Consider the following 115,343-nt stretch of genomic DNA (forward strand, 5'->3'; position numbering starts at 1 on the left):
GTCTGCACCGCGTCCGAGCCGTGCATCTGGTCGTCCTTGATGTGGATGGCCTTGTCGGCCCCCATCGACAGCGCCTTGCGGATGGCCTCGGTGGCCCGCTCGGGACCGGCGGTCATCACGGTGACCTCACCACCGTCGGCCTCTTTGATCTTCAGGGCCTCCTCGACCGCGCGCTCGTTGATCTCGTCGAGAACGGCGTCAGCGGCTTCGCGGTCCAGGGTGTAATCGCCCTCGGTCAGCTTGCGCTCGGACCACGTATCGGGAACCTGCTTGATCAGAACGACAATGTTTGTCATGGGTCTACGTCGACCTCCTGCTCGGTTTCTCCCATCTTACTGCCGAGTAAGTTGGGTTCGGTCTCTCCTACTTTAGCGTTAGCTCGGTCGGCGCAAAACATCGACTACCTCACACAACACGCCTGCGCCGATCACCGGGGACCACCGCCGCGACGTGTGAGGGCCGGAAAGGGCCGGACCCCCAGGCACTAGTGTCGTGGGGATGAGCGAGTCATTCGAGACCCTCGCGCTGACCGGCGAGCGAACCGTCCCCGGGATTCCCGAGGAAAACTACTGGTTCCGGCGGCACGAGATCGCCTACACGCACATCCTCGACCGGTGTGGTGGCCTCGACGTCCTCGAGGCCGGCTCCGGCGAGGGGTACGGTGCGGCGATGCTGGCATCGGTCGCACGCTCGGTGACCTGCGTCGACTACGACGAGCTCGCTGTCGAGCATACGCGCAGGCGCTATCCCGGGCTGATCGTCCACCGCGGCAATCTCGTCGACCTCCCACTCGACGACGAATGCGTCGACGTGGTCGTCAACTTCCAGGTCATCGAGCACCTGTGGGATCAGTCCGCGTTCATCGCCGAATGCCTCCGGGTCCTGCGGCCCGGTGGGGTGCTGTTCATCTCGACACCGAACCGCATCACGTTCTCACCGGGCCGCGACACCCCGCTCAATCCGTTCCACACCCGCGAACTCAACGCCGCCGAACTCACCGAACTCGTGGTCGACGGCGGGTTCGCCCTGTCGGCGATGCTCGGGGTTCACCACGGCGAGAGGCTGCAGACACTGGACCGCAAGTGGGGTGGATCGCTGATCGACGCCCAGATCGAGCGCGCCCTCGCCGGCGAGCCGTGGCCCGACGAGCTCGCCGCCGACGTCGCGGCGATCGTCACCGACGACTTCGTGATCCGTGACACCGCGGTGTCGGGCGACGTGGACGCCAGTCTGGACCTCCTCGCCGTCGCGGTCCGGCGTTCGTGACGTCGGCATCGACCTCTTCCCGCTCTGCGAGGGACGTGGCGTCGGCGGGGTCTCGCGACCGTCGATCTCGCAGCGAGGCAGAGCGCGTCCCGGGCCAGTTCACCCTCGTCCTGCATTCCCATCTCCCCTGGCTTGCCAACCACGGACGATGGCCGGTCGGCGAGGAGTGGCTCTATCAATCGTGGGCCGGCTCCTACCTGCCGGTGTTCGCGATGCTGCGTCGGCTGGCGGCCGAGGGCGCGCGCGATCAACTCTCGCTGGGCATCACACCGGTGCTCGCCGCCCAGCTCGACGACCCGCACTGCGCCGCCTCCATGCACGAGTGGTTGGCCGACTGGCAGCTACGCGCGCTCGAGGCCGCGACCGCGCCGGAGGCGTCGCGTCGCGAACTCGGCGCACGCGAGTACCGGTCGGCCGCCGCGGCGATGACAGATTTCGAGGCGAACTGGCGCCACGGTGGCTCCGACCAGGTCCGGACGCTGTCGACGTCCGGCGTCGTGGAGGTTCTGGGGGGTCCCTTGGCTCATCCGTTCGCGCCACTCCTCGATCCCCGCTTACGGCAGTTCTCGCTCCGGGAGGGATTGGCCGATGCCCGCGCCCGATGGTCCTTCGACCCCACCGGCATCTGGGCGCCGGAGTGTGCGTTCGACCCCGGGATGGAGATCGAGTATGCGGCAGCGGGTGTCGGACATTTCATGGTCGACGGACCGACGTTCAAGGGTGACACCGCGCTCGGCCGTCCCGTCGGCGGGACGGACGTGGTCGCCTTCGCCCGGGACCTGACGATCAGCTATCGGGTGTGGTCGCCGAAATCGGGGTATCCCGGCCATGGCTCCTATCGGGACTTCCACACCTACGACCATGCGAGCGGATTGAAACCTGCCCGGGTGACCGGTCGCGGCGTCGCCTCGGCGAACAAGAAGCCCTACGACCCGGCCCGGGCGGACCGGGTCATCGACCGACACGTCGACGACTTCGTGGATCAGGTCCGCAGACGCCTCATCGACGAATCCGAACGTCAGGGTCGACCCGCTCTCGTGGTCGCGGCCTTCGACACCGAGTTGTTCGGTCACTGGTGGCACGAGGGGCCGGTCTGGCTCGAACGGGTACTGCGCCGGCTCCCCGAGGCCGGCGTACGCGTCGGCACGCTCGCCTCGGCGCGCCGCGACGGATTCGTCGGCGCGCCGGTCGACCTACCCGCGTCGTCATGGGGGTCGGGCAAGGACTGGCGGGTCTGGAACGGACCGCAGGTCAGCCATCTCGTCCGACTCAACGCCGAGGTCACCGAAACCGCCCTCGATGCCGTCGACAAGCTCATCGAGCCGACCGGCGGCCACGGATCATCCGGGTTCGGCAGTGGACGGAGTCGCGTCGCCGACCAGATCGTGCGTGAAACCCTGCTGACCGTGGCCTCCGACTGGCCGTTCATGGTCTCCAAGGACACCGCCGCCGACTACGCTGTCGATCGGGCGCACAAACACGCGCACGCGACCCGGGAGATCTGCGACGCAGCGTTGCGTGGCCGTACGCAGCGGGCCGAGGCGCTCGCACAGAACTGGTCGCGGGCCGACAATCTGTTCGCCGGTCTCGACGCCCGGCGACTGCACTTGCCCGCCGCGCCGGGCAAGCGGGGACATCGAGCGTGATGGGGGATGGCTGATGAGGGTGTTGATCGTCTCGTGGGAGTATCCGCCGGTCGTGGTGGGGGGACTCGGTCGGCATGTGCACCACCTCGCCACCGAACTCGCCGCGCAGGGCCACGAGATCGTCGTCCTCACCCGCCGCCCGACCGGCACGGACGCCATCAGCCATCCGACCACCGACACCCTGGTCGACGGTGTGCGGATCATCGCCGCCGCGGAGGACCCTCCCGAGTTCGACTTCGGCCGCGACATGATGGCGTGGACGCTCGCCATGGGTCATTCGCTGATCCGCGCGGGTTTGAAGGCCTTTGCCTCAGAGCGTGATTCGCCGGGGTTGTGCGCGTGGGAACCCGACGTGGTGCACGCGCACGACTGGCTCGTCGCACACGCTGCGATCGGCCTCGCCGAGTTCTTCGACGTCCCGTTGGTGTCCACCGTCCATGCCACCGAGGCCGGCCGGCACAGCGGCTGGGTCAGCGGCCCCACCAACCGACAGGTGCACTCGGTCGAGTGGTGGATGTGCCGCGAATCCGATTCGCTGATCACGTGCTCGACGTCGATGCGCGACGAGGTCACCCGACTGTTCGGACCCGAGATCCCCGACGTGTCGGTGATCCACAACGGCATCGACATCCGGTCCTGGCCGTTCGCGCCGCGGCCCACTCCTTCGGGTCCCGCGGAGCTGTTGTTCGCCGGCCGCCTCGAATACGAGAAGGGCGTCCAGGATCTCCTCGCCGCGCTCCCCCGGATCCGCCGAACCCACCCGGGCACGACGCTGACCATCGCTGGCACCGGAACCCAGCAGGGTTGGCTGATCGACGAGGCGCGCCGACATCGCGTGACCCGATCGGTCCGATTCCTGGGAGCAGTCGACCACGAGGGTCTGATCGGGCTGATGCACCGCTGCGCGGCCATCGTGCTCCCGAGCCGGTACGAGCCGTTCGGCATCGTGGCCCTGGAAGCCGCCGCCACCGGGGTGCCGCTGGTGGTGTCAACCGCGGGCGGTCTGGGTGAGGCGGTGGATGATCCGACCACCGGCCTCACCTTCGAACCGGGCGACGTGGCCGGGATCGCGGCCTCGGTGCGGGCGAGTCTCGGTGACCCGTCGGCGGCGGCCGCCCGAGCACTACGTGCGCGTGATCGGCTCACCGCGGAATTCTCGTGGGCCGAGGTCGCCGAACGTACCGCCGGGGTCTACAACGCCGCGAAACGCCGGGTCCGCCACCCCGTCGGCCGCCCGCACATCCCGGAACGTCCACTGCCGGAACGTGATCCGGGCAAGCCCGAGTAGCGCGGCCCTTCGTGACGCATCCTCGCAAGCTCGGAGGCTCCTCAGGGAGCGGGGTGATAGCGCCGGCGATCGGACGTCACCACCCGATCCCTGAGGAGGCCCGGAGCGCCAGCGGAGGGCCGTCACCACCCGATCCCTGAGGAGGCCCGGAGCGCCAGCGGAGGGCCGTCACGAAGGGCGGCCCCACGGACCGAGTGGCAACGCTCGAATCAGGACTTGCGCGCCGCGGCAGCCGCTTTCTTGCGCTCGATGTCGGCGAGGGCCCGTTCGAGTTCGGCACGCTCCTCGGCGGTGCTCGCCCAGTCGTCCTTGCGGTTCTTGACGACTCGTGCGGGTGCGCCGACCGCGATCGAGAAATCCGGGACCACACCCTTGACCACGGCGTGCGAACCGAGGACGCAGCCCTGGCCGACGATGGTGTTCCGCAGGACCGAGACCTTCGCCGCGACCCAGGTGTCGGGCCCGATACGCACCGGCCCCTTGACGATGCCCTGATCCTTGATCGGAAGGGTGATGTCGTCCATCTTGTGGTCGAAGTCGCAGATGTAACACCAGTCGGCGATCAGCGTCGAACCACCGATCTCGATGTCGAGGTAGGAGTTGACGACGTTGTTGCAGCCGAAGACCGTCTTGTCACCGATCTTCAGGCTCCCCTCGTGGCACCTGATCGAGTTGCCGTCGCCGATGTGTACCCACCGCCCGATCTCCATGCGTGCCATCTGCGGCGTCGCATGGATCTCGACATTGCGGCCGAGGAAGACCATCCCCCGCAGGACCACATGGGGGTTGGCGAGACGGAATCGGGCCAATCGGTAGTAGCGCACCAGGTACCACGGCGTGTACGCGCGGTTGCGCACCACCCACCGCAACGAATCACGGGTCAGGAAACGCGCCTGAGCAGGATCGCGACGACGACCCGCCCGCCATCGCGACCGGTACGAGGCATTCCACATCGTGGTCATGACGACAAACCCTAATCGACCGGAATTCCGGGCACGATAGGCTCTGAACCCGGCACGTCGTCCGACGGGGCAGATCGCGACCAGAACAGGAGCTGAATTGGCTGCAACAGCCCGCAGACGTGAGGTTGCACGACGTCTGCCGACGACGCTGGCCGCCATCCTGGTGACCGTCGTGGCCGTCCTGGCCTCGGCATGTTCCGACGGACACATCGACATCCACTCGGTCGCGAGCCCCGGATGGTCGAGTTACGGCGGCAACGCCGCCAATTCGAACTTCGCCTATCCCGCTGTGCCGGACGACCTGGAACTGAGCTGGACGCGTCCGACCGGCGGGCAGGTGACCGCGCCGCTGACCATCTCCAACCAGTCCAACGTGGGTGTGACGTCGAGCGCCGCGAGCGGGTGCAACTGGATGGTTCTCGATCCCCGGGACGGTCGCAAGAACTTCTGCAAGCGGATGCGCACCGGCATCGCGGTCAACGCGTCCCTGGTCGATCAGTTCGACCAGCCCTATGTCGGTGAGGAGTCGATGTTCCTCGCCTGGAATGCCGGCGGTGCGATCCGGTGGCGGATGCCCGTTCTGGGCGTGCCGCTGTCGGCCAAGTTCGCTGCGCCAGGCGAGGTGCTGGTCGCCACGACCCAGGGTCAACTGCTGCTGATCAACACACAGAACAGCGAGTTCACCGCCCCCGAGGTGCGACTGCGCGCCGACGCCGATCCCGACGATCCGACCTTCGGCTTCGGCGACTGTGTGACCAACGGACCCCGCTGTGCGATCCCCGCGCCGGCAGCCGTCGACCCCGATCACGAACGGTTCTTCCTGAACTTCTGGCCGCAGGGCGCGATCGCCTCACAGATCCGCGGCATGAGCTTCGCCGAGCAGAACGGCGCGCGCACCATGCGGGAGATCTGGCACGCCGACGTCCCCGGCGGCGTCATCGGACCACCCACACTCTCCGCCGACGGAGACACCGTCTACGCGTTCTCCCGGCTCGGGCAGATCGTCGCCCTGGATGCGGCGACCGGCAAGACCCGCTGGACCTATGCCAACGGCGGCTACGGATTTGCGACGATGAGCGTGTCACCGGATGGCCTGATCATCCCGACGGGCGTTCTCGGCGCTCCCCTTACGCTGCTTCGCGATGCGGGCGACCACGCCGAACAGGTCTGGCAGCGCAAGGATCTCGCGGTGGTGAGCCTGTCCACCCTGACCGATCAGGGCACCGCCTGGACCGTCGTGCGGGACAAAGGGAAGGACTCGCTCTCGCTGACCGAGGTGTCCACCGACGACGGAACGACCAAACGCTCGCTGCCCCTTCCTGAATCGGTCGGGTTCGCAACCGGGGTGTCCGTGTCACCGCGCGGCCAGATCGCCACCGCGACCAACATCGGCAAGGTCTATTTCTTCGACAGCAAGGCCGACGTCGACAGCAGGTGACCGGACGGGCGGGCCGTCACAGGGAGCGGTGCGCCGCGTCCGGATTGAGGAAGAACAGGCCGGCGATCAAGCCGTCGGCGTCGTAGGCCACCCGCACCGTCATCGCCCCCGCCTCCTGCTCGACCGGCACATCCACCACGGTGTGCAGTCCGTGCAACCGGACGAAGGGGACACCGGTCGACTCGACCTCACCCCCGATGGCGATCATAGACGCCCAGGCGTCGGCCAGCCCCGATTCGTCGAGCGCATCGGACATCGTCGGGTTGAATCTCGATGCGACGATTGCCCATTGCGCCGTGCGCAGGCGATCGATCAGATCGGCGGCCATCACGTCCGCCTGGGCTATCGGCGCTCTGTTCATCGGTTCTCCCGTTCGCGGATCGATCGGCTTGCCGAACCTCTGGAAGGCGGCCTGACGGGTGACCCCCACGACGTCACCGATCTCCTGCCAGGTGCAGCCGGCGTCCCGTGCCTGCCGGGCGGTCGCGCTCAGCAGATCCTCGGCGCGGCGACACAGCTGCAGCGCGTCATACACCTGCGCCAGAGCGTCTTGCCGGGTCCGGACCTCGCCGCCCGTGGAGATACTCCGCGCGTACTGTTCGACCTCTCCGGCGAGGTTCACGACATCACTCACGTGTAAACGTTACGTTTACATGTGCGGATCTGTCAAGGTTCGGTTTACAGTCCGCCGCCCGAGCCGGCGAACGTCTTGCGATACGACGACGGCGACATGCCGAGCCCGCGGCGCAGGTGATGCCGGAGGTTGTCGGCCGACCCGAGGCCGGACAGCGCCGCCACCGTGTCCACCGAGATGTCACCGGCCTCCAGAAGCTCACGGGCACGGTCGATTCGACGATCACGCACCCATGTCCCCGGGGAGAGCCCGGTCTCCGCCCGGAAGCGCCGACTGAAGGTCCGGGGGCTCATCCGTGCCCGCGCTGCCAGTTGCGCGACGGTGAGCGGCTCGGCCAGATTCTGCAGGGCCCAGTCCCGCGTCGTCGCGGTGCTGTTGTCCCCGACCTCGGCCACCGGTCGCTCGATGAACTGCGCCTGGCCTCCCTCCCGCCACGGCGGAACGACACAGTGCCGCGCCACCCGGTTGGCGACCGAAGCGCCGTGATCTCGCCGGATGATGTGCAGGCACAAGTCGATCCCCGCGGCGAGCCCCGCCGAGCTCAACACCGCACCGTCGTCGGTGAACAGCACCCGCTCGTTGAGGTCGACCCGCGGGAAGAGTCGGCGGAAGTCGTCGGCGTAGCGCCAGTGGGTCGTCGCCCGGCGGCCGTCGAACACACCGGCGGCGGCGAGTACGAAGGCGCCCGTGCAGATCGAGACCAGTCGGGCGTCGGGTCGCACCGTCGCCAGGGCGGCCGCCAGGTCGTCGGGCAGCACTCCGTGGGTGCGCACGGGCTCCACACGTGTACCGGGCACGACGACGGTGTCGGCGGTGGACAGGACTTCCGGGCCTGCAGCGGCCACGAGTTGGTAGTCCGTCGTCGAATCCGTCGGGCCGGAGGCCAGACTGCACGTGATCACCTCATAGAGGGGCTCCCCGCCGTCGTCGACCGCCTGCCCGAACAGCAACGACGGGATGGTCGCGTCGAACCCCACGATCGGGGGCAGCAGCAGGACCGCCACGCGATGTCGTCTTTTGGCACGATCTTCATGCATATTGTCGATCATGCCACTGGTCCGGCCGCGTGACGAGACCCATGCTGGTCTGTATGTCGAGTCGCCTCTTGTCGCGCAGAGATCTGCCCTGGGCCTGGTTGGTTGCCGCCGCGAGCTTCATCGCCATCATCGGCGCGGCCGGATTCCGTGCCGTGCCCAGCGTGATGATGGACCCGTTGCACATGGAGTTCGGCTGGTCGCACGCGACGATCGGGGCGGCGATGTCGATCAACATGGTCCTGTTCGGCGTCACCGCACCGTTCGCGGCGGCGCTGATGGACCGCTTCGGCATCCGCCCGGTGCTCACCGGCGCCTTGTTGCTGATCGCCGCCGGCACCGGCCTGGGTGTCTTCATGAACGCGAGTTGGCAACTGTTGCTGCTGTGGGGTGTGCTCGTCGGCCTCGGCACGGGTTCCATCTCCATGGGGTTCGTGGCCACCGTGTCGACACGCTGGTTCGTCGCACGGCGCGGGCTGGTCACCGGAATGCTGACCGCCGCCAGCGCCACCGGACAGCTGATCTTCCTGCCCGTGGTCGCGCACGTCACCGACCGCTACGGATGGCGGTGGGCCTCGATCCTCGTCACGGTGGCTGCGCTGGCGGTGATCCCGTTGGTGCTGCTGCTGATTCGCGACCACCCGCGAGACGTCGGCACCACCGCCTATGGCGCCGAACCCGGCCACGTCGAGGAGCAGGTGCCGAACGGGTCCTTCGGTGCCGCCGCCCAAGGACTGGTCCGCGGCGCCCGCGTCCCGGCATTCTGGTTGCTCGCCGGCAGTTTCGCGATCTGCGGGATGACCACGAACGGGTTGATCGGCACGCATTTCATCCCGGCCGCGCACGATCACGGCATGCCGACCACGATGGCCGCATCGCTGCTCGCGACGATCGGGATCTTCGACGTCGCGGGAACGATCTTCTCCGGATGGCTCACCGATCGTGTCGACGCGCGGATCCTGCTCGTCGTCTACTACCTCGGACGCGGGGCATCACTCGTCCTGCTCCCGCTACTGCTGTCCGCGCACGCCGAACCGAGCACCTGGGTCTTCATCATCTTCTACGGGCTCGACTGGGTCGCGACCGTGCCGCCGACCATCGCGATCTGTCGTGAGTACTTCGGCGCGTCCACTCCGGTGGTCTTCGGCTGGGTCTTCGCATCCCATCAACTCGGAGCGGCGGTCGCGGCCTTCGGCGCAGGCTACATCCGGGATGCCCAGGGCAGTTACGACAACGCTTTCCACATCGCCGCCGGGTTGTGCGTGCTGGCGGCGCTGATGTGCTGGCTCATCCCGAAACGGTCCTCCGAAACCGACGAGAACCACACACCCTCCGCCGTCGAGAGCCAACCCAGCATGGCACGTGACTGATCCACCCGGCCGCGGAGGGCAAAGATCAGTCGCGGGAAACTCTCCCGGCGGACATCACGCTCGCGGCATCCGCACCCCGGGCTCACAGATGTAGGCGACACCCTTGCGACCGACCCGGGTGAGGATCAGCGCCAGCGACCGGGAGCCCTTCTGTTTCAGCCGTTTCCGGAGCCGATCAGGGTCCACGTCGAGACCGCGCACCAGAATCTCGAGGGTGCCGCAATCCAAGACGGCCAGTCGCTTGCGCAATTCCTTGTCGGCGACACCCGACGCCTCGATGAGCCGAAACCCTCGCTCGCCGTTGGGGACCGCGTTGCCGGTGAGATAGGCGATCTGCGGGTCCAGCTGCCAGAGTCCGTGCCGTCGAGCGTAGTTGCGCACCAGGCCGGCCCGGACGATCGCCCCGTCGGGGTCGACGATCCACTCTCCCGCCTCAGCGACCGGCACGTCGTCGGACTCGCCGTCGGTGATCTCGTCGACATGCACCGAGCCGTCCGATGCCGAACGGAGCACGGTGGCGCGACGCGCAGCCTCCGAGTCGCGTTCGGTCCACAGGCACGCTTCGCGGACCGAACCGTCCAGTGAGGTGATCTGCACCTGCCCGGCGAAACCAAATCGATCACGGAGCATTCGATAGTCAAGCCCCGGAGCGCATTTCACACCGAGTGGCCGGCCGGCGTAGGTGGTCAGCACGTCCAGCAGCGGCGGCGTGAGCTGGTCGAGCCGGAACACCCGGCCCGATCCCGAACGGCGGGCGGGATCGGCGAGGATCACATCGGCCGTCGACGTGGGAGTCAGCGCGTCGGCCCGCAACAGGGTCGTCTTCCGGTCGACCAGATCGGCGTTGTGCCGCGCCATCGACAGCCGGACCGCGTCGATGTCGCTGCCGATCACTCCCGCGAGATCGTCGCGCGCGGCGAGTTCCATCAGCTCCGCGCCGATCGAGCAGGTGATGTCGTGCACCACGGCACCCGGGTGACGGGTCGCGATCTCGGCGGCACGGTGGGCCGCCACGGGCGTCGCCGTGGACTGCTGCTGCGCCTCATCGGTGAACAGCATCGCCCCGGCCACCCGCAACCTGCCGCGCGCGCGGCGACGGCAGAGGGTGGTCTCGATCAGCGCCGGCCCGTGCGGCCCGTAACGGCCACGCAGTTCACCGAGATCGGAGATCATCGACGACGCCGAAAGGTCCAGCGCCGCCGTGTTCTCGAGGGCCGTGAGGCCGTGCCCGGACCGTAGAAACGCGACGTCGTCGGTCGTGAACGTGTACGCCATGAGTCAGTCGCCGACGCCTCCGGAACTCACACGCCCGGCTTGATACCGGTCACGATCGCGTTGTAGAAGAACTTCTGCGGCACCACTTTCCGCAGCACGTTCTCGTCGAGCCAGGACAGCCGCTTCCAGCCGTTGAAGGCGAACATCGCCCACCCCCAGCCGAGCTTCCCGGGCGGCACGGCGGCCTCGAAGGTGCGCACGGGCCACCCCAACATCGCCGCGGCGAGTTCCTCGGTCGCCGTCTGCACCTCGTCGGCACCGGCAGCGCGGGCCATAGTCGCGAGATCGGCCGGATCGAAGGTGTGGATGTCGACGACAGCCTCGAGGGCCGCGGCCCGTGACGACTCGTCGAGTTCGGCCTGCGGACGCCGCCAGGACTGCAGCGGGCCGAACTTGGTGACATTGGTGGTCGCGGCCCAGGTGGCACGACTCATCCACCGCGCGTAGAAGTCTCCGATGGTCGTCGGTTCACCGGCGAAGACGAATCGGCCGCCGGGCCGCAGGACGCGCAGCACCTCCCGCAGTGCCTGCTCGACGTCCGGGATGTGGTGCAGCACAGCGTGCCCGACCACGAGGTCGAAGGTGTCATCGTCGTACGGGATCTTCTCGGCATCGGCAACCCGACCATCGACGTCGAGACCGAGATTCTCCGCATTGCGCAGTGCGACTTTCACCATGCCGGGTGACAGGTCGGTGACCGAACCCTTCTTCGCCACGCCCGACTGCATCAGATTCAGAAGGAAGAACCCTGTCCCGCAACCCAACTCCATCGCGCGCTCATAGGGCAGCGGCTGGTCGGCCGCGACCGCATCGAACCGTCCGCGCGCATAGTCGATGCAGCGCTCGTCATAGGAGATCGACCACTTGTCGTCGTAGGTCTCCGCCTCCCAGTCGTGGTAGAGCACCTGCGCCAGTTTGGTGTCCTCGAGCGCGGCCTTGACCTGCTCCTCGGTCGCATGCGGATTGGGTTCCGGATCGGTTCCCGGCGTCACGTTCGTGGTCATCGTTGCGCTGCTTCCTCGTCGAGAGTCGGTCGGGTTGATCACTTACCGGTGAACTGCGCCTTGCCGGGGCCGTTCTCGACGAACGACTTCATCCCGATCGAGCGATCCTCGGTGGCGAACAACGCGGCGAAGAGCTGCTCCTCGATCTTGAGCCCGGTCGTGAGGTCCACGCCGAGGCCCTGGTCCACCGACTTCTTCGCGGCGGCAAGCGCGATGGAGGCAGCGCCCGCGAACTGTCCCGCCCACGCCAACGCCGTGTTGTAGACCTCGTCGGGTGCGACCACCTCGTCCACCAGACCCATGGCGAGGGCCTCCTCCGCCCCGACGAAACGACCGGTGAACATCATGTCCTTGGCCTTCGCCGGACCGACCAGGCGTGCGAGGCGCTGAGTTCCGCCGCCACCGGGGATCACGCCGAGCAGGATCTCCGGTACACCCAGTTTGGCGTTGTCGCCGGCGATCCGCCGGTCGGCACCGAGGGCCACCTCGAGCCCGCCACCGAGCGCGTAACCGGTGATGGCCGCCACCGTCGGCTTCGGGATCTCCGAAATCGAGCCCAGTGCCGACTGCAGACGACCGGCGACCTTGCTCATCTCGGCGTAGGTCATGTCGTTCATCTCTTTGATGTCGGCGCCGGCGGCCAGCACCTTGGGACCGCCGTAGATCACGACCGCCTTGATGTCGTCGCGCACCGTCGCCTCGTCGGCCGCAGCGGACAGTTCCGTCTGCACCTGCCGATTGAGCGCATTCATCGGCGGTCGGTTGAGCAGGATCGTGCCGACCCCTGGGTGATCATCGGATGTCTCGAGAGTGACGAACTCAGGCATGGTCGAAGGCTACCGTTTGGCCGCATCGGGTGGTTCTCCAGGCCATACAGTGGTGTCATGGCGAAGGCCTCGAGCGATGCCGGCGAACCGATCGAGTTGCAGGTCGGCGAGCGGGTGATCCGGCTGTCCAGTCCCGACCGGGTGTATTTCGCCGAGCGCGGCGAGACCAAGCGCGATCTCGCCGAGTACTACCTGGCGGTGGGCGACGGCATCGTCCGCGCCCTGCGCGACCGTCCGTGCATGCTGCACCGCTTCCCGAAGGGCGTCAGCGGCAAGAAAGTCCATCAGAAGCGGATTCCGGCCGGTGCCCCCGACTGGCTGGAGACCGTGGAACTCTGGTTCCCCCGCTTCGGACGGACCGCCGACGAATTGTGCGTCACGGAGTTGGGCAGCGTGATCTGGGCGGTGCAGATGTCGACCGTGGAGTTCCATCCCTGGAACTCGCGTCGCGATGACCCCGAGTCCCCGGACGAATGGCGGATCGATCTGGACCCGATGCCCGACTGCCCGTTCTCCCGAATCCAGCGGGTGGCCCACGTCGTCGAGGAGGTACTCGACGAACTCGGTATCCGCGGGTTTCCGAAGACCTCCGGCGGCCGCGGTCTCCACATCTATGTGCGGATCACACCGGAGTGGGGATTTCCTCAGGTCCGCCGCGCCGCGCACGCCTTCGCGCGCGAGATCGAGCGCCGCGCCCCCGACGACGTGACGACGACCTGGTGGCGCAAGGACCGGGACCCGGCGGCGGTGTTTGTCGACTACAACCAGAACACCCGTGACCACACCATGGCGTCGGCCTACTCGGTGCGCGGCAATCCCCGGGCCACGGTGTCGGCTCCGATCCGGTGGTCGGAGATCGACGACGTGTCGCCGGACGACTTCACCATCGCGACCATGCCTGCGCGGTTCGCCGAGATCGGTGACCTACACGCCGAGATCGACGACGTGGCCTACCGCTTGGACACACTGCTGGACTGGGCCGAGGCCGACGACATCGACAGCGACTCCACGAGCACCGACCCCGACGTCATCGATATGGATCAGTGATCGCACGCAGCGCGATCAGACTTGCGCGCATATCGTCGAACTGCTTGTGCCCCAGATATTCCCGCCATTCCGACTCGACGATCTCCACCTCGCGGGCCGCCATCGCGCACAGTTCGACACCACGCTCGCTCAAGGTCACCAGGCGCGCGCGACCATCGGATGGGTCGGGCACCCGCATCAGATACCCCACCGACTCGAGTTGATCGACGAGCCCGCCCGCGGTCTGTTTGGTCACCCCCGCCTGCTCGGCCAGGTCGGTGAGCCGCATCGGCTCCGGCGCAAGTCGCTGGAGCAGGCGCGCCTGGGCGAGCGTGATGTCGCCGGCACCCGCGTCGGCGATCCGCGACATGACGCGCTGTTCGGTCGCGCGGTGTGCGATGAACATCAGGACCGCGGTCGAGGGCTGGTCGTCGGACATGCCATTGACTTTAGTACGTCTTCCTGACTAATATAGTCAGCTATCCTGACCAATCGGTTCGGACGGAGGCTGATCATGGAATCCGATGTCATCTGGCGCCACATCGACGCACAGCGGCTGGAGGTGGCCGACCTCATCGATGCCCTGACCGACGAACAGCTCGCGACCCCGTCGCTGTGCGATGGGTGGTCCGTGCGTGACGTCGCCGTGCATCTGTCACAGGCCACCACTGAGCCCGTGCGTGTCGTCGGCGCGATGCTGCGCTCGGGCTTCCGGTTCAACGTCATGGTCCATCGGTACGCGATCGACGACCCGACCTCCGCCGGGGAGGCCGCCGACAAGCTGAGGGCGATGGCCGGATCGCGACGTCACGCGCTTGGGACGACCGAGATGGAACCCCTCCTCGATGTGCTGATCCACGGGCAGGACATCGCCGTACCGTTGGGAATCGAACGTCCGATGCCCGTCGACGCGGCCACCGCCGTGGCACGACGACTGTGGCCGATGCGTTTTCCGTTCCATCCGCGGCGCGATCATCCGGACGTCCGTTTCGTGGCCACCGACGCCGACGTCGAGTTCGGCTCCGGGCGCGCCGTCGAGGCGCCCATACGCGACATCGTCATGCTGTTCGCCGGACGTGGCGCCGCGGCGGGTGCGCTGACCGGGCTGTGCCGCAAGGGGCCCGGAACGATCAGCGACTGAGGCCCGGGACCTCACGGTCGGCCGCGACGGCGAAGTAGCGCTCCGAGCCGTCGAACTTCAGACCCGCGATCCCCGCACCCGGTGTCACGGAGGGTTCGATCGGCTCGACGACCCGTTCTGCGGCGAGCAGCTCGTCGACGGTCGAGTACTCGGCCAGGTGGTTCAACTGCGCCCACGTGGGCGGGAGCAGTGTGTGCTCGCCGGCGATCCACGCTTCGAGCGCGACCTGCGGCCGGACCCATCGCGCCACTTCGGCCTCGGTCGTCTGGTCATCGGCGACCTGGCCCGCGGGCATGGCAGCGAGGAAGAACCGGGTGTCGTAGCGACGCTTCTCGATGATCGGGGTGATCCAGTGTGCCAGCGGCCGCAGCAGATCTGCCCGCAGTCGGAGATCTTCGGTGCGCAGGAACTCGCCGAAGGACAGCGATTTGTCGATGAGCTGGGCACGCTGCGGCGCGAAGGACGCCGGGTCGGAGACCGTGCCGTCGGCGCGCGTGGCAAGCAACACACCGCACTCCTCGAAGGTCTCGCGGACCGCGGCGCACACCAACGCCTGCGCGGTGGACGTCTCCGTATGGAACGCCTCTGCCCACCACTGCGCGTCTGGTCCCGTCCATCCGATGTCGGCATCGGCGTCCCGGGGGTCGACGCCGCCACCCGGGAACACCGTCACGCCACCGGCGAAGGCCATCTGCTGGACGCGTCGTTGCAGGAAGACCTCGATGCCGTCAGTGGTGTCGCGCACCAGAACCACGGTCGCCGCATCACGCAGCGGGGCGGGCTCGGGGGACTCCGATGGGACCATGACCAACCTCCAGTCGTCGGACGCTCTGACGACAGTAGCGCGGCCGGGGAGGCCCGCTGCGCGACGGTCAGCCGGCCGCGCGCCGATGCCCGCCGACGCGCCGCGAACGGCGAGCGAAGTACCGGCCGTCCACCTTGCTGAGGGTGATCTTCTGCCGGAACGCCGTCGACAGGTTCGCGCTGGTCAATACGTCGTCGAGTAATCCCTGCGCGACGATCTCACCCTCCGACAACAGCATCGCGTGCGTGAATCCGTCGGGGATCTCCTCGACATGGTGCGTGATCAGCACCATGGCCGGCGCCTCGGGATCGGACGCGAGCCGGCCGAGCCGATCGACGAGTTCCTCGCGTCCGCCGAGGTCGAGGCCGGCCGCGGGCTCGTCGAGCAGCAGCAGTTCGGGATCCGTCATGAGGGCGCGGGCGATGAGGACGCGCTTGCGTTCCCCCTCCGACAACGTGCCGAAGGTTCGATCCGCCAGATGTTCGGCACCCATCGACTCCAGCGATTCCACCGCCTGTTCGCGGTCCATGTCGTCGTACTCTTCACGCCACCTGCCGAGCACCGAATAGCCCGCCGAGATCACCAGGTCGGTGACGATCTCGCCGGGCGGTACACGTTCGGCGAGCGCCGCGCTCGATATGCCGATCCGGGTGGAGAGCTCGCGGACCTCCACCTTGCCCAGTTGCTCGGTGAGCACGAACGCGGTCCCCGTCGTCGGATGCTCCTGAGCCGAGGCCAGCCGCATCAGCGATGTCTTCCCGGCACCGTTGGGCCCGATCACCACCCACCGCTCGTCGAGCTCGACTTGCCAGTTCACGGGCCCGACCAGGGTGTTCCCGCCCCGAACCAGGGTCACATCGCGAAAGTCGACCAACAGGTCGGGGTCGGTGTCGTACACGTCGTCGGAGGTCGGGTCACTCGCGTTGGTCACTCCCCTATCGTGCACCACGAACAGAGCCGTCGCGTGAACCCACACGACACATCCTCGCCGACAATGGAATACGAACGACCCCCGATGCCTTGACCATGGCATGAGTGTTGATCTGTCGATCCTCGACCTGGCCCAGGTCGGCCCCGGCGAAAGTGTCCGTGACAGTTTCGCCGCCAGCGTGGACATGGCGCAGCGCGCCGAACAGTGGGGCTACCGGCGCATCTGGTACGCCGAGCACCACAACATGTCCACCATCGCCTCGGCCGCACCCGCCGTGCTGATCGCGCATGTGGCGGCGCACACGAACTCCATCCGCCTCGGTGCCGGCGGCGTCATGCTGCCGAACCATTCGCCGCTCGCCATCGCCGAGCAGTTCGGCACCCTCGGCGAACTGCATCCCGGCCGTATCGACCTGGGACTCGGTCGCGCCCCCGGCGGCGACCAACAGACCTTTGCCGCGCTGCGGCGCACCATGGCGTCGGCCGACCGCTTTCCGTCCGACGTCCTCGAGCTGCAGGGATATCTCCGCGGCCACTCCCGTGTGGAGGGGGTCAGCGCGACTCCCGGCGCCGGCACCGACCTTCCGCTCTACATCCTGGGCTCCTCGCTCTTCGGTGCCCAGCTCGCCGCGGCACTCGGCCTGCCCTACGCATTCGCCTCACATTTCGCTCCGCAGGCGTTGGAGGAGGCCGTCGCTCTCTATCGCCGCGAGTTCCAGCCCTCCGAGCAACTCGATGCGCCCTATGTCATCGCCGGGGTGTGCGTCATCGCCGACGACGCGGAAAGCGTTGCGCAGGAACAGCTCCGAAAGGCGAAGCGTCATCGCGTCAATGCGCTGTTCGGGCGTGGGCGTCGCTTCACCGATGACGAAGCGGACATGATTCTCGACATGCCGCAGGGACGCCAGATCGATTCGATGATGACCTACGCGGGAGTCGGGACCCCGGCCCAGGTCATCGACTACCTGGACTGGTTCGCCGGACACGCCGATGCCGACGAACTCATCGTCGCCTCGATCGCACCGGATCGAGAGATCTGGCGGAACACGTTGGGACACATCGCCCCCGCACGGGCCCTGTCGCCGGCGAGCGAGACGTCGTCGCGCTGACCACGTGAGCGCTCACCCCAACCGTTCAGGCCACTGATGGATCAGGCCGCGAGCCGCACCTGATCTCGATACGCCGACTCGCCGCCGCTCGCCGCCTACTCGATCAACGAACAGTGGCTGGGCAGGCGGGTGGGCGGCGAGGATCAGGTGTCGTCGGCCAGCCGGAAGTCGGCGAAGTCGAAACCGGGAACCACGATGCAACTCACCAGCGCAGGCTCGTCACCGCGCGGGCGCGCTCGCTGCCACGTACCGGGCGGCACCACGGCCTGAGGCTGCTCGCCGGCACCCACATCAGAACCCACGACGATCCCGACCGGCTCACCGGGTACACCTGCGTCACCGCCGAGCTCGAGCACCACGGGCGAGCCTCGATGATGCAGCCACAACTCGGCTCCACGGACGGTGTGCCAGGCCGACTGCTCACCGGGCAACAGCAGGAAAAGGATCGCGGTTCCCGCCGCTCGATCGCCCGAATACCCTTGCGGCAGAACGGCACCGGGCAGTGTCATGGTGCTGCGCCAGGTCTCGCGGTACCAACCGCCCTCCGGATGTGCCACGAGGCCCAGGTCACCCGCCCACTCCGGCAGTCGCTGCTCGTCACTCACCCGTCGATCACCTCCGCGATCACCGTCACCGACCCGGGCGCGATCTCGGTGAAGCCGGCGTCGCGGATCGCAACCGCCCGGCCGTGCGACTCGGCGACGAGGAGGTCGGCCCACCGATCCGCGCACGCCTGTCGGACCACCAGCGGACACCCGTCGGCATGCCATGCACGTGCCCGCGCCGCAGTCATCAGCGTCACCACGAGCATCGCGCCGTGACCGACCTGTGCGGCAGACTTGCCGACGGTCATGTCCAGATCGGGGTTGATCCAGAGCACCACGCCCCCGTCCGGCGGCGACGTCGCGAGTTCACCACCGAGTTCGGTGCCACCGATCTGCAGTCGCGAGATCCGACGATCCACATCGCCGACCCGGCCGGGCACGATGGCGCGGGCCTGCGCGTCCCCCTCGGACACGGTGAGCCCCCACACCTCCTGCGCGGCAGTCCACTGTGCGCCTCGGGCACGTCGGGCGATCTTCCGGATGCGCGCCTGACACCACGCGTCCATGGGTTCCACCCACGGACCGGCGCCGCCTGCGCGGTCATCGAGGCACAGCATCGCGACGGCGCGTGCCGCGGCGGTCAGGAGATCGGCACGGTCGGGTGGGTTCACCTTCTCGATACGCACGACCATCTGCATGGCGAGTACATCGGCGGGATCGGCCGGGTCCTCGCCGCCCCCGACATAACCCACCAGCCTGCGATACGCATCGTCCGATGACTCGCCGATCTCGTCGAACTCGGCCGCGGTGTCCGCCAAGCCTGCTCACCCCCAGTTCTCGGCCTTGGTCAGGCAGAACGGATGTCCTGCCGGATCGAGCAGGACCCGCCAGGTCTCCCCCGGCTGTTCGGCCGGCAGCCTCGCGCCCAGCGCCACGCACCGATCGACGGCGGCGTCGAGATCGGCAACCGCCAGATCGAAATGGAACTGCTTGGAGCCGTGCTCGTTCGGCCACGCCGGCGGCTCGTAGTCGGGTACCGAACCGAAGCCGAGGGCAGGACCCGACCCCTTGAGCATTGCGTAGCCGTCACCCGATGCGGTGATCTCCCAGCCCAGGACCGCCGACCAGAACTCGGCCGATTCCTTCGCATCCGGGCAGTCGAGGGTCAGCATCGCGAAGTCGGCGATGTTTCCGGTGGCGGTCATCTGCAGGTCCTCTCCTCTGTGGTGTGTCACCTTCGATGATGCGCCCATCGCGGCGAACTTCCTTGAAGGAATGCGACATGGCCGGTCACATCGCCGTGCGCAGCATCCGGGAGAAGCTCAGCTGAGCGGGACCCGCCGATACACCCCGTCGGCAGCGTCCGCGGCCTCGATCTCGTCACGGGTCACCCCGAGGATGAACAGGACCGCGTCGAGGAACGGGTGGCTCAACGCCGCGTCGGCGACCTCACGCAGGGCCGGCTTGGCGTTGAACGCGATCCCCAGCCCGGCCACAGAGAGCATGTCGATGTCGTTGGCGCCATCACCGACGGCGATCGTCTGCTCCATCGGTACGCCGACCTGATCGGCGAACGCCCGTAGCGCCTTGGCCTTTCCGGCCCGGTCCACGACCTCTCCGATCACGCGGCCGGTCAGCTTGCCGCTGACGATCTCGAGGGTGTTGGCCCGGACGAAGTCGAGCTCGAGCTCATGCGCGAGTCCGTCGATGACCTGGCGGAATCCGCCGGACACGACACCACAGTGGTAGCCGAGTCGATGCAGGGTGCGGATCGTGGTCCGGGCGCCCGGGGTCAGCTGCAACGAACTCGCGACGTCGTCGATCACACTCGCGTCCAGCCCGGCCAGGACCGCCACACGCTGGTGCAACGATTCGGAGAAGTCGAGTTCGCCACGCATTGCCGCCTCGGTCACCGCCGCCACCTCGGCCTCCCGGCCGGCCTTCGCGGCGAGCATCTCGATGACCTCACCCTGGATGAGGGTGGAGTCGACGTCGAAGACGATGACCCGCTTGGCCCGCCGGGCGAGACCGCCGCGCTCGACGGCGATGTCGACGCCGTGACGCGCCGCCACGGCCGCCATGCCCTTGCGCAGTGCCGAGTCGGCAGCGATGCTGTCACGCCCGGTGCTGACCATGAGTTCCAGTCCGGTCAGCGGATAGTCGGCGACCCCGCGGATCAGATCGATGTTGGCGCCCTGACTGGCCAGCTCCGCCGCGAGCGCACGGAATGCGCGTGCGGTGACTGGGCTGCCGAGTACCACCACCGCATGACTCGACGGACGCCGACCGGTGCTCGCCGCGCCCACCTCGACGATGACGTCGATACCGATGGATGCCATGGCCTGCTCGACCACGTCTTGGAGCTCTTCGGCGTCACCGGACGCCGACACCAGCACGCCGAGGGTGAGCCGGCCGCGGATCACCACCTGCTCCACATCGAGCAGACTGACCTGCTGGCCTGCCAAAGCCCCCATCAGTACTGAGGTGACGCCAGGCTTGTCCGGCCCGGTGACGGTGATCAGAACTGTCGTGTCACCCGGAGTGTTCGCCACGTGTTCGCGTTCGCCGGCGACGTCAGCGGGGATCCGAATCCCCGGAACCCTCGTGACTGCCCGTCGTCAACGGCTCCCGACGGGAGTCCTCGACCGACTTGCTGCTGTCCCCGTGACCCGGGCCGACGTGGGCCTCGGCCCGCATCCGGTCGATCATGTGCGGATAGTGCAGTTCGAAGGCAGGGCGTTCCGAGCGAATACGGGGCAGCTCGGTGAAGTTGTGCCGCGGGGGCGGGCAGCTGGTGGCCCACTCGAGCGAGTTCCCGAAGCCCCACGGGTCGTCGACCGTGACGACCTCGCCGTAACGGTAGCTGCGGAAGACGTTCCACAGGAACGGCAGCGTCGACAGGCCGAGGATGAAGGCACCTGCGGTCGAGATCATGTTCAGCGTGGTGAAACCGTCCGACGGCAGGTAGTCGGCGTAGCGACGCGGCATGCCCTCGTTACCCAGCCAGTGCTGCACCAGGAACGTGGTGTGGAAACCGATGAACGTCAGCCAGAAGTGCCACTTGCCGAGACGCTCGTCGAGCATGCGTCCGGTCATCTTGGGGAACCAGAAGTAGATGCCGGCGTAGGTGGCGAACACGATCGTTCCGAAGAGCACGTAGTGGAAGTGCGCGACCACGAAGTAGCTGTCGGAGAGGTGGAAGTCCAGCGGCGGGCTGGCGAGCAGCACACCGGTCAGGCCACCGAAGAGGAAGGTGACGATGAAGCCGACCGAGAACAACATCGGCGATTCGAACGTCATGTTCCCTCGCCACATCGTGCCGACCCAGTTGAAGAATTTCACACCGGTCGGGACCGCGATCAGGAAGGTCATGAAGGAGAAGAACGGCAGCAGCACCGCACCGGTCACGTACATGTGGTGCGCCCACACGGCCACCGACAGCGCCGCGATCGACAAGGTCGCATAGATCAGGCCCGAGTAGCCGAAGATCGGCTTGCGCGCGAACACCGGGAACACCTCGGAGACGATGCCGAAGAACGGCAGGGCGATGATGTACACCTCGGGGTGCCCGAAGAACCAGAACAGGTGCTGCCAGAGGATCACGCCGCCGTTGGCGGGGTCGTAAAGGTGGGCACCGAACTGGCGGTCGACCTCGAGTCCCATCAGAGCCGCGGTCAGCAGGGGGAAGACGAGCAGGATCAGCACGCTGGTGACGAGGATGTTCCAGGTGAAGATCGGCATGCGGAACATGGTCATGCCGGGTGCACGCAGACAGACGACCGTGGTCACCATGTTGACCGCACCCAGGATGGTGCCCAGACCACCGACGGCCAGACCCATGATCCAGAGGTCGGCGCCGACGCCCGGCGAGTGGATGGCGTCGGTCAGCGGGGTGTAGGCGGTCCAGCCGAAGTCGGCCGCACCACCGGGGGTGATGAAGCCGGCCAGCGCGATGCATGCACCGAAGACGAACAGCCAGAAGCCGAACGCGTTCAGACGTGGGAACGCGACGTCGGGCGAGCCGATCTGCAGCGGCAGGACGAAGTTGGCGAAGCCGATGACGATCGGCGTCGCGTAGAGCAGCAGCATCACGGTGCCGTGCATGGTGAACAGCTGGTTGAACTGTTCCGTCGACAGGAACTGCATGCCCGGATGGGCGAGCTCACCACGCATCAACAGCGCCATCAGTCCGCCGATGAGGAAGAAGGCGAAGCAGGCGGTGATGTACATCATGCCGATCAGCTTGTGATCGGTCGTGGTGATCAGCTTGTAGATGAACGAACCCTTGGGCTGATAGCGCTCCGGAAAGGGACGCACTGGAGCCACTTGCGTGGTGGGCTGGTCAACCGCGGTCACAGATCCTCCTCGTTGCGCAGCCGTCGGGGTCGGTCAACCTGCCGATTCCCCGCGGTCGCCACATGAACAAAACGAGCGCTGGTAACTGATCCTAAACCCTCATACCGACGGTAGCCGAGTGGGTCCTACGATCTGTCGTATTCGATCTGCGAACGAGCCCATCGCCGCAGATCAGCAGGCGCGCCGCAGACGACGCGCGGTGCCGCCGACGGCCGCCGGGGAGCGTGTCGCGCGCCGCGCCGCGACCGCGATCGGACGGCGTCCGCCCCGGTGCTAGCGTGATCGCGTGCATCGCAGCGGCGAGACCCGGATTCCGACTGCCCGATCCCGGCCCCGGATGACCCGCGGTCCGGCGCGGATGGTCGGCGTCATCATGTCCGTGTGCGCCGTCGGCATCCTCGCCGCCTGCGGGCAGGATCAACCGCTGACCGACCCGGACGGGTCGCCCATCTCCACCGTCACCACCCGCGTCGCCGAGGTGAACATCGTCAACGCCGACCGCGACCTGACGCGCACCTGCCTGGCCCCCACAGCCCCCGACCCCGGTGCCACCGACATCACCCGCATCGTCGTCACCGACCCGTCGCTGCTCGACGCCGTCTGCGCGCTCGGCATCGGCCCCAAGGTCGTCGCCGTCGCCGCCGACGGGTCGATCCCCGCCTATCTGGGGCCGCAGCTCACCTCCGTGCCGACGATCGGTTCCACACCGGACGCGGCAGCGGCCGCCCAGGCCGAGCCCGACATCGTGCTCACCACCCCGCGCACGGCGGCATCGTCGACGGCGTTCGGCGACACCCGTGTCGTGACGATCGAACCGGGGACGGATTGGCGCGCGCAGTTCCAGGCGGTGGCCGATGCCCTCGGCAGATCGTCGAGCGGAACCCGGCTCCTCGACGAGTTCGACACCGAGACCCGCAAGACCGGCCGCCGGATGGATGCCGAACACAACCAGATCTCGCTGATCAGATTCACCGGGAATTCGGAGATCGTCGCCGGCACCGACTCCTTCGCCGGTCAGATCTTGTCCGCGGTCGGCGTGCAACGGCCCGAACCGCAGCGGTCCCCCCGATCGTTCACCCTGACCGACGAGAATTTCACCGACGCCGACGCGGATCTGATCTACGTTGGTTTTCAGGGCGATGCCGGCCTGGCACACGGCAAAGAGGTCCTGCTCAGCGATCGGTGGCTCGACATGGGGGCACCGACCTGGAAGCGGGTCCTCGCCGTCGACGACGACGTCTGGTACCGCTCATCCGGCCTTGCGGCCGCATGGTTGGTACTCAATGACCTCAAGGAGTCCCTCGATGGCAACTCATGATCTCGCCGCCAAGGCCCAGACCCTGCTCGACCTTCACCGGCCGGGGGATCCGGGCGTGTTCCCGACCGTGTGGGATGCGTGGTCGGCGAACCTCGCGGTCGCCGGCGGCTTCGCCGCGCTGACCGTCGGCAGTCACCCGGTCGCCGACTCCATCGGCCGCGCCGACAACGAGGGCATGACGTTCGACGAACTGCTCACCCGGGTCCGCCAGATCAGCGGTGCCGTCGACGTCCCCTTGTCGATCGACATCGAATCCGGGTACGGCGAATCGCCCGAACGGCTCATCGACGGTCTGCTCGACGCCGGCGCGGTCGGCCTCAACATCGAGGACACCGTGCACTCCGAGGGCGGCCGTCTCCGCGACGCGGCCGAACATGCCGACCTGGTCGGTGCGCTGCGGTCGGCGGCCACGGCCGCGGGGGTTCCGGTGGTCATCAATGCGCGCACCGATCTGTTCCTCAAGCAGGTCGGCGACGAGTCCGATCGGGTCGAACGCGCGGTCGCGCGACTGACGTTGTGCGCCGAGGCCGGCGCGAGTTCGCTCTACCCGGTCGGGTTCCACGACGACGATGTCCAGCGCAGGCTGTGTGCCGAGTTGCCGCTGCCGGTGAATGCCATCGGCAATCCGGCGCAGGGGTCCCGAGCCCACTTCGCCGAGCTCGGCGTGGGTCGGGTCAGCTTCGGTCCGCTGTGGCAGATGAACCTCGCCGAGCGCGCCACCGAGCTGCTCGCCGACTGGCGCTGATCCCGGGCGACGCCCCGACTATTCCTCACCCTGGGCCAAACCCTCACGCTCGGGTGCCCGTCGGGACGAAGATCGACACATGAGTGTCACCGACGAATACCTGGCCAACAACGCCGAGTACGCGAAGACCTTCGACGGGCCGCTCCCGCTCCCGCCGAGCCGGCACGTCGCCGTGATCGCGTGCATGGACGCACGGCTCGACGTGTACCGCATCCTGGGACTCAAAGACGGTGAGGCACATGTGATCCGCAACGCCGGCGGGGTGGTCACCGACGACGAGATCCGTTCGCTGGCCATCAGCCAACGGCTCCTGGGCACCACCGAGATCATCCTGATCCACCACACCGACTGCGGGATGCTCACGTTCACCGACGACGACTTCAAACGCGACATCCAGAACGAGATCGGCCAGAAACCGGCATGGTCGGCGGAGTCCTTCACCGATCTCGACGAGGATGTCCGCCAGTCACTGCAGAGGATTCGCACGAGTCCATTCGTCAGCAAGACCAGTTCATTGCGCGGCTTCGTGTTCGATGTCGCGACGGGCAGACTGATCGAGGTCACCGCCTGATCGAGGTCACCGCCTGATCGAGGTCCGATCGGCCTCAGCCGAGGTAGCCGCCGCCGTGGGGAAAGAACACCTTCCCGTCGTGCTCCACACCGTCGTCGGTCCGCAGTCGCTCGATGACGAGTCCGCGGTTGCGGCCCAGATGGGCGTCGGCACCGGCGACGATCACCATGCCGTCGCCCTCGTGGATGAACACCCGGCCCGGCGTGCCGCCATAGATGCACCGTGAGACCGACGCCTTGGTGATGCGTAGCCGCTCGCCACGGAAGTGGGTGTAGGCGTTGGGATATGGATCGGACTGCGCCCGCACGAGCCGATCGATCTGATCGGCGGGCCACGACCAGTCGATGCGCGAGTCGATGTCGGCGCGCTTGTGGAAGAACGTGCGATCGGCCAGATTCTGCGGCGTCCACACGGCCGTGCCCGACTCGATGAGGTCGAGGGCCTCGGTCAGCACTTCCGGGATGATGTCGATGGTCGCGCGCACCAACTCGGTCGCCGTCGAGGTGGCGGTGATCGGCACCGCCTTCTGCAGCACGATGTCGCCGGTGTCGAGCCCGTCGTCCATGCGGTGCGCGGTCAGGCCGACCTCCGACTCACCGCTGATCAGCGCCCAGATCACCGGCGAGAACCCGGTGAATTTCGGGAGCAGCGAGTCGTGCAGGTTGAGCGTGCCGTGTGGGGGCAGGTCGAAGAGCTCACCGGGCAGCCAGGTACGCCAGTTGTTGGCGACGATGATGTCGGGCTCGGCAGCCCTCACCCGCTCGATCAGCTCCGCATCGGGTCGCTGCGCCAGGTGGACCGGGATGTCGTGGGCGCGGGCCAGATCCTCGACCGAGTCCGACCAGATCGTCTCGTAGGAGTGCTCGCTCGGCGGGTGCGTCACCGCCAACACGACCTCGTGGCGGGATCCGATGAGCGCCTCGAGAGTCTTGTGACCCCAGGTCTGATAGCCGAAAGTGACGACCCGCATGCATGTTTCCTTGCGTTCGATGGTGTGACTGCGTTTGGGACTGCGTTGTTTCCGCCCCACCTTTGCCGATGTGGTGAGGATATGCAACCCTAATCTCTTGTAGGTAATGGTTACCTAACATGGCGGGCTGATCGGTCCGCCCGTGATCGCGAGGATGTCCATGAACTCTGACTCGCACGACCGCGTGATGCTCGACGACGCGAGGGCGCAAGCCGGCACGGCGGAAGGAGCCCTCACGCTTCCCCTCACCGCCGCCCAGCGCGGGATCTGGTTCGCCCAGCAGATGTTGCCGGACACCCCGATCGTCATCGCGAATGTCATCGAGTTCACCGGCGGGCTGGATGTGGATCTGCTCGACGAGGTCTGTCGGCGCGGGCTGCACGAGGTGGACAGCGGCATGTTGCGGATCGCCGAGGTCGACGGCGAGCCGCGCCAGATGATCGACCACGAGCAGAACGACACGTTCACCCGGGTCGATCTGCGCGACGAACCCGATCCGGGCGCCGCAGCGCACGCCTGGATGGTGGCCGACTACACCGCGCCGTTCGATCTGGTGCGGGATCGGCTGATCCGTGGCGCGGTCCTGCGCCTCGGAGACGACCACTACCTGTGGTATTCCTGCATCCACCACATCGTCGTCGACGGGTACGGCGCGATCCGCTTCATCAATCGGGCCGCCGAGCTCTACTCGGCGATACGGGCCGGACGCGACGACGCCGGCTACGTGGCACCCGACCTGTCCGCGTTGCTCGCCGCGGAGGACGAGTACCGCAGGTCACGCCGATACCAGATCGACCGCGATCACTGGATCGCCAAGGCGGCCGAGCTGCCCGAACCCATCTCGCTCGCCGACGGCACCGCCACACCCGACATCGTGCCCCTGCGCACCGGTGGGCCGTTCGGCGCCGACCTCACCGAACGCCTGGCCGCCGCCGCACGGCGTCACGGCAGCATCGACGCGGCGGTGTTGGTGGCCGCCGTCGCCGCCTACCTCTCCATCGCCACCGACACCGATGACGTGGTGCTCAGCCTGCCGGTCACCGCGCGCACCAACGCCGTGCTGCGCCGGTCCGCGGGGATGGTCTCCAACGTCGTCCCCATCCGGTTGCGGATCAGCCACGACACCACCACCGGTGACCTCGTGCGCGCCGTGCAACTCGAATTGACCGGCGCACTGCGTCATCAGCGCTACCGCAGCGAGGATCTGTTGCGTGATCTCGGGAGTGGCGCCGACGGGCCTGCTCTCGGCGGACTGTACGGCCCCACGGTCAACGTGATGAACTTCCCCACCGACATCTCCCTCGGTGAGGTCATCGGGCATTTCTCGGTCCTGTCGACGGGCCCTGTCGCCGACCTGACCATCAATGTCTATCCGGGTGCCGGCGGTGCGATGCAGGTCGATCTGCACGCGAATCATCTTCTGTACGAGGCGAACACGCTGCAGCGCCACCACGACCGCCTCCTTCGGGTACTCGAGGCGATCGTCGATGCCACGACGGAGGAGAAGATCGTCGACATCGGCATCCTCTCCGATGCCGAGCGCAGGACACTCGTGCCGGCGGCCGGTCGCCCGTCGGTGGCGCCGCAGACCCTCCCCGGCCTGATCGCCGCCGCGGCCGACGCCAATCCCGACGGCATCGCCATCGTCGACGGGGCCACGCATCTCACCTACCGCGACGCCGCGTATCGGGCGACGGCACTGGCCGGACGCCTGATCGATGCGGGTGCCCGGCCCGAGGAGTTCGTCGCCGTCGCCATGCACAGGTCGGCCGATTCGGTCCGGTCGATGTGGGCGGTGGCCGCCACCGGAGCGGCCTTCGTCCCCATCGATCCCGACTATCCGGCCGAGCGCATCGCCTACATGCTCGAGGACTGCGGCGCCCGCATCGGCATCACCACCGCGGCGCTACGGTCCCGGCTGCCCGACCATGTCGACTGGATCGTCCTCGACGATCTCCCCCGGCTCGACGGGAGCCCCCGGAATCCACACGGCCCACACGCACTGCCGACTCCGCCGAGTCCGATCCGGCTCGACCACATCGCCTACCTGATCTACACATCGGGATCGACCGGTCAACCCAAAGGGGTTGCGATCACCCACCGGGGCCTGGCCAATCTGGCCGCGGAACGGCGTCGCACCTATCGGGTCGAGCCCTCGGCGCGCTTCTTGCACAACACGTCGCCGAGTTTCGACATGGCCATCGGGGAACAGATCTCGGCGCTCTCGGCGGCCGCCCGACTCGTCATCGCTTCCCCGGGGCTACCGCCGACCGAGCTCGCGGAACTGATCCGCGACGCCGGTGTGACCCACGCCCTGCTCACCCCGACGATGCTGGCCACCGTCGACCCGGCCGATCTCGACGGACTGCGCGTCCTCGGGGTCGGCGGCGAGGCGGTCACCGCCGACGTCGTCCGGCGATGGGCACCGGAACGCCTGATGCGCAACGGCTATGGGCCCACCGAGGCGACCGACATCGCCACCGTCGCCGAGCTGCGCGCCGATCAGCCGATCACCATCGGACGACCCGTCCACGGTTTCGAGCTGCTCGTCCTCGACTCCCGGATGCGACCGGTCCCGCCGGGCGCGCGCGGCGAGCTCTACCTCGCCGGACCGGGGCTCGCCCGCGGCTATCACGGTCGATCCGCGCTGACCGCTGCACGTTTCGTGGCGCACCCGCATCGTCGTGGTGCCCGCATGTACCGCACGGGCGACGTCGTCAGCTGGACCGTTGACGACGATGCACCGTGCCTGCGCTACCACGGTCGCTCCGACGACCAGGTGAAGATCCGCGGCCGACGCATCGAGCTCGGGGAGATCGAGGCCGTGGTCGGCGACGCACCGTCCGTCGCCCGCAACGCGGTGCTCGTCTGCGACACCCCGATGGGCAAACGGCTGATCGCCTACGTCGTGGGTGTCGCCGGCACAGTCGATGTGGCCGCGATCCGACGTCACTGCGAGTCCCGGCTCCCGGCAGGTCTGATCCCGGATTCGTTCATGCCGCTCGCCGACCTGCCCCGGACCGCCAACGGCAAGCTCGATCAGGCCCGGCTCCCCGCTCCGACGTTCATCGCCGAGGCACCGTTCCGCGCCCCCACCGGACCCGTCGAAGAACGGCTCGCCGTCCTGTTCGCCGAGGTTCTCGGGGTCGACGCCGTCGGCGCGGACGACTCGTTCTTCGCCCTCGGCGGTGACAGCATCGGCGCTCTCACCCTGGTGTCCCGAGCACGCGGCGAAGGCCTGCACTTCTCCCCGCGCGACGTCTTCGAACGCAAGACGGTCGGTGGCGTCGCAGCCGTGGCCACCACCGAGGAGCGGCACCTTCTCGCCGAACTGCCCGGCGGCCCGGTGGGATTCCTGCCGGCCACGCCGATCATGCGGTGGCTCGTCGAGCGTGGCGGCGGTCATCGGCGGTACGCGCAGCATCTGACTCTCGAACTGCCGGCCCACATCGACCGCGCCGGGATCGTGGCGACCCTCGATGCCGTTGTGGGACACCATGACATCCTGCGCGCGCAACTGGTCGGGGAACCGGGAACCCGGTCACTCGGGCTGCAGGTGCCGCCCGCGGGTGCCGGTTCGACCGGCGAACGCCTCACCCGCGTCGAGGTCGGCGACGCCGATGCGGCATCGGTGGCGGCAACGGCCACCGACGGCGCACTGTCGCGTCTCGACCCACGCTCCGGCACGATGACGCAGTTCGTGTGGCTGGTGCGCGACGGGTCCGAGCACGACCTGCTGATCGTCGTCATCCATCACCTCGTCGTCGACGGTGTCTCCTGGCGGATCCTCGTCGGTGATCTCATCACCGCCTGGGCGGCGATCGACGCCGGTCGCCCGCCGATGCTGCCCGCGAACGGGACGTCGATGCGCCGCTGGTCACACGCGCTCACCGAACAGGCCGACACGATCGCCGAGCGTGAGGCCGACCACTGGTCGCGCCAGTTTGCGTCCGCGGCGTCGACGCCGAGCATTCGTGTCGATCCCCTGCAGGATCTCGCGGTGCGCACCCGGCGGGTCATCGTGGACCTCGACCCGGAGACCACGCAGACCGTGATCGACCAGATCCCCACCGCACTGCGCGCCGGGGTCGACGACATACTCCTCGCGACCTTGCTGGTCGCTCTCGCCGACTGCGGGGTGCCCGCGCCGGTCGTCCAGATCGAAGGGCATGGCCGCGAAGAAGATCTGGTCGGGGACGTCGACCTGTCCCGCACGGTCGGCTGGTTCACCACCGCCTTCCCGGTGCGCATCGACCTGCCCGCGGACCCGGCGGCCGACCGCGTGGCGGCCACGGTTCAGGCGGTCAAGGCAGTCAAGGAGGCGATACGCACAGTGCCCTCGCGTGGCGCCGGATACGGCATCGCCCGACATCTGTCCCGCACGCCGACGCTGCCGGAGGTGTCCGCGACCATCGCGTTCAACTACCTCGGTCGGGTGTCCACCGGGATGCTGCCGTCCGGCCTGACCGGGATCGGCTGGACGCCCTCCGATGCGATCGGGTCACCGGCCGCCGATCCCGACGCCGACATGCCGGCGGCCGCGCCGCTCGATGTCAACGCGATCGTCATCGACTCCTCCGGCGACGGGCCCATTCTCCGGGTGACGCTGGATCACGTTGTACGCCTGATCGATCCGAGCACGGCGTCAGCCGTCGCCGAGCGATGGCGGGCGGCGCTGGTCGACCTTCTCGAGGGCCTCACCCGGGGAGAGCACGGATGGACTCCGTCCGATGTCCGACCTGCCCGGGTCGAACAGTCCGATCTCGACCGCCTGGCCCTGGCCTTTCCCGGGATGGCCGATGTGTGGCCCACCGCCCCTCTGCAGCAGGGACTCGCGTTCCACGCGGCACTGGCCGCCGACGATCCGTCCACTCTGACCGCCGACAGCTACGTGACGCAGGCATGTATCACCCTGACCGGCCCGGTGGACGCAGACCGACTGCACCGCGCCACGCGGGCGCTGCTGCACCGGCACGACGCCCTGCGCAGTGCGTTCGTGACAACGGGCGACGGCGACCTGGTCACCGTCGTCACCGCCGCCGACGATCCGTCCTGGCAGGTCACCGATCTCACCGGCGAGGATCTCGACCCCTCCGACATCGCCGCGCACGTGACGATGATCCGCGACGTCCAGCGCAGCACACGCTTCGCCCTCGACCGCCCGCCCCTGGTCCGCTTCGCGCTCGTGCGGGTCGCCACCGATGTCACCGAACTCGTGGTCACGTTGCATCACATCGTCGCCGACGGCTGGTCGATGCCTCTGTTGCTGCGGGATCTGTTGACGCTCTACCACACCCACGGCGCCCCGGACGCGCTCCGGCCCGCCCCGAGCTTCCGAGAGTTCCTGGTGTGGGCGGCCGGACGTGACCGCGCCGCAGGCCTCGACGCGTTCTCCCAAGCGCTGGCCGGACGCTCACACGCCACCCTGGTGGCGCCGTCCGCGTCCGCGCCGTCCGGGCGTCTCGACCGTCAGATCGTCATCCTCGGCCCCGAACGCTGGGCGCAGATCGCCCGCCGCGCCACCGAATCCGGCGTGACCACCAACATCCTCATCCAGTCGTTGTGGGGCATCCTGCTCGACCGCATCGTCGCCGACCGTGATTCGACCGGTCGCGGCGTCGACGCCACCTTCGGCGCGACCGTCTCCGGACGACCGGCGGACGTCGACCGGGTCGCGGAGACGGTCGGACTGTTCATCAACACGATCCCGGTCCGGGTACGCGCCGACGCCGACGAACGGATCGACGACGTGTGGCGACGGCTGCACGGCGAACAGGGCGCCCTGATCGACCATCACCATCTCGGACTCACCGACATCGTGCGGACAGCCGGTCCCGGCGCCGGGTTCGACACGCTGGTCGCCTTCGAGTCCTACCCGGTCGACATGGACGCTCTGCGCGGCGCGGATGCGATGGGCGGCATCCGGGTGGCCGACATCGACATGGCCGAGGCAACCCACTACCCCCTGACGCTGACCGTCGACCTGCGACCGCAACCGGCGCTGCGCTTCACCCACGACCCGGTGGCCATCGCCACCTCCACCGTGGCGTCGATCGTCGAGCGCTTCGACAAGGCACTCCGTGCTGTCGTCGCGGACCCGGCGACGACCCTCGCGCAGCTCTGCGGCCCGACTCCCACCGAACGGCGTGCCCTGGTCCCGATGCGCGGAGCTCCGGCCGAACCGGAACTCACTCTGCGACAGATCATCCGACGTGCCGTCGACCGCAGGCCGGACGGCGTGGCGATCCGCTGGGCCGGCCGGTCGATCACCTATCGTGAGGCCGACGCATGGTCGGACCGACTCGCCGAGATCCTCGTCGACGCCGGGGCAGCACCCGAAACCTATGTCGCGGTGGCACTGACCCGCTCGGCGAACTCGGTGCGTGCGATCTGGGCGGTGGCCAAGACCGGGGCGGCGTTCGTGCCCGTCGACCCGACGCTCCCGCCCGCGCGCATCACCCACCTGCTCTCGGATTCCGGCGCCCGCCTGGGTATCACCGACCGTCGGTCGCGGCCGGGACTGCCCGACACGGTCAGCTGGATCGTGATCGACGACGACGCCGTCGGGGGCGGATCAACGGAGCGCGACCGAGGCTGCGGGCGACCGCGTCGTAAGCAGACCGGCCACCCCGCGTACCTGATCTACACATCCGGGTCGACCGGTCTGCCCAAGGGCGTGATCGTGACGCACAGCGGCCTCGCCAACCTGGCGGCCGAACGACTCCACACCTATCTCGTCGACCCCGATTCGCGCTTCCTGCACAACAGTTCACCCAGTTTCGACATGTCGATCGGCGAGCAGATCGCGGCTCTGTCGGCCTCGGCGACCCTGGTCATCAGCGATCCCGACGCCGGCCCGTCGGAGCTCGGGAATCTCATCCGGTCCGAGGGTGTGACACACGCTCTGATGACGCCGACCCTGCTGGCGATGACCGACCCCGCGGCGCTGGCCGGGGTTCGGGTACTCGGCGTCGGCGGCGAGGCGGTCAGCCGCGAGACCGTCGCCCGCTGGGCGCCGGGGCGGATCATGCGCAACGGGTACGGCCCGACCGAGGCCACCGACATCGCCACGGTCGCCGACCTCCAGCCGTCGAGCATGCGGGCGGGGGCACCGGTGACGATCGGGCATCCGGTGCACGGCTTCGAGGCGCTGGTGCTGGACTCGGCCCTACGGCCGGTGCCGCGCGGCGTCGTCGGCGAGCTGTACCTCGCGGGGCCGGGCCTGGCCCGCGGATATCATCGGCGCGCCGCGCTCACCGCCGAGCGATTCGTCGCCGCCGCGCACGGCCGACCGGGTGACCGGATGTACCGCACCGGCGACCTCGTCACGATCGGCACGGACGGCGCGCTGAGTTACCTCGGCCGGGCCGACCGCCAGGTCAAGATCCGCGGCCATCGAATCGAACTCGGTGAGATCGAGGCGGCGCTGCTGCGGCGTCCGGATGTACGTCAGGCGGCCGCCGTCGGCAGGACCGGTCCCCGCGGCGAACGCCTCCTGGTGGGCTACGTCGTGCCCGCGGTCGGGGCTGACGCCCCGCAACCACGGGCGGTGATCGACAGGTTGGCGAGAACTCTTCCGCGCCACATGGTCCCGTCGGCGGTGGTCGTGGTCGACCAGATCCCGACCACTCCGTCCGGCAAGATCGACGAGCACGCGCTGCCGGAGCCGATGTTCGGGCCCACCACGACCTACGAGGCGCCGGCGTCACCGACCGAGCGGCTCGTGGTCGACGAGTTCGCCCGCGAGCTCGGGCTCGAGCAGGTCGGCGTGCATGACGACTTCTTTCTGCTCGGCGGTACCTCGCTGTCGGCGTTCGCCGTGGTCTCCCGACTGCGCGATGCGACCGGCACGACGTTGCCGGTCTCCGCCGTCCTCGAGGATGCGACGCCGAGAAGCCTGGCACGTCTGCTGGACGAGCCAGTGCCCCTCGCCGACGACGACGCACTCGCCACGATCGTGCCGATCCGTGCGTCCGGTGACGCGACCCCGCTGTTCTGCGTCCACCCCGCCATCGGATTGTCCTGGGGGTACGGAGGTCTGGGCCGGCACATCCATGACCGCCCCATCTACGGGATACAGCTGCCCGGACTCGCTGGTGATGATCCGGTGACCTCGATCGGTTCGATCGACGCGCTCGCCGCGCGCTATGTCGCCGACATCAGACGGGTCGCACCCCAGGGCCCCGTTCACCTGCTGGGCTGGTCGATCGGCGGGGTGATCGCCCACGCGATGGCCGCGCGCCTGCAGGCGGCCGGTGAACCGGTGGCCTCGCTCACGATGCTGGACAGCGTCGCGGATCTGGGCGCGGTGGCCGGAGAGTCGCGGGATCTGCGGATGCACGACCTGCTGAGCGCGCTCGGACTGTCCGACCATCCGGTCGCCGGTGTCGCCGATCCGCATTCCCAGGTGTCCGAGACGTCGGTGTCCGAACTCCTCGCACTCATCGAGGACGCTCCGCCGGGGCTGGGATCCGCGGTCGTCGAGCAACTCGTCGCGGGGGCCGCCCACACGGATCAACTGGTGCGCGTGCACCATCCGGTCCACGTGTCGGCCGAGCTGCTGTACTTTGCGGCCGACGACGACCCACTCACATCGTCGTCGACTGTCCTCGGCTGGGAACCCTACGTGGACGCGATCGACCGCGGGGGCGTCCGGACGACGCATTGGCAGATGTGCTCGTTCGGAACGCTAGCCGAGATCGGTCCGGCCATCGACGCGCATCTACGACGGTCCGACCCGCACGGCGCGTCGGTGTCAGCCGCGGATCGGCACGGGCGTCGATGATCGCGACCACCCGGGCACCCGCCCACCTCGGCGGGCCCGCAGGACACGGACGCCACATCCTCACCGAGGGCCTCCGCGTCCATCGATCCACCCTCATCCGGGCAGCAGCGTTGCTGTCGGTGCACCAGGTATGCGAGGTCGCGGTGCCGATCCTCGTCGGCGTCATCGTCGACCGTGCGCTCGCCGACGCCGACGTCACCGCGCTCATCCGCGGGATCGCTGTCCTGGCCGCCGTGTTCGTCGCACTGACGGTGAGCTACCGATACGGCGCCCGCGCCGCGATGCGTGCGGCCCAGGACGAATCCCACCGACTGCGATTGCGCTGCGCCACCCAGTCTCTCGACCCGGCTGAGGCCGGGGAACCGCAGCGGACCGGCGACCTCCTGTCGATCGCGAACTCCGACGCCGACGAGACGGGCGGTCTGCTCCGTTTCGTCCCGCAGACCGTCGCCGCGGTGACCGCCCTGACCGCGTGCGCGGTGGCCCTGCTGTCGGTGGACGTCACGCTCGGGGTCATCGTGTTGATCGGCGTACCGGTGATCCTGTCGCTCGTGCAGGTGGTGGCCCCGCTGGTGACCCGACGTGTCGGTGCGCAGCAACACCACATCGGTCGCGCGACCGCCGTCGCCACCGATCTGCTCACCGGACTGCGGGCACTGCGTGGGATGGGAGCGCAAACCGTTGCCGCGCAACGCTATCGGACAGTCAACGAGCAGGCTCGTGCCGCGGGGCGGAGGGCAGCGGTGGGCCACGGCATGTTCTTCGGCACCGCCACCGGTGTCACCGGCGTACTCGCCGTCGGGGTGGCGACGCTGACCGGCTGGTTCGCGCTGACCGACCGCATCACCGTCGGTGCGCTCATCGCGGTGCTCGGCGTGGCCCAGTTCCTGACCGAACCACTGGCCGTCCTCGCCATGATGCCCGGTCGCGTCGCCACCGCCCGAGCATCCGCCGACCGGATCGCCACGGTGGCACCCGCCGGCCGTGACCGGGTCCGACGCGCATCGACGGTGACCGGCGTCGACGCACCCGGGGCATCGGTCGACGCGACCGTCGACATCGTCGCGAACACAACGGAACCCGAGGCCGTCGTCGCACTCTGCACCACTGCGGCAAGCCCGGTCGGCGCGCTGCGATGTGGGGTCCGGCCCGGCGAACTCGCCGTGTTCGTCGCGCCATCCCCCGTCCTCGCGCAGCGCCTCGTGGATCTCCTGGACGGACAGGACGGGTCACCGGACGCTGAGGTCCGCGTGCTCGGACACGATTCAGCCACCCTGCCTGCCTCGCTGCGGCCGCGCGGTCTCCTGGTCGAACCGCACGGCGTCGACCTCTTCACCGGAACGGTCGGCAGCAACCTCGCCATCGGCGGAGCCGCCGGCGCTCAAACCACCGGTGCCGAATCCGTGCTGGCCGTGCTCACCGCGATGGGTAGCCGGGACCTCGTCGACGAGGGACCAGCCGACTCGCCGACCGACGCCGCGTCCGCGCTGCGACGTCCGGTCAGCGATCGTGGGCAGTCACTGTCGGGTGGTCAGCGACAGCGACTGGCACTGGCCCGAGCGATCCTGACCGATCCGTCGGTGCTCGTCCTGCACGAACCGACGACCGCCGTCGACTCGGTCACCGAGCATCGCATCGTGCGTGCCGTACGCGACCTGCGTCATCACGACGGATCCGACCGCGTCACCGTCGTGGTCACGGCCGGTCGAGCGTGGCGGTCGGTCGCCGACCAGGTCATCGAGCTCGTGGACCAGCACGCCCCCGACGAGGCGCCGGCCGGCGCGGCCACATCGCCTCGGGCGGATGCGGCGGTGATGGCCCGATGAACCACGCATCGGACACCACCCCGGCGGCCGGCACCACGGTGCTGCCGATCGCCACACCCGCCCAGACATTTCGTCATCTCGGGTCCGGCCTACGCCGCAGAAAAGGGCGCGCCTTCGCCGTGGCGGGGCTGTGTCTGATCACCGCGGCATCGGCGGTGATCCCGCTGCTCGCACTCGGCGTACTCGTCGACCGGGTCACCGCGCACGCCGACGTCTCGACGCTCGTCCCGATCGCGACGACCGCGGCCATCGCCGCGATGATCGGCGGCATCGCCGCCGGCGCCACCGTGCACTCGATCGCCTGGCTCGGCGCCGATCTGCTGGCCGATCTGCGTGAGGACGCCGTGGTGTCGGCGTTGCAGATGCGTGCCGACGTGATCGAAACGGCCGGGCGTGGCGATCTGCTGTCGCGGGTGAACAATGACGTCACCGCGATCAACCGTGCCGTCACCACCGTGCTGCCCACCGTGGTCACGGCGGCCGCGCTCGGTGTGGTCACGCTCGCCGCGATGGTCGGCCTGGACTGGCGCCTCGCGATCGGCGGGGCGCTCGCGATCCCGCTGTATGTGATCGCGTTGCGCTGGTACCTGCCGCGTTCGGCACCGGTGTTCGCCGACGAACGTCAGGCCGCGGCACACCGCTCGCACGCTCTCATCGAAGCGATCGACGGCCGTGACACCGTCCGGGCCTACCGCATCGCCGACCACGAGATCACGGCCATCGCCCGGGCCTCCGGGCGCACCCGCGATCTGTCGATGACCGCGTTCACCCTGTTCACCCGCTTGGTGGGACGAGCCAATCGCGCCGAGTTCGTCGGACTCGCAGCCATTCTCGTCATCGGGTTCTGCCTCACGTCGGCCGGCGCGGTGACCGTGGGCGCCACCACCGCGGCGGCCCTGATGTTCCACCGATTGTTCAACCCGATCGGCATGATCCTCTACAGCGCGGCGGACCTGCAGCTCGCCGCGACCGGCGTCGCTCGGCTCATCGGCGTGACCCACGCACAGACGGCCTCGTCGCCGCCGGAGCCGAGCCAGCGGCGTGGCGACGACGATGTGGTGCTGCAGGACGTGCACTTCTCCTACCGCACCGGCCGCCCCGTGCTGCGCGGGGTCGACCTGCGCATCCCGCCGGGCACCCGGGTGGCGCTCGTCGGCAGCAGCGGGGCCGGGAAATCCACGGTCGCCGGTCTCCTCGGCGCAACGCTGGTACCCGATCACGGTGTCGTCGGCGTCCCCGCCGGGGAGGGGGTCTACATGATCAGCCAAGAGGTCCACATCTTCGCCGGACCGCTGATCGACGACCTTCGCCTACCGGCCCCGCGGGCGACCCGCCCCGAGGTCGATGCCGCGCTGGCGACGGTCGGTGCCCTCGACTGGGTTCGGACGCTGCCCGACGGCGTCGACACGATCGTCGGGGACGGCGGCCATCGCATCGGCGGCGCCCGGGCCCAGCAGCTCGCGCTGGCACGCCTGATCCTCGCCGACCCCCGGATCGTGGTGCTCGACGAGGCCACCGCCGAGGCGGGCAGCCACCACGCAACCGAACTCGATGCCGCCGCCGAGGCGGCGACCCGTGGCCGCACCGTCTTGGTCATCGCCCATCGACTCTCTCAGATCCGGGCCGTCGACGAGGTCGCCGTCATCGACAACGGAGTCATCACCGAGAACGGGCCACCCGACGACCTCATCGACGCCGGCGGCGACCTCGCCCGGATGTGGAGGGGATGGTCACCGACCATCGCCGGGGCGCCGACATCACAACCCGCATCGCAGATCCCAGCAGATTGCCCGCACAACCGACCCGAGGATGCCCGATGAACGACAACGCGCACGCCGACAACCGTCTCGCACCCACCCTGATGGCCGAACCCACCGACGCCTCCGGAGTCCTCGACATCGTCGGGATAGGTTTCGGGCCGTCGAATCTCGGGTTGGCGATCGCCGCGGCCGAGTTCAACGCCGAGACCACCGGACCCGGGCTGTCGGCACGCTTCGTCGAGCGGCAGCAGAAATTCGGATGGCACACCGGGATGCTGTTGCCGCGCACCACGATGCAGATCTCGTTCCTCAAGGATCTGGTGACCCAGCGCAACGTGCACAGCCGGTACTCGTTCCTGAGCTATCTGGCCGACCGTGGCCGACTGATCGACTTCGTCAATCATCAGACGTTCTTCCCCACCCGCCACGAATTCCACGACTATCTGGAGTGGGCGGCGCGGAGGGTGGACGCCGACGTCACCTACGGGACCACCGCGCGGCAGGTCCGGCATGTCGACGATCACTTCGAGGTGGACTTCGCGGGCCGGACGAGCGGCACCGTGCGAGCGCGGAACATCGTGGTCTCCACCGGTTTGTCGGCCCGCCTACCCCAGGGCGTCACGGCGTCGCGGCGTGTGTTCCACAATCACGATCTACTCGGCAACCTCGCCGACATGCCACGACCACACCACCACCGGTTCGTGGTCCTCGGCGCCGGTCAGAGTGCCGCCGAGACGGTCGAGTACCTGCATTCGACCTACCCTGCCGCCCAGGTGCACTCGGTGTTCTCCAAGTACGGCTACAGCCCCGCCGACGACAGCCCGTACGCGAACCGCATCTTCGACCCCAGCGCCGTCGACGACTTCCACGCATCCACCCCGGAGTTCCGGCGGCGCCTGATGGCCTACCACCGGGCGACGAACTATTCCGCCGTCGACCTGCCGTTGATCGAAGAGCTCTACGCCCGCGAATACGCCGAACGGGTCTCCGGGGATCGACGGCTGTTCATGCACGGGGCGTCAAGGGCACTTCGGGTGGACGAGCACACCGATGGGGTCGTGGTGACCGTGTCGCATGAGCCCACCGGCCTCACCGAGGACCTGGTGTGTGACGCCGTGGTCTGCGCGACCGGCTTTCACCAGATGGACCTTCGCGCGGTTCTCGGTGACCTCGCCGGCGATGTCGTCGCCGATGACGCGGGGCCTTCCGTCACCCGCGACTATCGTCTCCTCACCCACCGCCCGACCCCGGGTGGTGCCATCTACCTGCAGGGCGGTACCGAACACACGCATGGCATCTCGTCGTCGTTGCTCTCCAATGTCGCCACCCGGACCGGGGAGATCGTCCGGTCGATCGCTCGCCGGCGGGTGTCTGCCGAGCCCGTCGGAGCACACCACCAGTAGTGCTTACCGAAAGGCACTCTGTAATACACATTGTTGATAGGATCGGGGCCATGATCTCCAAGGTTCCCCCAGACTATGCGGATCTGCTCGAACGACCCATCGTCGGTGTTCTCGCCACCGTCAGTCCGGACGGCTCACCCAGCCTGACGCCCAAGCAGTTCACCTGGGACGGCGCGCACCTGCGGATGAGTCAGACGATCCCCCGTAAGAAGTTCGTCAGCCTGCAGGCCAATCCGAACTATGCGTTCATGATCACCGATCCCGACGCGCCGTCGCGCTGTCTCGAGGTGCGCGGTTGGCTGGTCACGGTCGAAGAGGACACGAACGCCCGGTTCTATCTGGACCTCGGCAAACGGTATGGAGAAACGTCCGCGCAGCCTCCGTCCGACGTCGACGATAGGGTGGTCATGATCCTCGATGCCACCCGATTCACCGCCAAATAGGTCGACAGCACTCACCTCGACCGCGCCGACCCCTTCCACCCTGCCGCTGCACACACTCTGGCGGCCGGGCGTTGGTCTGGCGGTGTGGTGGGCCCGACCCGACGCCGGCCCGGCCGACCTGCCCGAGGAGCTCGCCGATCAGCTGTCGCGACGTCGATCACGACGCGAGGTCGCCGTCATCGGCGAGTCGGGTCGTCGCGAGTTCCTCTCGACGATCACGCTGGGCACCGCATCGGCGGTCGCCCTGCTCGATCTGACCCGCTCGCATCCCGTCAGCGGAGAGATCTCGTGGTATCGCCACCTCCTCGACGGCGTCCGGCGCCACGTGTCCGCCGGCGCCGTCGCGCCCGGTGTCGCCGAGATCGACGGCGAACCGATGCTGCGCTGGCAACCGATTCCGACACCGTCCTGGCGTAGCTGGACTGCGGTCGCCTCGTCGACCGCACCGCAGGTGGTGCTGGACAACGGTGGGCAGGCGGCGATCACCGACCTCGTCGCCGAGCTCGTCGATCACGAATGCCGCGGTCGCATCGCCGCCGCCGGGCCGATCAATTCCGACGGACTGCCCGCCGACTGGCTCATCCGCGGGCTCGGGACCGACCCGCCGGCCTTCACACCCGACGTACAGGCGCGGTTGAGATCCGCGTCGGGGGCGTGGATGCAATGGAACTCCGCCGCCCCGCACGACGATTCGATGGTGGTCCTGCGACTACACGAACCCGAGGACGAGCCCGAGCAGTCGTGGCGCCCGGCCCCGCAGCCCGAGCACACACTGTGGCGGCTCGAGGTGTGCCGACGCAGCTCCGAAGGCCGCATCATCGCTGTGCAGCCCCACCGGCTCGATCAGTATGAACTCGATCGGGTGACGAGTGCCCTGGCGACCGCGGTACGGGTATTCCCGGAGCTCTCACACGCCGAACCAGACCGCCACTCCCTGGACTTCCTGCTCACCACACCGACCGTCGAGCGCCTCTTCGCCGACGGGGCCTCCGCGCTCACCGAGGCCGGCTGCCCGGTGCTGCTCCCCCGCACGATCGCCGAGGTCCGTCCGACACTCGGGCTGCGCGCCCGCCCGGTGGTCGGCGACTCCGGGCGAGCCGCTCAGATCGGTGTCGCCCAGATCGACGAGTTCGAATGGCGCCTGGCCCTCGGCGACGATCCGGCGGCGGCCACCCTGTCCGACGCCGATCTGGCCGACCTGGCCCGGCGCCAGGGTGATCTGGTCCGGGTTCGCGGCATCTGGGTCCGGGCCGAAGGTGGTGCGCTCAGCCGCGCAGCGGCATTCATCCTGGCCCAGCGAGCGCAGGCGACGTCGGACCATCCGGCCGACATGGGCGAACTGTTCAATCTGGTCGTCGACACCGTCCCGGTGCCGGTCACCTCGATCGAGGGATTGTCGTGGCTCGACGACATCGCCGCGGGTGGCGCACTTCGCCCGTCCCCGATCACTCCGCCACCGTCGCTACGTGCGGAGTTACGGCCCTATCAGCAACGCGGTCTCGACTGGCTGGCGTATCTGTCCTCGCACCGGATCGGCGGCGTCCTCGCCGACGACATGGGGTTGGGGAAGACGGTCCAGATCATCGCTTTGCTGTGCCACGAGAAGGCCACCCTGGGATCGTCTACGCACCCACCCACACTGATCGTGTGCCCGATGTCGGTGGTGGGTAACTGGGAGCGCGAGATCGACAGGTTCGCGCCGCATCTGCGCGTAGTCGTGCACCACGGCACCGCTCGTGCCGGGCGGAGCACCATCGCGCAGCAGGTGGCGTTGGCCGATGTGGTGCTCACGACGTTCGCCATCGCCACGCGTGACCGGGAGATCCTCACCGCCCGGCGGTGGCGACGCATCGTCGTCGACGAGGCACAACACCTCAAGAATGTCTCGACCAAGGCGGCCAAGGCGGTTCGGGCCCTGCCCGCCGATCATCGGATCGCGCTCACCGGCACCCCGGTCGAGAACCGCCTCGAGGATCTGCGCGCGGTGATCGACCTCGTCAATCCGGGTCTGCTGGGATCGGCGTCTAGGTTTCGGGCGCGATTCGCCGAACCGATCGAACGTGACCGCGACCCCGGCGCCCTTCGCCGTCTCAACGCCCTGACGCGGCCGTTCGTGCTGCGCCGGGAGAAGACGGACCCGTCGATCATCACCGATCTCCCGGAGAAGGCCGACATCACGGTGCGGGCCAACCTCACCCTGGAGCAGGCGGCGCTCTACCGCGCGGTCATCGACGAACTGATGGAGGCGTTGCGCAACAAACAGCAACGCACGATCCGGCGCCGCAACATCCTGGCCGCCCTCACGCGCCTCAAGCAGGTCTGCAACCATCCGGCCCACTACCTGGCCGACGACTCGGACATGATGCGGCGCAACCGACATCGATCGGGCAAGGTCGAACTCCTCATCGACATCCTGACCACCGCGGCCGCCGAGGGCGACCGGGCGTTGGTGTTCACCCAGTTCGCCGCCTTCGGGGAGATGTTGTCGCAGTGGCTGGCGCAGTCGTTGGGCGAACCGGTGCCGGTGCTGCACGGCGGCGTCAGCCGCGGTGATCGCGACGACATGGTGGCCCGATTCCAGTCCGGTGACGGACCTCCCGCGATGATCGCGACCCTCAAGGCCGGCGGCACCGGCCTGAACCTGACGGCCGCAAGCCATGTGGTGCACGTCGACCGGTGGTGGAACCCCGCGGTGGAGGATCAGGCAACCGATCGCGCCTACCGGATCGGTCAGCACCAACGTGTACAGGTGCACCGGTTCCTCTGCGTCGGCACCCTCGAGGAGCGGATCGACGAGATGATCACCGCGAAGCGTGAATTGTCCAGGCTCACCGTCAACTCCGGTGAGAACTGGCTGTCCGATCTCGGGGACGACGAACTGTTCGACCTGTTCCGTCTGCGGGACGAGGCGGTGAGCGAGTGAGTCCCCGAGGAAGTCAGCGACGGGTTCCGCGGAGCTCGGCGACCCGCGGTTACGGGACGACCCGATGGGGTCGGGCCTTCGTCGACCTCGTCGAGGGTGCGCATACCGGGGACCTCGACCGGCGACGGATCACCCAGGCGCGCCGCTATTTCCGTGACCATCATGTCGAGCGGATCACGATCGCCGACGCCGAGGTCACCGCCTCGGTGCGGGGCAGCCAGCTCGACCCGTTCGAGGTGACGCTGACGATGCGTCCGGTCGACGCGCCGACCGTCGTCTCCCTGCTGCGCGGGCGTGACGCCACCGGCGACCTGATGGCGCTGACCCGTGGCGAGCAGCCCCGACTGTTGGGCGAGCTGATCCTGCCGTCGGAGTCGGCCGATGTCGCGTCGGACTGCACGTGCCCGGACGAGTCGCCTCGCTGCATCCACGCCCTGTGCGTCGCCTACGAGGTGGCCGCCGAGATCGACCGCAGCGCAGCCACACTGCTCACGGTGATGGGCACCGACACGCCATCGCTGTTGGCCGCCGCGACACAGGTGACGTCGTCGCACACCGACGCCCGCGCCGGTACCGATGCCGATGCAGGTGCCGATGCGCAGCCCGACACGGGCCGGGCCGCACCGGTCGTCGACTTCTACGGCACCAACGCAGCGCTGCCGGCATTGCCGAACCCCCCGCGTCTGAACGCGATCATGGAACTCGACGCGGATGCGCTACGGAAGGCACTGCGTGCGTCCGGAGTGGCGCCCGCCGACATCGGCGAGACGCTCGACCTCCTCGACGACCTCTACGACCGCCTCCGCGATCCCATGTGAGTGTTGGCGGCGACTGTGCCGTAGATCAGTGTCATCCAGCGACACCGATCTACGGCACTCACGCCCGGACGCGAGACGCGGGCCTAGAAGTCCCAGTCCTCGTCCTCGGTGTTGACGGCCTTGCCGATGACGTAGCTGCTACCCGACCCGGAGAAGAAGTCGTGGTTCTCGTCGGCGTTCGGCGACAACGCGGACAGGATCGCGGGGTTCACGTCGGTCTCGTCCTTCGGGAACATCGCCTCATAGCCGAGGTTCATCAGCGCCTTGTTGGCGTTGTACCGCAGGAACTTCTTGACGTCCTCGGTGAGGCCGACCTCGTCGTAGAGCGCTTCGGTGTAGTCGGACTCGTTGTCGTAGAGCTCGAACAGCAATTCGAAGGTGTAGTCCTTGAGCTCTTGACGGCGCTCGGGTGACTGCACCTCGAGCCCACGCTGATACTTGTACCCGATGTAGTAGCCGTGTACCGCCTCATCGCGGATGATCAGGCGGATCAGGTCGGCGGTGTTGGTGAGCTTCGCGCGACTCGACCAGTACATCGGCAGGTAGAAGCCGGAGTAGAAGAGGAACGACTCGAGCAGCGTGGACGCGACCTTGCGCTTGAGCGGGTCCTCGCCACGGTAGTAGTCCATGACGATCTGCGCCTTACGCTGCAGCTGTTCGTTCTCCTCCGACCAGCGGAACGCCTCGTCGATCTCCTTGGTGGAGCACAGCGTGGAGAAGATCGAGCTGTAGCTCTTGGCGTGCACCGACTCCATGAAGGCGATGTTGGTGAGCACCGCCTCCTCGTGCGGGGTGGTCGCGTCCGGGATCAGCGACACCGCACCGACCGTGCCCTGGATGGTGTCGAGCAGCGTCAGGCCGGTGAACACCCGCATGGTCAGCTGCTTCTCGTACTCGGTGAGCGTGTTCCACGATGGGATGTCGTTGGACACCGGAACCTTCTCCGGCAGCCAGAAGTTGCCGGTGAGCCGGTCCCAGACCTCGGCGTCCTTCTCGTCGGGGACGCGGTTCCAGTTGATCGCCGAAACCCTGCTCACCAGCTTGATGGGTGCGCCGTCGGCGGGGCTGTGGGTGCCGGACACGCTGGTCATGATGTCTCCCTTGCCAAAGTTCTGTCGGTGGTCAGAGTACTGATCGGTCTGGTCGCGGTGCGATTGTCTCGGTGGTCGGGCCGGTTCGGATGACGTGGGACTCAGGTGACGTGGACGAGGTCGAGAACGTCGTCGGCGACCGCACGGTCGCCCACCACGTCCATGTCGGCGAGGCGCCGCCGATGCCAGACCGCCAGGAGCAGGTCCGACGCCGACCCTCGCACTGCGGCCTCGGCCTTGGCGTGCACCCGAACGTGGTCGAGGCCCTCGGGCGTCAGCGTCAGCAACCACTCGCCGCCCTCGACGTCGCCCGCGTGCAGATGGACGGTGCGGCCGACCAATTCGGGCGGCACGCCACGCCGTTTCAGAAACCGGGGGACGAAGACCTCGAGCCATTCGGCGATACCGTCGATCGCCACCTCACCGGGTATGGGTCGTTCACGGCCCGGCCGGACGGCGGTGTCGAGATCCCAGCGGTGCACCGACAGCTCGTGCGCCTGTCGCCGATACCAGAAGGCCACGGTCACGTCACCGACGAAGCTCGTCGTCGGCGCCGCGGGATCGCTGACGTCGAGTGCATCGATCAGCGCGTCCAGGGACTCGCGATACCAATCGAGCAGCTCCGGCCCCGACGTGGGCCGCTTCGCGTTCGCATAGCCGGCCCGCGCGCCGTCCGTGTCCCCGGACAGGTGCGCGGTCGCCCACCGGTGCACGGCGCCGACATGGACGATCAGGTCGGCCGCGGTCCACCCCGGGCACGACGCCACGGGATTGGTGAGGTCGGCGACATCGGTGGCGGTGATCCGTGCGCCTTCGTCACGGATCACCTGCAGCCACTCGTCAGCACCCATCATCGACTCTCGTCACAACATGCACGAGACGCAGTTCTCCACTTCGGTCCCCTCCAACGCCATCTGGCGCAGTCGGATGTAGTAGAGCGTCTTGATTCCCTTGCGCCACGCGTAGATCTGCGCCTTGTTGACCTCGCGGGTCGTGGCGGTGTCCTTGAAGAACAGCGTGAGACTGAGCCCCTGGTCGACGTGCTGGGTGGCCGCCGCGTAGGTGTCGATGATCCTCTCGTACCCGATCTCATACGCATCCTGGTAGTACTCCAGGTTGTCGTTGGTCATGTACGGCGCCGGATAGTAGACGCGACCGATCTTGCCTTCCTTGCGGATCTCGACCTTGGCCGCCACCGGGTGGATCGAACTCGTCGAGTGATTGATGTAGGAGATCGACCCGGTCGGCGGGACGGCCTGCAGGTTCTGGTTGTAGATGCCGTCGCGTGCGACATCGGCCTTCAGGGCACGCCAGTCGTCCTGGGTGGGAATGTGAATACCGGCCCCGCCGAACAGATCCCGCACCTTCTGGGTCTGCGGCTCCCACACCTTCTCGGTGTACTTGTCGAAGAACTCGCCGCTGGCGTACTTCGAGCGCTCGAATCCGGCGAACGCGCGACCGCGCTCACGGGCGATCTTGTTCGACGCCCGCAACGCATGGAACAGCACGGTGTAGAAGTAGATGTTCGTGAAGTCGACACCCTCTTCACTGCCGTAGAAGATCCGCTCACGGGCGAGATAGCCGTGCAGGTTCATCTGGCCGAGACCGATGGCGTGGGAGTCGTTGTTGCCCTTCTCGATCGACGGCACCGAGGTGATCGCCGTCTGATCACTGACCGCGGTCAGGCCACGGATCGCGGTGTCGATCGTCTGACCGATGTCCGGCGAATCCATCGTCTTCGCGATGTTCAACGACCCCAGGTTGCAGGAGATGTCCTTGCCGATGTGCGAGTAGGACAGGTCGTCGTTGAATTCGGACGCGGTGGAGACCTGCAGAATCTCCGAGCACAGGTTGGAGTGGGTGATCTTGCCGTCGATCGGGTTGGCCCGGTTCACCGTGTCCTCGAACATGATGTACGGGTAACCCGATTCGAACTGCAGCTCGGCGAGGGTCTGGAAGAACTCGCGAGCCTTGATCTTGGTCTTGCGAATCCGCTTGTCCTCGACCATCTCGTGATACTTGTCGGTCACGTTGACGTCGGCGAACGGGACCCCGTAGACACGCTCGACGTCATACGGGCTGAACAGGTACATGTCGTCGTTGGCCTTGGCCAGCTCGAAGGTGATGTCGGGAATCACCACACCCAGTGACAGCGTCTTGATGCGGATCTTCTCGTCGGCGTTCTCCCGCTTGGTGTCCAGGAAGCGGTAGATGTCCGGGTGATGGGCGTGCAGGTACACCGCACCGGCTCCCTGGCGGGCACCGAGCTGGTTGGCGTAGGAGAACGAGTCCTCCAGCAGCTTCATGATCGGGATGACACCCGAGCTCTGGTTCTCGATCTTCTTGATCGGCGCGCCATGCTCGCGGATGTTGCTCAGCAGAAGAGCCACACCGCCGCCCCGCTTGGACAGCTGGAGAGCCGAATTGATCGATCGCCCAATGGATTCCATGTTGTCTTCGATGCGAAGTAGGAAACAGCTGACCGGCTCACCGCGCTGCTTCTTACCCGAGTTGAGGAACGTCGGGGTGGCCGGCTGGAACCGGCCCTCGATGATCTCGTCGACGAGGTTGCGCGCGAGCGCGGTGTCGCCGTCGGCGAGGGTGAGCGCCACCATGCAGACCCGGTCCTCGAACCGTTCGAGGTAGCGCTTCCCGTCGAAGGTCTTGAGCGTGTAGCTGGTGTAGTACTTGAACGCACCCAGGAACGTCGGGAACCGGAACTTCTTCGAATAGGCATGGCCCACAAGGAGTTTCACGAATTCACGGTCGTACTTCGCGAGCACCTCGGGCTCGTAGTAGTTCTCCTCGACGAGGTAGTCGAGCTTCTCGTCGAGGTCGTGGAAGAACACCGTGTTCTGGTTGACGTGCTGCAGGAAGTACTGATGGGCCGCCTCGCGGTCCTTGTCGAACTGGATGTTGCCGTCCGCGTCGTACAGGTTCAGCATCGCGTTGAGCGCGTGGTAGTCGAGCTCGCCGGGCTCATGCCCCGACGGGCCGGCGTGCAGACCGGACCGGCTGGCCGAGGCGGTGTCCGAGACGGGTGCGGCGGTTGGCGACACGAAAGACTCCTGGCAGATTGAGGATTTGTATGTGAAAAACGCTACTCGGCGGGTCCGACAGTTCAGGCGTGTGCGGCGCTGAGTTCGGCCCGCGGATCGAGGAACGCCGGGCTGTGTGCGAAGTCCGCGAGGCCGGCCTGTACCCGATCGACGTCGTCCGTGGTGCCCATCAGCTCGAATCGATAGAGATAGGGCACCGCGCATTTGCGCGAGATGATGTCACCGGCGTGGCAGAACTCCTCACCGAAGTTCGTGTTGCCGGCCGCGATCACGCCGCGGATCAGCGCGCGGTTGTGCTCGTTGTTCAAGAACTTGATGACCTGCTTCGGGACGAACCCACCGGATGCGCCCGACGCCTTGCCGCCTCCATAGGTCGGGCAGACCAGAACGTAGGGCTCACCGACGGTGAACCCACCGGTGCGGTCGATCACCGGGATGCGCACGGCGCGCATCCCGAGCTTCTCGACAAACCGGTGGGTGTTCTCCGAGACCGAGGAGAAGTACACGAGCAACGGCGATTCGTCTGCCATGTCGTCCACCTCCCCGTCAGTTCGTTTCCGATGCGTCTGGATGTCGCGGTGCGATGATCCGGCTTCCCCGTCGGATCGTCACCGCCCGGTGGGGCCGATCAGGCGGCAGCGGTCGCCAACGCCTTGATACGATCCGGGCGGAAACCCGACCAGTGCTCGTCGCCGACGACCACCACGGGAGCCTGCAGGTAACCGAGTGCCATCACGTAGTCGCGGGCCTCGTCATCGGTGCTGATGTCGACGACCTCGTAGTCCAGGCCCTGCTTGTCGAGGGCCTTGTAGGTCGCATTGCACTGGACGCAGGCGGGCTTGGTGTAGACGGTGATGGCCATCAAAGTTCTCCTTGCTGGATCAGGCTGTGTGCTGGATCGTTCTGCGCGGGCCGCCGCATCGTCGTGGCCGATGGTCCGCGTCGGAGTCGTCTGTCTCGGGTCGTCGTGTCGCGTTCTACTGTCTTCTCACTCTGGCCGGCTCCGGCCCCGGACGGGCCTTCACCGTTCGCTCCGCACGGGAGCGAACCCGCGTCTCCCCGACCTCGCCGGGCGTCGCACGTTCACCGCATACGACGTTCAACGATCCGTGGCGACGGACACTTTCCCAACGTGAAGAAAGTGATCCAGATCACCGTCTTGCTGGCGTTCTCCGCATAATCACATCGATGTACGTTGTCGGCCATGTTGGTGTCCAAAACACTACACCTTGTGGCTGACATTTCGACCCACCACAACAACTTGTGAATAACATTCGTGAAAGTCGCAGGTCGCGGGCATGCACGATCGTGAAGCCGGGCGTGTCCGGCGTGTCGTCCACACGTTGTCCCCCGACTGTCCACAAGGTGTCCGCAGAATGCTCCACAGGCACCGGAGAAAAGACGCACCGCCGCGGCCCCGGGGGGCTCGCGGCGGTGCGTCGACAGTACTGTGCGGACCGGATCAGGCGGCGACGGCCACCTCGTCGACGAGACGATTGACCGCAGCGACGACCTGTGCGACGAGCTCGGGATCGGCGAGGCCCTGATCGCCGAGCGTGGAGGTCTGGACACCGACCTCGACATCTTCGATCACCCGGCCGCCGGCGATACCGACGGACTTGCGGGTGTCCTCACGCGACCAGGTGCCCGCATACCGTCCCAGTGCCGCGCCGATGACGCCGACCGGCTTGGCGGAGAGTGCCCCGGCGCCGTACGGCCGCGAGAGCCAGTCGATGGCGTTCTTGAGCACGGCAGGGATGGTGCCGTTGTATTCCGGTGTGACCACGAGCACGGCATCGGCGGCACCGACGGTCTCACGGAGAGCGGCCACGCCGGCCGGGAGGACGGCATCGCCTGTGATGGACGGGTCGTGATCCTCGCTGTAGAACGCCAACTCCCCCAGGCCCTCCACGATGGTCACCGTGGCGCCCGCGGGCGCATTCTCGGCCGCCACCTGCGCCAACTGACGATTGATCGACTCCTTGCGGAGACTTCCCACGAGCGCGACGATCTTCACGTTTCGTACGGTCACAATGCTCCCTCTCGATGTTTAGCTGATCGAAACAAATCAACCGGACTTCAGTCCGATTAATTCCGGTTCCGACCAAGCGTTACGCTCGTCACGTGTCCCTCGGTCCCGACGGTGGTCTCATACCCCTACGCGCCTCCGGCGACCTCTCCGAGCGGGCGGATTCCGAGCGGGCCGACGCCGCGCGCAACCGGCGGCTCCTGCTCGCTGCCGCCAAGAACCTCATCGACAACCACGGCGCGGCCGGCGTCACCATGGATGCCGTCGCTCGCGAGGCCGGCGTCGGCAAGGGCACTGTCTTTCGCCGGTTCGGCAGTCGGACCGGATTGATGCTGGCGCTGCTCGACCATTCTGAATCCGAGATCCAGCGTGGTTTCCTGTTCGGGCCCCAGCCCCTCGGTCCCGGCGCACCGCCGCTGGATCGACTGCTCGCCTACGGCCGGGCCCGCCTCAAGCTCACCTCGGATCATCTGGACATCCTGATCGAGGCCGCGGGCGCGGGCGGTGACCTGATGACCCACCCGGTGTGGGCGGCCTCCAATCGACATGTACAGATTCTGTTGCGCGAGCTGGGGTTCGGCGACCATCTCGATGTCGTCGCGATCGCCGTGCAAGCCCCGCTCAACGCATCCTCGGTGCGACACCTGCGCGACATCGTCGGGCTCGACCTCGAGACAATCATCGCGCAGTGGGAACAGACGGTCCGCCGCCTCACCGCAGGCGTCGCCACCGCATGACCGTGTGACCGAGGGGTCTTAGCACGTACGGCACGGGACGTCGGCGCGTACGCCACACTGCGGTCTCGCCCGGTCGGTCTTAGCCTTGACTCACCCGTCGGGGACGACGACGCGGGAGAGAAGGGACATCACGAGGTGAAGGCTGTCATCATCGGTGCCGGAATGGGCGGACTCAGCGCTGCGATCGCGCTCAAGCACATCGGACTCGATGTCGAGGTCTACGAGCAGGTCACCGAGAACAAACCCGTGGGTGCCGCGATCTCGGTGTGGTCCAACGGAGTCAAATGTCTCAACCATCTCGGCCTCGAGCGTGAGACGGCCGAACTCGGCGGCATCGTCGACACGATGTCCTACATCGACGCGTTCACCGGCGACACGATGTGCCGCTTCAGCATGCAGCCGCTGATCGACGAGGTCGGCCAGCGGCCGTATCCGGTCGCACGCGCAGAACTGCAGTTGATGTTGATGCGCGCCTACGGCATCGACGACATCAACTTCGGCAAGAAGATGGTCTCGGTCACCGACGGTCCCGACGCAGCAACCGTCGAATTCGCCGACGGGACCACGGCTTCCGGCGACCTGGTGATCGGGGCGGACGGCGCGAAGTCGCTGACCCGCGAGTACGTCCTCGGACATCCCGTCGAACGCCGCTATGCCGGCTACGTCAACTTCAACGGCCTCGTCGACGTCGACGAGGCCATCGGCCCGGCCACCGAGTGGACCACCTATGTCGGTGACGGCAAACGTGTGTCGGTGATGCCGATCGCCGGCAACCGTTTCTACTTCTTCTTCGACGTGACCATGCCCGAGGGCGTGCCCTACGAACGTGGTTCGGCCCGTGAGGTTCTCGGAGAGACCTTTGCCGACTGGGCGCCCGGCGTGCAACGGCTTATCGAGAAGCTCGACCCCGCCACGACCAACCGGGTGGAGATCCTCGACCTGGATCCGTTCCACACCTGGGTGAAGGGCCGGGTCGCGGTCCTCGGGGACGCCGCCCACAACACCACCCCCGACATCGGTCAGGGCGGTTGCTCGGCCATGGAGGATGCCGTCGCTCTGCAGTTCGCCGTCAAGGACAACCCCGACGACGTCCACGCCGCACTCGCGGCCTACGAGCAGGCCCGCACCGAACGCGCCGGCGAGCTCGTCCTACGGGCCCGCAAGCGCTGCGACGTGACGCACGCCAAGGATCCCGACGCCACCGCCGCCTGGTATGACGAACTGCGGTCCGAGGACGGCACCCGGGTCATCCGAGGCATCGTGTCCAACATCGTCGGCGGGCCGCTGACGTCCTGACCATTCGGCGGCACGGCGAGAAGACTCCCGGCTTCCTCGCGCGAACGCCCGCCAGCGATACACCCCGGTCCTGAGGAGCCTCCGAGCCTGCGAGGCCGGCCCCGGTCCCTGAGGAGCTTCCGAGCCTGCGAGGCCGGCCCCGGTCCCTGAGGAGCCTCCGAGCCTGCGAGGAAGCGTCACGAAGGGCCCCGAAAACCCCAACTCACCAGCGACACACCCGCTCCCTGAGGAGCCTCCGAGCCTGCGAGGATGCGTCACGAAGGGCCCTTCGTGACGCATCGCTCGTTCCTCGCGAGGCTCCTCAGGGACCGCAGGGATGACGCACCGCTCGTTCCTCGCGAGGCTCCTCAGGGACCGTAGGGATGACGCACCGCTCGACCGCAGGGATGACGCACCGCTCGTTCCCCGCAAGGCTCCTCAGGGACCGCAGGGATGACGCACCGCTCGACCGCAGGGATGACGCACCGCTCGTTCCCCGCAAGGCTCCTCAGGGACCGCAGGGATGACGCACCGCTCGTTCCCCGCGAGGCTACTCAGTTCTCCGGTTGCGAGATGGCTCGGCCGCCGTCGTCGGGTGCCATACCGTCGTGCGACACCAGTGCGGCTGTCCGCGAGAGTGCGGGCCCGGGGGCGAGCAGGGAGATCACCGACCACGGCGCCCTCGTCGGGCTGTCCCCCAAGCCCAGGACCTGCCCGGTCCCGGCGTCGGCGACGCCGAACCGGATGCCGAAATCACTGATGTAATAGCGGGATTCGGCCCGGTCACTGTCCGGCTCCGAGCCGGTCACCTGGATGTACTCACCTGACCCGGGGCGCAGATAAACCTGATCGACCCCCGGGCCGGGACCATCCGAGGTGGTCACGGTGACCGGGTGCGCGTCATCGGGTAGAGGCAGGGCCCGCCCGATCAGGAATCGGGTGGTCGCGCCGGCATCGTCGGTGCCTCTGGACCATGCCTGGCACAGGGTGTTCGCCGACCCCACATCCACCAGATTAGGTGTGCGTCGCGGGAAGTCGTCGACCGGAAGCCTGGATGAGGTACGGCTGGCCGCGACCTCTCCCGGTGCGACGGTGGGCACCGGAGCGCTGCCGTCGCGGTCGGCGAGCCGGAGGATCTCGGCCGTGGTCTCGCCGATCTGTTGGACCCCGTCGCGCAGCACCACGTAATAGGTCGTCTGATCGTCGATGCCGACGGCCTTGACCACCGATCCGACCCGTACGTCGTCGACGTCCAGCGCACCACGCCGACCCACGCCGTCGATCTCTGGCACGGCGATGGGGTCGACCTCGGGAAAGGTGTTCAGCAGGCCGGCACTCACCTCGCGGGGGGTGGCACCCTCCAGACCCAGGGCGCGCATCACCGGCACGCTGTCGGTGTCCACCGCGGCACGAACCGCTACGGGCCTGCCGTCACGCTGCACGGTGTAGATGAGGAAGGTCTGCCCTGCGCTGGTGGCGTACACCGCATCGGCTGCCCCCGCGGTGCGGATCGCATCACCCAGCGCGGGTCGGTCACCGATGACGGTCAGGGCGATGGACTCGCCGGACATCTCCGGGGAGATCGTGGACGTGTCGCAGACCGTCCAGTAGGACCGACCACCGTGGGCAGAGGACTGCAACGCCGCGGGAGCACCGGGTATGCCGAGCAGGGGCCCGCGCGGATAGCCGGCCAATTTGCCGTCACCGACGGATTTCGGTGACTCACTGCTGCCGGTGATCAGGCGGGCCGAGGCGAGGTTGAGTACTGGGTGCAGGGTCCCGTCGACGAGAACATAGTTGCCGCCGGAGTCCTTGCTGACCACGATCTTCGCGTCACCGACCGACCCCTGCGGCCTGACCAGGCCCCATACACCGCATCCGCCGAGCACGAGCAGAGCCAGGACCGTGCCGACCAGTAGCGCCTGCACCTGCGAGCGCATCGGATCGTGCAGCATGCGCACGTCTCGCCGTACCAGCGCGTGTTCGAGCCGGCGCAGCAGAAAGCGGTACCCGTTCACCTGGGCCTTGGTGGTGAGCTGCCGAGCCATCGTCCCCCCTTCGACTGCATGGCAGACAGGGCGCGCCGTCGGTGCCCGAGTATCGCGTGGCCACCGACGTTTCGCCGCGTAGTAGCGTAGCCGATACATTTCCACGGGTGTCGCGCCTGTCACCCGTGAGAACTGAGGGGGGTTCCATTGGCGATGCGAGGCGCGCCCACGGCCGTGCGTGCACCGGCCACACCGACGGACCGTGGCGCACACACGGGCGCGGCGGGCGAGCACCAGTCGGCCCGCGACCGCCACCCGCGGCGACGTCTACCGTTGCAGACGCTGGTCGTGATCGAGGTAATCCTCGCCGTCGGTGTGATCGCCTGGGCGGTCAGCGGCGCCGAAACAGGCTGGATCGCACTGGTTGTCGCGGGCGTGGCAGCGATCGCCCTGCTCCCGTTCCGGGGCCGGGGATCGGCGGTTGATCGGTTCTCACAGCGGCTCGGGTTCGGTTGGGCCAGGGCGCGCCGACGGTCCACGGATCTGGCCCCCGCATCGTTCGACATCCCGGCGGGGCCACAGACGACCACGCTACGCACACCGTCGCCCGGCGGCGACACCATCGGGGCGCGTTGGGTCGGTGACACGCTGATCACGGTGCTCCGGGTGTCCCCGGGGTCACCGGCTGCAACCTATCTGACGCCGGGTCATGCGGGCGTCGCCGACCCGACCGGTCAGCTGGTGCCGCTGTCCGCGCTCGCGGAATGCATCAACCCGTTCGACATCCGCCTCGATTCGATCGAGGTGATCAGCCATGGCATCCGCAGCTGGGGCGGGGGTCCCGTCGCAGAGACCTATCACCGCACCCTCGGGCCGTTGGCGGCCACCGCGCACCGATCGGTCCTGGTGGTGCTCAGGCTGAATCCCCTCGACTGCGCCGATGCGGTCGCCCGCCGCGGAGGCGGAGCCGTCGGCGCCCTGCGGACGGCGACGATCACCACGCGCCGGGTCGCCAACCGCCTGTCCGAGAGCGGTCTTCGGGTGTCGGTTCTCGGTGGCGCGGAGATCACCACGCTGACCACGGAGCTGTCCGAGGGCGCATCCCTCGAAGACATGGACGAGGACTGGGACTCGATCCGCGCGGGCGAGCTCCGATTCCGCAGCGCGGCCATCGAACCCGATGCGATCGCGTCGGTGCTCTCGACGGTCTGGGTCAACACGGCACTGTCGACCACCGCCACTCTGCGGCTACGCCACGACGCGGACGGCGTCCTGGAGGTCCGCGGCATCGTCCGATACGCCGAACTTCCCGCCGCGGGGCGTACGGCCGATCCCCTCCCGCCCGGCCTCACCGCGCTCGACGGCCACCACTTCGACGCACTGACCGCCGGCTTGCCGATCGCGATCCCGGCACGCCTCGACAAGCACGTCCGCGCGCTGCGCGGCGAGGAGGCCGACCAGCTCGTCCGGCTGCTCGCACTGCCCGCCGGCGGTTGTGGTCAGCTGGTGGGCGCCGATCACAGCGGACGCGCCGTCGCGGTCCCACTGCTCGGTCCGGACGTCGGATCGGTCGCCATCGCCGCGGGCCCGCAGGTGGTGGCCCAGGTCACGTTGCGTGCGGTCGCCATCGGGGCGACGGTGACCGTTCACACGATCCGCCCCGATCTGTGGCAGGACCTGATCGGCAAGGTCGGCGACCTCCGGCGACTCGCGCTCGGTTCGGACCGGGTGCACGCCCCGGTCGGCCATCGTGTCGTCATCTTCGACGGCGTGACCGCGCCACCCGCCGAACCCCACACCACCCATCTCAGCGTGCTGGCCCCCGGAGACCCCCGGGTGCACGAACTCGTCCCCGACGCGGCGGTGATCGTCCGGCAGGATCCGCGCGCACCTCAGGACATCTCGGTGACGACGCCGAACGAGCGGGTGGCGGTCACCATGGTCGCCACGCCGGAGGAATGGACATTCCTCGGCCGCTGACGGCCGTCGTCAGCCAGGCACGCCGAGGGGTACCAACGCGCGGAAGAACACCGCTCGCGACGACGCGGCGTGGACCACGACGTCGGGTTCGGCATCGCCGACCCAGACCGCCTGTCCGGCACGCACGGTGATCGCCGTGCCGCCCATCGGGCGAACGTCGATGGTGCCCGACAGCACGGCCAGGATCTGCGGGCCCGGCATGTCGAAGCAGATCGACGACGCGTACAGCAACCCGGTCCCGTCGAGTTCCACGCGGGAGAGCCGGAACTCCGGTGCGGCACTGAGGTAGATCCGTTCGGCACCGACGGTGCGCACCGGCGGGGTGAGCTCACCGACCCCGACCGGGGTGAAGTCGAGCACCCGGAGCAGCTCCGGGACGTCGATGTGTTTCGGCGTCAGTCCCCCGCGCAGCACGTTGTCCGAGTTGGCCATGATCTCGACGCCCGTCCCGCGAAGGTAGGCGTGCAGGTTGCCCGCGGGCAGATAGAGCGCTTCGCCGGGCTCGAGGTGAATCCGGTTGAGCAACAAGGACGCGAGTACGCCGGGGTCGCGTGGGTAATCCTCGCCCAGCTCGAGGACGGTCCGGAGTTCCGCGGCGAAGTGGGGCGCCGCGCCCGCGCTCAGCAGGTTCACCGCGCCGCCGAGCACCGCGGGCACGAGCGTGGCGATGGATGCGTCGGGCAAGGTCAGCCACGTGGTGAACAGCGCCCGCAGACCCTCCGAGTCGGGCTGGCCGGCCAGCATCCCCAGGAAGGGATCGAGTTCGGAGACCTGGAGTTCGCGGAGCAGTTCGACCGTCGCGTGCGGATCACGGAAACCGGCGAGTGCCTCGAATTCGGTGATCGCGACAATCAATTCGGGTTTGTGCCATGGATCGCGATAGTTGCGGTCGGGTGCGTCGATCCGCAGACCCTGCGCATTCTCCCGATCGAACCCCTCGCGTGCCTGCGCCGCACTCGGATGCGCCTGCAGCGACAGCGGTTCTTCCGCGGCGAGGATCTTGATCAGGAACGGCAGCCGACCGTCGAACGTGTCGACGATCCGATCGCCGAGCATCGCGCTCCGATCGGCGTCGATCGCACTGAGCAGGTCGGTGTCCACCGATCCGTCGGTGTCCAGACATGCCGCCGCACCGGCCGGATGGGCGCCGAACCAGAGTTCGGCCTCCGGGTGCGGCGACGGCACCGGCAACCCTCGCAACGACGCGATCGCGGTGCGCGATCCCCACGCGTAGGGGCGCACGACCCCCTCAAGAGTTCTCATCACCTCAGGTCCTGATCAGCCGGAGATACACGGCAGCCATCTCGATTCGCAACATCAACAACAACACGGGCAGCAGATCAGTCGGCGAGTCACCGGTCACCTCGTCGGGCGCATGGTTTTGCGGAGTCGGTGCACCCTCACCCGTCGGCTCGACCCCATCGCCGGTCAACACGTCGAGATCGCCGATCGCCGCCATGCGCCGCCGGACGTACCACTCGCGCGAGGCCGTGGTGGTCGCGAACACCCGGGGTGGCCCCTCCGGTGCTGGGCCGTCGATCTCCGGGTCGTAGAAGATCGAGTCCGTGGCCGCCGAACCCGTGCGCTCGGACCATTCCCGGACCGTCCGGATGGCGTCTCCGATCTCGGCGACCGCACTGATGACCCCCGCCAGCGCGATCAGCGCCCGGGCCGCCTGCGCAGCCACCACCGCGGCGCCCGCCGTGTCCCCGACCCACAGGACCGGGCGGCCGTCGAGCCGGGTCGCGAGCATCTTGGCGCGGTTGTGGAAGCTCTCGTTGCGTGGATGGTTCGCCCCGGCCTCGCCGTCGAGGGCATCGGCGAGGTCGGCCACCTCGGGCACGTTGCCGGTGAAGCGGACCTGCGTCAGCGACACGAATACCGCGAACAGCGCGGCGACGAAGCCCGGAAACCGAAACCGCGGGTCCACCGGAATCCGGGGCGAGAGGTCGATCCCACTGCCGCCCAGGGCATCTCGAAGAGGACCTTCGATCGGCGCGGCGACCACCACCTCGGCGCGGCGTCGCAATGAGCGTGCAGCGGCGTCGGCGAGCACCCGATCGCCGGCGTCGTCACCCGCAAGCACGACCACGTCGAGCGGCCCGATCCAGCCGGGCAGCGCCGGCGCACAGACGATGGGGACGTCGACGCGCGCGCCGACGACGGCCGTCACGAACTGCGCGGCGGGCGACGCCGCCCCGGTCGTCCCGTACACGATGACCACACTGCGGGGGCGGAGTTGGGTCAGCGGCTCGAGCACTCCTTCGCGTTGCGCCTCGGCCACCGATCGGACCTGCGCGCCGGCCAGGGCCACCGAAGGGAGGAGACCATCCACGTCCGCCGCGATCAGTTCCTCGACATCATCGAGATCGGGGGCACCGGTACGCATGACACCTACCCTAGCCACGCGATCGGCCGACCGCGCGCACGCCTGTCACCACCGAAGGCCCCGTACACCCGGCACCGCGCCGATGGGGATGCCCCGGTCTCAGTCAATGGGGTCGGGCAGCACGCGCAGGTGACCGCGGCGGCCCGGTCGCGGACGTGCCGAATGCGGTGCCCGCCGCACGCCGCTGTCACCGGATGACGGTGTCTCCGTCCCCGACGCGGCGGGACGGTTCGAGCGATGGCGACCGGCCGGTGCCTCGTCGAGCCCGTCGAACAAATCGGGGAATCCCGGCGAGACGTCGACCCGATCGGCACCGCCGACCTCGCGCACCGCCTCGGCGAGCGCGGTCAACTCGTAATCCTCGGCGATCGGGGCGGAGAAGCCGCGCTCGCTGCGCAACATCTCCCAGCCACGGGGAACCGTGATCCGCCGCGCATGATCGTCACAGAGATCCCACGAGTGCGGCTCTGCACTACTGGCCAGTGGACCTATCACCGCCGTCGACTCCGCGTAGACGAAGGTCAGGGTAGCCACCGCGGAACGAGCGCAGCCGGGCCTGCAGCACTGTCGGGGAAGCTTCACGCAGTCGAGGTTATCCCCGGCGGCCGGTTCACGCCGGTGGCGACACGCATCCGTCGCGAAACCGGAGCCCCACGCACGACCGCGGCGTGGCGAATCCCCAGGGCAGACATGCCCTAGACTCGCGTCATGCGCTTCGATCCGCCACGACCCTCCCGTGGTCGCGCCGACGAACCTCGACCTCGTGCGCAGGATCCGAGAGGTCGGGCCACCGACGCGCGCGGGCGTGGGGGCGATCCGCGGCCGGCGACGACCCGGCGGCCGACGCGACTGGTCCGGATTCGTGATCGGCGCGGACGCGGACTGAGGTCTCCACTGCTGCCGCAATCGGTGCCGGCGTTCACGAGCAGGGCCGATTCGTTCGATGTGATCGCACTCGAGGCATTCGCGGAAATCGATGCCCGGTGGCACGATCAGCTGGCGGGTCTCGACATCGCGGTCGACGACATCCCACGAATGTTGCCGCGGGACCCGGATTCCATCCAGTGGCCCGACGAGGTCACCGCCGACGGCGCGATCCCCCTCGCCCGGCTCATCCCGGCGGGCATCGATGTCCACGGACACCCGACACGGGCCCAGATCATCCTGTTCCGGCGCCCCCTCGAGATCCGCGCCAAACGGGGCGCCGATCTCCTGGAGCTGGTTCACGAGGTGCTTGTCCAGCAGGTGGCCACGCACCTGGGCGTCGACGAGGACACCATCGACAACGGGCCCGACGACTCCGAGTGAGAGTCGCGGCACCCGCGCTGTCGAGGACTGGCGGCCCACCGCGGACTCAGAGCTCGCGGACACCGCACCCCGGCGATGGAGCGTCCGCCGTCGCGCCAGTCAGGTGATGACGCGCTCGAGTCAGATGATGCCGCGCTTCAGGCGGCGGCGTTCCCTCTCGGAGAGACCGCCCCAGATGCCGAATCGCTCGTCGTTGTGCAAGGCGTACTCCAGGCACTCCGACTTGACCTCGCATCCCTGACAGATGCGCTTGGCCTCGCGGGTCGACCCACCCTTCTCCGGGAAGAACGCCTCGGGGTCGGTCTGGGCACACAGCGCCCGGTCTTGCCACTGCTCTTCAATCGACTCGAAGAGATCATCGAAGTCGTTGGGCACCAAGGAAAGATGGCGCCTCTGCGGCCACGGTGAATTGTCGGACTGGTCGGCAGTGTCACCGCCCACAGCCGACGACATCAGTGAATCACCCGACGGCGCAAGCGGATTGACTCCCGCTTCGACGCCGGCCAGTTCATCTGCCCGACTGATCGGCAGTGCGACGCCGAAAGGATCGGAAACATTGCGTGGTTCAAGGGGATTGCCGATCGGGTTCTCAAAAGCCATCGTCGGCGCCTCCTAGCTCGAGAGTCTGTCAGTTTCAGTCAAACGGCAGCGCGGCCACCTCGCCGCTCCACCACATCTGCCCACACCATCGATCTTCACCGTAGTGCCTGGGGTACTCCAACCCGCCGGGTCATTCGAACGTATGATCGAAAGCGTTGTGCTCCATCGATTCTCGATCTCAAACCCAGAATGACACTGATGTGATTACACACGTGATGGGCCACTGCGGTCAAGTTAAACCGAAAGATTCCTTAATACCATCAGTCTCAAGAAGTCCCTCGGTTCGACACGGACACGGATCGAGGACATCAGCAATGTCACAGATCTGCGATCTCCTCCCCCGAAATCGCCTCCCATGGTAGCGAATCGGCCGTCGACTCCAACTTTCTCCCGCCGTCGGCCGCGCTGACCACCGCCGATGCATTTCGGCCCCGCGATCGACACCGCCCGATCGGTGGCCGCCGTGGTGTGTCCAGCCCCCTTGCGAGGTTCGGCGGAGTCGGTCGTCCGGGGGGCAGCCGACTCGCCGATGGCATGAGCCGTCGTGACCGAGCACAACGCCGCCGAGGGGCCGCCGGCGAGCCCCAAGGCCGGCAAAGAGGCACCGGGGACATGCCCTAGAGTGAACGGGATGAAGGTGACGGTCCTCGTCGGCGGCGTCGGTGGCGCCCGCTTTTTGTCCGGTGTCCGGGAATTGCTCGGGGCCACGCCATTTCCCGACCCCGTCGAACCTGCCACCGACGGCGACTCCGGGCCCGATCAACCGGACGACCGAGAGCATTCGATCACCGCGATCGTCAACGTCGGAGACGACGCCTGGATGCACGGGGTACGGATCTGCCCCGACCTCGACACCTGCATGTACACCCTCGGTGGCGGTATCGATCGCGATCGCGGTTGGGGTCGTGTCGGCGAGACCTGGCACGCCAAGGAGGAACTGGCCGCCTACGGAGCCGACCCGGACTGGTTCGGCCTCGGCGACCGTGATCTGGCGACCCACCTCATCCGCACGCAGATGCTCGACGCGGGCTACCGATTGTCCGACGTGACCGCTGCCCTGTGCCGGCGCTGGCAACCCGGCGTCCGCCTGCTCCCGGCAACCGACGATCGGCACGAGACCCATGTGGTGGTGGCCAAACCCGACGGCGACGAAGGTGAGCGCGTCGCAATCCACTTCCAGGAGTGGTGGGTCCGACATCGCGCACAGATACCCACATTCGGCTTCGCTCAGGTCGGCTCCGACGACACAACGGCGGCCCCCGGCGTGGTGGAGGCGATCACCGAGGCCGACGTCGTCCTGTTCGCGCCGAGCAATCCCGTGGTCAGCATCGGCGCGATCGTCAGCGTGCCCGGAATCCGCAGCGCGCTGAGGACCACGTCGGCGCCCGTGGTGGGCATCTCCCCGGTCATCGACAACCGACCGCTGCGGGGAATGGCCGACGAATGTCTGTCGGTGATCGGCGTCGAGACCACGGCCGAGGCCATCGCGGCGCACTACGGCGCCCGTAGCGGCAACGGGGTCCTGGATGCCTGGCTGATCGCCGACGGCGACCACGGGGCCGTCGAGGGCATCACGGTGGGCACCGCACCACTTCTGATGACCGACCCGGCGACGACCGCACAGATGGTTCGCGACGCCTGCGCCCTGGTGGGTGTGCCGATGCCGGATCACAACATCGGCGCCGCCTCGACGGGGACCGCGCGGTGACGACCGACCCACACCCCGACCACGGAACACGCGCCGCCCTGGAGATCCGCCCGGTGACCGGGCTCGGCGAGTTCGGCCCCGGTGTCGACGTGGCAACCGAACTGCTCGCGGCCGCGCCATGGCTCGCCGACGGTGACGTCGTGGTGGTGACCAGCAAGATCTTTTCCAAGGTCGAGGGCCGCATGGTCAGCGCCCCGACCGATCCCGATGAGCGGGATGCGCTGCGCCGTAAGCTGATCGCCGACGAGTCGGTCCGGGTCCTCGCCCGCAAGAACCGCACGTTGATCACCGAGAATCGCAACGGCCTGGTGCAGGCCGCGGCCGGTGTGGACGGGTCGAACGTGGCCACCGACCAGCTTGCCCTGCTGCCGCTCGATCCCGACGCCAGTGCGGCCGCACTGCGGCAGCGGATCGCCGAGATCGGTGGTCTCGAGGTGGCGGTGGTCGTCACCGACACCATGGGACGGGCGTGGCGCAACGGGCAGACCGACGTCGCCATCGGCTCGGCGGGCATCGCCGTGTCGCATCCCTACGACGGTTCGGTCGACGCGTATGGCAATCCGCTCATCGTGACCGACATCGCCGTTGCCGACGAGATCGCCGCCGCCGGGGATCTCGTCAAGGGCAAGCTCGGCGGTGTCCCCGTCGCCGTGGTGCGTGGTCTGTCACCGATCGACGACGGCTCCCGTGCCGCCGACCTCGTCCGCCCCGCGGCCGAGGACCTGTTCCGCCTCGGCACCGCCGAGGCGATCGACCTGGGTCGGCGGGAGGCACTGCTGACGCGCCGGTCGGTCCGCGCGTTCGCCCCCGGTCCGGTCGAACCCGAGGTCATGCACGCGGCATTCGCGGAGGCGCTCACGGCGCCGGCACCACATCACACCCATCCGGTCCGGTTCGTGTGGGTCCGCTCGTCGGATCGTCGCGTTCGTCTGCTGGACGAGATGGCACGCTCGTGGCGCACCGATCTCGAGAACGACGCCAAGTCGCCCGAATCGATCGTCAAGCGCCTTCGGCGCGGTCAGATCCTCTACGACGCACCCGAGTTGGTCATACCGTTCCTGGTGCCCGACGGGGCGCATGACTACCCCGACGAGCGGCGCAGAGCCGCGGAGCACACGATGTTCACGGTGGCCGCCGGCGGCGCCGTGTCGGCGCTGCTGGTCGCTCTGTCGGTCCGGGGAGTCGGGAGTTGCTGGGTCGGTTCGACGATCTTCGCCCCCGAGGTCGTCCGAGATGTACTGGATCTCGACGCCAGGTGGGAACCGTTGGGCGCCGTCGCGATCGGTCACCCACTCGACGCCGCGGGGACGCGGCCGCCGGCGAACACCGACGGCCTGGTGATCGAGCGATGAGCGCCGAATCACTGCACTCGTCGACGATCGCGACGCTGCGGTCATGGACGGCACCCGATGCCGAACAGGATTCGCTACGGCACACCTATCTGGCGTTCCTCGATGCGGCACGCGACGGGTGTCTGCGGGCGAGCGAACCCGGACACATCACGGCGTCCGCGATCGTGTTCGACGCCACGCTGACGCATGTCCTGCTGACGCTGCATCCCCGGGTGGGCAGATGGATTCAGCTCGGCGGTCATTGCGAGGAGTCCGACGAGTCCCTGCGCGACGCCGCCACCCGCGAGGCCCGGGAGGAGTCCGGGATCGCGGCCCTGCAACTCGCGACCGGGCCGGTGCATCTGCACACCCATCCGATCACCTGTTCGCTGGGGGTTCCCACTCGTCACCTCGATGTCCGGTTCGCGGCGATGGCCGCCCCGACACCGAACGGGGACCCGCCACGGATCGTGCGTAGTGACGAGTCCGTCGATCTCGCCTGGTGGCCGGTGGACGACCTGCCGGAGAACACCGACACGATCGATGTGCCCGTGCTGATCGAGCGCGGGCTCGAGGCCTGCCGGGCCGGTAACGCCCGGTAGCCGAGGTCCGCTCAGACCCGGATGCCCTTCCCGACGGTGACGACACCCCCGCCGCTGACCGAGAATCGTTCGCGGTCGGCCTCGGCGTCGACGCCGAGTTGCACGCCTTCGCCGACCACCACGTTCTTGTCCAGGATCGCGTGCCGGACCACGGCTCCCTTGCCGACCCGCACGCCCGGCATCAGGACGCTGCCCTCGACGATCGCGCCGTCCTCGATCACCACGTTCGCCGACAACACCGAGTCGCTCACCGTCCCGGCCGAGACGATGCAGCCCGCGCCCACCACCGAGTCCTGCGCGGTCCCGCCCTGCACGAACTTCGCCGGGGGCAGGTTCACGGTCTCGCCCCGGATCGGCCAGCGGCGGTTGTAGAGATTGAAGACGGGATGGACCGAGACGAGATCCATGTGGGCGTCATAGAACGCATCCAGTGTCCCGACGTCGCGCCAGTACCCCTTGTCGCGCTCGGTCTCCCCGGGCACCTCGTTGTCCTTGAAGTCGTAGACGTAGGCCCGGTCACGTCGGACGAAAGCGGGAATGATGTCGCCGCCCATGTCGTGGTCGGAGTCCGAGTCGGCCGCGTCGGCCCGGATGGCATCGACGAGCGCTTCCGTCGTGAACACATAGTTTCCCATGGACGCGAAGGTCACGTCGGGATCATCGGGTGTCCCGGGCGGGTCGCTCGGCTTCTCCAGGAATCGCGTGATGCGGCCGGCCTCGTCGGAATCGATGCACCCGAACGCCGTTGCCTCGGCACGCGGCACGCGGATCCCGGCGACGGTGACGTCGGCGCCGGACGCGATGTGCGCCTCGACCATCTGTGACGGGTCCATCCGGTACACGTGGTCGGCGCCGAACACGACGATGTAGTCGGGCTGCTCGTCGGTGATCAGATTCATCGACTGGAAGATGGCGTCGGCACTGCCCGTGTACCACCGCGGACCGAGTCTCTGCTGCGCCGGCACGGGCGTGATGTACTCGCCGTGGAACCCGGAGGAGAACCAGGTCTGCGAGATGTGCCGGTCGAGCGAATGGGACTTGTATTGCGTGAGAACGCAGATGCGTTCGTACCCGGCGTTCACGAGGTTGGACAGGACAAAGTCGATGAGGCGATAGGAGCCGCCGAACGGCACCGCCGGTTTCGCACGATCCATCGTCAGGGGGTACAGGCGCTTCCCCTCGCCGCCTGCGAGAACAATTCCGAGCACGTGCGCCTGTGATCTCACAATCTCCAACTTAACGGTCATCGATCGTCGGGGCTAGGTGAATCGCACCCTCCCGCCACCGAGTTTGCGGCACCGATGGCGAAGTCGGGGCGATGAGGTTAGCGTCGAGGCCATGAGGGTGGCGATGATGACCCGGGAATATCCGCCCGAGGTGTACGGCGGTGCCGGCGTACACGTCACCGAACTCGTTCGGCACCTACGCGCCTTGGCCACCGTCGACGTGCACTGCATGGGCCGCGAGCGTGAGACCGCCCAGGTCTATCAGCCCGACCCGGGCCTGGCCGGCGCCAATCCGGCGATCACGACCCTGTCGACCGATCTTCGGATGGCGATGGGTTCGGAGGGCGCCGACCTCGTGCACTCGCACACCTGGTACGCGGGCCTGGCCGGCCACCTCGCCGGCCAACTGTTCGGCGTGCCCCATGTCCTGACCGCTCATTCCCTGGAGCCGATGCGCCCGTGGAAGGCCGAGCAACTCGGCGGCGGCTATCGGGTGTCGAGCTGGGTCGAGAAGAACTCGATCGAATACGCCGACGCGGTGATCGCCGTCAGTTCCGGGATGCGTACCGATGTGTGCAACACCTATCCACGTGTCGACCCCGAGCGGGTTCATGTGGTGCGCAACGGTATCGACACCTCGTCCTGGTATCCCGTGGAGGACCCGTTCGGCCCGGAATCGGCGCTGACACGGCTGGGGGTGGATCCGGGGCGGCCGATCGTCGCGTTCGTCGGGCGCATCACCCGCCAGAAGGGCGTCGCACATCTGGTCGCCGCGGCGCATCATTTCGACCCCGAGATCCAGTTGGTGCTCTGCGCCGGAGCGCCGGACACCCCGGAGATCGGCGCCGAGATCGAGGGCGCCGTCACCGAACTCGCCGCGTCACGCGATGGCGTGTACTGGGTCCGAGACATGCTCAGCCAACCGCGAATTCGCGAAATTCTCACCGCAGCAACAGTTTTCCTGTGCCCGTCGATCTACGAGCCACTCGGGATCGTCAATCTCGAGGCGATGGCGTGCGGCACCGCGGTGGTCGCGTCGGCGGTCGGCGGAATTCCCGAGGTCGTCCGCGACGAGGTCAGTGGACGGCTGGTGGCCTATGACCCGGTCGATCCCCGAGGGTTCGAGATGGGACTCGCCGAGGCAGTCAATGCGGTGGTCGGCGATCCGGCGGCCGCGCAGGCCATGGGCAGCGCGGGCAGAGAACGCGCCGAGTCGGAGTTCTCGTGGGCGTCGATCGCCGAGCAGACGCTCGAGGTCTACCGGATCACCCTGCGCTGACCTCGCGTCCGTCCTGTGGCCGGCAGGTCGTGACCGTGACCGACACGGTCAGATCGATTGTGCTGCCCGCGGCGAGCGACTGGGCCGCAGACCGGATCTGCGCCTCTGAGCGGTGAAACGCGGACGGCCCCATGGCGACGACGTCCGCGATCACCGCGGCGTCCACCGCGTGGGACCGCCGTACGACGCTCTCCTCGACGACGGTGAAGTCCTCGGCGAGGGCGGTGTGCAGACGCTGGTCTTTGTTCTCGCCGACGGTGAGCATGCCCATCGGGCCGATGATCTCGGCCAGGTGATCGGGGTTGGGCGTCACCACCACCATCACCCCGGCGGGGGCCAGGATCCGCGCGAACTCGCTCAGGTTGCGTGGTGAGAACACCGACAGCACAACACCGATGGCTCCCGAGCGGACCGGTAGCGGGCGCCAGACATCGGCGACCACGGCGGCGGCACGGGGATGGGACCGCGCGATCGTGCGGGCGCAGTACTTCGACAGATCGAGCCCGATGCCACGCATCTCGTCACGTCGATCGAGGGTGGCGCGGAGATAGTGGCCGGTTCCGGCCCCCGCATCGAGGACCATGTCCGGCCCCCCGGTGGCGATGGTGGCCTCCACCGTGTCGGCGACGGCCTCGGCCACCGGATCGAACAGGCCGACCTCATGGACCCGACGCCGGGCCGCGACCATCGGCCCGGTGTCGGAGAGGTGGGCCGTCGACCGACCGTCGAGGAGTGAGACATATCCCTGCCGGGCGATGTCGAATCGATGAGACGCCGCGCAGCTCAGCGACCGATCGTCGGCGGTGACCGAAAGGCCGGCGGAGCAGACCGGACACCACAGCGCGGATTCGACGTCACGCAGGCCTCGGCCCGAATTCCCCTCTGTGCTCAGCCGGTGACCCCGCGCAGTTCCTCACCCAATGCCGCGGCCTCGTCGGCGGTCAGCTCGACGACCAGGCGTCCCCCGCCCTCGATCGGAATCCGGACAACGATTCCACGTCCTTCCTTGGCCGCTTCGAGGGGGCCGTCCCCAGTACGTGGCTTCATTGCCGCCATTCTCGAACTCCCTTCAGAGCATCCGCCACACGATGTGGAACGACACCTGGAGCATCGGTCGAAAATGCTGCAAGCGCCAGGACAATGATACGTGGTGGCCGGGTCCGCCCCTGCGCACACGTGCGCGAACGTGTCGTGTCCCGCCCGGTCACCGTCGGCCGGGTTCGCCTCCGGTGGCCGGGGAATCGGCGTCCTCGCGTGCCTGCAGGTCGAGCACGACGGCACGGAGTTCGTCGAGCTCGCGGGCGAGTTTCTCCATGGCCCAGTCGACCTCGGCGGGTGAATAGCCGCGCACTGTCTGCCGGAAGACCAGCGCGCGGACGTGGGCACCGGTGATACCGGCGCGCGGCAGACGCGTCAGGGTGGTCCCACGCTCCAGCGGCGGAAGATCCTCGCCACGGCCGAAGACGAACCACACCAGGGCGAAGACTGCGACCACCACCACGGCCATGATCAGCAGATACAGCAGCATCGTCTGCATGGCACCCATAGTGGCAGACGGACGCCACAACCACGTCAGCGCGGCAGCGTCAGGATGCCATCTCCGCGTCACCGGACTCAGCGGTGAGGATGCTGTCCATCGGCGGACGGTCTTCGAGGTAGACCTCGGTGGTGTGCGGTGTGAACGATCCGTCCGGCTCCGCCGTGAACTGGGTCAGACCCACACCCGAGTCCTCGATCCCGCAGCGGCGCATCAAGGTCCCGACGATCTGTCGGCTCATCACACCCAATTCGATCAGCGGACGATTCCGATGGGTCCGCACCCCGAGGTTCACCTGACCGATGCCCTGGAGTCCGTAGCGGTCGAAGGTGTCGATCAGCAGTCCGATCTCGACGCCGTAACCGGGTGCGAAGGGCACCGACGAGAGCAGCTCACGGGTACCGGCGTACTCGCCGCCGAGCGGTTGCAGCACGCCGGTCAGATCCGGCCGCTGGGAGGCCAACAGCGGACGCGCGACGAGCTCGGTGACCCGGCCGCCGCCGTTGGCGTCGTGTTGACCGCCGGTGCGCAGCGGGCGTCGGTAGTAGCCCTTCACGAGCTGGATCCTCGGATCGATCAACAGCGGTCCGAGCATCTTGGGCACGAACATGGGGTCCGGGTCGATCAGGTCGGAGTCGACGAACGCGATGATGTCGCCGGTCGCCACGGCGATCGACCGCCACAGCACCTCACCCTTGCCCTTCACGGGCTCGAGTTCGGGCACCGCGTCCTCTCGGCTGACGACCATCGCTCCGGCGGCCTCCGCGCGCTCCGCGGTGGCGTCGGTGGACCCGGAGTCCACGACGATCAGTTCGTCCACGAGGGTCCCGTACAGCGGCCGGATCGAGGCGATGACATCGGCCACCGTCTCCTCCTCGTTGAGCGCGGGCAGGACGACCGACACGGTCCGGCCGTTCTTGGCGGCGACGAGTTCGTCGATCGTCCAGTCGGGCTGCTCCCAGGTGTTCGTGGCCGCCCACTGCTGTTTGGCCCCCAACGTGTCGGCGGGTGTCGGCCAGATGGTCGTCTTGTCGCGATTGTTGGTGACGGTCGCCTTGCGACGCGCCTGGGTTCGACGTACCTGTTCGGTCATGCGAGTCCCCTGACTGTTCGGGCGGGCGGTCGTGTCCCCGCGATGGCAGCGACCATGTCGACCACGCGGCGGGTGGCGGCAACTTCGTGGACGCGAAAGATCCGTGCGCCTGCGGCGGCGCTCAGAGCGGTCGCGGCCAAGGTTCCCTCCAGCCGGTCGTCGAGGTCCACACCCAGAGTCTCCCCTACAAAGTCCTTGTTGCTCAGCGCCATAAGCACTGGCCAGCCGGTATTAACAAGAACGTTCACCTGACGTAACAAGGCGAGCCCGTGATGGGTGTTCTTGCCAAAATCATGTGTCGGATCGATCACGATCGAATCACGCGCGACCCCCGCCTCGACGGCCCGATCGGCCGCTGCGGTGACATCGGCCACAACATCGGCGACGACATCGCGGTAGGCGACACGGTGCGGGCGGGTGCGCACGGTGGCCCCACCGGTGTGCGAGCACACGATCCCGGCGCCGCGCGCCGCCGCCACCTTCACCAGATCCGCGTCGAAGCCGGCCCAGGTGTCGTTGATCAGATCGGCACCCGCGTCGCAGGCCCGCTCGGCCACCTCGCTGCGCCACGTGTCCACGCTGATGAGGACGCCGGGAAACCGGTCACGGATCCACCCGATCATCGGGACCACCCGTTCGGTCTCGGTGGAGGCGTCCACCTCGTCGCCCGGCCCGGCCTTCACGCCGCCGACGTCGATGATGTCGGCACCCTCTGCGACAACCTGTTCGATCCGCGCCTGTGCGGCGGTGTCGGTGAAGCTCGCGCCTTTGTCGTAGAAGGAGTCAGGTGTCCGATTGACGATGGCCATGACCAGAGCGCGGTCGGTGGCGACGGGTTTGCCGCACAACGTCGAGAGCATGGCTCCCAGGGTAACGAGGGGCCTGCACCCGGCCCTCCGCTGCGCTCGTCACCCACTCGACGACCGGCAACCCGGACACCTCCGCGCGCTCGGCATCCGCCGAGAACCGGAAGGCTCAGCCTTTCGGTGCCTTCGCGTTCGCCACGTCGGCCGGATAGTCGTCGTAGAAGTCGACGTATCCCTTCTCGCGACCTGCCAACACGTACACCGGGTCGCCATCGGTCTTATCGAATCCCTGGTCGCGGAGCTCGACCTTGCGGCTCTTGAAGGTGGAGGTCTGTTCGAAGTCGTCGACGACCCGGATGAACAACGGCACCGCGTAGGACGGCAGATGGTCGTGGAGATGGTCGGCGAGCTTCGCGGGATCGAGTTCGGCGCCGTCGCGCACCTTGACCGCCGCCATCCCCGCCTTGCCGTCCGCTCCCTCGACCTCGACGCCGTAGACGACGGACTGGGCGATCTGACCGAACGAGTCCAGCGCCCCCTCGACCTCGGTGGTGGCGACGTTCTCACCCTTCCAGCGGAAGGTGTCGCCCAGGCGGTCGACGAATGCGATGTGCGCGAATCCCTGGTCGCGCACCAGGTCACCGGAGTTGAAATAGGCGTCGCCGTCCTTGAAGGCGTCTCGGATCACTTTCTTCTCGGTGGCCTCGGCGTCGGTGTAGCCGTCGAGCGGCACCCGTTCACTGATCTCCGCGATCAACAATCCGGTACCGCCCCTGCCCACTTCGGTCAGGCGCCCGGTTTCGTCGCGCCGGGGTTCACCGTCGTCGTCGTACTCGACGATCTTGTGCGGGAGCGGGCAGAAGCCTGCGGTGCGTTTGACACTGAAGGCGTTGACGAATGCGAGATTCAGTTCGCTGGCGCCGTAGAACTCGACGATGCGCTCGATGCCGAATCGCTCGGCGAACTCGTCCCAGATCTCGGCCCGCATCCCGTTGCCGATGATCACCCTGACGGCATGCTGCCGGTCGGTGGGTTTCTCCGGCTGCGCCAGCAGATAGCGACACAGCTCGCCGATGTAGCAGAACGCCGTCGCCCGGTTGAGGATGACGTCATCCCAGAACTTGGATGCCGAGAACGATCGGCCGATCGCGATACAGGCACCCGAGGCCAGCACCGAGCCGAGCGACACCGACAACGCGTTGTTGTGGTACAGCGGCAGCGGGACGTACATGGTGTCGCTGTGGCGCAGTCGGACCGCGAGGCCGCCGATGCCGGAGAGATTGGCCAGCCATCTGTTGTGGCTCATCACGCTGGCCTTGGGCATGCCGGTGGTGCCCGACGTGAAGATGTAGAACGCCTTCGTCGACGCCGGCAGGCTCGCGGTGACGGCCGGGTTCTCCTCCGATCGCCCCTCGGCCGCGCCGTCGAACTCCGCGAAGTCGAAGACGTGCCGGGGAAGTACGTCGGCAGGGATCGACTCGAACGCCTCGGCGCAGTCCGGGTCGTGCACGAGCACTTTGGCATCGAGCAGAGATACGCTGTGCGACAGAACTTTTCCGCGCTGATTGTAGTTCAGCATGCCGGCGACGGCGCCCAGTTTGACCGTGGCCAGCATCAGCATCAGGTCCGTCGGATTGTTCTTGGACAGGATGGCGACCACATCGCCGGATCCGACGCCGTTGTCGGTGAGCAGTGCGGCGTACCGGTTGACCCGACGATTGACCTCGCCGTAGGTCACCGAACGTCCCTCGAAGCGGATGAACGGACGATCGGGATGGGCCGCGGCAAGCTTCTGGAAGACCGATCCGATCGTCCGCTTGGCCTCCGGCGGTCGGTGGACGAGGCCCGATGCGTGCTTGATCATGTTCGGCGCATCAGGCGCCATCTTGATCACGCCTCGGATCAGATCGGTCAGACCCACGGCCTCCTGAGTGTCGTTGCTCGGCATCAAACCCCACATCCTCGTGTTCGCACTGGTCGAGAGCATTCTGACAACGCGCGTTGACGGACTGCTCGCCCCACCTTACCGAGCAGTAGCAAACTCGATGGCCTTTGGTATGGAATCGGTGACGAGGAGCCGGTCCAGCGCGCGCTGGGCGACGAAGCCCCGTCCACGCAGATCGTCCAGCCAGGACAGCAGCGGCTCGTAGAACTCGAACGGGTCGAGGAGCACGACCGGCTTCGCGTGCATGCCCAGGACTCCGCCGGTCCAGGTCTCGAAGAGTTCCTCGAGCGTCCCGATGCCGCCAGGGAGCGTGATGAAACCGTCTGCCCGTTCGTCCATCAGTCGCTTGCGTTCGCGCATGGTCTCGGTGACCACCAGCTCGTCGGCTCCCAGATCGGCGACCTCGCGTTCCATCAGCGCTCGCGGGATGATGCCCACCGTCGAGCCCCCGGCCGCCCGCGCGGCCTCGGCCAGCGCACCCATCATCGAGATGTTGCCGCCACCGGAGACCACGGTGTGTCCCTCGGCCGCCAGTGCGGCACCCAGCTCGGCTGCGAGATCGAGGTACTCGCCGGCGACCGGTCCCGACGCGCAGTAGACACAGATCGCGCTCATCGACCGGCCCGTCCCGACGCGGCGGCGGCGATGATGTCGACCGCCTCCGACGGCTCGTCCACGACGTACAGCAGGTCGAGGTCGTCGGTGGAGATCATCTTCTTGGCCAGGAGCACATCACGCATCCAGCCGACCAGACCGGCCCAGTGGTCGCGTCCGATGAGCACGATCGGGAACCTGACCACCTTCTTCGTCTGTACCAGCGTCAACGCCTCGAACATCTCATCCAGCGTGCCGAAGCCGCCCGGGAGGCAGACGAACGCTTGTGCGTATTTGACGAACATGGTCTTACGAACGAAGAAGTAGCGGAAATGCATGCCGACATCCACCCACTCGTTGAGGTGCTGCTCGAACGGCAACTCGATGTTGAGGCCGATGGACTGTGCATCGGTGTCCCAGGCTCCTCGGTTGGCGGCCTCCATCGCGCCCGGTCCTCCCCCGGTGATCACCGCGTAGCCGGCCTCACCGAGTGCCCGGCCGAGCCGGACGGCGAGGTCGTAGTCGTCGCTGCCGGGGACGAGTCGCGCCGAGCCGAAGACCGTGACCGCCTCGGCCACCTCGCTCATCGCGTCGAAACCGGCGACGAATTCGGACTGGATCCGCAGTACGCGCCACGCATCCCGCGTGGTCCGTTCGGCCCGCAGATCCTTGTCCCGTGGGTCGACCCACTCCAGGAGTCTGCGATCGGTGGTCGGACCCGCATCACCGGGCTCACGAATGACTCGGACGGGACCGACGTAACAGGTCTCCAGATCGGATGTGGCCGGAACATCGGCGCGATGTCGACCCGGCTCGGCGGCGGGATCGGAATGCGTGTCGGACATGCCTTCACGCTAGTGCACGACGCCGAGTCCACTACCCCGAGAGAAACGACCGGAGCAGGTCGGCGACCTGACCGATCTGTTCGACCGGGACGCGCTCGTCGACGCGATGGGCCAGACTCGGATTCCCGGGACCGAGATTCACCGCCGGAATGCCTAGTGCCGAGAACCGCGAGACGTCGGTCCACCCGAACTTGGCGCGAAACCTGCCGGCGGCCGCCTCGACCAGTGCTGCTGCCGCCGGATTCGCCAGTCCCGGAAGCGCTCCGGCCGCGGCGTCGGTGACGTCGAACCCCAGTTCGCCACCGTCGAGATGAGCGGCGAACACCTCGCGAACATGATCGGTCGCCTGCTCGACGTCACGATCCGGCGCGAACCGGAAGTTGACGTCGACGTAGGCTTCGTCGGGTACGACGTTGCCGGCGACGCCCCCGGCGACGGCCACCGCCGACAGCCCTTCCCGATACTCGCAGCCGTCGATGTCGACGGTGCGCGGATCATAGGCCGACAATGTGGTCAGCACCCCGCCCAGTTTGTGGATCGCGTTGTCGCCCATCCAGGATCGGGCCGAATGTGCCCGCACGCCGCTCGCCGAGATCCGGACCCGCAGAGTGCCCTGGCACCCGGCCTCGATCAGGCCCGAGGTCGGTTCCCCGAGGATCGCGACGTCGCCGGTCAGCCACTGCGGCAACTCGCGCTCGATCACACCGAGACCGTTGTATTTCGCCGCGATCTCCTCGCAGTCGTAGAAGATCAGGGTCAGGTCGTGCGCCGGTTCGGCCATCGTCGCGGCGAGATGGAGGAACACAGCATCCCCGGACTTCATGTCGACCGTGCCGCACCCGTGCAGCACCTCGCCGTCGTCGGGCTCGGTGGTGCGGCGATGCGGGAGGTTGCCCGCCACCGGCACCGTGTCGAGGTGTCCGGCGAGGACCACGCGGCTGGCACACCCGCGATCGGTACGGGCGAGGACGCGGTTGCCGTGCCTGATGATCTCGAAACCGGTTGTCTGGGAACGCAGGGCGGCTTCGACAGCGTCGGCGATGGCGGTCTCGTTGCGCGACTCGCTCTCGATGTCGACGAGCGCCGCGGTCAGTTCGACGGGGTCGCCGTGCAGGTCGAGGTCGGTGGCGGTCATCTGTTCACCGTAGCGCCCGATGCGCGCCGATCACTTCTCGTATCTGGGTTCGTACAGCTGGACGGTGAAATCACCCGGCACCGTGAAATGGGTGACGAGACCGTATCCGTGGTCGGCGATCTCATCGATGAACTCGACGCCACGGCCCTTCAGGTCCGCGACGGTCTGTTCGATCTGGTCGCAGTAGAACGAGATGTCCGCGGTCCCCGACGGCGGGCCGTTCTCGTCGGTCGGATGGACACCGAGATCGGCCTCGGGCGCGTCGAAGATGAGCCAACCGCCCCCGGTGTCGTTCGCGGGCAGAGCGAGTTTGTCCTTGATGAAGTCACGAAGCGCCGCCGCCTCGGACGAATAGAACATGCCGTGCATGCCGCGGATCATGTGGCCTCCTGACCATCGCCGACAGAAGCATCGCCCAATCTACCGTCCTCGAGGCCGCGGTCGACTGCGTGTTCGCCAACTGACCCCACGTTGGACGAGATACCACGGTCTCGCACACCTATCCGGGGGAACGCGGGTGATCTGCCCGGCTCGGACACACGCACGTCGATCACGCGGATGACAAGGCGGGGTCGACCCGCAAGCCCCGCCTTAGGATCAACAGGCCTCGGGGAAGGAAACCCATGATCATCTTCGGTTCACGTCGAACCTCGGCATTACTGGCCGCACTGTTCTTCCCGTGCGCATTCTGTCGCGCGCCCGTAGCCGAACGCCTGTTTCGGACCAGGACATGGTTCACCCTGTTCTTCCTGCCCATCGTCCCGATGGGGCACGGAACCTACACGGTCCACTGCTCGTACTGCGGTGCGGGATCCGCGATCACCCGCGACAACGCCGACCGCTTCCTCGCCGACGCCCATGCCGCAGCCCAGATGGCCGCAGGGCTGCCGGGCCCGCGAGCGCTCCATTGACAGGTTGTCCGAAACATTCAAGACGACACGATGATCGCCTACTAGCGTCGGCGCCATGAGTTCCGACAACGGTCCACGACCCACTCTCAACGCCCTGTCCATCGTCACGGCCGACATGGCCGGCGCCGTCGCGTTCTACCGGCTCTGCGGCCTGACGTTTCCCGACGGAGCCGAGGAGGCCCCGCACGCCGAAACATCTGTCGGCGCGATGCGCATCATGTTCGACACCCGCGACGTGGTGTCATCGTTCACCCCGGATTGGTCCGAGCCGACCGGCGGGCATCGCATGGCGCTGGCGTTCGAATGCGCGACACCCGCCGACGTCGACGCACAGCACCGACGACTCGTCGCGGCGGGCCACCGGTCCCAGCTCGACCCCTTCGACGCCGTCTGGGGCCAGCGTTACGCCGTCGTCCTCGATCCGGACGGCAATCCCGTCGACCTCTACTGCGCGCTCGGCTGAGGCACCGGTCGATCAGAGCACGAAGGTCGCCGGTCCGCGGCCGGCGAGCTCGAGGAACTCCCGATGCATGTGCGGGTGATCGGCAAAGTTGCGGCGGTACGCGACCGCTGAGATGTCCTGTCCGGCTGCCAGATCCGCCATCGCGGCCCGCAGCCGCAGAATCCTCTGCAACGTCTTGGGCCCATACCCGAAGTAGCGGACCGAGTGGCGGTGGAGTGTGCGAGGCGACACCCCGACCCGGTCGGCACAGTCGTCCACACTGATGCCGTCGGTCAACGCCGAGGCCACCGGCGCGAGCCACGCCGGACGCTCCCATCGGCGTAGCCCCGCCAACCGGTGGAGGACGACGGATGGATCGTCGGCGTCGGCCATCATCTCCGCCCAGCGCCGAGCCTGCCCGTGCGGCCACAGGTCGGCCAGCTCCACGCGCCGATCGCGGAGTTCCTCGGCGGGCACACCGAGCACACCGGGCGCGACGCCGGGATCGAGCCGGAGACCGACCATCTGCTCGGCCACCTCCGACCGATAAGGGTGCGGCCGTGTGTCGGGCCCGGCGACCAGGAGCCGACTGCCGGTCCAGATGAGGTCCATACAGCCATCGGGCAGGACCAGCACGCAACCGGCATCGTGCCGGGTGGCCCACAGAGTGCCTGCCACGTCGGCGAGCCGACGTTCCCGATAGACGGGTGCACCGTCGGCCACCCGTCCCATCGTCTCGGAACCGGGCGAGACGGTCATGGCATCGAGTATCCACCATCCCGGTAGGCTGTCCTCCCGTGACGACTAATGGCGCTTTCGCAACCGGTATTGCCACGGTGACCAACGGGGGGTCCGCCGACCCGGGCGTGGTCCTCGACGTGTGGTTTCCCGAGCCCGAGCTGAACAGTCCCACCATGTCGGAGACCGTCACGCTCGACGATGACGGCGTCCCGAGTGAGCTGCGCGACCTCGTCGGTACCGACGCCGCACGCGGCGTCAAAACCGTCGCCGTGCGCACCTCGATCTCCGACCTGTCGGCCGCGCCGACCGATGCCTACGACGTGTACCTACGTCTACACCTGCTCTCGCACCGACTCGTGACCCCGCATTCGACGAACCTCGAAGGCATCTTCGGTCTGCTGACCAACGTCGTCTGGACCAATCACGGCCCCTGCCCCATCGACGGTTTCGAGTCCACCCGCGCGCGACTGCGCGCCCGCGGCCCCGTCACCGTCTACAGCGTGGACAAGTTCCCGCGCATGGTCGACTACGTCCTGCCCGGCGGCGTACGCATCGGCGACGCGGATCGGGTGCGCCTCGGCGCACACCTCGCGCCGGGTACCACCGTCATGCACGAGGGATTCGTCAACTACAACGCGGGCACTCTCGGATCCTCGATGGTCGAGGGGCGGATCTCCGCGGGCGTCGTCGTCGGCGACGGTTCGGACATCGGCGGTGGCGCCTCCACCATGGGCACGCTGTCCGGCGGCGGCAAGGAGATCATCTCCCTCGGCAAGCGCTGTCTGCTGGGCGCGAATTCGGGCTGCGGCATCCCCCTCGGCGACGACTGCGTGATCGAGGCGGGCCTGTACGTGACCGCCGGTACCAAGGTCACCGGACCGGATGGCTCGTCGGTCAAGGCCCGCGAGCTGGCCGGGCAGTCGAACCTGCTGTTCCGCCGCAACAGCCTCACCGGGGCCGTCGAGGTCGTCGGATGGAAGGGTGACGGCATCGCTCTGAACGAGGCACTGCACAAGAACTGAGTCGCCGCCGGCGAGTCGCTAGCCGCGCAACCGCTCGGCGGCGGCGGCGATTCGCTCGTCGGTCGCGGTGAGCGCCATACGGACGTGGCGTGATCCGGCTGGACCGTAGAAGTCGCCCGGGGCCACCAGGATGCCGCGTTCGGCAAGCCAGTCGAGAGTGGTCCGGCTGTCCTCGTCGCGGGTGGCCCACAGGTACAGGCCGGCCTCGGAATGATCGACACGGAACCCGGCGTCGCCGACCGCGTCGAGCAACAGCGCACGCCGGGCCCGGTAGCGCTCGCGCTGAGCGTCCGCGTGGACATCGTCGTCGAGCGCGGCCACCATCGCACCCTGGATGGGGAATGGGACGATCATCCCGGCGTGCTTGCGGACCGCGAGCAGTTCGGCGATCAGTTCCCGGTCGCCGGCGAGGAATCCCGCGCGGTAGGACGCCAGGTTCGACACCTTGGACAGCGAATGCACCGCTATCAGGCCCGTGTGGTCACCGTCGCTCACACGCGGATCGAGGATCGAATATGCTTCGCCCTCCCAGGTGAGACCCAGATAGCACTCGTCGGACACCACGATCGCGCCGCGCTCGCGGGCCCACGCGATCACCTTGCGCAGGTGGTCGGCGCCGAGCACCTTGCCGGTGGGGTTCGACGGCGAGTTGAGGAAGACGAGCGCCGGAGACGTCGGGCCCAACTGCACGGTCGAGTCGGCCCGGACCGGCGTCGCGCCCGCCAGGAGTGCGCCGACCTCGTATGTGGGATAGGCGATCTCGGGAATCACCACGACGTCGCCGGCACCGATGCCGAGCGTCGACACGATCCCGGCGATCGCCTCCTTGGTCCCGATGACCGGCAGCACTCCCGATTCGTCGAGACCTGACGCACCGTAGCGTCGTTCCATGGCGGCAACCACGGATTCCCGCAGTTCGGTGGTACCGATCGTCGTCGGGTAGCCGGGGAACTCCGATGATGCGGCCAGAGCGTCACGGATAATCGGATCGACCGGGTCGACCGGAGTCCCGACCGACAGGTCGACGATGCCGCCGCGATGTGCGGTCGCACGTGTCCGGGCCGCTCCGATGGTGTCCCAAGGGAAATCGGGGAGGATGGCGCTGACCCGGCGACGTGTCGCAAACCCAGGCGTGTTCACTGGCCGGAGATCATTCCTCTTCGTTCATCGGGGGCAGGCCCTTGATGAACGCAGGATCGTGTTCGGTCTTTCCGACCTTGCTGGCGCCGCCCGGCGACCCCAGATCGTCGAAGAAGTCGGCGTTGGCGCTGACGTACGGTTCCCACTCGTCGGGCACATCATCCTCGTAGAAGATCGCCTCCACCGGGCACACGGGCTCGCAGGCTCCGCAGTCGACGCACTCGTCGGGCTGGATGTAGAGCATCCGGCCACCCTCGTAGATGCAATCCACCGGGCATTCCTCGACGCAGGCCCTGTCCAGAACATCCACACAGGGCTCCGCGATGATGTACGTCACCACACTCTCCTTCGCTGCAAACTCGCTGGCCTCCCGCGATCGCTGCCGCGGCGTCGCTGTCGGCACGGCGCGTGGGCTGGTCGCGCCTCGTCTCGAACCACGCGGCGACCCCCGATCATCGGGTCGGTTGCACAGCAGTCCGCCCCCAAGAGTATCGGGCGCCCGAAGAGGTCACCGACCCCCGCCCCCATTCGCCCGGCAGGGCGTAACGGGGATCACACTGCCGGACCGAGGTTGTGATCAGCCGGCGTCGAACTCTCGACGTCGCGGGATCGTGCAGCGAACCTGGGACACGTGAGAGAACACGCACCCATCGGTGGGGTCCGCAGCGCGATGTGTCCGGGCCGTCCGACCTGACACCGTCCCCGTTGACCCCACTCGAAGGACCCCATGACCACCACGTTGCGACGTCCGGATTCTCACCACCCCCGGTTCGATCCGACCCAGGCCCGTACCGCGAACCTGCCGACGCGGCTGCGCCCGGCCGATCTGCTCCGTATCACCGACCAGGGCGTCGCCGACGTCATCGACGGTGCCTATGACGATCTGCTCCCACACCGATGGGATCCGGTCGAACGTTGGGCGACCCGACTGGAGTCGGACGACGATCTCGATCTGTGGCTCATCAGCTGGACGCCGGACCGGTCGACCGAACTGCACGATCACGCCGGGTCACTGGGCGCCCTGACTGTTCTGAGCGGCGCGCTACGCGAGTATCGGTGGACCGGCCACGACCTGACACTGCGTATCCTGACCGCGGGTGATCAGGCCTCGTTTCCGCTGGGCTGGGTACATGATGTGCAACGACATGATTCGCTGACCGTCACGCCCTCGGCATCGACCGATACCCTGGCCGAACCCGTGACGCCGACGTTGAGTGTGCACGCGTACTCCCCGCCGCTGACGGCGATGTCCTATTACGCGGTGACCGACCATCACACGCTGCGACGCACCCGCACCGAACTGACCGACGAACCGGAGTGACCCTGATGCCGACCATCGACGATCTGCTTCTCGAAGCGCGTGACCGACTGGTACGTCTCGACGCTGCCGCGGTCGCGGCAGAGGTGGCCGCGGGTGGCGTCCTCGTCGACATCCGACCGGCCGCCCAGCGCGCCGCCGAGGGTGAGGCTGACGGAGCACTGGTCATCGAACGCAATGTCCTCGAATGGCGGTGTGACCCGGCGAGCGATGCCCGGGTACCGGAGGCCGTCGATCATGACGTGCGGTGGATCATCCTGTGCTCACAGGGGTACACCTCGAGCCTGGCCGCGGCCTCGCTGCAGCAACTCGGTCTGCACCGCGCCACCGATGTGGTGGGCGGCTACGAAGCGCTCCGGGCGTTGCCCACCGCTATTTCCTGACCCGCGCCGGGTTCTCTCGGCGCGTACTCGGGTTCTGTCGGCGCGAGGTCGGGTTCTGTCGGCGCGAACTCGGGTTCTGTCGGCGCGAGGTCGGGTTCTGTCGGCGGGATCTGGGGTTCTGTCGGCGCGAGGTCGGGTTCTGTCGGTGGAATCTGGGGTTCTGTCGGCGCGAGGTCGGGTTCTGTCGGCGGGATCTGGGGTTCTGTCGGCGGGATCTGGGGTTCTGTCGGCGCGAGGTCGGGTTCTGTGGGTGGAATCTGGGGTTGTGTCGGCGGGTCAGGCGACCGCGGGCCAGGGACGTCCCTGCGGGATCACTGCTGCGGCCAGGCCGGTCGCCGGGTCGGCGACGGCGCCGACGTGATCGGCCAGTGACGGATCGATCCATTCTGTCCGGCCGAGAACGTACGGGGGCTGCGCCGTGATGCGCTCGGTCAGCGTGTGGCCGGTCGCCGCGGTGATCTCGGCGAGCGCGTCGAGGTTGGGCCAGGGGCGCTCGGGATTGACGTGATCGGGCGTCAACGGCGAGACCCCACCCCAGTCGTCGATACCCGACGCGATGAGCGCCGCGCATTCCTCGGCGGACACCAGGTTCGGTGGCGCCTGCACCCGCATGTGCGGTCCCAGCACGACGCGCGCCACCGCGACGGCCGCGAGGAACTCGGTCATCTCGGCGTCCGGGTTCCCGCGCATCGCCGTGTCCGGCTTGGCGCGGAAGTTCTGCACGATGACCTCCTGGATGTGGCCGTGCCTGCGGTGCACGTCCGCGATCGACAGGAGGGACTCGGCGCGTTCGACCAGCGACTCGCCGATACCAACCAGGATTCCGGTGGTGAACGGAATCCGTTCGGCACCGGCATCTTCCAGTACCTGCAGCCGAACCGTCGGATCTTTGTCGGGGCTACCGTAGTGAGGTTGGCCCTTCTCGGTGAACAGCCGCCGCGAGGTGGTCTCCAGCATCATCCCCATCGACGGCGCGACCGGACGGAGGCGCCGCATCTCCTCGGCGCTCATGACTCCCGGGTTGAGATGCGGGAGCAGGCCGGTCTCCTCGAGTACCGCCACCGCCGCCGCGCGAACGTACTCCAATGTGGAGGCGTAGCCGCGCGCCGCGAGCCAGTCACCCGCCTGCGCCCACCGCGCCTCGGGTCGGTCGCCGAGGGTGAACAGCGCCTCTTTGCAACCGAGAAGTGCGCCCTCGCGGGCGATCTCGAGCACCTCGTCGATCTCCAGGTACATCCCGTGCCCGTCGCGGGCGAGTTTGCCCGGCACGGTGACGAAGGTGCAGTAGTGGCAGCGGTCACGGCACAGTCGGGTCAACGGGATGAACACCTTGCGGGAGTAGGTGATCTGCCGCGCCCGGCCCACCTCGGCCAGACCGGCGTCGCGGACCGGGCCGGCAATCGCCTGCAGCTCGAGCAGATCGTCGCCGGAAGCGGCGAGCAGGGCGGTCGCCTGCGCGGTGTCGAGTTGTTCTCCGGATCGCGCCGCCGCCAGTGCGGACGCGGTCGATACGGCATCGGTCATCCGTGCTGATCCTTCGGGTCGGGGCGTCGCGGTACGACCAGGTACGGCTGTGGGTCGAAGGCACCATTGCGTTCTCGGAACGACGCCGCGGTGCCCGGCCACAGCAGGGTGAGCCGTCCGCTGCCGGGGTCCACATACCAACTGTCACATCCGGTCAGCCACACCGTCGAGGCGCTGCGTTCGTCGATCTCCCTGGTGTAGGCCGCCTCTGCCGCAGCCGACACCTCGAGAGACCGACTTCCGCTGTCGCCCAGGTAGTCCAGTGCACCGAGAACGTAGTCGAGCTGTGTCTCGATCATGTAGATCGCGGAGTTGTGGCCGAGCGCGGCATTGGGACCGTCGAGCACGAACATGTTCGGGAACCCGCTCACGGCCGTGGAGGCGTACGACACCATGCCGTCGGACCAGTGCTCGGCCAGTACGCGGTCACCACGACCCCGTATCCGCACCGCCGCCGGCGGTCGGCCGGCCTGGAACCCGGTCGCCATCACCAACACGTCCAGGTCGTAGGTCTGGCCGCTCATCGCCCGCGCCTTGCACTCGACCACCGATTCCAGGGCGCTCGCCTCGAAGACCACGTTGGGACGTTGCAGCGCCGGGTAGAAGTCGTCGCTGAGCAGGATTCGCTTGCAGCCGATCTCGTAGTCGGGGGTCAGCGCGGTGCGCAATGCCGGGCTGCTGATCTGGTCGCGGAGATGACCCAGGGCGCGGTCACGGATCACGTCGATGTCGGGATGCAGGCCGAGTCGTTGCCGGAACGCCTTGTCGGCGTCGACCAGCATCCGGTCGCGCAGCGAGTCCGCGTTCTCCGGGATGCGCAACTCGGCGCGCTCCTCTTCGGAGATCACCCGATCGTCGCGGGGAACGACGTAGGGCGGTGTGCGCGAGAACACGACGAGCTCCTCGGCACCCTCGGCGAGGTGCGGGATGACCTGGACCGCGGACGCACCGGTACCGACGACGCCGATCCGCTCGCCGCCGGAGAGCAGGTCGTCACGCCATTGCGCGGTGTGAACGACTGTGCCGGTGAAGGATTCGATCCCATCGACCTCGGGGAAGTGCGGCTCGGACAGTCGACCGACCGCCATCACCAGAACCCGGGCGGACACGGGCCCCGATCCGGTGGCCAGATGCCACCGGGACACGGACTCGTCCCATCGAGCCTGCTCGAGTTCACAGCCGAGCCGGATGTGTGGCGTGAGCCCCTCGTCCTGCACGGTCTGCTGAAGATAGCGCTGGATGTCGGCGCCGCGCGGGTAGAGGGTCTCCCAATCCCATGGTGGCCGAAAGGAGAACGAATAGAGATGGGCCGGGATGTCGCAGGCGATCCCGGGATACGTGTTGTCCCGCCAGGTGCCCCCGACGGCATCCGCACGCTCGAGGACGACGAAGGACTCGCGATCACGCCGGGCCAGCCGGGTGGCCATGCCGATCCCGGCAAATCCGGCGCCCACGATCGCGACGTCCACCTCGAGTGCAGCCGCTGACGGGCGGGCGATCATGGACGCACCTGTGGGATCTGGAGCAGGCGGTCGGGCGAGGGATCGGAATAATCGGTGTTGCGTTGGCGCAGTGTACGTCCCGCGCGCGCCGCAAGGTCGACGAGTTCGTCGATCTCGAGGACGTGGCCGGCCTCCTGGCCCGCGGTTGGCATCAGTTCGCCGTCGATGAGCAGGCCTCCGATGTCGTCGACTCCCCCGCCCAGCAGTTGCTCGGTGGTGTCCCGGTCGTGTTTGGTCCACGCCACCTGCAGGTGATCGAACCGCCCCAGCGTGAGGAGTCGGGCCACGGCGTGCAGCGCACGCGTTTCCCGTCGCGACACGGTCGCGGTGGCGACGTCGGCGAGGTGCGGCGCCGCATTGGCCGGCAGCAGCGGCATCAGGATCAGCTCACTGAAACCACCGGTACGGCTCTGGATCTCGTTGAGCAGCCGCAGATGGGCGACCTGGTGCCGGGGAGTCTCGACGTGACCGTACAGAAGTGTCGCGGTGGAGAACAGTCCCACCCGGTGGGCGGTCTCGATCGAGTCGATCCAGTCCTCGATCGGGGGTGCGCCACCCTCGGTGAGGCGGGACCGGACCTCGTCGTCGAGAACCTGCGCGGCCGTGCCCGGCACCGATCCGAGGCCGGCATCGTGGGCACGACTCAGGAAGTCGGCGATCGGGATACCCATCCGCGCCGCCGCATCACGCACCTCGGGGGGTCGGAAGGCGTGCAGGTGCATGCCCGGCGCCGCATCGTGGATGGTCCGGACGAGGCGCAGATATCCATCGCTCGGCGCGTCGGCGGGCAGCGGCCCCTGCAGACAGATCTCGGTCGCCCCGAGCCGCCACGCCTCGGCGACGAGGTCCGCCGGCGAGGGCACCGCGTCGCCGCCACCGACCACCGCGGTGTCGAGATTACGATTGACGACGAACGTCAGGGTGTCGCCGCCGATGACCCGTCGCCGGGCTCCGTCGGCCAGCGCGCAGAGTTCGTCGAGTTCGGCGCCGGACGAGCCCAACAGCGCCACCCACTCGTCGTCGCCGAGCGAGGACGGGTCGTCGGAGACATGACGCAGTGCTTCCCGGGCTTCCTCCACCGCGGCGTGCGCGTCCTGAGCCCACTCCCGCAGGACCATTCCCTCACTCTAACCGCACGCGCGGCCGGACCGACGGGCCCCCGATGTCGGCGTCGTCACGGGGTCAGGCATCGTCGGGCATCGGCAACCGGCCCGACCACACCAGCGCGGCCGGGAGACCTGCGCCGATCGCCAGCAACGCCAAGGTCGGGAGCATCAACACCCCATCGGGTACCAGCACCACATCACCGCCGGGACCGGGCAGGGCCCCGACGACGAGGGCGAGCAGCCAGGCCAGCAGCGGCAGGTATCGCACCGGCCCGTCGGTGATGCAGGCGGCCAGCCAGAGCAGGACGCAGTTGACGACACCTGCGATCAGCGCGGCCAGCGGTATCGCGATCCCGCCGAAACGCAGGTAGGCGAAGGCGACGGACATCACGCCGATCACGAAGCCGTCGATGATCAGGAACACCAGCAGGGCTCGGTCGATGACTCGCATCACGACACTCCGGCGAACAAGTCGGTCTCCCGGCGGCCCGGAACCGCAGGATGGGCCGGCTCGGAGGTGAGGATGAAGTGTTCCCGGTCGAAGATCGGCTGCAGGATGTTGTTCGACAACGCGTACTCGGTTCGGGAGCCGGAGACCGTCACCTGGGTGGCGTGCGCAGCGAGCGCGGCCGCCTTCCGACCGAGGTACGGCGCGATGTCGATCTCGGTGGTCACCGCGGTGTCGGGATGGCTGGGCAGTTCGGCCACGTCGGGCAGTCGCCAGCCGCTGGGCACCCGCGGGCGCGCAGCCACCAGCCCGGCCTCGAGTGCGGACCGTTCGGTGACCGACTCGTAGACCTTCGGACCGGGAACTTCCCCACCGCCGAGGCGGTCACGCACGAGCGGCACCGCAGCCACCGTCGACTCGTGGACGAGCTTGTGGTCGGGATGACCGTAGGTGCCCGCGTTGTCGTAGGTGACGATGACCTGCGGCGCGAAATCCACGATCTCGTCGACGAGCGTGGCGACCAGGTCGGCGAAAGCCGCTTGTACGAGCGCGCGCGGGTGCTCGGCCGACGGCGCACCTGCCATCCCCGAATCACGCCAGTGACCCGCTCCTCCGAGAAAGCGCGGGCGCAGCGCCTCGCGGCCCGACGGTGTCAGTGCGGCCAGCGCCCGACTCAGTTCCAGAATTCGGTACCCGCCCAGCTGGTCGGCGCCGCCGTCCGCGGCCAGTTGCGCCCATTCGTCACCGATGACCTCACCTTCTTCACCGAGCGTGAAGGTCAGGACCCGGACATCGACCCCTTCGGCGAGGTACCGGGCGATCGTGCCGCCGGTCATGATCGTCTCGTCGTCGGGGTGCGCGTGCAGCAGGAGCAGGCGTCGATCGGTGTTGGTCATCGCTGCTCCCACGCCACGGTGTCGCCGAAGATCGCGACCTGGATCGGCCCGGACAGCGGGACGTTCGCCACCTTGTCGGTCACGCCGACGAACATGCTGTCCTGGTAGACGGGCAGATAGACGAACTGTGCCGCCAGCAACGGTTCGGCGGCGGTCAGCTGCGGGATGGGATCGGCCGCCGACAGCGCGTCGCGCGCCAGTCCGATCAGCTCGGGATCGCAGATACCGGACACGTTGCTGGCATAGCTGTCGTCGTTGGCTCCGACCTGTCCGGGCGCGACGCTGGCCGGCGTGGGCGGAGTGGACAGCGAGGGGGCCGTCCCCGGCTTGGGCTGGTCGCAGTCGACCTGGCTGGCCAGCGCGGCGGCCGGCGGTACCCCGAGGCCCTGCCATCCGATGACGAGGTCGACCCGCGCGTTCGTCAGCGCGACGCCGTAGAGCTCACTGTTGGGCAGCGCCACCACCGCAGCCCGGACTCCCTGCCCGCGCAACTGGTCGACGATGTTCGCCGCGGCCGACGTCGACCGCGGGTCACCGCTGATGGCCCCGACGCGGACGGTGAGGTCCTCGCCGTCCTTCTGGTATGGGGCGATCCCGGTGGGCAGCGGTTCGACGGCGACGTCGCCGTCGGCGGCTCCCGATCCGGGATCGCTCGAGGACGATTCGGTCGTCGACGGGCTCGATGCGGTCGGACTGCTCGATGCGGTCGGACTGCTCGATGCGCCCGCGGCGGTGGACGCGCGGGGCTCCGATTCCGGCGCGGCGCGTTGGTAGCCCTCGTCGGCCAGCAGGGCGGCGATCGTGTCCGCCGATGGTCGCGTCCGGGTCACCGGGAAGTAGCCACGATCGGTAGGCGCGAAGACGGTGTTCGCGAACGGGGTGACGTTGTCGTCGCCGGCCCCGGCAAGGGTCACCAGTTGCGGGTCGATCATCCCCAGGATCGCACGCCGCGTCGGCAACGAACGCATCGTCGACGTTCGCGCGTTGACGCTGATCGACAGTGCCCGCGACGTCGGGTTGCGTCGGGTCGCCAGGCCGGGCACCGCGCTGAGCTCGGCGGTGGTCGCAGGACCGGTCCGGACGGCGGTGACCGCCGAATCACCGGAACGAACGGAGTCGACCATCTGTGAGGCCGTCCCGGCCCGCCGCAGCACCACCTGATCGAGGGTCGGCGTCTTCATCCAGAAACGGTCGTTGCGCACCAGGCGCACCTCGTCACGCGTCTGGTCGATGGAAACGATCGCGAACGGCCCGGCCGACAACGGTTTTCCGCTGTCCATGCCGGTCTGGAAACCCGCAGGCGCCCCGCGCAGGATGTGGCTGGGCAGCAGGTCGGTGAACAGCTCACGCCACGCCGGGTAGGGGCGCGCGAACGTCACCTGGACCTCTTTGCCGCCGGACCGGGATTGCACCGAGTCGATCAGGCGGTAGCCGGCGGGGGCGACCACGTTGGGTTGGCGTGACATCTGCTGCCACAGATAGGAGAAATCGTCTCCGGTGACCGGCAGACCGTCGGACCACTGGGCGTTGGTCTGGATGTGATAGGTGACGGTGAACGGATCCGTCGAGGTGACCGACGCCGACGTGATCAACGCATCCTGACGCTGCCAGACGACCCCTGCGGGTGTGTCGACCGGGCGGAACGCACTGGGCAGTGTCATGGCGGCCACCGCGGTGGTGACGATTCCCTGATCGGCTCCGATGTGCGGGTTGAATCCGCCGCCCACCGAGTCGGTGGCGACGTAGACCGTCTTCTCCGTCGGGTACTCGGTGGGTGTCGGTGGTGGAGCCGTCTCGCGCACGGGTGGTGGCGGGTTCGACATGCATGCCGAGACCAGCAGCAGGAGCGCTCCGACGAGCGCGACCAACCGGCCGTGACGGCGGATCGTCGGCAGCCCTGTGAACCGAGCCGACATCGATCTCGCATGCCAACGACTCACCAGATGTACCCCCAAGGTCACGATGCGCCCGTAGCCACCCCGGGCACGGCCATTCCCCTGCCCTATCCGACCGCCTGATCGCGCGTTTTCGCCCGCGACCGTTCCCGGGCGCGGGTCGACGCGTCGAGATGAACCTTACGCACCCGCACGACCTCCGGAGTCACCTCGACACACTCGTCGGCAGCGCAGAACTCCATCGCGCCCTCGAGTTCGAGCTGCATGGGCTTGGCAAGTGTCTCCATCACGTCGGCGGACGACTGCCGCATGTTGGTGAGCTTCTTCTCACGGGTGACGTTGATGTCGAGGTCCTCGGCGCGCGGGTTGATGCCCACGACCATGCCCTCGTAGGTGTCGGCACCGGGCTCGACGAAGAACGTGCCACGGTCGGCGAGCTGGATCATCGCGAAGGGTGTCACCGAACCGGTGCGGTCGCTGACCAGCGAACCGGTGTGACGCGCCCGGATCTCCCCGGCCCACGAGTCGTAGCCGTCGAACACGGCGTTCGCGATGCCGGTGCCACGGGTCTCGGTGAGGAAGTCGGTGCGGAACCCGATCAGACCGCGCGAGGGCACGATGAACTCCATCCGGACCCAGCCGGTGCCGTGATTGTTCATCTGCTCCATGCGCCCCTTGCGGGCTGCGAGTAACTGGGTGACCGCGCCGAGATACTCCTCGGGCACGTCGACGGTGAGGTGCTCGAACGGCTCCTGCACCTTGCCGTCGACCTTGCGGGTGACCACCTGGGGTTTGCCGACGGTGAGCTCGAAGCCCTCGCGGCGCATCTGCTCGACCAGGATGGCCAGCGCGAGCTCGCCACGACCCTGGACCTCCCAGGCATCGGGACGGCCGATGTCGAGGACCCGCAGCGAGACGTTGCCGACCAGTTCGGAATCCAGGCGCGACTTGACCATGCGCGCGGTGAGCTTGTGACCGGAGACCTTGCCGGCCAGCGGCGACGAGTTGGTGCCGATGGTCACCGAGATCGCCGGCTCGTCGACGGTGATCCGCGGGAGCGGCTTGGGGTCGTCGAGGTCGGCGAGGGTGTCACCGATCATGATCTCGGGCATGCCCGCGACTGCCACGATGTCGCCGGCCGCGGCCGACTCCGCCGGTGCGCGCTCGACGCCGACGGTGGCGAGGAGTTCGGTGATCTTGGCCTTCTCGACCACGGGCTCGCCGTCGACCTCACGACACCACGAGATCTGCTGACCCTTGCGCATGGTTCCGTTGTGGATGCGGACCAGCGCGAGGCGACCGAGGAAGGCCGAGGCGTCGAGGTTGGTGACATGCGCCTGCAGCGGAGCCTCGGGATCCCCCTTCGGGGCGGGCACGTGCTCGAGCAGGACGTCGAAGAACGGGTCGAGGTTCTCGCCGGCCGGGACCTCGCCGTTGGCGGGCTGCTCCTGGCTGGCGATTCCGGCCCGGCCGGAGGCGTAGAGCACGGGCAGTTCCAGCGCGAGCTCGGCCGCGGCGGCCGCTTCGTCGTCGAGATCGGAGGCCAGGTCGAGGAGCAGATCCTGGCTCTCGTCGACGACCTCTTGGATTCGAGCATCCGGGCGGTCGGTCTTGTTCACCACGAGGATGACCGGCAGGGACGCCGCCAGCGCCTTGCGCATGACGAAGCGCGTCTGCGGCAGCGGGCCCTCTGATGCGTCCACCAGCAGGACCACGCCGTCGACCATCGACAGGCCGCGCTCGACCTCGCCGCCGAAGTCGGCGTGGCCGGGGGTGTCGATCACGTTGATGACGACCTCGGTGCCGTCGGGCTGACGACGGTGTACGGCGGTGTTCTTCGCGAGGATGGTGATGCCCTTCTCGCGTTCGAGGTCACCGGAATCCATCACGCGGTCGACGAGCTCGGCGCGTTCGCCGAAGACGCCGGACTGGCGCAGCATCGCATCGACCAGCGTGGTCTTGCCGTGGTCGACGTGCGCGACGATCGCGACGTTGCGGAAATTGTGGACAGCGCTCACTGACTCGTCTTTCGGATCGGATTCTCAGACCGAGATCGGCCCGGTCAAGCGTAACGGAATCCTTCGTGAGATCGCCGTCACAGCGACCAAAGGGCAGCCCGGGTACAGAGGCAATACTTTCACACTCGGTCGGGTGACCCGCTCAGCGGGCCGCACTGCGGCCCCCGTCGACGCCCGAGCAGTAGCCCACCCGGCCCGCCGGTCGCGCTGTCAGCCCCCGAGGTCCTCGAGGAGTTCGGCGACCCACGCCGTGTCGGCAGGCACCAGGTGCCCGCCGTCCGCGAGTGCCCGCAGTGCATCGGCATCGACCCAGCGCAGCGCCTCGTGCTCGGACGGGTGTGGACTGCCGTCGACGATCTGGGCACGCAGTGCGATCAGCCTGAGGTCGGCCCGCAACGGGACCGTCGCGCGCAGCGCGGCGCCGACGCGCACCGTCACACCGATCTCCTCGGTCAGTTCCCGCGTGAGCGCGGCCTCCCAGGTCTCCCCCGGTTCCACCTTGCCGCCGGGCAACTCCCACAGACCTGCGACCTCGGCCGGGTAGCGACGCTGCGCCAACAGCAGACGACCGCCGTCGATGATGGCGCCCGCGACGACCACGCGCGGATCCCGCACCGGGTCGTGCTCGCAGCGGATCTCGTTCATGGGCCGATCACCGCCACACGCTCGGGCACCACCCTCAGGTGCACCCGGTCACCGATCGCGACCGGCTCGGAGGTGACCGCGTCCACGTCACCGGCATCCGACCGAACCCGCAGTCGCCGACCACTGGGCAGGTCGGCGACCATCGCGACGATCCCGGCCGCAGTCGGATCCGGAGCAGTCGGGTTCGGTGCAGTCGGGTTCGGAGCCGTGGGGTTCAGAGCCGCCGGTTCCGGAGCCGCCGGGACCGGAGCAGCGCCGCCCTCTGCGCGCACCGACTCGGGTCGCAGTCCCAGCAGAATTCGCCCGTCGGGCAGGTCGACGGACACGTGGCCGAGGGCGGTCGAGGCGGAACCTCCGACGATCTCGGCGTCGATCACCGTCGTCACACCGAGGAACCGGGCGGTCCACTCGTCGACGGGACGCGACCAGAGTCGTTCCGGCACAGCGGTTTGCACGAGTTCCCCGCCCCGCATGACGGAAATGGTGTCGGCCATCAGCGCGGCCTCGGTGTGATCGTGGGTCACCACCACGGTCGGGGTGTCCGCGGCCCGCACGATCTCGCCGATCTCGGTCGCCAGCTGGTCACGGAGCAGCCGATCCAGAGCCGCGAGCGGTTCGTCGAGCAGCAGCAACCGTGGCCGCGGGGCCAGCGCACGGGCCAGTGCGACCCGCTGCGCCTGCCCTCCCGACAGCTCGTCCACCCGCCGGGTACCGAAGTCGGGCAGGCGGACGAGGTCGAGCATCTCCGTTACGCGCGTACGGATCTCGGATCGCGGCCATCGTCGCATCCGCAGTCCGTACGCGATGTTCGATGCGACGGTCCGGCCGGGGAACAGCTGACCGTCCTGGAACACGACGCCGAAGTCGCGACGATGTGCCGCAACTTCGGCGAGATCGCCGTCATCGAACCGAATCGCTCCGCCGCTCAACGGTTCCAACCCGGCCACCGCCCGGATCAGGGTCGACTTGCCGCATCCCGACGGCCCGAGGAGCGCGGTCACCACCGACCCGGATGTACCCACCGTCCAGCTCAGGTCCTCGAGGACCACCGTCGACCCGTAACGGACCGACACGCCATCGATCTCGAGCATGTCAGAGCACCGCTCCGCTCCGTGGTCGCAACAGTTCCACGGCCACGACCGCGAGGATGGTCACCCCGACCAGCAACATCGACGCGGCCATCGCGGTGGCCAGGTTCTCCGCGCCCGGCCGGTTGAGCGCCGAACCGATCAGCACCGGCAGCGTGGTGGTGTCCGCGCGGGCCAGAAAGCTCGTCGCACCGAACTCGCCGAGCGCCATGACAAAAGCGAAACCGCCTGCAGCACAAAGCGATCGGCCGATCAACGGCAGGTCGACGGTGAGAAAGACCCGCATCGGACCCGCACCGAGGGTGGCCGCGGCCTGACGCAGCCGCCCCGGCACCGACATCAGCGCGGGCACTGCGATACGTACGACGACCGGAATCGCGATCAACGCCTGGACGCACGGGATGACCAGTGGCGAACTCGCGATCCGGGACGGTAGGGCGGCCAGGACGATGAGGTAGCCGAAGCCCAGGGTCACCGCGCTGACGCCGAGCGGAATGGTCGTGACGACGGTTCCGGCGGCCGCCCAGACTCCACGGGAGCGGTGCATCGCGACGGCCGCGAGCAGGCCGACCACGAGTGCGATGGCCATCGCCAACGCCGCCGTGCCGAGTGAGTAGCGCAAGGTGGCCAGCGGCGTCACCCCGTTCACCGATTCCGACAGGGCGCGATAGCCGTCAAGAGTCCACGCGCCGTCGGCACCGGGTCGCACCGATCGGACGGCCAGCACCGCGATGGGTCCCACCAGCACGACGACGGTCCAGATCAGCGCGGCGCCCACGGCAATCCACTGACGGCCATGCGGCCGGAACCTGGTCTCGGCCGGTCGGGCACCGGAGGCGCCGCCGGGTTCGGAGAACACCCGGGTGAGCAGTAGTGCCACGACGACCACGACGACCTGCACCATGGAGAGCGCCACGGCCTCAGGAATACGGAAGTAGCCGATCGCCTGCGTGTAGATTTCGGTCTCCAGAGTGCGGATCTCGCCGTTGCCCAGAATGATGATCACGCCGAAACTCGTGGAGCAGAACAGGAACACGAGAGCAGCAGCCGCGCCGACGGCCGGGACGAGCCGGGGTGCGACCACGTCGACGAAGGCCCGCGCCCGACTCGCGCCGAGCGTCTGGGCGGCCTCACTGAGCCGTGGATCCAGCGACCGCCACGCGGCGCCGACGACACGGGCGATCACCGCCACGTTGAGAAAGGCATGCGCCAGCAGGATCGGCCACAGACCGGTACTGATGTCCGCGAAGGCCAGCGGGCCGTCGAGCAACGCCCGGAACGCGACACCGACCACCACGGTGGGCAGGACGAACGGCACCGTCACGATGACCGTGATCAGCATCGAGCCCGGCACGTTCACCCGCGCGATCAACCAGACCATGGGCACGGCGACCACCACGGCGAGCAGGGTCGACAGCGCCGCCTGATACAGGGTGAACCCCAACAGATCCAGCGCATGGGTTCGTCGCAGCAACTCGCCCACCCCGACGCCTGCGCGCACGTCGACAGCCCGCTTCACCAGCGCCCCGAGCGGCCACATGAAGAAGACCAGGATGAACGCGGCCGGCACGACCCGCAGCGCGAGTGCGCCCAGCCGTCCGGCGGTCACCGTCCGACGGCCTCGCGCCACTGCTGCAGCCACATCTCCCGATTCTGCGCGACGTACGCGGGTGGCAGGCTGACCGTCCACGAGGGCACCGGCGCGCGTTGCGCCCAGCCGTCGGGCAACGGGGTTCCCTTCTGCACCGGGTACACATACATCGACGAGGGCAGCGCCGCCTGCACGGTGGGGCTGAGCATGAAGTCGACGAGCTTGCGCGCACCCGCGGCGTTGTCGGTGCCCTTGAGAACGCCGACGTACTCGACCTGCCGCCAGCAACTGTCGAGCAGCGCTGAGGTGCCCGGGGTGGCCGCCGGCGACGACGCATACGAGAGCACAATCGGTTTGTCGCCCTTGCCCTCGCCGGCCGAGAACAACTGGTTGTATGCGATCTCCCATCCGGACACGACGGTGGCACCGTTGTCGGTCACCGTCTTCCAGTACTGCTGCCACCCCTGGGGAAAGACACCTATGGTGGTGAGCAGGAACGCCAGGCCGGGCGATGACGTACCGGGATCGAGGAGCACGGTCTGCGCCGCATACTTGGGGTCACGCAGATCCCGCAAGCTCTTCGGTGGTTGCTCGTCGTGGGTGGCGTACCAGTTGTCGTCGACATTGAGGCACACGTCGCCGCGATCGACTGCCGTCAACTCGTTGTTCGATCCCGGGATCGCGTAGTCGGCAGCGCCGTTCGCTGCGAGCGGCGACGCATACGGCTCCAGCGCACCGGCGTCGATCGGGCGCGACGCGAAGGTGTTGTCGATGCCGTAGACCGCGTCCGCCTTCGGCGATCCGGGTGTGAGCGACACCGTCGACGCGAGTTGTCCCGCGTCGCCGGACTTGACCACCTTCAGCGTCATACCCGTCTCCTGACGGAACGTGTCGAAGACCGAGTCCGGGAGTGTGAAGGAGTCGTGGGTCAGCAAGGTGACCTCGGCCCCGGGTTCCGAATCATCACCGCAGCCGACGAGAGAGGTGGCGAGGGCCGCCAGGGTGGCCACCACCACGGCGCTTCGGGTCACGTACGTACGCATACCGACACTGTGCCCGATCCGCCGGGCTCCCCTCGCACGTCGTCTCACCACGGGTTGATCTAACCAGTTCCTCGGCCACTGCACGACCGGGCCAGCGCCGATCCCATGAGTAACAATTGCATCAATAACCTCAGGAGTCACACCCTGGGGCGTTAGGCTCCCTGGACAGTGCCCACGATCGAGGCATGCATAGAATGACGCGCGACGCCGATCCGGCGTCGGAGTCACTGACCGCGGAGTGTGTGGCCACGACCGGCCCACACCGACGACCGATTGGACCGGAAACAGTGCGTCTGCCTGTACTCCAGAGCCTGCGCTCCCGCCGAATTCACCGCCCGGCCAGCCCAGTACGGCGCGCCGCGGTGGTGGCGATCAGCATCGCGGCCGCAACCTCGCTGGGATTGCCCGCCGTCGCCCACGGCGCCCCCGCACCCGCCGCCGAGCAGTTCACACCCGGCAACCTCAAGGTCGACCGGAACGTTCTCGACTCGATGGGCGCCTTCGCACCGGCGATCATCGGCGCGGTCGCCACCAAGGGCCCGGACGGCAAGATCAGCCCGAAACTCATCGAACAGGCCAAGTCCTTCGCAGCCACGCCCGGCCTGCCGCCGCAGGTCAAGGAGATCTGGCAGGAGGTCATCGACTTCCTCGGCGAGCCAGGACGCGTGGCACTGGTTCGCCAGAAGGCCGCCGAACGCAAGCCGGGTGAACCGGAGATCCCACAGGGGCCCGGCGCCCCGAAGATCCAGGAATTCCTCTACCCGACGCTCGGTTTCGGCTGCATGCCCGGCAACGGGAGTCCAACCGGAGGCAACTCGCTGGGACGGGCCCTGCTCACCGCGGGCCCGCAGGACGCTCCGGCGCCCGGCCCCAAGCGCGGAGAGGCAGGCTACGTCTACACCAGCCTGGGCACCGGCCCCGCGATCAACAACCCGAACCGCAAGCTGTGGGTGACCTGGCTGAACATCGACAACGGTCGTTCGGGCCAGACCCAGCTGAAGCGCAATCCGAAGATCAACGTCAAGGACGGCCCGGGAACCTTCACCGCCATCGCCAAAACCGGCAAGGGACGCGTGATCTCGACCATCTACGGCGACGTCACCACGAAGAACGACAAGCGCATCAACTCCTGCACGATCGTGCCGACCATCGGTCTCGCCATCGTCTGATCGCCATCGTCTGATCGCAATCGCCTTTCACCATCGTCTGATCGCGCTCCGCGATCGCCCGCACGACACCCCCGGCCCGCCACGGGCCGGGGGTGTTGTCGTCCCAGCGCTCCCCGGATGCAACCTGATCGGAACGTGATCCAGAACACACTTTGACCTGCGCAAAGACCAGAGAACGGCCGTCCGGTCGCCTCCTGGTCGCGGCGACGTCACAGGTAGGACTCACGACTTGCCGATTGGCACCACATCGTGCTCTCTTGTAACTTGAACAACATCTGCCACACAAGTAACACCGGCGGGGTCCCACCCCGGCGGGTCCCGGTCAATGAAGGAGAACGCCATGTCCGGCACCCCTGCGCCACACACGAACCGTCGCCCGCACCGACTGCGGGCCGGTGCCGCCGGCATCGCCGCGGCGGCCGCCGTGGCACTGTGTGGGCCGTTGGTGTCCGCTCCGGCCATGTCTGCCGCGGAACCGCTGGTCGCGCCGGACACGCTGACCATCCCGGCCATCCCCTATGACAGTGAGCTGGCCGCCGCGGTGCGGATGCTCAAGGACGCCGGAGTCGACCGGATGGCGCTCGACGCCGCGCAGGCGATCATCACCAGCGTCGGACAACTGTCGGCCGATCAGGTCGCCGCACGCGGCGCCGCCGCCCCGGCCGCCGGGACCGACCCGATGGCGATTCTTCGCACATTGGGCGTACAGCCACTCAGCCCGTCCGTGGCACCCTTCTGCGCCGCACCGACCGCCGACAACCCGCTCGGCCTCGTCACCGCCGGTGCGGGCGCGGTTCCGGGCCCCTGGCCGATGGCCACCGAACCCCTCGCGCCCCTTCAGGCGCTGTTCGGCATCACGATGCCGAAGCTCAACCTGGTCGACGACGGGCAGACCGCCTACGCGTTCGTGCCCGCCGAGGCCGGCACCGCCTCGGACGGCAAGATGCAGGTGGCCTGGTTCAATGTCAGCACGATGCAGGGTGGATTCGCCGATCTCGAACCCGTGACTAACGCGCCCGTTCTCAAGCTCATCCCGTTGCTGTCCGGAGTCCGGCTCACACCGGTCAAGACCGGAAACGGAACCGTGCTGTCCGCGGTCTACGGGACGGCGACCAACGGCGGCCGGACCTGTTACTTCCTGCCCGCAGTCGGCATCGTCGAGGCCTGACCTCTCCCTTCACTCGAACCGGACCTGACCCCATGCAGACCTTTCCGTCCCGCCGACGCCTCGCTCGCCACGGACGGGTGGCGCGATCCGCGGCCGCCGCCCTACCGGTGGCCCTCACCCTGATCTGCGGAAGCGTCGGTGTCGCGACCGCGGCACCGACACCCGTGGCCGCCACTGATGCCGCCGGTGTCGCGGCACCCGCCGGCGCACAACCCGGGACGGTGTTCGCCAACCGCGACCTGCCGAGGAACCGCCTCGTACCGCGGGCCGGTTCCGGTGATGCCTTCACCTACTGGAGCACCGGCACCGACGGTCGCCCACGGCTGTCGACCGGCGCTGTCCAGGTCCCGGGCGGGCGCGCACCGAAGGGCGGCTGGCCGATCGTGGTGTGGGCGCACGGCAGTCGCGGCATCGCCGACCAGTGCGCGCCGTCCGCACGCCCGACCCAGGACGACAGCGCCGAGATCGGGCGATGGGTCGATCGCGGGTACGCAGTGGTGATCCCCGACTACGCCGGACTGGGAACGCAGGGCACGCCGGAGTATTTCGACACCGATACGACGGCTCACAACATCGTCGACGCGGTCCGCGCGGGCCGTGACGTCGCCGGCGGCCTCGCCCGCCGATGGGTGGTCGTCGGCGAAGGGCAGGGCGCGGCCGCGGCCATCGAACTGGCCCGACAGGCGACCCGGTATCAGGGGCCCACCCTGGACTATCGTGGGTCCGCGGCGTCGTCGGTGCCCGTAGAGTTCGACACGCTGATCGGCAACCTCGGTCCGACGACCGGGACGATGCCCGCCGGCGTGTCCGCGGAGATCCTTTTCACGCTCAGTGCGATTCGCAATGCCCACCCGAGTGTCAAGCTGGATCCGTACCTCACCCGGGGTGGGATCGACTGGCTCAACCGTGCTGCCGGGGTCTGTGCGGACGACCTGACCGACGAGATCGCGGGCACATCGCTGGGCTCGCTGTTCAGCCAACCGCTGGCGGGCAACACGGCACTCCTCGACGCGGTCTCCCGTACCCATATGATTCCGATCAAGGGGTTCACCCGACCGGTCATGATGACTCAGAGCCTGTTCGACCAGACCGTCATCGTGCCGCTCTCCCTGCGCTATCTCAACGACGCGCAGGCCGCCGACCGCCGCGTCACCGCCCGCACATACCTGGCGATCAACCAGCAGCAGTCCGAAGCGTTGTCCGACACCGACATCCGTTGGTTCGTCTCGCGGCTGGCGAGGTGAGGGTCGCCGATCCCCGCCGCCGAGCACTGACGCGACGCACCACAGCGTTCGCCTACGTGGCGGCCGCGGCGGCGGCGACGGCGGCCGGCGCCCTCCATCAGCGTCGGCCGGCCGAGTTCACCAAACCGGTTCCACTTCTCCTGTTGGGCATCCATGCCGCACAGGGCTTCCGACGTCGCAGAGCGATCGACAACGCGCTGATCGCCGGTGCGATCGCATTCTCGGTGGCCGGTGATCGCGCCATGCTCGGTGAGGAGTTCGCCGACGACACCGCCGAGAAGGACCGACATCTACAGGTCGGCGCCACCCTCTTCGCGGGGGCACAACTCTGCTCGGCCGGCGCCATGATCCGTCGCGGTGCACGTCCGACGCCAACCGGAATGCTCACGCGTACGGCGATCCTGGCCGAGTCGGCGAGCGTGCTCGCGGTCCATCGCCCCCGGCTGTTACCGGTGCTGGGCGCCTACGGCAACACCCTGGCATTGATGTCGGCGACGGCCGCCGCGATCACGCGTCCACAGCCGACGATGCGGGCCGGCGGTTGGCTCTTTCTGCTGTCGGATCTGACGATCATCAATCGACGGCACCTGATCCGGGACCGCCGCCTCGCCGCGCTGAGTGAGGTATGGGTCCTGGCAAGCTATTTCGCTGCACAGTGGTTGCTGGTGACCGGCTTGTGCGAGCCGGCCGAAACCGACCCCGGGAGCAGCTGAAACGACCGCCCGGTCAGCCGTGGCTGCCCTTGGCCGCGCGGACGGCCTCGAAATTCGACAGGCGGGTGGCGGCGGCCGCGTCCATGTCCTCGAGCTCCATCCCCTTGGTCTCCTCGACCTTGGATCTGACGAAGAAGAACGACGCCGCGGCACAGAACGCGAAGAAACCGTAGATCCAGCCGAGTCCGAGAACCTTGCTCATCTCGGGGAACAACATCGAAATGGTGAAGTTGGCAACCCAGTTCGCCGCGGTGCAGACCCCGAGCGCGACGCCGCGAATCCGGTTGGGGAACATCTCGCCCAGCATGACCCACATGACGGGACCCCAGGTGGCCGCGAAGAACACGACGAAGAGGTTGGCGCCGATGAGCGCAACCACACCCCAGTTGCCCGGCAGCGTCAGACAATCCGCATTCGTGTTGCCCGCGTTACACACGGTGTCACCGACCGTTCCCGACTGTTTGTACGAGGCCTGGGTGAACGCGATACACGCCATGAGCAGACCGACGAACATGCCGACCGAACCGGCGAGCAGCAGGAAACGACGGCCGACCCGATCGACGAACAGGATTGCGACGAAGGTCATCCCGACGTTGATCGCCGACGTGATGACCGACGTGACGAACGCCTGATCGGTGCTGAAGCCGACCGATTGCCACAGGGTCGTCGAGTAGTAGAAGATCGCGTTGATACCGACGAACTGCTGGAAGATCGCCAACCAGATGCCCACCCACACCAGCGGATGCAAGCCGAAGGACGGTCCTCGGATGTCCTTCAACGACGTACGCGCCTCACGCTTCACCGTGATCCGGATTTCCTTGACACGTTCGAGCGGGTTGGCCTCGCCGGTGACGTCCTGCAGGATGCGAGCTGCTTCTTCATCCCGGTGCTTGCCGACCAGGTAGCGGGGTGATTCCGGGATCAGCAGTGCCAGCACGCCGTAGACGACGGCCGGGACAACGCCCACGAGGAACATCCACCGCCAGGCCTCCAGGCCCCACCAGAGATCGTTTTCCGGACCGTCGGCGGCGTTCTGCAACAGCGTGTCGGACAACAGGGCGGCGAAAATGCCCAGGGTGATCGCGAGTTGCTGCATCGACGCCAACGCGCCCCGGTACCGCGCCGGCGAGATCTCCGAGATGTAGGCGGGCGCGATCACCGATGCGATACCGATCCCGATGCCGCCGAGCACGCGCCACAGCAGCAGATCCCCGACGGTCTGGGTGTATGCGGTTCCGACCGCGGAGATGATGAAGAGCGCGGAACCGAGCAGCATCACCCGCTTTCGGCCCCAGACATCGGCGAGGCGACCGGCGAACCAGGCCCCCAACGCGCATCCGAGCAGTGCGATGGCGACCGCGAAGCCCGTGAAGAGTTCGGCCAGCCCGAAGGTGTCCTGGATCGAGTTCACCGCTCCGTTGACGACCGAGCTGTCGAAACCGAACAGGAAGCCACCGACCGCTGCGGCCACCGTCACGCCGATGACCTTCGCTGTGTGCTGCTCAGCGGTTTCGGGATTGTGCGCCTGCGACATCAGCCACGTCCTCACCATCGAGTGCCGCCAGTGGTTGGCGGAGTTCGTTAGTCAGGCTACTAGCCGAATCGCGGTGTTCCGTGGCAATTCTGCGCACTTTTTGGTATCGAATTCCGGCGCGCCGGGTCAGATCAGGCCGACGCCCGCCCGCTGCAGGTCGAGTATTGGGCGTTGACCATCGGTACCACGACCATCAGCCCGATCTTCTGGCGAATGGTGAACGCCACCTGCCCACGTCCCGGATGCAGGTCGACCTGCCAGGTGACGGTCCGCGCCCGGCTCGGCACCGTCACCGAACCTGTCCGGCCAGTGGCCAGATTGCGCCAGGTGACGCGGGTTTCGATGGTGTAGTCCAGGATCGCCGGCTGCGCGCGGTTCGAGGCGATCAACGAGATCGCCGGTCCGGGGAGGCCGTCGGCGGCGCGCGGAATCTGGTTGAACACGTCGACATGAACCGGGATAGGCGGCCCGGGCAAGGGATTGATGCTGTCGCAGCGCAGGGTGGTGACGAGGTTCGGCTCGGTGTACTCCGGGATCGCCTGAGCCGTGTTCGCACCGACCGTGAGGCCACCGACAGCGGCTGCCACAGCGGCGAGCATGACACCGCCGATCCGCCTCCGATGCACGCCCACACCGAGTCCCCTCCATCTGATCCCCATGGGCCGAGTGTAGGGGTCTCTAAGATGAGCCCATGGCGAATCTCCAGATTGCGCAGGACCCGGCGGCCGATGCGCTGCTCTCCGCCGATGCGTTCGCATTGCTGACCGGCATGTTGCTCGATCAACAGTTCCCGATGGAGCGTGCCTTTGCCGGACCGGCGAAGATCCGTGACCGGTTCGGAAGCATGGACCCCGCCGCGATCGCGACGGCCGAACCCGATGCGTTCGCGGACCTGTGTGCCACGCCGCCCGCGATTCATCGATACGGCCGCTCGATGGCCGGACGGGTACAGGCCCTTGCGCAAGTGGTCGTCGACGAGTACGACGGCGACACGGAGCGCATCTGGACCGAGGCGAAAACCGGCGACGAACTGTTCCGCCGACTCCGCGCACTGCCCGGATTCGGCGACCAGAAGGCCAAGATCTTCACCGCCCTGCTCGCCAAGCAGCTCGGGGTGAAGCCCGCCGGATGGACCAAGGTGGTGGGTGACTACGGCAAGGTCGGCTTCCGTTCGGTGGCTGATGTGACCGACCCGGAATCACTGCAAAAGGTGCGCGACTTCAAGAAGGCCGCGAAAGCCGCCAAGAAGGCCTGAGTCGTCGCCGGCTCGACCCGATCATCCGGTTGCCACTCCCGCCCGACCCTGACATCACCTAGTGTCAGATTCATGAACTCGAAGAACGACGGCGCGCGCAGCGTCGTCGAGTGGCCCTTTCGACTCGGCTTCGCCGTGACCGGTGTGGTGCTCACCGCCGCGGAGTCGGCGGTCACCATCACCCGACTGACCGCGACCAGCGTCCAGCACGAGGTCGGCAACGCTCTCGGGCTCTCCGCCGAGGAGCTCGGCGGTGCGCGTACTCCCCTGGCGCTTCTCAATCAGCTGGCCGAGTTGCTCAGCCCGGATCGGCCGTTCGGCCGTATTCTCGCGGCCGGTGGCCCGTTGGAGCGCCTGCTGAATCCCGACGGTGTCATCGATCGCCTCACCGCTCCGGACGGCCTCCTCGAGAAGCTCACCGCGCATGGCGGCCTCCTGGACCAGATGACCGAAGAAGGTGGAATCCTCGTTCGCCTGAGCGCCAAGGACGGGCCTCTCGATCGGCTCACCCGCCCGGGTGGGGTCGTCGACCAGTTCACGGAGAACGAGGGCATCCTCGAGCGCCTGACCTCGCAGGGCGGGATCGTCGACAAACTGACCTCTCCTGACGGCGTGCTGGAGAAGGTGACCGCCCCCGGCGGCGTGCTCGACCGCATGGCCGACGACGGCGGCCTCCTCGACCAGTTGGTCGGTGAGAACGGTGCCGTGGAGCGCGCGATCGCACCCGGCGGTCCGCTCGACCGGATCACCGAACTGACCGAGGTGATCGGGCAGCTCGCCCCGAACCTGCTCGCCATGCAGGACACCGTGCACGAACTCGCCGAGACGGTCGAATTGCTCAACCAGACGGTCGCGCCACTCGGAGGCCTCGCGGAGCGTCTGCCGAAACGTCTGACACGGGGTCCGAAGGGCGGCTCGGGTTCCTCGTCGGGAACGCCGTCGATCACCGACGGTTCCGAACGCAACGGCTACTCGCGCGGGGAATCCGACGAACGCTGAGCCGCCCCGATTGCCTTGAGGCGATCGAACGCATCATCGAGCAGACGGACATAGCGGTCCACATCCGGCATGATCTCGGGGCTCGTGGTGATCGACAATGCGATCGTCTCACCGGTCCCGTGCACGCCGTGGGTGAGTCCCTGCATGGGCGACAGAGCGGGGAATCCGGTGCTGAACAGGATCGGCGCACCGGCCAGTTCCAGATCTGCCGGTCCGCGGTACACCGAGGACACGACGGTCACTCCGGTCACCCGATCAGGTCGTCTGGTGGGATCGAATTGCCTTGTTCCCCAGTACGCCAGGACGGCCGGCGTAGCGTCGTCGGCGGCGCGCTCGGCACGTCGCACCGGGTCGTCGTCGGCAGCGCGGACCCGCGCCACCTCGTCGGCGATGGCCCGCGCACGAGTTCCCGGATCCGCGATGTCGCAGTGCAGGTCGATTCCGACATTGCGAAAGTTGTTGCGTGACCGGGATGGTCGATTTCCGCCCACGGTCAGTTCGGCACCGATCGGATCGGCCGGACCGCCGCCGAGGTATGCGGCGAGCGCAAACGAGATCACGGTCAACGCACCGACGGTGACGGTGTGGCCCGACGGAAACCTTGCGCGATCGACGACCACGACCCGAAGAACGCGGTCGGGTCCGGGTTGCCGATTCAGAACCGTCGGCGCATACCCTGCGCCGGGTGCCCTCGGCCGGTCACGAACCGCCCGGAATGCGGTCGCGCCATGCCAGAGCATCTGGCCGACGTGCATCGGCATCGACACCAGCCCCCAGGCGGCCGTCGCCGCACCCATGGCCTGTCGCGGCGGCGCGAACCGGGCGGCCGACCGAGGATGCGGGCCCCCGATCGGTACGCCGCCGAACAGCTCCCGCGCGATCCTCGACACCCGTCGACCATCGCCGAGCGCGTGGCTGATCTGGAGGACCACCACAACGCCGGCACCACAAGGGCCATCGGACACCGGACCGAGCAAGTGGAGACGCCAGGCATGGCGGGTCGGGTCGAGTTGGTCGCCGGTCAGTGCGGCGATGCGCTCGAGACATCCGTCCCAGGTACCGACCGCACCATGGATCACGAACTGATCGTCAGTGATCGGGCAGCCCACCCACAGCGGGTAGTCGAGCACCCCCGGCACGTCCAGCACCGACAGCCCCAGATCGGGGATGTCCTCGGCGCGCCTGAGCAGGTGTTGAGCCAGCGAGCCCAGCGGATCACCCTGATCCGCAAAGCAATACACCAAGAACTGGTCGTTCGGGATCACCCGCGACAACCAGTGGGTTCGCGCGTCCACGGGCGCCATCCGCGTCATCGCTGCACGGTAGCGCACATGGACGCACTGTAGTGACGACGCAGGGGCCGAGGAGGTCCGGAGCGCCGGCGAAGGACCGTCGCGAAGCTGACCGACGTCGCTCCCTCATTACGCGTTCGCTCCCTCGATCGAGGGAGCGAATCCCGAACGAGGGAGCGATAACTCGCAACCATTGCACCCGCCGATCGGCCCCGAGGTCCGCACGGCAAGCGTCAGTCGAGAGTGGGACCGGCCTCGCGGACCTCGTCGACCCGGCCCATCGCCTCTCGGAGATCGGACAACCACGAATCAGTATGTTGTCCAACAAGTTTGACGCACCACGACAAGGCGTCGGCGCGGCTTCGCGCGACACCCGCCGCGACGAGCGTGTCGAGGACCTGACGTTGCGGCTGGCGCAGTCGGGTCATGACCGGCACCGCGAGGTGGGTGAACAACTGCGAGGACTCACCGCAGCGCACCCCCCAGGCAACCTTGCGATCGAACCGATGCTCGGCCTCGCGGGCAACCTCGATCCGTGCGTCGCGGGTGGACTCGCGGAACCGTGAGATCCGCCCCGCCTCGGCCTGACGTTTCGACGCCTCATCGGCGCCCTCGTCCACATCGGTGGCCGCGATGGTCCCGATGATGGTGATCTCCTCACGATCCACTCGCACCTCGGGCGGACCGCTGAACAGATCGTCGGGCAGGCGTCCCGTCAGCCAACCGCTCACAGAAGTCTCGGTCTCGGTCATGGCAACTCCTCACCATTTGATTACTTGTAATTATTCTTACCACGCAAACCCGCTGCTGTCGCCTGTCCTCGGCCGCAACCCAGGGCCGGTATCGCCACCGGCGACCGATGGCGGATTAAATGGACACATGCCGAGATCTGTTCCAATCAGCGCCCTCGACCCGAACACGCCGGTCATCATCGGAGTCGGGCAGGCGTCCGAGCGTCTCAGTGATCCCGCCTACCAGGCGCTCTGCGAGGCCGATCTCGCTGCGAAGGCCGTCGAGCAAGCTCTCGCCGATTCCGGTGTCGCGGCGCCGACCATCGCGGCCGAGGTCGACACCGTCGTGGGTGTGCGGACGTTCGAGGAGTCCAGCCCGTTGTCATCGAGCCCGTTGGGGCGACCCGACAACATGCCACGTGCGGTGGCCAAGCGCATCGGGATGGACCCGCGGCGAGCGGTACTCGGGGTCACCGGAGGTCAGAGTCCGCAGAGCCTGCTCACCGAGTTCGCCGGCGAGATCCACGCGCAACGATCGTCGGCCGCAGTACTCTTCGGCGCCGAGATCATGTCGACGGTTCGCCATCTGACGGCAACCGTCGCTGACGAGCGCCGGCCCAGCTACGCCGAACAGGTCGGTGGTCAACTCGAGGACCGCGGCTTCGCAATCGCCGGGCTCACCTCCCACCAGGAAGCCCGTCACGGACTCATCGCACCGGTCACGCAGTACGCGGTGCTCGAGAATGCACGGCGACACCGGATCGGCCTGGGGCGAAGCGACTACGCCGCGGCCATGGGAGAGCTGTTCGCTCCCATGTCACGCGTGGCCGCCGGCAATCGGCATGCGGCGGCGCCGACGTCGCGGACACCCGACGAACTGATCACACCGAGTGAGGGCAATCGGATGGTGGCCGATCCGTTCACCCGGCTGATCGTTGCGCGAGATCAGGTCAACCAGGCGGCCGCCGCCGTCATCGTGTCGGTCGGCCTCGCGCGCGACCTCGGGATCGATCCGTCGCGCTGGGTGTTCCTGCACGGACACGCCGACACCCGCGAGCGGACACTGATGCAGCGTCCCGACCTCAGCACCGGCCCGTCCGGATCGGCGGCCGTCCGCCACGCCCTCGACGTCGCAGAGGTCGACCTCGACGGCGTCAGGTTCCTCGACATCTACAGCTGCTTTCCCATTGCGGTCTCCAACATCATCGACCCCCTGGGGCTCGCCGACGACGACCCCCGCGGACTGACCCTGACGGGCGGGCTGCCGTTCTTCGGCGGTCCGGGCAACAACTACTCGATGCACGCCATCGCCGAGGCCGTCGATCGGGTCCGGACGTCGCGCGGCGACCATGCACTCGTGGTGGCCAACGGCGGCATCCTCAGCAAGACCTCGGTCGGCGTCTACAGCGCGTCGCCCGCGAACTGGCGGCCCGGCGACTCGGCCGGGGTGCAGGAGCGTCTGGACGCGGCCCCGGTCGTGCGAGCACGCGATCACGCCGACGGACCCGCCGTCGTCGAATCGTTCACCGTCGTGCCCGGCAGGGACGGCGGGCGCAAGGGCATCGTCATCGGACGGCTGGACGACGACACACGCTTCGTCGGCACGGTGAACACCGACGACGACTCGATGTTCGAACTGCTCGCTTGCGACGATCCCATCGGTGCCCGGGTCTACGCCCGATCATCGTCACAGGGCAATCGGGTGTTCACGAATCGGGCGGCGATGCTGCATCGACACCCACCGAGCACTCCGTCGTTCCGCGATCAGTACTCCCACGTCGAGGTGCGCCGCGACGGTCGTCTACTCGAGGTCACCATCAACCGACCCGAGGCCCGCAACGCGTTGCATGCAGCCGCCAACGCCGAATTGGACGAGATCTTCGACGCCTATTTCGCCGACCCGGACCTCTGGGTGGCCATCCTCACCGGGGCGGGAGACCAGTCGTTCTCTGCCGGAAACGACCTGGCCCAGACCACCGGCGCCGGGCTCGAGATCCCGAAGAACGGGTTCGCGGGTCTGACCTCCCGACGAGACCTACCGAAACCGATCATCGCCGCCGTCAACGGGTTTGCCCTCGGCGGCGGTTGTGAGATCGCACTGGCGTGTCACATCGTCGTCGCCGACGAACGCGCCACCTTTGGTCTGCCCGAGGTCAGAGTCGGACTGGCCGCGGTCGCCGGCGGTCTCGTCCGCCTGCCCGCGGCGGTGGGCGGGGCACTCGCCCGCGACATGATCCTCACCGGTCGGCGCCTGGATTCATCCGAGGCACTGACTGCCGGCCTGGTGAGCCGAGTCGCCCCCGCCGGCCAGGTCATGACCCTCGCACGCGAAGTGGCCCAGGAGATACTCGAGGGGTCACCGACATCCGCACGAGAGTCGTTGCGGGCGATGAGCGTGGCGGCGAGCATCGCCGACGAGATCGATGCCATCGAGGCCACGTCGACCGCGCTCGACAGCCTGCTCGTGAGTCAGGACACCGTCGAGGGCATCACCGCTTTCGTGTCCAAGCGTGCGCCACGCTGGACCGGCCGCTGACCCGTCCACCTTCCAGGCCATCGGCCACACCCGGGGGTACGATCAGCCCGACCATGGGCCGATCGCACCAGACCCACGGTCGTACCGAGAAGCAACGAGAGGCCCGGGTATGACACTTGACCAGTCGGCGAAGCGGTCGACCGCGGATGAGGCGAGCGGCTGGTCGATCCCTCGCGGCACGATCGTCTTGCTGACGATCACCGGACTGATCGTGACGGTCGGCGGGATGAAGGCGGTATCCGGCCTGGTCGGCCCGATCTTCCTCGCGCTGATGCTGACGGTGGCGGTTCAGCCGATCCCGGCCTGGCTCCGGCGAAAGGGATTGCCGACGTGGCTGGCGTTCGTCGCAACGCTGCTCGCCGTCTACGGAATCCTGTTGGGACTGTTCGGGTCTCTGGTCTTCTCCATCGCCCGGCTGGCGACGATCCTGCCGGAGTACTCCGACAAGTTCCAGCAGCTGATCGACAACTTCCAGAAGACCTTGACCGATCACGGGGTCAGCCCGGAGAAGGTGCACGACATGATCTCCCACATGGACCCGGGCAAGGCGCTCGGCTATGTGACCGCCCTACTGGAGAGCACGTTGTCGGTGACGTCGGCCCTGATACTCGTGATCACGCTGCTGCTGTTCATGTCCGCCGACGCCATCTCGTTCGACAAGAGAATCAATGTGCTCCGCGGCCAGCGTCCCGAGATCGCCGCCGCGTTCAGCTCATTCGCCCGCGGAACTCGCAGCTACCTTCTCGTCTCGACCGTCTTCGGCCTGATCGTCGCGGTCTTCGACTCGGTCGCGCTGTGGGCCATCGGGATTCCCCTCCCGATCCTCTGGGGCCTGTTGTCGTTCATCACCAACTACATCCCGAACATCGGGTTCGTCATCGGGGTCATCCCGCCCGCACTTCTCGCTCTGCTCGATGGCGGATGGCAGCAGATGCTCCTGGTCATCGCGGTCTACAGCGTGATCAACGTGGTCATCCAGTCGGTGATCCAACCCAAGTTCGTGGGCGACGCGGTGGGACTGTCCACCACCCTCACCTTCCTGTCGCTTGTGTTCTGGGCGTGGGTCATCGGGCCGCTCGGTGCGATCCTCGCCGTGCCGCTGACGCTCATGTCGAAGGCGTTGCTCATCGACATCGACCCGTCCACGCGGTGGGTGGACGTCCTGCTCGCGTCGTCGGCACCCAAGGAACTCGCCGCCCAGGCGGCATCCGTGGGATCGACGGCAGGATCTGCAGGATCGACAGGACCCGCGACAGATGAGCCGGCCGAGTCCGATGCCGGATCGACATCCGCGACGCAGAACCGCGACGCGACGCAGAACCTGGACGCGGCACAGAACCCGGAGAGCCGCGGCACGGAGTCCGAGGGCCCCGACACGGAGTCGGACGGTCCCACCCAGAAGGGCTGAGCAGCCGCCCGGGCCCGCGCCCCCACAGAACGAGCATCCCCGCAGACCCGGGCCGGCCTTCCTACGACGGGCGTCGGTGAAGTACATTCGTCAGATCAGATATATTTGATACGTGGCGCCCGCGTGGGGTCAGTGACGACAGGGGTGACAGCTCGAGATGGATATGACATGGTCGGACGCCGACATCGCGTTTCGCGACGAGGTTCGCGAGTTCCTCGAGGCCAATCTCACCGATGAACTACGTGCCGTCGGGCGACTGCGCACCAGCGTCTACACCGATCACGAAGCATCCATGAAATGGCAGGCCATCCTGCACGAGCGCGGCTGGGCCGCACCGGCCTGGCCGGTCGAATACGGCGGCTGCGACTGGTCGCTCGGGCAGCACTACCTGTTCAGCCGCGAATCCGTGCTGGCGGGTGCGCCCGCACTCTCGCCCATGGGTATTCGGATGGTGTCGCACGCGATCATGGCCTTCGGCACACAGGAACAGAAGGACTTCTTCCTCCCTGGCATCCTCGACGGCAGCGTCTTCTTCTGCCAGGGCTACTCCGAACCCGAAGCCGGCTCCGATCTCGCGTCGCTCTCGATGGCGTCCGTCAGTGACGGCGACGACTTCGTGGTCACCGGCAGCAAGATCTGGACGACCCATGCCGCCGAGGCCAATTGGATCTTCTGCCTGGTCCGGACCTCACGTCAGGAACGTAAGCAGCAGGGCATCACCTTCCTGCTCATCGACATGACCGATCCCGGAATCGAGGTCCAGCCCCTGGTCATGGCGTCGGGTGAGCAGATCCAGGCGCAGGTGTTCTTCGACGGCGTCCGTGTCCCGAAGCGCAACGTGCTCGGCAAGGTCGACGAGGGCTGGACCGTCGCAAAGTATCTGCTCATCTTCGAACGAGGTGGCGGCGCCGTCGCGCCGGCACTGCAGGTGACGTGCGAGAACATCGCGGAACGCGCCGCATCGGTCACCGGACCCTCGGGTGTACCGCTCATCGACGAGCCGGCGTTCGCAGCGAAACTGGCCGACGCCCGCGTGCGGGCAAAGATCCTCGAGGTCCTCGAGTACCGCACCCTCGCCGCGATGAGTTCGGGCGGCGACGCCGGATCGCTCGCCTCGATGCTGAAGATCATCGGAACCGAGCTGAGCCAAGCGATCACCGAACTCGACCTCGAGGCCGCCGGACCACACGGCCGGGTCTACCAGCCGCATGCGGCGGCGCCGGGCGGACCGATCAACCGCTATGAGCCACCCAGTGATGGCTATGTGAGTGGTGAGGCGTGGCAGGCTGTCGCACCGCTGCTCTACATGAACGACCGCGCGGGTTCGATCTACGCGGGCAGCAACGAGATCCAGCGCAACATCCTGGCCAAGGCCACCCTGGGACTGGGCTAGAGAGACGACGGAGCACAGACAACCATGGACTTCACCCTCACCCCCGAACAGCAACTCCTGCGTGACGGACTGACCAAATTTCTCGGCGCTCGCTATGACCTCGAGGAAAGCCGCGAGGCCGCCAAGGTCGGTGCGGGCTGGCAACCCGAGATCTGGCGTGCCTTCGCTGACGAACTCGGCGTGATCGGCGCGTGCCTACCGGAATCGGTCGGTGGCGACGACGGCGGACCGGAAGAGCTGATGGTCGTGACCGAAGCGCTCGGTCACGGTCTCGTGGTCGAGCCCTTCGTGGACGCGGTCGTGCTCGGCGCGCGACTTCTCGAGCGGACCGGGCATCAGCGAGCACTCGCGGTGGCCAAGCAGATCGCCGAAGGCAACGCGATCACCGCGCTGGCTGCGGTGGAGGACGGTTCGGGCGGCATGCTCAACCACGTCACCACCCGGGCGGAGCGCTCCGGCGACACCTGGATTCTCAACGGCAGCAAGGCCGTCGTCACCACTGCGCCGCTGGCAGATCACCTGATCGTCAGCGCCCGGACCGCCGGTGACACGCGGGACCGCGATGGCGTGTCATTGTTCTTGGTCGACGTCTCCTCAGACACGGTCGACGGATTGACCATGCACGCGGTTCGAACCATCGACGACCGGCGTGCGGCGGACCTCACCTTCACCGACCTGGTCGTGGACGCCGATTCCATGATCTCCGAAGGTGATGCCCTTCCGTTGCTCGAGCAGGCGTGGGACGAGGCGACTGCGGCCGTGGTGTCCGAAGCTGTCGGCGCGATGCGAAAGGTGTTCGACGACACCGTCGAATACACCAAGCAGCGTCAGCAGTTCGGACAAGCGATCGGCAGTTTCCAGGCGCTACAGCACCGCATGGTCGACATGTACATCGAACTGGAACAGGCCGTCGCCGCGCAGTACTACGCGATCCTCACGCTCGGTGCGCCGGCGGCCGAGCGTGCCGCGGCGGTGTCCGCGGCAAAGGCCACCATCAGCAGGGCGGCGAGATTCATCGGCCAGAACGCCGTGCAGCTGCACGGCGGAATGGGCATGACCGAGGAACTGGCGATCGGCCACTACTTCCGCCGCCTCACGGCCGTGGAGTACGAGTTCGGTACGGCCGACGCTCATCTCGCTCGTTTCGCCCGGCTGTCCCGCAGCTGAGCGGGCAGACATCAGGGCCGCTGCGCAGCCGGGGGGTGCGCAGCGGCCCTGATGTCGTGGCGGTCAGGGGTGTTCAAGACGCGGCAGTCCTGCGCTCCGCCGATCGCGGATCATCAGCACACCGATGGCGATGACCGCGATTCCCCGCGGCGCTTCGTAGATGAAGCCGGAGAACCCCGCGACCGCAGGCAGCGGGAGCATGAACCCGACCATCCCGACGAGTGTCAGCGCACCGATCCACACCGGAACCGCCCGGTTGCGGATCAGACTGATGCCCAGCACACCCAGACCCGCGAGCATCACGAGACCGCCTACGGTGTTGAGCATCTCGAACGCGCTGGTGCCGACCATCGTGTCGTCGCCGGCGATGATCCAGGCCTTGGCGGGATCGTGGGCGAACGGGTACGCCACGAACAGTTCGACGGTCAGATGGCCGGTCGCGGTGACCAGGTTGCCGACGAAGTGGGCGACGACCCCGATGAACCCGGCGACGCCGGTACGCGGAGCGAGCCAGGCGTACATGCCCGGGAGGCCCAGCAGGAGGAGTGTGGTGCCGACCGCGAGCAGGATCTGTGCCCAGGGCGCGCCGGCACCGAGCAGCGCATCCACCGAATGGGCCTTCCCGGCGACGATCGGGTGCAGTGTGCCGCCGGCGATGCAGGCCGCGCCGCCCGCAGCGAGTGATCCGCCGCTGAGGCGACGAAGGGTCGGCCAGGACGGAGACCGGAACGGGCCGGGCAGGTCGTTCGGGTCCGGCGAGTGGCCAACGGTCGTGGTGGTGTTCGTGATCTTCGCAGAGGGGGTTGTGGCAGAGGGGGTTATGGCAGAGGGGGTGGTGTGTGTCATGTCGTCAAGGTTTGCCTGGGCTGCTGGTGTTAACCTTGTGCGCGACTGGTGCCGTCGTCGACACCACATTCGGACCAGGTCAGCCCGGTTCATCGATGACCGTGCCGACCGCTGACCTACCGGACGGCGTACGTGGGAGATCCCGATCGACACATCCCCATCAGGGTTCTCGGCCCCCTGTCGGTGACGGCTGCCGACGGATCGACCATCGAGATGTCGGCGCGCAAGCACGCGGAACTGCTCACCATCCTCACCGTCGAGCGCAGCGCATGTTCGCCCGCGCGTATCGCCGATCTGCTGTGGCGTCAGAACCCGCCCCGCTCCGCGCCGAACACCTTGCAGGGCTACGTCTCGCGGCTCCGGAAGCTTCTCGAGCTCACCGGATCGGTCCGCATCGACACCGTCCCGGCCGGCTACGTCCTGCGATGCGATGGCGCGGGAACCGACCTCGACCTCCTGGATCGGCTCAGTCAAGACGGACTGCAGCTGATCCGCAGCGATCCGGCCGCAGGCATCGAAAGGCTCACCCGCGCGCTGGCACTGTGGCGTGGTGATCCGTTGATCGAGATCTCCGACATCGCCGACTATGCGCCCGAACTCGTCCGTCTCGACGACATGCGGTCCGAGCTGACCGAAACCGTCGCCGATGCGCACCGGACGCTCGGGGAACATCGCCGCGCGGTGTCGCTGCTGACGCCGTTGTGTCATCGACATCCCTATCGGGAGGTCGCGTCGCGTTCGCTGGCCCGGGCACTGCACGACGACGGACGAACGGCGGACGCGCTCGCCGAGCTCCGACGCCTGCGCGCGGCGCTCGGCGACGATCTGGGTCTTGACCCGAGCGCGGAAACCGCTGCACTCGAGGCCGAACTGCTCTCCCCGACAACCCCCCTCACCGCCCCACCGCCGGTTCCCGACTCCAATGACGCCCCGCGCCTCGTCGGCAGGTCGACCGAGACCGAGATGCTCGACCGCATCTGGCGCAGCGGCGCGACCCGGCCGACCGGTGTCGTCCTGATCGGCCCGTCCGGCATCGGGAAGACCGCGCTGGCCGAGGACCTGATCGCGCGCCACGGCGCCGCACCCCGCCGTTTCGTCGGACGCCCAGACGCCGGTGCGACCGCATTCGGCGCGATCGAGGAATTGATCGGCGGTCCAGCTCGCACCGAGGGGGCGACCGCGAACCTGCTGGCCGACGAACTCACGTCGACGATCTTCTCGGACATCACCGGGAGCGGAAGGGCAGTACTGCTGCTCGATGACCTGCAGTGGATCGACCGCGACTCCGCGGGCGTGCTGGCCCGTGTCCTGTCCGCGCTCCCCGGGGCGCCCGTGACTGTGATCGCCGCCTGCAGGAGTGCCGATGATGCCGGCGCCCAGATCGTGGGATCCGCGCTGCGTCGACATGGTCATTTCAGTGAGTTGCAGGTCCCGGAACTCTCCTCGGAGGACACCGAGACCCTGATCGAACTGCGGTTCCGTGATCTCGGCATCGCACCGCCGGTCGACCGCGGCGAGCTCGCGCGACAGAGCCTCGGCCATCCCGTCATCGCAGAACAGTTGTGCGATGCGGTCGCGCTCGACGCCGGCCGCGATCTGCGACACCCGGCGGTGACCGTGGTCGGACGGCGCCTCGACGAGCTCTCCGCCCCGAACCGTCGATTGTTGACCCTGCTGGCCGTCGCCGGCGGGTCACTTCCGTCCGATGTCCTCGACGCGGTGTCCGACGGCGGCGGGGTGACCGCGGGCGCCGATGGCGCACGGAGCGGATTGGCCCGGCTCGACCCCGACGGCACACTCCGGGTCGCCCACGACTCCGTCCGCGAAGCCCTCGTCGCGACAACCTCGCGGACGCAACGGATCGACGCCCACGCACAGCTGGCCGCCGCACTCGCGACAACTCGTCCGGACGAGCCGGCGGCTGTCGCCCTGCACCTCTGTGAATCGGCAGTGGATGCAGACTCCACCGCACGCGCGGCACTCGCCTGCCTCACGTCAGCAGCCTCGGCACTCGATGCGGACGCTGATCATCTCGCCCTCGACCTGGCCCGACGCGGCCTGCGCCTACCCGACGTCGACGAATCGGTCACCCTGGAGCTCCATCGCATCGCGGGTTCGGCCGCGACGCGCGTCGGCGAGTTCGCCTCGGCCGAAGCATCTTTCCAGGCGGCCGCCCAACTGAGCAGGTCCCGGGGCGACTGGGCGGGACTCGCGGCGACGGCGCTGTTGTCCGCGCCGCACGGTGTCGGCGGCTACTGGTCGGGCTACGGAGTTGTCCAATCCGCCGACCTCTCGCTGATCCGGGAGGCGTTGGCGCACAGCGATCAGATCGACGCCGAGGAGGCCGCGCGCCTGCACGCGACCGAAGCAGCCAGGCTCAGCATCGTGGGCGTACCCGGCGCCGAAGACCATCTGGCAGCAGCCCAACTGACCGCCGCAGCTGCCGGCGGCGCGGTCGCCTACGAGATAGCGCTCGCCGACTTCCTCATCCGCTGGGGCGCCGACACCGTCGAGGATCGTCGCAAGATCGCCCGGGCCCTGTACGAGATGTCCGCGGGGGACGTCCATCGCCGGGCGACAGCACTGCATCTCCAGCGTGTCTGCGCCCTCGAGGCGGGCGATCTCCGGTTGGCACGGCGCATCTCGACCGAGTACGCACGTCTGGTCGACCGTCGCGACGGAAACGATCTGCACACCATGCAGGTGTGGTGGCAGGTGATGCTCGCGCTGCTGCGCGGCGACTACGACGCGAGCCACACACTGGTGGAGCAATTCGTCGCAACGCTGGGCACACTCTCCGAACGCGCCCGGCTGCTCACCGAGGCGTCAGTCCTCACGAGCCGATCGATCGAGGCGTGGCACCGCGGACAGCTCCCGTCGTCCTCGTCGGAGTTCGACACGCTGGTCGACAAGGTCGACGACGACTTCGCCCTCGTGATCGCCCTGGGAGCGGCAGAGGCGGGAGACCTCGACCGGGCGCTGCAGATGGCCACCGAACTCACCTACGACGCCGACCAATGGACCGGACCACGCGTCCAGGTACGCGCTCCACTGCTCATCGAAGCGCTGTACGCGATCTCGCTCGACCCGGACCACGCATCCGCGGCACGCGACATCTGCCGGCGACTCGAACGGTTCGCCGACAGCTGGTCCAGCGGCCTGATCGTTCAGTGGCCCGGGCTGGTGTGTGTCGGGCCGGCGAGCCTGTATCGCGGCACCGTCCGCACGATCCTGGGTCAGGACGGATCAGACGATCTGCGGGAGGCGGTGCGCATTGCGCGCGACGTCGGGGCCCGACCGTACCTGGCGCGGGCGCAGCAGCGTCTCGCGCGCCTCGCACACCGACCGGCCGTCAGCTGAGCCGAACAATCGCCCCCGGGTCGTCGAGCACCAGCTTCTT

General features: G+C 67.9%; 100 protein-coding genes (2 of these 100 only partly in view). 42 read left to right on the forward strand and 58 right to left on the reverse strand.

Annotation, left to right across the window (positions count from 1 at the left end):
- Positions 1-296, reverse strand: the beginning of a protein-coding gene (locus ACVT6V_RS22740) for an electron transfer flavoprotein subunit beta/FixA family protein (protein ID WP_489896360.1). Its footprint begins 490 nt before the window's first position; the window shows 296 of its 786 coding nt (coding positions 1-296); the start codon lies at positions 294-296; its stop codon lies off the left edge, out of view.
- 202 nt (positions 297-498) lie between these two features.
- On the opposite strand from ACVT6V_RS22740, the gene ACVT6V_RS22745 reads away from it, so the two are divergent.
- Genes ACVT6V_RS22745 through ACVT6V_RS22755 form a run of 3 tightly spaced genes read left to right on the forward strand, consistent with a single transcriptional unit; the run spans position 499 to position 4,200 of the window.
- On the forward strand, positions 499-1,266 hold the full coding sequence (locus ACVT6V_RS22745; RefSeq protein WP_489896361.1) for a class I SAM-dependent methyltransferase: 768 nt from the start codon (positions 499-501) through the stop codon (positions 1,264-1,266).
- Positions 1,267-1,301: 35 nt separating this feature from the next.
- Positions 1,302-2,912 carry a 1,4-alpha-glucan branching protein domain-containing protein gene (locus tag ACVT6V_RS22750; protein ID WP_489896362.1) on the forward strand — a complete coding sequence of 537 codons (1,611 nt, stop codon included), beginning with the start codon at positions 1,302-1,304 and terminating at the stop codon, positions 2,910-2,912.
- Between the two features lie 13 nt (positions 2,913-2,925).
- Complete coding sequence (locus ACVT6V_RS22755) at positions 2,926-4,200, forward strand: glycosyltransferase family 4 protein (RefSeq protein ID WP_489896363.1); 1,275 nt, start codon at positions 2,926-2,928, stop codon at positions 4,198-4,200.
- A 209-nt stretch (positions 4,201-4,409) separates the two neighbouring features.
- On the opposite strand, the gene ACVT6V_RS22760 is transcribed toward ACVT6V_RS22755, so the two are convergent.
- Positions 4,410-5,162, reverse strand: a complete 753-nt coding sequence (locus tag ACVT6V_RS22760; RefSeq protein WP_489896364.1) for an acyltransferase — start codon at positions 5,160-5,162, stop codon at positions 4,410-4,412.
- A gap of 97 nt (positions 5,163-5,259) precedes the next feature.
- Between ACVT6V_RS22760 and ACVT6V_RS22765 the strand changes: the two genes are divergently transcribed.
- On the forward strand, positions 5,260-6,600 hold the full coding sequence (locus ACVT6V_RS22765; protein WP_489896365.1) for an outer membrane protein assembly factor BamB family protein: 1,341 nt from the start codon (positions 5,260-5,262) through the stop codon (positions 6,598-6,600).
- Between the two features lie 16 nt (positions 6,601-6,616).
- Here the strand turns inward: ACVT6V_RS22765 and ACVT6V_RS22770 are convergent, their stop codons facing one another.
- Both ACVT6V_RS22770 and ACVT6V_RS22775 read right to left on the reverse strand, forming a co-directional pair.
- Complete coding sequence (locus ACVT6V_RS22770) at positions 6,617-7,234, reverse strand: DUF3887 domain-containing protein (protein ID WP_489896366.1); 618 nt, start codon at positions 7,232-7,234, stop codon at positions 6,617-6,619.
- 44 nt (positions 7,235-7,278) lie between these two features.
- On the reverse strand, positions 7,279-8,271 hold the full coding sequence (locus tag ACVT6V_RS22775) for a GlxA family transcriptional regulator (RefSeq protein ID WP_489896367.1): 993 nt from the start codon (positions 8,269-8,271) through the stop codon (positions 7,279-7,281).
- A gap of 53 nt (positions 8,272-8,324) precedes the next feature.
- Here ACVT6V_RS22775 and ACVT6V_RS22780 point away from each other — a divergent pair, with 53 nt between their 5' ends.
- Entirely contained in the window at positions 8,325-9,638 is a 1,314-nt protein-coding gene (locus tag ACVT6V_RS22780) for an MFS transporter (RefSeq protein WP_489896368.1), read from the forward strand.
- Between the two features lie 54 nt (positions 9,639-9,692).
- Here ACVT6V_RS22780 and ACVT6V_RS22785 read toward each other — a convergent pair whose 3' ends face one another.
- From ACVT6V_RS22785 to ACVT6V_RS22795, 3 genes are read right to left on the reverse strand one after another with little or no spacing between them, the layout of a single operon-like run.
- Positions 9,693-10,913 carry a THUMP-like domain-containing protein gene (locus tag ACVT6V_RS22785; protein WP_489896369.1) on the reverse strand — a complete coding sequence of 407 codons (1,221 nt, stop codon included), beginning with the start codon at positions 10,911-10,913 and terminating at the stop codon, positions 9,693-9,695.
- A gap of 26 nt (positions 10,914-10,939) precedes the next feature.
- Positions 10,940-11,917: a class I SAM-dependent methyltransferase gene (locus tag ACVT6V_RS22790; protein ID WP_489896370.1), complete on the reverse strand. Its 978-nt coding sequence runs from the start codon at positions 11,915-11,917 to the stop codon at positions 10,940-10,942.
- Positions 11,918-11,955: 38 nt separating this feature from the next.
- Positions 11,956-12,744: an enoyl-CoA hydratase/isomerase family protein gene (locus ACVT6V_RS22795; protein WP_489896371.1), complete on the reverse strand. Its 789-nt coding sequence runs from the start codon at positions 12,742-12,744 to the stop codon at positions 11,956-11,958.
- 57 nt (positions 12,745-12,801) lie between these two features.
- Here ACVT6V_RS22795 and ligD point away from each other — a divergent pair, with 57 nt between their 5' ends.
- On the forward strand, positions 12,802-13,791 hold the full coding sequence (gene ligD, locus ACVT6V_RS22800; protein ID WP_489896372.1) for a non-homologous end-joining DNA ligase: 990 nt from the start codon (positions 12,802-12,804) through the stop codon (positions 13,789-13,791).
- Here ligD and ACVT6V_RS22805 read toward each other — a convergent pair.
- Positions 13,772-14,209: a MarR family winged helix-turn-helix transcriptional regulator gene (locus tag ACVT6V_RS22805; RefSeq protein ID WP_489896373.1), complete on the reverse strand. Its 438-nt coding sequence runs from the start codon at positions 14,207-14,209 to the stop codon at positions 13,772-13,774. The two genes, ligD and ACVT6V_RS22805, sit on opposite strands and share 20 nt — an antisense overlap.
- A 75-nt stretch (positions 14,210-14,284) precedes the next feature.
- On the opposite strand from ACVT6V_RS22805, the gene ACVT6V_RS22810 reads away from it, so the two are divergent.
- On the forward strand, positions 14,285-14,911 hold the full coding sequence (locus tag ACVT6V_RS22810) for a maleylpyruvate isomerase family mycothiol-dependent enzyme (protein WP_489896374.1): 627 nt from the start codon (positions 14,285-14,287) through the stop codon (positions 14,909-14,911).
- On the opposite strand, the gene ACVT6V_RS22815 is transcribed toward ACVT6V_RS22810, so the two are convergent.
- Together ACVT6V_RS22815 and ACVT6V_RS22820 are read right to left on the reverse strand one after the other, a co-directional pair.
- Positions 14,901-15,716, reverse strand: coding sequence for an NUDIX hydrolase (locus tag ACVT6V_RS22815; RefSeq protein WP_489896375.1), 816 nt, complete (start codon positions 15,714-15,716; stop codon positions 14,901-14,903). The genes ACVT6V_RS22810 and ACVT6V_RS22815 overlap by 11 nt on opposite strands.
- 67 nt (positions 15,717-15,783) lie before the next feature.
- On the reverse strand, positions 15,784-16,614 hold the full coding sequence (locus tag ACVT6V_RS22820; protein WP_489900965.1) for an ABC transporter ATP-binding protein: 831 nt from the start codon (positions 16,612-16,614) through the stop codon (positions 15,784-15,786).
- Positions 16,615-16,747: 133 nt separating this feature from the next.
- Between ACVT6V_RS22820 and ACVT6V_RS22825 the strand changes: the two genes are divergently transcribed.
- Positions 16,748-17,755, forward strand: a complete 1,008-nt coding sequence (locus ACVT6V_RS22825) for an LLM class flavin-dependent oxidoreductase (protein WP_489896376.1) — start codon at positions 16,748-16,750, stop codon at positions 17,753-17,755.
- Positions 17,756-17,898: 143 nt separating this feature from the next.
- Here ACVT6V_RS22825 and ACVT6V_RS22830 read toward each other — a convergent pair whose 3' ends face one another.
- The 5 genes from ACVT6V_RS22830 to ctaD form a co-directional block, all read right to left on the reverse strand.
- Positions 17,899-18,360 (reverse strand): cupin domain-containing protein, encoded by a 462-nt coding sequence (locus tag ACVT6V_RS22830; RefSeq protein WP_489896377.1) that lies wholly within the window; start codon positions 18,358-18,360, stop codon positions 17,899-17,901.
- The gene (locus ACVT6V_RS22835; protein WP_489896378.1) at positions 18,357-19,118 is read right to left on the reverse strand and encodes a peptidyl-tRNA hydrolase; all 762 of its coding nucleotides are present in this window, start codon (positions 19,116-19,118) and stop codon (positions 18,357-18,359) included. Before ACVT6V_RS22835 ends, ACVT6V_RS22830 begins: the two co-directional genes overlap by 4 nt.
- Positions 19,119-19,124: 6 nt before the next feature.
- On the reverse strand, positions 19,125-19,505 hold the full coding sequence (locus ACVT6V_RS22840) for a VOC family protein (protein WP_489896379.1): 381 nt from the start codon (positions 19,503-19,505) through the stop codon (positions 19,125-19,127).
- Between the two features lie 117 nt (positions 19,506-19,622).
- On the reverse strand, positions 19,623-20,852 hold the full coding sequence (gene serB, locus ACVT6V_RS22845) for a phosphoserine phosphatase SerB (RefSeq protein ID WP_489896380.1): 1,230 nt from the start codon (positions 20,850-20,852) through the stop codon (positions 19,623-19,625).
- A 22-nt stretch (positions 20,853-20,874) separates the two neighbouring features.
- Complete coding sequence (ctaD, locus tag ACVT6V_RS22850; RefSeq protein WP_489896381.1) at positions 20,875-22,656, reverse strand: aa3-type cytochrome oxidase subunit I; 1,782 nt, start codon at positions 22,654-22,656, stop codon at positions 20,875-20,877.
- 337 nt (positions 22,657-22,993) lie between these two features.
- Here ctaD and ACVT6V_RS22855 point away from each other — a divergent pair, with 337 nt between their 5' ends.
- The 3 genes from ACVT6V_RS22855 (at position 22,994) to ACVT6V_RS22865 (ending at position 25,290) form a co-directional block, all read left to right on the forward strand.
- Positions 22,994-23,974 (forward strand): ABC transporter substrate-binding protein, encoded by a 981-nt coding sequence (locus tag ACVT6V_RS22855; protein WP_489900966.1) that lies wholly within the window; start codon positions 22,994-22,996, stop codon positions 23,972-23,974.
- The gene (locus ACVT6V_RS22860) at positions 23,961-24,719 is read left to right on the forward strand and encodes an isocitrate lyase/PEP mutase family protein (RefSeq protein ID WP_489896382.1); all 759 of its coding nucleotides are present in this window, start codon (positions 23,961-23,963) and stop codon (positions 24,717-24,719) included. Before ACVT6V_RS22855 ends, ACVT6V_RS22860 begins: the two co-directional genes overlap by 14 nt.
- A gap of 79 nt (positions 24,720-24,798) precedes the next feature.
- On the forward strand, positions 24,799-25,290 hold the full coding sequence (locus ACVT6V_RS22865; protein ID WP_489896383.1) for a beta-class carbonic anhydrase: 492 nt from the start codon (positions 24,799-24,801) through the stop codon (positions 25,288-25,290).
- Positions 25,291-25,324: 34 nt separating this feature from the next.
- Here the strand turns inward: ACVT6V_RS22865 and ACVT6V_RS22870 are convergent, their stop codons facing one another.
- Entirely contained in the window at positions 25,325-26,260 is a 936-nt protein-coding gene (locus ACVT6V_RS22870) for a methionyl-tRNA formyltransferase (protein WP_489896384.1), read from the reverse strand.
- Between the two features lie 160 nt (positions 26,261-26,420).
- On the opposite strand from ACVT6V_RS22870, the gene ACVT6V_RS22875 reads away from it, so the two are divergent.
- The 7 genes from ACVT6V_RS22875 to ACVT6V_RS22905 are packed head-to-tail and all read left to right on the forward strand — an operon-like array spanning position 26,421 to position 44,218.
- Positions 26,421-35,045: an amino acid adenylation domain-containing protein gene (locus ACVT6V_RS22875; RefSeq protein WP_489896385.1), complete on the forward strand. Its 8,625-nt coding sequence runs from the start codon at positions 26,421-26,423 to the stop codon at positions 35,043-35,045.
- On the forward strand, positions 35,042-36,871 hold the full coding sequence (locus ACVT6V_RS22880) for an ABC transporter transmembrane domain-containing protein (RefSeq protein WP_489896386.1): 1,830 nt from the start codon (positions 35,042-35,044) through the stop codon (positions 36,869-36,871). Before ACVT6V_RS22875 ends, ACVT6V_RS22880 begins: the two co-directional genes overlap by 4 nt.
- Positions 36,868-38,691 carry an ABC transporter ATP-binding protein gene (locus tag ACVT6V_RS22885; protein ID WP_489896387.1) on the forward strand — a complete coding sequence of 608 codons (1,824 nt, stop codon included), beginning with the start codon at positions 36,868-36,870 and terminating at the stop codon, positions 38,689-38,691. The genes ACVT6V_RS22880 and ACVT6V_RS22885 overlap by 4 nt, the downstream gene beginning before the upstream one ends.
- Positions 38,692-38,732: 41 nt before the next feature.
- On the forward strand, positions 38,733-40,034 hold the full coding sequence (locus ACVT6V_RS22890; RefSeq protein ID WP_489900967.1) for a lysine N(6)-hydroxylase/L-ornithine N(5)-oxygenase family protein: 1,302 nt from the start codon (positions 38,733-38,735) through the stop codon (positions 40,032-40,034).
- 50 nt (positions 40,035-40,084) lie between these two features.
- Positions 40,085-40,477: a pyridoxamine 5'-phosphate oxidase family protein gene (locus ACVT6V_RS22895; RefSeq protein ID WP_489896388.1), complete on the forward strand. Its 393-nt coding sequence runs from the start codon at positions 40,085-40,087 to the stop codon at positions 40,475-40,477.
- Entirely contained in the window at positions 40,452-43,400 is a 2,949-nt protein-coding gene (locus ACVT6V_RS22900) for a DEAD/DEAH box helicase (protein ID WP_489896389.1), read from the forward strand. The genes ACVT6V_RS22895 and ACVT6V_RS22900 overlap by 26 nt, the downstream gene beginning before the upstream one ends.
- Positions 43,397-44,218 carry an SWIM zinc finger family protein gene (locus tag ACVT6V_RS22905; protein WP_489896390.1) on the forward strand — a complete coding sequence of 274 codons (822 nt, stop codon included), beginning with the start codon at positions 43,397-43,399 and terminating at the stop codon, positions 44,216-44,218. Before ACVT6V_RS22900 ends, ACVT6V_RS22905 begins: the two co-directional genes overlap by 4 nt.
- 83 nt (positions 44,219-44,301) lie before the next feature.
- Here ACVT6V_RS22905 and nrdF read toward each other — a convergent pair whose 3' ends face one another.
- From nrdF to ACVT6V_RS22935, 6 genes are all read right to left on the reverse strand, one after another.
- Positions 44,302-45,309, reverse strand: coding sequence for a class 1b ribonucleoside-diphosphate reductase subunit beta (nrdF, locus tag ACVT6V_RS22910; protein ID WP_489896391.1), 1,008 nt, complete (start codon positions 45,307-45,309; stop codon positions 44,302-44,304).
- A gap of 101 nt (positions 45,310-45,410) precedes the next feature.
- Positions 45,411-46,163, reverse strand: a complete 753-nt coding sequence (locus tag ACVT6V_RS22915) for a maleylpyruvate isomerase family mycothiol-dependent enzyme (protein ID WP_489896392.1) — start codon at positions 46,161-46,163, stop codon at positions 45,411-45,413.
- A 9-nt stretch (positions 46,164-46,172) separates the two neighbouring features.
- Positions 46,173-48,368 (reverse strand): class 1b ribonucleoside-diphosphate reductase subunit alpha, encoded by a 2,196-nt coding sequence (gene nrdE / locus ACVT6V_RS22920; RefSeq protein WP_489896393.1) that lies wholly within the window; start codon positions 48,366-48,368, stop codon positions 46,173-46,175.
- A 62-nt stretch (positions 48,369-48,430) separates the two neighbouring features.
- Positions 48,431-48,898, reverse strand: a complete 468-nt coding sequence (nrdI, locus tag ACVT6V_RS22925; RefSeq protein WP_489896394.1) for a class Ib ribonucleoside-diphosphate reductase assembly flavoprotein NrdI — start codon at positions 48,896-48,898, stop codon at positions 48,431-48,433.
- 98 nt (positions 48,899-48,996) lie between these two features.
- On the reverse strand, positions 48,997-49,230 hold the full coding sequence (locus ACVT6V_RS22930; protein ID WP_489896395.1) for a redoxin NrdH: 234 nt from the start codon (positions 49,228-49,230) through the stop codon (positions 48,997-48,999).
- A 600-nt stretch (positions 49,231-49,830) separates the two neighbouring features.
- Positions 49,831-50,400: an NAD(P)H-dependent oxidoreductase gene (locus tag ACVT6V_RS22935; protein ID WP_489896396.1), complete on the reverse strand. Its 570-nt coding sequence runs from the start codon at positions 50,398-50,400 to the stop codon at positions 49,831-49,833.
- A gap of 92 nt (positions 50,401-50,492) precedes the next feature.
- On the opposite strand from ACVT6V_RS22935, the gene ACVT6V_RS22940 reads away from it, so the two are divergent.
- Entirely contained in the window at positions 50,493-51,134 is a 642-nt protein-coding gene (locus ACVT6V_RS22940; RefSeq protein WP_489896397.1) for a TetR/AcrR family transcriptional regulator, read from the forward strand.
- A gap of 135 nt (positions 51,135-51,269) precedes the next feature.
- On the forward strand, positions 51,270-52,430 hold the full coding sequence (hpxO, locus tag ACVT6V_RS22945) for an FAD-dependent urate hydroxylase HpxO (RefSeq protein WP_489896398.1): 1,161 nt from the start codon (positions 51,270-51,272) through the stop codon (positions 52,428-52,430).
- A gap of 533 nt (positions 52,431-52,963) precedes the next feature.
- Here hpxO and eccB read toward each other — a convergent pair.
- Positions 52,964-54,457, reverse strand: a complete 1,494-nt coding sequence (gene eccB / locus ACVT6V_RS22950; RefSeq protein ID WP_489896399.1) for a type VII secretion protein EccB — start codon at positions 54,455-54,457, stop codon at positions 52,964-52,966.
- Between the two features lie 174 nt (positions 54,458-54,631).
- Between eccB and eccE the strand changes: the two genes are divergently transcribed.
- On the forward strand, positions 54,632-56,377 hold the full coding sequence (gene eccE, locus ACVT6V_RS22955; protein ID WP_489896400.1) for a type VII secretion protein EccE: 1,746 nt from the start codon (positions 54,632-54,634) through the stop codon (positions 56,375-56,377).
- 9 nt (positions 56,378-56,386) lie between these two features.
- Here the strand turns inward: eccE and manA are convergent, their stop codons facing one another.
- The 3 genes from manA to ACVT6V_RS22970 all read right to left on the reverse strand — a co-directional run bounded on the left by manA (position 56,387) and on the right by ACVT6V_RS22970 (position 59,348).
- Positions 56,387-57,640: a mannose-6-phosphate isomerase, class I gene (gene manA / locus ACVT6V_RS22960; RefSeq protein WP_489896401.1), complete on the reverse strand. Its 1,254-nt coding sequence runs from the start codon at positions 57,638-57,640 to the stop codon at positions 56,387-56,389.
- 4 nt (positions 57,641-57,644) lie between these two features.
- Positions 57,645-58,766, reverse strand: a complete 1,122-nt coding sequence (locus ACVT6V_RS22965) for a hypothetical protein (protein WP_489896402.1) — start codon at positions 58,764-58,766, stop codon at positions 57,645-57,647.
- Positions 58,767-58,865: 99 nt separating this feature from the next.
- Positions 58,866-59,348, reverse strand: coding sequence for a DUF3499 domain-containing protein (locus ACVT6V_RS22970; protein ID WP_489896403.1), 483 nt, complete (start codon positions 59,346-59,348; stop codon positions 58,866-58,868).
- A 126-nt stretch (positions 59,349-59,474) separates the two neighbouring features.
- Between ACVT6V_RS22970 and ACVT6V_RS22975 the strand changes: the two genes are divergently transcribed.
- Positions 59,475-60,074, forward strand: coding sequence for a metallopeptidase family protein (locus tag ACVT6V_RS22975; RefSeq protein WP_489896404.1), 600 nt, complete (start codon positions 59,475-59,477; stop codon positions 60,072-60,074).
- A 120-nt stretch (positions 60,075-60,194) separates the two neighbouring features.
- Here the strand turns inward: ACVT6V_RS22975 and ACVT6V_RS22980 are convergent, their stop codons facing one another.
- Entirely contained in the window at positions 60,195-60,452 is a 258-nt protein-coding gene (locus ACVT6V_RS22980; protein ID WP_489900968.1) for a WhiB family transcriptional regulator, read from the reverse strand.
- 853 nt (positions 60,453-61,305) lie between these two features.
- On the opposite strand from ACVT6V_RS22980, the gene cofD reads away from it, so the two are divergent.
- The 3 genes from cofD to ACVT6V_RS22995 are packed head-to-tail and all read left to right on the forward strand — an operon-like array spanning position 61,306 to position 64,315.
- Positions 61,306-62,382: a 2-phospho-L-lactate transferase gene (gene cofD / locus ACVT6V_RS22985; RefSeq protein ID WP_489900969.1), complete on the forward strand. Its 1,077-nt coding sequence runs from the start codon at positions 61,306-61,308 to the stop codon at positions 62,380-62,382.
- Positions 62,379-63,734 (forward strand): coenzyme F420-0:L-glutamate ligase, encoded by a 1,356-nt coding sequence (locus ACVT6V_RS22990; protein ID WP_489896405.1) that lies wholly within the window; start codon positions 62,379-62,381, stop codon positions 63,732-63,734. The genes cofD and ACVT6V_RS22990 overlap by 4 nt, the downstream gene beginning before the upstream one ends.
- Entirely contained in the window at positions 63,731-64,315 is a 585-nt protein-coding gene (locus ACVT6V_RS22995) for an NUDIX hydrolase (RefSeq protein ID WP_489896406.1), read from the forward strand. The genes ACVT6V_RS22990 and ACVT6V_RS22995 overlap by 4 nt, the downstream gene beginning before the upstream one ends.
- An 11-nt stretch (positions 64,316-64,326) precedes the next feature.
- On the opposite strand, the gene glgC is transcribed toward ACVT6V_RS22995, so the two are convergent.
- Positions 64,327-65,541 carry a glucose-1-phosphate adenylyltransferase gene (glgC, locus tag ACVT6V_RS23000; RefSeq protein ID WP_489896407.1) on the reverse strand — a complete coding sequence of 405 codons (1,215 nt, stop codon included), beginning with the start codon at positions 65,539-65,541 and terminating at the stop codon, positions 64,327-64,329.
- Between the two features lie 112 nt (positions 65,542-65,653).
- On the opposite strand from glgC, the gene glgA reads away from it, so the two are divergent.
- Entirely contained in the window at positions 65,654-66,820 is a 1,167-nt protein-coding gene (gene glgA, locus ACVT6V_RS23005) for a glycogen synthase (RefSeq protein WP_489896408.1), read from the forward strand.
- Here the strand turns inward: glgA and ACVT6V_RS23010 are convergent.
- From ACVT6V_RS23010 to ACVT6V_RS23055, 10 genes are all read right to left on the reverse strand, one after another.
- Positions 66,807-67,712, reverse strand: coding sequence for a putative RNA methyltransferase (locus tag ACVT6V_RS23010; protein WP_489900970.1), 906 nt, complete (start codon positions 67,710-67,712; stop codon positions 66,807-66,809). The genes glgA and ACVT6V_RS23010 overlap by 14 nt on opposite strands.
- Complete coding sequence (locus tag ACVT6V_RS23015) at positions 67,709-67,876, reverse strand: DUF3117 domain-containing protein (RefSeq protein WP_004019232.1); 168 nt, start codon at positions 67,874-67,876, stop codon at positions 67,709-67,711. The genes ACVT6V_RS23010 and ACVT6V_RS23015 overlap by 4 nt, the downstream gene beginning before the upstream one ends.
- 148 nt (positions 67,877-68,024) lie before the next feature.
- The gene (locus tag ACVT6V_RS23020; RefSeq protein ID WP_489896409.1) at positions 68,025-68,357 is read right to left on the reverse strand and encodes a DivIVA domain-containing protein; all 333 of its coding nucleotides are present in this window, start codon (positions 68,355-68,357) and stop codon (positions 68,025-68,027) included.
- Positions 68,358-68,406: 49 nt separating this feature from the next.
- Positions 68,407-69,450, reverse strand: a complete 1,044-nt coding sequence (locus ACVT6V_RS23025; RefSeq protein WP_489896410.1) for a glucosyl-3-phosphoglycerate synthase — start codon at positions 69,448-69,450, stop codon at positions 68,407-68,409.
- Complete coding sequence (folP, locus tag ACVT6V_RS23030; RefSeq protein WP_489896411.1) at positions 69,447-70,310, reverse strand: dihydropteroate synthase; 864 nt, start codon at positions 70,308-70,310, stop codon at positions 69,447-69,449. Before folP ends, ACVT6V_RS23025 begins: the two co-directional genes overlap by 4 nt.
- Before the next feature lie 115 nt (positions 70,311-70,425).
- Positions 70,426-72,204 carry a long-chain-acyl-CoA synthetase gene (locus ACVT6V_RS23035; RefSeq protein ID WP_489896412.1) on the reverse strand — a complete coding sequence of 593 codons (1,779 nt, stop codon included), beginning with the start codon at positions 72,202-72,204 and terminating at the stop codon, positions 70,426-70,428.
- Positions 72,205-72,279: 75 nt separating this feature from the next.
- Positions 72,280-72,816, reverse strand: coding sequence for an LOG family protein (locus tag ACVT6V_RS23040; RefSeq protein WP_489896413.1), 537 nt, complete (start codon positions 72,814-72,816; stop codon positions 72,280-72,282).
- Positions 72,813-73,640, reverse strand: a complete 828-nt coding sequence (locus ACVT6V_RS23045; protein ID WP_489896414.1) for an LOG family protein — start codon at positions 73,638-73,640, stop codon at positions 72,813-72,815. Before ACVT6V_RS23045 ends, ACVT6V_RS23040 begins: the two co-directional genes overlap by 4 nt.
- Before the next feature lie 31 nt (positions 73,641-73,671).
- A complete protein-coding gene (gene dapE, locus ACVT6V_RS23050; RefSeq protein WP_489896415.1) occupies positions 73,672-74,775 on the reverse strand; it encodes a succinyl-diaminopimelate desuccinylase in 1,104 nt (367 codons plus the stop codon).
- A 30-nt stretch (positions 74,776-74,805) separates the two neighbouring features.
- Entirely contained in the window at positions 74,806-75,156 is a 351-nt protein-coding gene (locus ACVT6V_RS23055) for a VOC family protein (RefSeq protein WP_489896416.1), read from the reverse strand.
- Between the two features lie 242 nt (positions 75,157-75,398).
- Here ACVT6V_RS23055 and ACVT6V_RS23060 point away from each other — a divergent pair, with 242 nt between their 5' ends.
- Positions 75,399-75,686, forward strand: a complete 288-nt coding sequence (locus tag ACVT6V_RS23060) for a zinc-ribbon domain-containing protein (RefSeq protein WP_489896417.1) — start codon at positions 75,399-75,401, stop codon at positions 75,684-75,686.
- Between the two features lie 55 nt (positions 75,687-75,741).
- Positions 75,742-76,149, forward strand: coding sequence for a VOC family protein (locus ACVT6V_RS23065; protein WP_489896418.1), 408 nt, complete (start codon positions 75,742-75,744; stop codon positions 76,147-76,149).
- Between the two features lie 12 nt (positions 76,150-76,161).
- Here the strand turns inward: ACVT6V_RS23065 and ACVT6V_RS23070 are convergent, their stop codons facing one another.
- Positions 76,162-76,887 carry a helix-turn-helix transcriptional regulator gene (locus tag ACVT6V_RS23070; protein WP_489896419.1) on the reverse strand — a complete coding sequence of 242 codons (726 nt, stop codon included), beginning with the start codon at positions 76,885-76,887 and terminating at the stop codon, positions 76,162-76,164.
- Between the two features lie 38 nt (positions 76,888-76,925).
- Here ACVT6V_RS23070 and dapD point away from each other — a divergent pair, with 38 nt between their 5' ends.
- Positions 76,926-77,891, forward strand: a complete 966-nt coding sequence (gene dapD, locus ACVT6V_RS23075; protein ID WP_489896420.1) for a 2,3,4,5-tetrahydropyridine-2,6-dicarboxylate N-succinyltransferase — start codon at positions 76,926-76,928, stop codon at positions 77,889-77,891.
- An 18-nt stretch (positions 77,892-77,909) separates the two neighbouring features.
- On the opposite strand, the gene dapC is transcribed toward dapD, so the two are convergent.
- A complete protein-coding gene (dapC, locus tag ACVT6V_RS23080; RefSeq protein WP_489896421.1) occupies positions 77,910-79,031 on the reverse strand; it encodes a succinyldiaminopimelate transaminase in 1,122 nt (373 codons plus the stop codon).
- A 10-nt stretch (positions 79,032-79,041) separates the two neighbouring features.
- A complete protein-coding gene (gene fdxA / locus ACVT6V_RS23085) occupies positions 79,042-79,371 on the reverse strand; it encodes a ferredoxin (protein ID WP_489896422.1) in 330 nt (109 codons plus the stop codon).
- 387 nt (positions 79,372-79,758) lie between these two features.
- Between fdxA and ACVT6V_RS23090 the strand changes: the two genes are divergently transcribed.
- Together ACVT6V_RS23090 and ACVT6V_RS23095 are read left to right on the forward strand one after the other, a co-directional pair.
- Complete coding sequence (locus ACVT6V_RS23090) at positions 79,759-80,352, forward strand: cupin domain-containing protein (protein ID WP_489896423.1); 594 nt, start codon at positions 79,759-79,761, stop codon at positions 80,350-80,352.
- A 5-nt stretch (positions 80,353-80,357) separates the two neighbouring features.
- Positions 80,358-80,732 (forward strand): rhodanese-like domain-containing protein, encoded by a 375-nt coding sequence (locus tag ACVT6V_RS23095; RefSeq protein ID WP_489896424.1) that lies wholly within the window; start codon positions 80,358-80,360, stop codon positions 80,730-80,732.
- 276 nt (positions 80,733-81,008) lie between these two features.
- Here ACVT6V_RS23095 and cofG read toward each other — a convergent pair whose 3' ends face one another.
- The 11 genes from cofG to ACVT6V_RS23150 all read right to left on the reverse strand — a co-directional run bounded on the left by cofG (position 81,009) and on the right by ACVT6V_RS23150 (position 94,488).
- Positions 81,009-82,256 carry a 7,8-didemethyl-8-hydroxy-5-deazariboflavin synthase CofG gene (gene cofG / locus ACVT6V_RS23100; protein ID WP_489896425.1) on the reverse strand — a complete coding sequence of 416 codons (1,248 nt, stop codon included), beginning with the start codon at positions 82,254-82,256 and terminating at the stop codon, positions 81,009-81,011.
- On the reverse strand, positions 82,253-83,758 hold the full coding sequence (locus ACVT6V_RS23105) for a flavin-containing monooxygenase (RefSeq protein ID WP_489896426.1): 1,506 nt from the start codon (positions 83,756-83,758) through the stop codon (positions 82,253-82,255). Before ACVT6V_RS23105 ends, cofG begins: the two co-directional genes overlap by 4 nt.
- Positions 83,755-84,876 (reverse strand): FO synthase, encoded by a 1,122-nt coding sequence (locus ACVT6V_RS23110; RefSeq protein WP_489896427.1) that lies wholly within the window; start codon positions 84,874-84,876, stop codon positions 83,755-83,757. Before ACVT6V_RS23110 ends, ACVT6V_RS23105 begins: the two co-directional genes overlap by 4 nt.
- Positions 84,877-84,940: 64 nt before the next feature.
- Complete coding sequence (locus ACVT6V_RS23115; RefSeq protein WP_489896428.1) at positions 84,941-85,315, reverse strand: facilitated glucose transporter; 375 nt, start codon at positions 85,313-85,315, stop codon at positions 84,941-84,943.
- The gene (gene mshB / locus ACVT6V_RS23120) at positions 85,315-86,208 is read right to left on the reverse strand and encodes an N-acetyl-1-D-myo-inositol-2-amino-2-deoxy-alpha-D-glucopyranoside deacetylase (RefSeq protein WP_489896429.1); all 894 of its coding nucleotides are present in this window, start codon (positions 86,206-86,208) and stop codon (positions 85,315-85,317) included. The genes ACVT6V_RS23115 and mshB overlap by 1 nt, the downstream gene beginning before the upstream one ends.
- The gene (locus tag ACVT6V_RS23125; protein WP_489896430.1) at positions 86,205-88,124 is read right to left on the reverse strand and encodes an ABC transporter family substrate-binding protein; all 1,920 of its coding nucleotides are present in this window, start codon (positions 88,122-88,124) and stop codon (positions 86,205-86,207) included. The genes mshB and ACVT6V_RS23125 overlap by 4 nt, the downstream gene beginning before the upstream one ends.
- An 86-nt stretch (positions 88,125-88,210) precedes the next feature.
- A complete protein-coding gene (typA, locus tag ACVT6V_RS23130) occupies positions 88,211-90,121 on the reverse strand; it encodes a translational GTPase TypA (protein ID WP_489896431.1) in 1,911 nt (636 codons plus the stop codon).
- Between the two features lie 210 nt (positions 90,122-90,331).
- The gene (locus tag ACVT6V_RS23135) at positions 90,332-90,766 is read right to left on the reverse strand and encodes a (deoxy)nucleoside triphosphate pyrophosphohydrolase (RefSeq protein ID WP_489896432.1); all 435 of its coding nucleotides are present in this window, start codon (positions 90,764-90,766) and stop codon (positions 90,332-90,334) included.
- On the reverse strand, positions 90,763-91,857 hold the full coding sequence (locus ACVT6V_RS23140) for an ABC transporter ATP-binding protein (protein ID WP_489896433.1): 1,095 nt from the start codon (positions 91,855-91,857) through the stop codon (positions 90,763-90,765). Before ACVT6V_RS23140 ends, ACVT6V_RS23135 begins: the two co-directional genes overlap by 4 nt.
- A 1-nt stretch (position 91,858) precedes the next feature.
- On the reverse strand, positions 91,859-93,496 hold the full coding sequence (locus tag ACVT6V_RS23145; protein WP_489896434.1) for an ABC transporter permease: 1,638 nt from the start codon (positions 93,494-93,496) through the stop codon (positions 91,859-91,861).
- Positions 93,460-94,488 carry a thiamine ABC transporter substrate-binding protein gene (locus ACVT6V_RS23150; protein WP_489896435.1) on the reverse strand — a complete coding sequence of 343 codons (1,029 nt, stop codon included), beginning with the start codon at positions 94,486-94,488 and terminating at the stop codon, positions 93,460-93,462. The genes ACVT6V_RS23145 and ACVT6V_RS23150 overlap by 37 nt, the downstream gene beginning before the upstream one ends.
- Positions 94,489-94,673: 185 nt before the next feature.
- Between ACVT6V_RS23150 and ACVT6V_RS23155 the strand changes: the two genes are divergently transcribed.
- From ACVT6V_RS23155 to ACVT6V_RS23170, 4 genes are all read left to right on the forward strand, one after another.
- Positions 94,674-95,657: an Rv1157c family protein gene (locus tag ACVT6V_RS23155; protein WP_489896436.1), complete on the forward strand. Its 984-nt coding sequence runs from the start codon at positions 94,674-94,676 to the stop codon at positions 95,655-95,657.
- Between the two features lie 340 nt (positions 95,658-95,997).
- Positions 95,998-96,825 (forward strand): hypothetical protein, encoded by an 828-nt coding sequence (locus ACVT6V_RS23160; protein WP_489896437.1) that lies wholly within the window; start codon positions 95,998-96,000, stop codon positions 96,823-96,825.
- Between the two features lie 32 nt (positions 96,826-96,857).
- Positions 96,858-98,069: a lipase family protein gene (locus tag ACVT6V_RS23165; protein WP_489896438.1), complete on the forward strand. Its 1,212-nt coding sequence runs from the start codon at positions 96,858-96,860 to the stop codon at positions 98,067-98,069.
- A complete protein-coding gene (locus ACVT6V_RS23170) occupies positions 98,066-98,782 on the forward strand; it encodes a lysoplasmalogenase family protein (protein WP_489896439.1) in 717 nt (238 codons plus the stop codon). The genes ACVT6V_RS23165 and ACVT6V_RS23170 overlap by 4 nt, the downstream gene beginning before the upstream one ends.
- A 13-nt stretch (positions 98,783-98,795) precedes the next feature.
- Here the strand turns inward: ACVT6V_RS23170 and ACVT6V_RS23175 are convergent, their stop codons facing one another.
- Positions 98,796-100,316: a sugar porter family MFS transporter gene (locus ACVT6V_RS23175; protein ID WP_489896440.1), complete on the reverse strand. Its 1,521-nt coding sequence runs from the start codon at positions 100,314-100,316 to the stop codon at positions 98,796-98,798.
- 131 nt (positions 100,317-100,447) lie between these two features.
- Complete coding sequence (locus tag ACVT6V_RS23180) at positions 100,448-100,975, reverse strand: hypothetical protein (protein ID WP_489896441.1); 528 nt, start codon at positions 100,973-100,975, stop codon at positions 100,448-100,450.
- A 32-nt stretch (positions 100,976-101,007) separates the two neighbouring features.
- Between ACVT6V_RS23180 and ACVT6V_RS23185 the strand changes: the two genes are divergently transcribed.
- Positions 101,008-101,571 (forward strand): HhH-GPD-type base excision DNA repair protein, encoded by a 564-nt coding sequence (locus ACVT6V_RS23185; RefSeq protein ID WP_489896442.1) that lies wholly within the window; start codon positions 101,008-101,010, stop codon positions 101,569-101,571.
- Positions 101,572-101,643: 72 nt separating this feature from the next.
- Positions 101,644-102,570, forward strand: a complete 927-nt coding sequence (locus ACVT6V_RS23190) for a hypothetical protein (RefSeq protein WP_489896443.1) — start codon at positions 101,644-101,646, stop codon at positions 102,568-102,570.
- Here the strand turns inward: ACVT6V_RS23190 and ACVT6V_RS23195 are convergent.
- On the reverse strand, positions 102,540-103,883 hold the full coding sequence (locus tag ACVT6V_RS23195) for a WS/DGAT domain-containing protein (RefSeq protein WP_489896444.1): 1,344 nt from the start codon (positions 103,881-103,883) through the stop codon (positions 102,540-102,542). The genes ACVT6V_RS23190 and ACVT6V_RS23195 overlap by 31 nt on opposite strands.
- A gap of 212 nt (positions 103,884-104,095) precedes the next feature.
- Entirely contained in the window at positions 104,096-104,614 is a 519-nt protein-coding gene (locus ACVT6V_RS23200; protein ID WP_489896445.1) for a hypothetical protein, read from the reverse strand.
- A gap of 127 nt (positions 104,615-104,741) precedes the next feature.
- Here ACVT6V_RS23200 and ACVT6V_RS23205 point away from each other — a divergent pair, with 127 nt between their 5' ends.
- The 4 genes from ACVT6V_RS23205 to ACVT6V_RS23220 all read left to right on the forward strand — a co-directional run bounded on the left by ACVT6V_RS23205 (position 104,742) and on the right by ACVT6V_RS23220 (position 111,097).
- Positions 104,742-107,129, forward strand: coding sequence for an acetyl-CoA acetyltransferase (locus ACVT6V_RS23205; RefSeq protein WP_489896446.1), 2,388 nt, complete (start codon positions 104,742-104,744; stop codon positions 107,127-107,129).
- A gap of 109 nt (positions 107,130-107,238) precedes the next feature.
- Positions 107,239-108,537 (forward strand): AI-2E family transporter, encoded by a 1,299-nt coding sequence (locus tag ACVT6V_RS23210; protein WP_489896447.1) that lies wholly within the window; start codon positions 107,239-107,241, stop codon positions 108,535-108,537.
- 157 nt (positions 108,538-108,694) lie between these two features.
- Positions 108,695-109,930: an acyl-CoA dehydrogenase family protein gene (locus ACVT6V_RS23215; RefSeq protein WP_489896448.1), complete on the forward strand. Its 1,236-nt coding sequence runs from the start codon at positions 108,695-108,697 to the stop codon at positions 109,928-109,930.
- Between the two features lie 24 nt (positions 109,931-109,954).
- Complete coding sequence (locus ACVT6V_RS23220) at positions 109,955-111,097, forward strand: acyl-CoA dehydrogenase family protein (protein WP_489896449.1); 1,143 nt, start codon at positions 109,955-109,957, stop codon at positions 111,095-111,097.
- A gap of 63 nt (positions 111,098-111,160) precedes the next feature.
- Here the strand turns inward: ACVT6V_RS23220 and ACVT6V_RS23225 are convergent, their stop codons facing one another.
- A complete protein-coding gene (locus tag ACVT6V_RS23225; RefSeq protein WP_489896450.1) occupies positions 111,161-111,943 on the reverse strand; it encodes a hypothetical protein in 783 nt (260 codons plus the stop codon).
- A 132-nt stretch (positions 111,944-112,075) separates the two neighbouring features.
- On the opposite strand from ACVT6V_RS23225, the gene ACVT6V_RS23230 reads away from it, so the two are divergent.
- The gene (locus tag ACVT6V_RS23230) at positions 112,076-115,303 is read left to right on the forward strand and encodes an ATP-binding protein (protein WP_489896451.1); all 3,228 of its coding nucleotides are present in this window, start codon (positions 112,076-112,078) and stop codon (positions 115,301-115,303) included.
- Here ACVT6V_RS23230 and ACVT6V_RS23235 read toward each other — a convergent pair.
- Positions 115,296-115,343, reverse strand: partial view of a class I adenylate-forming enzyme family protein gene (locus tag ACVT6V_RS23235; RefSeq protein ID WP_489896452.1) — the end only. It continues 1,680 nt past the right edge of the window; the window shows 48 of its 1,728 coding nt (coding positions 1,681-1,728); its start codon lies beyond the right edge, outside the window; it ends in the stop codon at positions 115,296-115,298. The two genes, ACVT6V_RS23230 and ACVT6V_RS23235, sit on opposite strands and share 8 nt — an antisense overlap.

The sequence above is a fragment of the Gordonia sp. LMA167 genome, from assembly GCF_058130025.1.

Bases quoted from the DNA above. Each gene is read 5' to 3' on its own strand.
- ligD (WP_489896372.1), top strand. From the start codon at position 12,802: ATGGCGAAGGCCTCGAGCGATGCCGGCGAACCGATCGAGTTGCAGGTC.
- ACVT6V_RS22930 (WP_489896395.1), bottom strand. From the start codon at position 49,230: ATGGCCATCACCGTCTACACCAAGCCCGCCTGCGTCCAGTGCAATGCG.
- ACVT6V_RS22795 (WP_489896371.1), bottom strand. From the start codon at position 12,744: ATGCCTGAGTTCGTCACTCTCGAGACATCCGATGATCACCCAGGGGTC.
- cofD (WP_489900969.1), top strand. From the start codon at position 61,306: ATGAAGGTGACGGTCCTCGTCGGCGGCGTCGGTGGCGCCCGCTTTTTG.
- ACVT6V_RS22995 (WP_489896406.1), top strand. From the start codon at position 63,731: ATGAGCGCCGAATCACTGCACTCGTCGACGATCGCGACGCTGCGGTCA.
- ACVT6V_RS23180 (WP_489896441.1), bottom strand. From the start codon at position 100,975: ATGGGGATCAGATGGAGGGGACTCGGTGTGGGCGTGCATCGGAGGCGG.
- ACVT6V_RS23175 (WP_489896440.1), bottom strand. From the start codon at position 100,316: ATGTCGCAGGCGCACAATCCCGAAACCGCTGAGCAGCACACAGCGAAG.
- manA (WP_489896401.1), bottom strand. From the start codon at position 57,640: ATGAGAACTCTTGAGGGGGTCGTGCGCCCCTACGCGTGGGGATCGCGC.
- ACVT6V_RS22785 (WP_489896369.1), bottom strand. From the start codon at position 10,913: ATGGCGTACACGTTCACGACCGACGACGTCGCGTTTCTACGGTCCGGG.
- ACVT6V_RS23155 (WP_489896436.1), top strand. From the start codon at position 94,674: ATGCATAGAATGACGCGCGACGCCGATCCGGCGTCGGAGTCACTGACC.
- folP (WP_489896411.1), bottom strand. From the start codon at position 70,310: ATGCTCTCGACGTTGTGCGGCAAACCCGTCGCCACCGACCGCGCTCTG.
- ACVT6V_RS22860 (WP_489896382.1), top strand. From the start codon at position 23,961: ATGGCAACTCATGATCTCGCCGCCAAGGCCCAGACCCTGCTCGACCTT.
- ACVT6V_RS23105 (WP_489896426.1), bottom strand. From the start codon at position 83,758: ATGATCGCCCGCCCGTCAGCGGCTGCACTCGAGGTGGACGTCGCGATC.
- ACVT6V_RS22915 (WP_489896392.1), bottom strand. From the start codon at position 46,163: ATGATGGGTGCTGACGAGTGGCTGCAGGTGATCCGTGACGAAGGCGCA.
- nrdI (WP_489896394.1), bottom strand. From the start codon at position 48,898: ATGGCAGACGAATCGCCGTTGCTCGTGTACTTCTCCTCGGTCTCGGAG.
- ACVT6V_RS23115 (WP_489896428.1), bottom strand. From the start codon at position 85,315: ATGCGAGTCATCGACCGAGCCCTGCTGGTGTTCCTGATCATCGACGGC.
- eccB (WP_489896399.1), bottom strand. From the start codon at position 54,457: ATGGCTCGGCAGCTCACCACCAAGGCCCAGGTGAACGGGTACCGCTTT.
- dapE (WP_489896415.1), bottom strand. From the start codon at position 74,775: ATGACCGCCACCGACCTCGACCTGCACGGCGACCCCGTCGAACTGACC.
- ACVT6V_RS22965 (WP_489896402.1), bottom strand. From the start codon at position 58,766: ATGCGTACCGGTGCCCCCGATCTCGATGATGTCGAGGAACTGATCGCG.
- ACVT6V_RS23150 (WP_489896435.1), bottom strand. From the start codon at position 94,488: ATGCGTACGTACGTGACCCGAAGCGCCGTGGTGGTGGCCACCCTGGCG.
- ACVT6V_RS23060 (WP_489896417.1), top strand. From the start codon at position 75,399: ATGATCATCTTCGGTTCACGTCGAACCTCGGCATTACTGGCCGCACTG.
- ACVT6V_RS23140 (WP_489896433.1), bottom strand. From the start codon at position 91,857: ATGCTCGAGATCGATGGCGTGTCGGTCCGTTACGGGTCGACGGTGGTC.
- ACVT6V_RS23160 (WP_489896437.1), top strand. From the start codon at position 95,998: ATGTCCGGCACCCCTGCGCCACACACGAACCGTCGCCCGCACCGACTG.
- mshB (WP_489896429.1), bottom strand. From the start codon at position 86,208: ATGACCAACACCGATCGACGCCTGCTCCTGCTGCACGCGCACCCCGAC.
- ACVT6V_RS23205 (WP_489896446.1), top strand. From the start codon at position 104,742: ATGCCGAGATCTGTTCCAATCAGCGCCCTCGACCCGAACACGCCGGTC.
- ACVT6V_RS23225 (WP_489896450.1), bottom strand. From the start codon at position 111,943: ATGACACACACCACCCCCTCTGCCATAACCCCCTCTGCCACAACCCCC.
- ACVT6V_RS22780 (WP_489896368.1), top strand. From the start codon at position 8,325: ATGTCGAGTCGCCTCTTGTCGCGCAGAGATCTGCCCTGGGCCTGGTTG.
- ACVT6V_RS22805 (WP_489896373.1), bottom strand. From the start codon at position 14,209: ATGTCCGACGACCAGCCCTCGACCGCGGTCCTGATGTTCATCGCACAC.
- ACVT6V_RS23015 (WP_004019232.1), bottom strand. From the start codon at position 67,876: ATGGCGGCAATGAAGCCACGTACTGGGGACGGCCCCCTCGAAGCGGCC.
- ACVT6V_RS22745 (WP_489896361.1), top strand. From the start codon at position 499: ATGAGCGAGTCATTCGAGACCCTCGCGCTGACCGGCGAGCGAACCGTC.
- ACVT6V_RS23200 (WP_489896445.1), bottom strand. From the start codon at position 104,614: ATGACCGAGACCGAGACTTCTGTGAGCGGTTGGCTGACGGGACGCCTG.
- ACVT6V_RS23045 (WP_489896414.1), bottom strand. From the start codon at position 73,640: ATGTCCGACACGCATTCCGATCCCGCCGCCGAGCCGGGTCGACATCGC.
- ACVT6V_RS22810 (WP_489896374.1), top strand. From the start codon at position 14,285: ATGGAATCCGATGTCATCTGGCGCCACATCGACGCACAGCGGCTGGAG.
- ACVT6V_RS22870 (WP_489896384.1), bottom strand. From the start codon at position 26,260: ATGCGGGTCGTCACTTTCGGCTATCAGACCTGGGGTCACAAGACTCTC.
- ACVT6V_RS23215 (WP_489896448.1), top strand. From the start codon at position 108,695: ATGGATATGACATGGTCGGACGCCGACATCGCGTTTCGCGACGAGGTT.
- ACVT6V_RS22825 (WP_489896376.1), top strand. From the start codon at position 16,748: ATGAGTGTTGATCTGTCGATCCTCGACCTGGCCCAGGTCGGCCCCGGC.
- ACVT6V_RS23110 (WP_489896427.1), bottom strand. From the start codon at position 84,876: ATGGTCCTGCGGGAGTGGGCTCAGGACGCGCACGCCGCGGTGGAGGAA.
- ACVT6V_RS22790 (WP_489896370.1), bottom strand. From the start codon at position 11,917: ATGACCACGAACGTGACGCCGGGAACCGATCCGGAACCCAATCCGCAT.
- ACVT6V_RS23035 (WP_489896412.1), bottom strand. From the start codon at position 72,204: ATGCCGAGCAACGACACTCAGGAGGCCGTGGGTCTGACCGATCTGATC.
- ACVT6V_RS22755 (WP_489896363.1), top strand. From the start codon at position 2,926: ATGAGGGTGTTGATCGTCTCGTGGGAGTATCCGCCGGTCGTGGTGGGG.
- ACVT6V_RS23055 (WP_489896416.1), bottom strand. From the start codon at position 75,156: ATGATCCGCGGCATGCACGGCATGTTCTATTCGTCCGAGGCGGCGGCG.
- ACVT6V_RS22775 (WP_489896367.1), bottom strand. From the start codon at position 8,271: ATGCATGAAGATCGTGCCAAAAGACGACATCGCGTGGCGGTCCTGCTG.
- ACVT6V_RS23040 (WP_489896413.1), bottom strand. From the start codon at position 72,816: ATGAGCGCGATCTGTGTCTACTGCGCGTCGGGACCGGTCGCCGGCGAG.
- ACVT6V_RS23165 (WP_489896438.1), top strand. From the start codon at position 96,858: ATGCAGACCTTTCCGTCCCGCCGACGCCTCGCTCGCCACGGACGGGTG.
- ACVT6V_RS23070 (WP_489896419.1), bottom strand. From the start codon at position 76,887: ATGACCGTCTCGCCCGGTTCCGAGACGATGGGACGGGTGGCCGACGGT.
- ACVT6V_RS22815 (WP_489896375.1), bottom strand. From the start codon at position 15,716: ATGGTCCCATCGGAGTCCCCCGAGCCCGCCCCGCTGCGTGATGCGGCG.
- ACVT6V_RS22890 (WP_489900967.1), top strand. From the start codon at position 38,733: ATGGCCGAACCCACCGACGCCTCCGGAGTCCTCGACATCGTCGGGATA.
- ACVT6V_RS22880 (WP_489896386.1), top strand. From the start codon at position 35,042: ATGATCGCGACCACCCGGGCACCCGCCCACCTCGGCGGGCCCGCAGGA.
- ACVT6V_RS23220 (WP_489896449.1), top strand. From the start codon at position 109,955: ATGGACTTCACCCTCACCCCCGAACAGCAACTCCTGCGTGACGGACTG.
- ACVT6V_RS22875 (WP_489896385.1), top strand. From the start codon at position 26,421: ATGAACTCTGACTCGCACGACCGCGTGATGCTCGACGACGCGAGGGCG.
- ACVT6V_RS23020 (WP_489896409.1), bottom strand. From the start codon at position 68,357: ATGCAGACGATGCTGCTGTATCTGCTGATCATGGCCGTGGTGGTGGTC.
- ACVT6V_RS22760 (WP_489896364.1), bottom strand. From the start codon at position 5,162: ATGACCACGATGTGGAATGCCTCGTACCGGTCGCGATGGCGGGCGGGT.
- ACVT6V_RS22855 (WP_489900966.1), top strand. From the start codon at position 22,994: ATGACCCGCGGTCCGGCGCGGATGGTCGGCGTCATCATGTCCGTGTGC.
- ACVT6V_RS22975 (WP_489896404.1), top strand. From the start codon at position 59,475: ATGCGCTTCGATCCGCCACGACCCTCCCGTGGTCGCGCCGACGAACCT.
- ACVT6V_RS23210 (WP_489896447.1), top strand. From the start codon at position 107,239: ATGACACTTGACCAGTCGGCGAAGCGGTCGACCGCGGATGAGGCGAGC.
- nrdF (WP_489896391.1), bottom strand. From the start codon at position 45,309: ATGACCAGCGTGTCCGGCACCCACAGCCCCGCCGACGGCGCACCCATC.
- ACVT6V_RS23195 (WP_489896444.1), bottom strand. From the start codon at position 103,883: ATGACGCGGATGGCGCCCGTGGACGCGCGAACCCACTGGTTGTCGCGG.
- ACVT6V_RS23025 (WP_489896410.1), bottom strand. From the start codon at position 69,450: ATGACCGAACAGGTACGTCGAACCCAGGCGCGTCGCAAGGCGACCGTC.
- ACVT6V_RS23185 (WP_489896442.1), top strand. From the start codon at position 101,008: ATGGCGAATCTCCAGATTGCGCAGGACCCGGCGGCCGATGCGCTGCTC.
- glgA (WP_489896408.1), top strand. From the start codon at position 65,654: ATGAGGGTGGCGATGATGACCCGGGAATATCCGCCCGAGGTGTACGGC.
- ACVT6V_RS23065 (WP_489896418.1), top strand. From the start codon at position 75,742: ATGAGTTCCGACAACGGTCCACGACCCACTCTCAACGCCCTGTCCATC.
- ACVT6V_RS22865 (WP_489896383.1), top strand. From the start codon at position 24,799: ATGAGTGTCACCGACGAATACCTGGCCAACAACGCCGAGTACGCGAAG.
- ACVT6V_RS23135 (WP_489896432.1), bottom strand. From the start codon at position 90,766: ATGAACGAGATCCGCTGCGAGCACGACCCGGTGCGGGATCCGCGCGTG.
- ACVT6V_RS22885 (WP_489896387.1), top strand. From the start codon at position 36,868: ATGAACCACGCATCGGACACCACCCCGGCGGCCGGCACCACGGTGCTG.
- ACVT6V_RS23125 (WP_489896430.1), bottom strand. From the start codon at position 88,124: ATGTCGGCTCGGTTCACAGGGCTGCCGACGATCCGCCGTCACGGCCGG.
- ACVT6V_RS23190 (WP_489896443.1), top strand. From the start codon at position 101,644: ATGAACTCGAAGAACGACGGCGCGCGCAGCGTCGTCGAGTGGCCCTTT.
- cofG (WP_489896425.1), bottom strand. From the start codon at position 82,256: ATGACCGATGCCGTATCGACCGCGTCCGCACTGGCGGCGGCGCGATCC.
- ACVT6V_RS23090 (WP_489896423.1), top strand. From the start codon at position 79,759: ATGACCACCACGTTGCGACGTCCGGATTCTCACCACCCCCGGTTCGAT.
- ACVT6V_RS22840 (WP_489896379.1), bottom strand. From the start codon at position 19,505: ATGACCGCCACCGGAAACATCGCCGACTTCGCGATGCTGACCCTCGAC.
- ACVT6V_RS22895 (WP_489896388.1), top strand. From the start codon at position 40,085: ATGATCTCCAAGGTTCCCCCAGACTATGCGGATCTGCTCGAACGACCC.
- ACVT6V_RS22900 (WP_489896389.1), top strand. From the start codon at position 40,452: ATGCCACCCGATTCACCGCCAAATAGGTCGACAGCACTCACCTCGACC.
- ACVT6V_RS23095 (WP_489896424.1), top strand. From the start codon at position 80,358: ATGCCGACCATCGACGATCTGCTTCTCGAAGCGCGTGACCGACTGGTA.